General features: G+C 67.5%; 89 protein-coding genes (2 of these 89 only partly in view). 29 read left to right on the plus strand and 60 right to left on the minus strand.

Going from position 1 to position 115,343, the window contains the following annotated elements; genetic code table 11:
- Positions 1-350 carry the final stretch of a proline--tRNA ligase gene (locus CHC09_RS11710; RefSeq protein ID WP_089293044.1) on the plus strand. It extends 1,342 nt beyond the left edge of the window, so the window shows 350 of its 1,692 coding nt (coding positions 1,343-1,692); its start codon lies off the left edge, out of view; the stop codon is at positions 348-350.
- Between the two features lie 179 nt (positions 351-529).
- Here CHC09_RS11710 and CHC09_RS11715 read toward each other — a convergent pair whose 3' ends face one another.
- Both CHC09_RS11715 and CHC09_RS11720 read right to left on the minus strand, forming a co-directional pair.
- Entirely contained in the window at positions 530-1,930 is a 1,401-nt protein-coding gene (locus tag CHC09_RS11715) for a phenylacetate--CoA ligase family protein (RefSeq protein ID WP_089293045.1), read from the minus strand.
- Positions 1,927-2,622 (minus strand): nucleoside/nucleotide kinase family protein, encoded by a 696-nt coding sequence (locus CHC09_RS11720; RefSeq protein WP_179277044.1) that lies wholly within the window; start codon positions 2,620-2,622, stop codon positions 1,927-1,929. The genes CHC09_RS11715 and CHC09_RS11720 overlap by 4 nt, the downstream gene beginning before the upstream one ends.
- A 176-nt stretch (positions 2,623-2,798) precedes the next feature.
- Here CHC09_RS11720 and CHC09_RS11725 point away from each other — a divergent pair, with 176 nt between their 5' ends.
- Positions 2,799-3,578: an HpcH/HpaI aldolase family protein gene (locus CHC09_RS11725; protein ID WP_089293047.1), complete on the plus strand. Its 780-nt coding sequence runs from the start codon at positions 2,799-2,801 to the stop codon at positions 3,576-3,578.
- Between the two features lie 83 nt (positions 3,579-3,661).
- Here CHC09_RS11725 and CHC09_RS11730 read toward each other — a convergent pair whose 3' ends face one another.
- From CHC09_RS11730 to CHC09_RS11740, 3 genes are read right to left on the minus strand one after another with little or no spacing between them, the layout of a single operon-like run.
- Complete coding sequence (locus CHC09_RS11730; RefSeq protein WP_089293048.1) at positions 3,662-4,729, minus strand: Ldh family oxidoreductase; 1,068 nt, start codon at positions 4,727-4,729, stop codon at positions 3,662-3,664.
- On the minus strand, positions 4,729-6,231 hold the full coding sequence (locus tag CHC09_RS11735; protein WP_089293049.1) for a class-II aminoacyl-tRNA synthetase family protein: 1,503 nt from the start codon (positions 6,229-6,231) through the stop codon (positions 4,729-4,731). The genes CHC09_RS11730 and CHC09_RS11735 overlap by 1 nt, the downstream gene beginning before the upstream one ends.
- Complete coding sequence (locus tag CHC09_RS11740) at positions 6,228-6,605, minus strand: cupin domain-containing protein (protein ID WP_203833142.1); 378 nt, start codon at positions 6,603-6,605, stop codon at positions 6,228-6,230. Before CHC09_RS11740 ends, CHC09_RS11735 begins: the two co-directional genes overlap by 4 nt.
- Positions 6,606-7,126: 521 nt before the next feature.
- Between CHC09_RS11740 and CHC09_RS11745 the strand changes: the two genes are divergently transcribed.
- On the plus strand, positions 7,127-8,461 hold the full coding sequence (locus tag CHC09_RS11745) for a hypothetical protein (RefSeq protein ID WP_089293051.1): 1,335 nt from the start codon (positions 7,127-7,129) through the stop codon (positions 8,459-8,461).
- Between the two features lie 114 nt (positions 8,462-8,575).
- On the opposite strand, the gene CHC09_RS11750 is transcribed toward CHC09_RS11745, so the two are convergent.
- The 5 genes from CHC09_RS11750 to CHC09_RS11770 all read right to left on the minus strand — a co-directional run bounded on the left by CHC09_RS11750 (position 8,576) and on the right by CHC09_RS11770 (position 12,702).
- Positions 8,576-9,613, minus strand: coding sequence for a C40 family peptidase (locus CHC09_RS11750; RefSeq protein ID WP_089293208.1), 1,038 nt, complete (start codon positions 9,611-9,613; stop codon positions 8,576-8,578).
- A gap of 134 nt (positions 9,614-9,747) precedes the next feature.
- Positions 9,748-10,350: a hypothetical protein gene (locus tag CHC09_RS11755; RefSeq protein ID WP_089293052.1), complete on the minus strand. Its 603-nt coding sequence runs from the start codon at positions 10,348-10,350 to the stop codon at positions 9,748-9,750.
- The gene (locus CHC09_RS11760) at positions 10,347-11,528 is read right to left on the minus strand and encodes an MAB_1171c family putative transporter (RefSeq protein WP_089293053.1); all 1,182 of its coding nucleotides are present in this window, start codon (positions 11,526-11,528) and stop codon (positions 10,347-10,349) included. The genes CHC09_RS11755 and CHC09_RS11760 overlap by 4 nt, the downstream gene beginning before the upstream one ends.
- A complete protein-coding gene (locus tag CHC09_RS11765; RefSeq protein ID WP_089293054.1) occupies positions 11,521-12,045 on the minus strand; it encodes a hypothetical protein in 525 nt (174 codons plus the stop codon). The genes CHC09_RS11760 and CHC09_RS11765 overlap by 8 nt, the downstream gene beginning before the upstream one ends.
- Before the next feature lie 207 nt (positions 12,046-12,252).
- A complete protein-coding gene (locus CHC09_RS11770) occupies positions 12,253-12,702 on the minus strand; it encodes a helix-turn-helix domain-containing protein (protein WP_089293055.1) in 450 nt (149 codons plus the stop codon).
- A 181-nt stretch (positions 12,703-12,883) separates the two neighbouring features.
- On the opposite strand from CHC09_RS11770, the gene CHC09_RS11775 reads away from it, so the two are divergent.
- The 9 genes from CHC09_RS11775 (at position 12,884) to CHC09_RS11815 (ending at position 22,381) form a co-directional block, all read left to right on the plus strand.
- Positions 12,884-13,180, plus strand: a complete 297-nt coding sequence (locus tag CHC09_RS11775) for a hypothetical protein (RefSeq protein ID WP_089293056.1) — start codon at positions 12,884-12,886, stop codon at positions 13,178-13,180.
- A gap of 247 nt (positions 13,181-13,427) precedes the next feature.
- Entirely contained in the window at positions 13,428-13,940 is a 513-nt protein-coding gene (locus CHC09_RS11780) for a DUF8175 domain-containg protein (RefSeq protein ID WP_179277045.1), read from the plus strand.
- Positions 13,941-14,012: 72 nt separating this feature from the next.
- A complete protein-coding gene (locus tag CHC09_RS11785) occupies positions 14,013-15,485 on the plus strand; it encodes a hypothetical protein (protein ID WP_089293058.1) in 1,473 nt (490 codons plus the stop codon).
- On the plus strand, positions 15,482-17,023 hold the full coding sequence (locus tag CHC09_RS11790) for an SCO6880 family protein (protein ID WP_089293059.1): 1,542 nt from the start codon (positions 15,482-15,484) through the stop codon (positions 17,021-17,023). The genes CHC09_RS11785 and CHC09_RS11790 overlap by 4 nt, the downstream gene beginning before the upstream one ends.
- 5 nt (positions 17,024-17,028) lie before the next feature.
- Positions 17,029-18,540 (plus strand): VirB4 family type IV secretion system protein, encoded by a 1,512-nt coding sequence (locus CHC09_RS11795; protein WP_089293209.1) that lies wholly within the window; start codon positions 17,029-17,031, stop codon positions 18,538-18,540.
- Between the two features lies 1 nt (position 18,541).
- Positions 18,542-20,356: a type IV secretory system conjugative DNA transfer family protein gene (locus CHC09_RS11800; RefSeq protein ID WP_089293060.1), complete on the plus strand. Its 1,815-nt coding sequence runs from the start codon at positions 18,542-18,544 to the stop codon at positions 20,354-20,356.
- Positions 20,353-21,090, plus strand: a complete 738-nt coding sequence (locus CHC09_RS11805) for a hypothetical protein (protein WP_089293061.1) — start codon at positions 20,353-20,355, stop codon at positions 21,088-21,090. The genes CHC09_RS11800 and CHC09_RS11805 overlap by 4 nt, the downstream gene beginning before the upstream one ends.
- Positions 21,090-22,100 (plus strand): DnaB-like helicase N-terminal domain-containing protein, encoded by a 1,011-nt coding sequence (locus tag CHC09_RS11810; protein ID WP_089293062.1) that lies wholly within the window; start codon positions 21,090-21,092, stop codon positions 22,098-22,100. Before CHC09_RS11805 ends, CHC09_RS11810 begins: the two co-directional genes overlap by 1 nt.
- Complete coding sequence (locus tag CHC09_RS11815) at positions 22,097-22,381, plus strand: hypothetical protein (protein ID WP_143232286.1); 285 nt, start codon at positions 22,097-22,099, stop codon at positions 22,379-22,381. The genes CHC09_RS11810 and CHC09_RS11815 overlap by 4 nt, the downstream gene beginning before the upstream one ends.
- Before the next feature lie 276 nt (positions 22,382-22,657).
- Here the strand turns inward: CHC09_RS11815 and CHC09_RS11820 are convergent, their stop codons facing one another.
- From CHC09_RS11820 to CHC09_RS11835, 4 genes are all read right to left on the minus strand, one after another.
- Positions 22,658-22,894 carry a hypothetical protein gene (locus CHC09_RS11820; protein WP_089293064.1) on the minus strand — a complete coding sequence of 79 codons (237 nt, stop codon included), beginning with the start codon at positions 22,892-22,894 and terminating at the stop codon, positions 22,658-22,660.
- Between the two features lie 3 nt (positions 22,895-22,897).
- Positions 22,898-23,218: a hypothetical protein gene (locus tag CHC09_RS11825; RefSeq protein ID WP_089293065.1), complete on the minus strand. Its 321-nt coding sequence runs from the start codon at positions 23,216-23,218 to the stop codon at positions 22,898-22,900.
- Between the two features lie 185 nt (positions 23,219-23,403).
- Positions 23,404-24,105: a sulfotransferase domain-containing protein gene (locus CHC09_RS11830; protein WP_089293066.1), complete on the minus strand. Its 702-nt coding sequence runs from the start codon at positions 24,103-24,105 to the stop codon at positions 23,404-23,406.
- A 208-nt stretch (positions 24,106-24,313) separates the two neighbouring features.
- Positions 24,314-24,988, minus strand: a complete 675-nt coding sequence (locus CHC09_RS11835; RefSeq protein WP_143232287.1) for a hypothetical protein — start codon at positions 24,986-24,988, stop codon at positions 24,314-24,316.
- A gap of 525 nt (positions 24,989-25,513) precedes the next feature.
- On the opposite strand from CHC09_RS11835, the gene CHC09_RS11840 reads away from it, so the two are divergent.
- Complete coding sequence (locus tag CHC09_RS11840) at positions 25,514-26,944, plus strand: hypothetical protein (protein WP_143232288.1); 1,431 nt, start codon at positions 25,514-25,516, stop codon at positions 26,942-26,944.
- A gap of 1,618 nt (positions 26,945-28,562) precedes the next feature.
- Here the strand turns inward: CHC09_RS11840 and CHC09_RS47095 are convergent.
- The 4 genes from CHC09_RS47095 to mobF form a co-directional block, all read right to left on the minus strand.
- A complete protein-coding gene (locus tag CHC09_RS47095; RefSeq protein ID WP_203833342.1) occupies positions 28,563-28,832 on the minus strand; it encodes a hypothetical protein in 270 nt (89 codons plus the stop codon).
- Positions 28,833-28,913: 81 nt separating this feature from the next.
- On the minus strand, positions 28,914-29,474 hold the full coding sequence (locus CHC09_RS11850) for a hypothetical protein (protein WP_089293069.1): 561 nt from the start codon (positions 29,472-29,474) through the stop codon (positions 28,914-28,916).
- Positions 29,475-29,505: 31 nt separating this feature from the next.
- Positions 29,506-29,799: a hypothetical protein gene (locus tag CHC09_RS11855; protein ID WP_143232289.1), complete on the minus strand. Its 294-nt coding sequence runs from the start codon at positions 29,797-29,799 to the stop codon at positions 29,506-29,508.
- Between the two features lie 115 nt (positions 29,800-29,914).
- Positions 29,915-34,441: a MobF family relaxase gene (mobF, locus tag CHC09_RS11860; RefSeq protein ID WP_089293071.1), complete on the minus strand. Its 4,527-nt coding sequence runs from the start codon at positions 34,439-34,441 to the stop codon at positions 29,915-29,917.
- 355 nt (positions 34,442-34,796) lie between these two features.
- Between mobF and CHC09_RS11865 the strand changes: the two genes are divergently transcribed.
- Positions 34,797-35,246, plus strand: coding sequence for a hypothetical protein (locus CHC09_RS11865; protein WP_143232291.1), 450 nt, complete (start codon positions 34,797-34,799; stop codon positions 35,244-35,246).
- 89 nt (positions 35,247-35,335) lie between these two features.
- On the opposite strand, the gene CHC09_RS46230 is transcribed toward CHC09_RS11865, so the two are convergent.
- The 7 genes from CHC09_RS46230 to CHC09_RS48355 form a co-directional block, all read right to left on the minus strand.
- Positions 35,336-35,497, minus strand: coding sequence for a hypothetical protein (locus tag CHC09_RS46230; RefSeq protein ID WP_179277046.1), 162 nt, complete (start codon positions 35,495-35,497; stop codon positions 35,336-35,338).
- Between the two features lie 681 nt (positions 35,498-36,178).
- On the minus strand, positions 36,179-36,970 hold the full coding sequence (gene istB, locus CHC09_RS11870) for an IS21-like element helper ATPase IstB (RefSeq protein WP_089293073.1): 792 nt from the start codon (positions 36,968-36,970) through the stop codon (positions 36,179-36,181).
- The gene (istA, locus tag CHC09_RS11875; protein ID WP_089293074.1) at positions 36,967-38,475 is read right to left on the minus strand and encodes an IS21 family transposase; all 1,509 of its coding nucleotides are present in this window, start codon (positions 38,473-38,475) and stop codon (positions 36,967-36,969) included. The genes istB and istA overlap by 4 nt, the downstream gene beginning before the upstream one ends.
- Before the next feature lie 318 nt (positions 38,476-38,793).
- Positions 38,794-39,633, minus strand: coding sequence for a hypothetical protein (locus tag CHC09_RS11880; RefSeq protein WP_089293075.1), 840 nt, complete (start codon positions 39,631-39,633; stop codon positions 38,794-38,796).
- 580 nt (positions 39,634-40,213) lie between these two features.
- Positions 40,214-40,663, minus strand: coding sequence for a single-stranded DNA-binding protein (locus CHC09_RS11885; RefSeq protein WP_089293076.1), 450 nt, complete (start codon positions 40,661-40,663; stop codon positions 40,214-40,216).
- A 94-nt stretch (positions 40,664-40,757) separates the two neighbouring features.
- Positions 40,758-41,390 carry a single-stranded DNA-binding protein gene (locus CHC09_RS11890; RefSeq protein WP_089293077.1) on the minus strand — a complete coding sequence of 211 codons (633 nt, stop codon included), beginning with the start codon at positions 41,388-41,390 and terminating at the stop codon, positions 40,758-40,760.
- Positions 41,391-41,741: 351 nt separating this feature from the next.
- Positions 41,742-41,864 carry a hypothetical protein gene (locus CHC09_RS48355; RefSeq protein ID WP_275407941.1) on the minus strand — a complete coding sequence of 41 codons (123 nt, stop codon included), beginning with the start codon at positions 41,862-41,864 and terminating at the stop codon, positions 41,742-41,744.
- Positions 41,865-42,266: 402 nt separating this feature from the next.
- On the opposite strand from CHC09_RS48355, the gene CHC09_RS11900 reads away from it, so the two are divergent.
- From CHC09_RS11900 to CHC09_RS11920, 5 genes are read left to right on the plus strand one after another with little or no spacing between them, the layout of a single operon-like run.
- Positions 42,267-47,429: a DEAD/DEAH box helicase gene (locus tag CHC09_RS11900; protein WP_089293078.1), complete on the plus strand. Its 5,163-nt coding sequence runs from the start codon at positions 42,267-42,269 to the stop codon at positions 47,427-47,429.
- A complete protein-coding gene (locus CHC09_RS11905; RefSeq protein WP_089293079.1) occupies positions 47,426-50,299 on the plus strand; it encodes a helicase-related protein in 2,874 nt (957 codons plus the stop codon). Before CHC09_RS11900 ends, CHC09_RS11905 begins: the two co-directional genes overlap by 4 nt.
- Positions 50,296-54,351, plus strand: coding sequence for an Eco57I restriction-modification methylase domain-containing protein (locus CHC09_RS11910; RefSeq protein ID WP_089293080.1), 4,056 nt, complete (start codon positions 50,296-50,298; stop codon positions 54,349-54,351). Before CHC09_RS11905 ends, CHC09_RS11910 begins: the two co-directional genes overlap by 4 nt.
- Positions 54,348-56,138 carry an AAA family ATPase gene (locus tag CHC09_RS11915; protein WP_089293081.1) on the plus strand — a complete coding sequence of 597 codons (1,791 nt, stop codon included), beginning with the start codon at positions 54,348-54,350 and terminating at the stop codon, positions 56,136-56,138. Before CHC09_RS11910 ends, CHC09_RS11915 begins: the two co-directional genes overlap by 4 nt.
- Positions 56,135-57,325, plus strand: a complete 1,191-nt coding sequence (locus tag CHC09_RS11920) for an McrC family protein (RefSeq protein WP_089293082.1) — start codon at positions 56,135-56,137, stop codon at positions 57,323-57,325. Before CHC09_RS11915 ends, CHC09_RS11920 begins: the two co-directional genes overlap by 4 nt.
- Before the next feature lie 136 nt (positions 57,326-57,461).
- Here the strand turns inward: CHC09_RS11920 and CHC09_RS11925 are convergent, their stop codons facing one another.
- The 22 genes from CHC09_RS11925 to CHC09_RS12030 all read right to left on the minus strand — a co-directional run bounded on the left by CHC09_RS11925 (position 57,462) and on the right by CHC09_RS12030 (position 80,197).
- Entirely contained in the window at positions 57,462-58,421 is a 960-nt protein-coding gene (locus CHC09_RS11925) for a bifunctional DNA primase/polymerase (RefSeq protein ID WP_239138734.1), read from the minus strand.
- Positions 58,418-58,867 carry a hypothetical protein gene (locus tag CHC09_RS11930; RefSeq protein WP_143232292.1) on the minus strand — a complete coding sequence of 150 codons (450 nt, stop codon included), beginning with the start codon at positions 58,865-58,867 and terminating at the stop codon, positions 58,418-58,420. The genes CHC09_RS11925 and CHC09_RS11930 overlap by 4 nt, the downstream gene beginning before the upstream one ends.
- 104 nt (positions 58,868-58,971) lie before the next feature.
- Positions 58,972-60,462, minus strand: coding sequence for a DUF3560 domain-containing protein (locus CHC09_RS11935; RefSeq protein ID WP_179277047.1), 1,491 nt, complete (start codon positions 60,460-60,462; stop codon positions 58,972-58,974).
- Positions 60,463-60,552: 90 nt separating this feature from the next.
- A complete protein-coding gene (locus CHC09_RS11940; RefSeq protein ID WP_089293085.1) occupies positions 60,553-61,311 on the minus strand; it encodes a hypothetical protein in 759 nt (252 codons plus the stop codon).
- Positions 61,308-62,276: a hypothetical protein gene (locus CHC09_RS11945; protein ID WP_089293086.1), complete on the minus strand. Its 969-nt coding sequence runs from the start codon at positions 62,274-62,276 to the stop codon at positions 61,308-61,310. Before CHC09_RS11945 ends, CHC09_RS11940 begins: the two co-directional genes overlap by 4 nt.
- A complete protein-coding gene (locus tag CHC09_RS11950; protein ID WP_089293087.1) occupies positions 62,273-62,719 on the minus strand; it encodes a hypothetical protein in 447 nt (148 codons plus the stop codon). The genes CHC09_RS11945 and CHC09_RS11950 overlap by 4 nt, the downstream gene beginning before the upstream one ends.
- 78 nt (positions 62,720-62,797) lie before the next feature.
- The gene (locus tag CHC09_RS11955; protein WP_089293088.1) at positions 62,798-63,289 is read right to left on the minus strand and encodes a hypothetical protein; all 492 of its coding nucleotides are present in this window, start codon (positions 63,287-63,289) and stop codon (positions 62,798-62,800) included.
- A 73-nt stretch (positions 63,290-63,362) separates the two neighbouring features.
- Entirely contained in the window at positions 63,363-63,806 is a 444-nt protein-coding gene (locus tag CHC09_RS11960) for a hypothetical protein (RefSeq protein ID WP_089293089.1), read from the minus strand.
- Positions 63,803-65,356: a DNA cytosine methyltransferase gene (locus CHC09_RS11965; RefSeq protein WP_089293090.1), complete on the minus strand. Its 1,554-nt coding sequence runs from the start codon at positions 65,354-65,356 to the stop codon at positions 63,803-63,805. The genes CHC09_RS11960 and CHC09_RS11965 overlap by 4 nt, the downstream gene beginning before the upstream one ends.
- A 127-nt stretch (positions 65,357-65,483) precedes the next feature.
- Complete coding sequence (locus tag CHC09_RS11970) at positions 65,484-65,882, minus strand: hypothetical protein (protein ID WP_143232293.1); 399 nt, start codon at positions 65,880-65,882, stop codon at positions 65,484-65,486.
- Between the two features lie 92 nt (positions 65,883-65,974).
- Positions 65,975-67,804, minus strand: a complete 1,830-nt coding sequence (locus tag CHC09_RS11975; RefSeq protein WP_089293092.1) for a ParB/RepB/Spo0J family partition protein — start codon at positions 67,802-67,804, stop codon at positions 65,975-65,977.
- Between the two features lie 273 nt (positions 67,805-68,077).
- Positions 68,078-69,307: a methyltransferase gene (locus CHC09_RS11980; protein ID WP_179277048.1), complete on the minus strand. Its 1,230-nt coding sequence runs from the start codon at positions 69,305-69,307 to the stop codon at positions 68,078-68,080.
- Positions 69,308-69,475: 168 nt separating this feature from the next.
- Complete coding sequence (locus CHC09_RS11985; protein ID WP_143232294.1) at positions 69,476-70,102, minus strand: hypothetical protein; 627 nt, start codon at positions 70,100-70,102, stop codon at positions 69,476-69,478.
- A 132-nt stretch (positions 70,103-70,234) separates the two neighbouring features.
- Positions 70,235-70,642, minus strand: a complete 408-nt coding sequence (locus tag CHC09_RS11990) for a hypothetical protein (RefSeq protein ID WP_089293095.1) — start codon at positions 70,640-70,642, stop codon at positions 70,235-70,237.
- Positions 70,642-71,625 (minus strand): hypothetical protein, encoded by a 984-nt coding sequence (locus CHC09_RS11995; protein WP_089293096.1) that lies wholly within the window; start codon positions 71,623-71,625, stop codon positions 70,642-70,644. Before CHC09_RS11995 ends, CHC09_RS11990 begins: the two co-directional genes overlap by 1 nt.
- On the minus strand, positions 71,622-72,563 hold the full coding sequence (locus CHC09_RS12000; protein WP_179277049.1) for a DUF4192 domain-containing protein: 942 nt from the start codon (positions 72,561-72,563) through the stop codon (positions 71,622-71,624). The genes CHC09_RS11995 and CHC09_RS12000 overlap by 4 nt, the downstream gene beginning before the upstream one ends.
- A gap of 99 nt (positions 72,564-72,662) precedes the next feature.
- Positions 72,663-73,085, minus strand: a complete 423-nt coding sequence (locus CHC09_RS12005) for a hypothetical protein (RefSeq protein ID WP_089293098.1) — start codon at positions 73,083-73,085, stop codon at positions 72,663-72,665.
- 579 nt (positions 73,086-73,664) lie between these two features.
- Positions 73,665-75,437, minus strand: a complete 1,773-nt coding sequence (locus CHC09_RS12010) for a DUF2637 domain-containing protein (protein ID WP_089293099.1) — start codon at positions 75,435-75,437, stop codon at positions 73,665-73,667.
- Positions 75,438-75,639: 202 nt separating this feature from the next.
- A complete protein-coding gene (locus tag CHC09_RS12015) occupies positions 75,640-76,773 on the minus strand; it encodes a DNA-processing protein DprA (protein WP_089293100.1) in 1,134 nt (377 codons plus the stop codon).
- An 816-nt stretch (positions 76,774-77,589) separates the two neighbouring features.
- Positions 77,590-77,952: a hypothetical protein gene (locus CHC09_RS12020; RefSeq protein ID WP_089293101.1), complete on the minus strand. Its 363-nt coding sequence runs from the start codon at positions 77,950-77,952 to the stop codon at positions 77,590-77,592.
- Between the two features lie 112 nt (positions 77,953-78,064).
- A complete protein-coding gene (locus CHC09_RS12025) occupies positions 78,065-79,348 on the minus strand; it encodes a tyrosine-type recombinase/integrase (RefSeq protein ID WP_179277050.1) in 1,284 nt (427 codons plus the stop codon).
- A gap of 249 nt (positions 79,349-79,597) precedes the next feature.
- On the minus strand, positions 79,598-80,197 hold the full coding sequence (locus CHC09_RS12030; protein ID WP_143232296.1) for a helix-turn-helix domain-containing protein: 600 nt from the start codon (positions 80,195-80,197) through the stop codon (positions 79,598-79,600).
- A gap of 111 nt (positions 80,198-80,308) precedes the next feature.
- Between CHC09_RS12030 and CHC09_RS12035 the strand changes: the two genes are divergently transcribed.
- The 3 genes from CHC09_RS12035 to CHC09_RS12045 all read left to right on the plus strand — a co-directional run bounded on the left by CHC09_RS12035 (position 80,309) and on the right by CHC09_RS12045 (position 82,499).
- Positions 80,309-80,497 (plus strand): helix-turn-helix transcriptional regulator, encoded by a 189-nt coding sequence (locus CHC09_RS12035; protein ID WP_089293104.1) that lies wholly within the window; start codon positions 80,309-80,311, stop codon positions 80,495-80,497.
- 43 nt (positions 80,498-80,540) lie between these two features.
- Complete coding sequence (locus CHC09_RS12040; RefSeq protein WP_089293105.1) at positions 80,541-81,230, plus strand: DUF3800 domain-containing protein; 690 nt, start codon at positions 80,541-80,543, stop codon at positions 81,228-81,230.
- A 486-nt stretch (positions 81,231-81,716) separates the two neighbouring features.
- The gene (locus CHC09_RS12045) at positions 81,717-82,499 is read left to right on the plus strand and encodes a hypothetical protein (protein ID WP_089293106.1); all 783 of its coding nucleotides are present in this window, start codon (positions 81,717-81,719) and stop codon (positions 82,497-82,499) included.
- A gap of 253 nt (positions 82,500-82,752) precedes the next feature.
- On the opposite strand, the gene CHC09_RS12050 is transcribed toward CHC09_RS12045, so the two are convergent.
- Positions 82,753-86,169 (minus strand): helix-turn-helix domain-containing protein, encoded by a 3,417-nt coding sequence (locus tag CHC09_RS12050; protein WP_089293107.1) that lies wholly within the window; start codon positions 86,167-86,169, stop codon positions 82,753-82,755.
- 197 nt (positions 86,170-86,366) lie between these two features.
- On the opposite strand from CHC09_RS12050, the gene CHC09_RS48360 reads away from it, so the two are divergent.
- From CHC09_RS48360 to CHC09_RS12060, 3 genes are all read left to right on the plus strand, one after another.
- Complete coding sequence (locus tag CHC09_RS48360; protein WP_275407942.1) at positions 86,367-86,489, plus strand: hypothetical protein; 123 nt, start codon at positions 86,367-86,369, stop codon at positions 86,487-86,489.
- Positions 86,490-87,010: 521 nt separating this feature from the next.
- Entirely contained in the window at positions 87,011-87,547 is a 537-nt protein-coding gene (locus CHC09_RS12055) for a SigE family RNA polymerase sigma factor (RefSeq protein ID WP_089293108.1), read from the plus strand.
- Complete coding sequence (locus CHC09_RS12060) at positions 87,540-88,814, plus strand: rod shape-determining protein MreC (RefSeq protein WP_089293109.1); 1,275 nt, start codon at positions 87,540-87,542, stop codon at positions 88,812-88,814. The genes CHC09_RS12055 and CHC09_RS12060 overlap by 8 nt, the downstream gene beginning before the upstream one ends.
- Before the next feature lie 58 nt (positions 88,815-88,872).
- On the opposite strand, the gene CHC09_RS45070 is transcribed toward CHC09_RS12060, so the two are convergent.
- The 4 genes from CHC09_RS45070 to CHC09_RS12080 form a co-directional block, all read right to left on the minus strand.
- Entirely contained in the window at positions 88,873-89,523 is a 651-nt protein-coding gene (locus CHC09_RS45070; protein ID WP_143232297.1) for a hypothetical protein, read from the minus strand.
- A 739-nt stretch (positions 89,524-90,262) separates the two neighbouring features.
- The gene (locus CHC09_RS12070; RefSeq protein ID WP_089293111.1) at positions 90,263-90,793 is read right to left on the minus strand and encodes a hypothetical protein; all 531 of its coding nucleotides are present in this window, start codon (positions 90,791-90,793) and stop codon (positions 90,263-90,265) included.
- Between the two features lie 61 nt (positions 90,794-90,854).
- Entirely contained in the window at positions 90,855-92,138 is a 1,284-nt protein-coding gene (locus CHC09_RS46235) for a NucA/NucB deoxyribonuclease domain-containing protein (protein WP_179277051.1), read from the minus strand.
- A 20-nt stretch (positions 92,139-92,158) separates the two neighbouring features.
- Positions 92,159-93,886, minus strand: coding sequence for an RICIN domain-containing protein (locus tag CHC09_RS12080; RefSeq protein WP_179277052.1), 1,728 nt, complete (start codon positions 93,884-93,886; stop codon positions 92,159-92,161).
- A gap of 275 nt (positions 93,887-94,161) precedes the next feature.
- Here CHC09_RS12080 and CHC09_RS12085 point away from each other — a divergent pair, with 275 nt between their 5' ends.
- Positions 94,162-94,704 (plus strand): hypothetical protein, encoded by a 543-nt coding sequence (locus CHC09_RS12085; RefSeq protein WP_089293113.1) that lies wholly within the window; start codon positions 94,162-94,164, stop codon positions 94,702-94,704.
- Between the two features lie 347 nt (positions 94,705-95,051).
- On the opposite strand, the gene CHC09_RS12090 is transcribed toward CHC09_RS12085, so the two are convergent.
- Positions 95,052-97,985 (minus strand): DNRLRE domain-containing protein, encoded by a 2,934-nt coding sequence (locus CHC09_RS12090; protein ID WP_089293114.1) that lies wholly within the window; start codon positions 97,983-97,985, stop codon positions 95,052-95,054.
- Positions 97,986-98,867: 882 nt separating this feature from the next.
- Here CHC09_RS12090 and CHC09_RS12095 point away from each other — a divergent pair.
- The 3 genes from CHC09_RS12095 to CHC09_RS12105 are packed head-to-tail and all read left to right on the plus strand — an operon-like array spanning position 98,868 to position 109,594.
- Positions 98,868-102,377: a LamG-like jellyroll fold domain-containing protein gene (locus tag CHC09_RS12095; protein ID WP_179277053.1), complete on the plus strand. Its 3,510-nt coding sequence runs from the start codon at positions 98,868-98,870 to the stop codon at positions 102,375-102,377.
- Between the two features lie 28 nt (positions 102,378-102,405).
- Complete coding sequence (locus CHC09_RS12100; protein ID WP_179277054.1) at positions 102,406-108,702, plus strand: RHS repeat-associated core domain-containing protein; 6,297 nt, start codon at positions 102,406-102,408, stop codon at positions 108,700-108,702.
- Positions 108,703-108,718: 16 nt separating this feature from the next.
- Complete coding sequence (locus tag CHC09_RS12105) at positions 108,719-109,594, plus strand: hypothetical protein (RefSeq protein ID WP_089293117.1); 876 nt, start codon at positions 108,719-108,721, stop codon at positions 109,592-109,594.
- A gap of 577 nt (positions 109,595-110,171) precedes the next feature.
- Here the strand turns inward: CHC09_RS12105 and CHC09_RS48365 are convergent.
- From CHC09_RS48365 to CHC09_RS12135, 7 genes are all read right to left on the minus strand, one after another.
- Positions 110,172-110,294, minus strand: coding sequence for a hypothetical protein (locus CHC09_RS48365; protein ID WP_275407944.1), 123 nt, complete (start codon positions 110,292-110,294; stop codon positions 110,172-110,174).
- A 561-nt stretch (positions 110,295-110,855) separates the two neighbouring features.
- Positions 110,856-111,923 (minus strand): glycosyltransferase, encoded by a 1,068-nt coding sequence (locus CHC09_RS12115; RefSeq protein WP_089293119.1) that lies wholly within the window; start codon positions 111,921-111,923, stop codon positions 110,856-110,858.
- A complete protein-coding gene (locus tag CHC09_RS12120) occupies positions 111,920-113,059 on the minus strand; it encodes a glycosyltransferase (protein WP_089293120.1) in 1,140 nt (379 codons plus the stop codon). Before CHC09_RS12120 ends, CHC09_RS12115 begins: the two co-directional genes overlap by 4 nt.
- 111 nt (positions 113,060-113,170) lie before the next feature.
- Positions 113,171-113,473, minus strand: coding sequence for a hypothetical protein (locus CHC09_RS12125; RefSeq protein ID WP_089293121.1), 303 nt, complete (start codon positions 113,471-113,473; stop codon positions 113,171-113,173).
- A 190-nt stretch (positions 113,474-113,663) separates the two neighbouring features.
- Positions 113,664-113,909, minus strand: coding sequence for a hypothetical protein (locus CHC09_RS45075; protein ID WP_143232299.1), 246 nt, complete (start codon positions 113,907-113,909; stop codon positions 113,664-113,666).
- Positions 113,910-114,115: 206 nt separating this feature from the next.
- A complete protein-coding gene (locus CHC09_RS12130) occupies positions 114,116-114,565 on the minus strand; it encodes a DUF5994 family protein (protein ID WP_089293122.1) in 450 nt (149 codons plus the stop codon).
- A gap of 263 nt (positions 114,566-114,828) precedes the next feature.
- Positions 114,829-115,343: the 3' portion of an ATP-binding protein gene (locus CHC09_RS12135; protein ID WP_089293123.1), read on the minus strand. It continues 184 nt past the right edge of the window; the window shows 515 of its 699 coding nt (coding positions 185-699); its start codon lies beyond the right edge, outside the window — the gene reads right to left on this strand; the stop codon is at positions 114,829-114,831.

The following is a 115,343-nucleotide window of genomic DNA, read 5'->3' on the forward strand; positions in this document are numbered from 1 at the left end:
CTGCGATCGTAGAGACCCACCATGATGACCGAGGCATCGTCTGGCCGGCCGCTGTCGCGCCGTTCGAGGCTTGTGTCGTGGTCGCACAGGCTGACCCGGCAGTGACCGAGGCCGCCGAGGCGATCTACGAAGAGCTACGGGCAGCCAACGTTCGGGTCATCATCGACGACCGGACCGAGCGGCTCGGCGTGAAGCTCAGCGACGTCGAGCTGGTCGGCGTCCCACAGCGAGTCACCGTCGGCAAGCGAGGCTTGGCCGAGGGTGTCGCCGAAGTCACTTCCCGGATCACTGGTGAGACCGAAAAGGTCTCGCTGAGCGAGGTCGCAGGTCGGGTTCGCGCCGCTCTCTGACCAGCGGCGAAGCGGGCAGACTCCGTGTGCTGCGTCAAGGAGTACGCAGCCGAGGCCGAGGCTGCCCGCTCGTCCTTCATGGATAATTCGTGGTCTCGACAACAGCGGCGCTACCGCGGTTCAGGTTGCCGATCGAGGCAATTAACCCGAGCCTGGACCTGACGTTCGCAGGGTTCTGCTCAACTCGTGCCGCGCAAGGCGTTCAGCGCCGAGACTGTAGGGTCTACGGCGTTAGCCGGCAGGTCTGAGACACAGATCCGGTACTTGCCGGTCGGGGACATCGGCATGTCAGCCAAACGTTCGTAGTCGATGGCGAACGGGTACCCGGTGAGTTCGGCGATCAATCTAGTGATCTGGGCGCGGTCGTCATCGCCGAGACCCGAGGACGCCACCATTCGAATCAACAGGTGGTCGAGACGGTCTTGAACAACCTGGAACCAGTCGATGAGCGGAAACTGCCGCAGGATGTTGGAAAATAGCTGAGGGTGGATCAAACCGCCGTGTGGGGTACAGAGAACATCCTGCATCCGGCCCATCACGGGTGACATGCGGGGAAAGCCGAAACCCGCGGGATGAGGCTCGAGCAGCGTCGCCAGATCGGTGGTCTCGTATCGAATCAGCGGCATGGCCCGGTTGTTTAGCTGAGTCAGCAGCAACCGTCCAGGCTGACCGGAAGGCACGGGCCTATCGTTCTCGTCGACGACCTCCACGATGGTGTGCTCGGACTGGATCAGCATGCCGTCGTGGTCCGGTGCCTCGTGAGCCACGATATTGGTCTCCCGACTGCCGTACTTGTCGAAGACCGGGCAGCCGAATCCTCCAACCATCGCCTCCCGCATGGCGGGAGTCAGCGGTTCTGCGTTCGGTTGCACGGCTCTCAGCCCCGGGAGCCGGATCTGTCGGCGTGCCGCGAGCCGAGCGATCAGATATAGCGACGTCGAATAGCCACTGATCAGCGAGGGCTGGTGCCGGATGAGTCGGTCCAGGATCGCGGCGATCGCATCGTGATCCAGCCGATAGGCGTTGATTTCGATCCGGCGGGACACCCGGTTGTCTAAGCGCTGGTGGCGGGTCTGTGACTCGAAGTAGGCGGGTGATCCCCAGACCAGGGCAAACGGTTCCCCGAGCTGCCAGTCTCCGCACCAGGTGTAGGTGCGTAGTTGATGTGCCCGGCACCAAAGGTCGAAGTCGCGGTCGTGGCATATCTCGACGCGCTGCCCGGTAGATCCGCTGCTGCCGCGTCTGGTCAAATCGGGCCCGGCGGCCGCCGACATCAGTCGCCCGGGATGGTCGCGGACGGTGGCGCGGGTCAGAATGGGCAGTTTCTGGAGATCGGCGACGTCGGTGACGTCGCTCGGGCGTAGCCCCCGGCGGTGCATCACCTCCCGGTAGTACGGCACCGTCTCGTAAGCGTGTCGGATGACAGAGCACAGCTTTTCAGCCTGAAGCCGCGCCAGGTCGGTAGCAGACCAGGTCTGGGTGTCTAGAAGATGTTTCAGGCGCCTTCGTACCGCGCTGTTGCCCTGCATCGACTGGCTGGTCCAGTAGGCGCCAGCGGCAGCGCGGACCCGATAGCTCACCGGACCTGCTCAAGATGGCGGAGCGTCAGGAGTGTGGTCACCAGTGGTGCAACCGTGTTGAAGACGACGGCTGCCGCCGGACGCGCATCCACTACCGTCACCTGCGGTCGGTCTCGAACCAAATCAAGATAGACACACCGATTTGTAGTCAGATCCGCCTCGTTCTCGTCGTACCCTCGCGTCCCCCGTCTCGTAATGCGCTCCAACGCGGTGCGCGCTGGCAGGTCGAGCAGGACGGACAGATCCGGTGCCGGAATCTGGTCGAATACCAGGTTCAGGTCATCAGGGTTACACCCGGCGCGCAGGGCATGCACCCGGCGGTCCAACTCATGACGGTCGTGCACGACGACGTCTGATTCCGCGGCGATGGCCATCGCCTCGTGGTGTATCCGGACCTCCTCCAACGCCATCACATAGTCGACGAAGCGTGGCGTGAACGCCGACCGTGCCCTGCCCGCGTCGTCGTGATGCAGCTTCGCGTAGTTGAAGAAGAACGACGAGAGCCTCGGGTCGGCCAGGTCGACGACGGCCGTGACCGGCTGCCGGTACGCCCGAGGCAGGTTTCCAACGATATGGGCGTTGCGACCAGCTACGCGAACGTACTCGGCGATGCGCTGACACAATTCGGTCTTCCCGCTCCCGTCGATACCGCTGACGGCGATCCGTATCGGCCCTCGGGCCGGTGTAGCCATGGCAGACGACTTAGGCACGCTTACCACCCTCGTGACTTGGTGCCGCCGCCAGTCCATACGCGTAACCCGCGAAAGCGAGCGGTGTGGCACTCAGGCCGCGGCAAGTGCATTGACGGATATCTAACATTTAGGGCTTTAGGCATGTATGTAGACGTATGTAGGCGTAAGTTCAATACATGATTGGTCGTCAATATTTGTCTGGCCCGCTAGTCCGGTCTGTGCGGGCGTCGTGGCCACGTTCGCCTTCTTTCGGGCTGTTCCAGCTCTGGGCCGAGCCGGGCGTCGCCGAGCTCTACGCGATGGCAGGACTGGACTTCGTCGTGATCGACATGGAGGCCGGCGCACTTGACCGCGCGGCTGTAATGCGGATCGTCCAGGCGCTGCATGGGCATGACATATCTGTGCTCGTCCGGCTTGCCGCGCACGACCGTCCGGCGATCGAACACGCGCTGGACATCGGTGCCGACGGCGTTCTGGTACCCAAGGTGGAATCCGCGGATGAGGCCCGTGCCGTCGCGGAGGCCGCCAAATTCCCGCCGCTCGGTCGCCGCGGCGTCAATCCGGTTCGTGCCTCCGGGTACTTCGCCGATGTGCCCGGCTACCTTGCTGGCGCCAACGACTCGACCCTGTGCCTTGTCCAGATCGAGTCGGCGGCGGCGGCTGCCGTGGCGTCGGACATCGCGGCGGTTCCCGGAATCGATGGCCTGTTCATCGGCATGGGCGATCTCGCAATGGATCTTGGCCAGCCTGGCGTTATGACGGGCGACAGGGTCGACACCATCCGAGCCGCAGTCCTGAAGGCGGCATCCGAAAACGGCATCGTGGCAGGCATCTTTGCTTACACCGAGGACCTCGCCCGTTCGTACCGGGATGAAGGGTTCGAAGTCATAGCGGTCGGTAATGAGATCAAGCTTCTTCGTGAGGCGATCACCCGTACAGCCGGCAACGTCCGTTGATAGCGATGAGGCCGCCCTGCCGCCAATAGCGGCAGGGCTGTCGCCTAGTCGGCTGGCGACGAAGGCGACGGCAGGGCGGATCGTCACGAAGATTCCGCCTTTCGGGCGAAGCGGGCGGTGCCGCCGAGGCGGTCTCGGACAACGCGTGGGAGTCGTACAAGATCGGGATCGGTCCGGGGGCGATGACCGGGCAACCGGACAGGCGGATAGCCGCGCTGCATCCGTGTCCCGGCCAGATGTTCGGCCAGCGCACGCAAATGCTGCTCGTACTCCTTCGGGGCGACTCCGACAATGTCGGGCCGGAACGCCAGAAACAGCCCGGAATTGCCGGTGCCCAGCTGACTCGTCCCTACGACACCGCCCCCAGCGACGGCACCTGCCAGGAGCTCCACGGCGACGGCCAGCGCGAACCCTCGTTGTGGGGCATCCGGGTAACCGAGCGGAGCGATGAATGCCCGCGGCGGATCTCCGTACAGAAGCTGCGCTTCGGACACCGGTGCGCCGTTCTCGTCATGTAGTAGTCCTGCTGGCACACGGCAGCCGGCATCGCGCAGCATCCGGATCGCACCCTCGGTGGTAGCAGCCGTGGTCATGTCGACGACGATTGGTTCCGGGCCGCCGGGTACGGCGATGAGTAGAGGATTGGTGGCCAGTCGAGGTTCGGCACCTCCGGGCGGCGCGACCTTCTGACCGCCTCCGGAGTAGTTGACGAAGCCCAGGCAGCACAGGCCGTGCATCGCCAGCGCTTGTCCGAACGGGGCGAGCATGCCCATGTGGCCGGCGTTGCGTACCGCTACGACGGCAATCGGCTGTTCGGAGGTCAGCCGCAGTAGCTCCGACTCGGCGGCGTCCAGCGCAAGGATGCCGAAGCCGCGGCGGCCGTCGATGGTGCTCGCCATCGCGGACACCGGGGTGATGGTCGGTGCGGCCGCAGCCTTGACGGCGCCGCCAGCGACCGCATCCGCGTACTCGAATGCTCGCATAATTCCGTGTGACGCTCGCCCCGCTAGCTCCGCCGTGACGAGCTGAAGGCCAAGACGTGCGGCGACTTCCGCCGGTACCTCATGTCGTCGCAGGTATTCGATGACCAACCGCTGCGCCTCTTCGGACGTGATCAAGACGTTGTCTTGCGCCTTTCCGGAAGTGCTCATCACAGTCGCGCCGATACATAAGCGACCTGCCGGGTGCGTCGGCCGGTCAGCGCGCACAGACGATTGCGGTCGCTCTCCACGGTGCCCAGTACCTCGCCACGCTGCCACGTTGCGACTGTTGCGATCGCCGATTCGTCCATCGCAATGGGAACCTCGGCGACCAGGCCGGCGGTCACGACCTCCCGGGTCTCGTCAGCCGTGGTCGTGGCGACGACACGACAGGCGAGGTAGCTCTCGATCTCATCGGCCAGCACCTCGCGTACCGAGTCCAGGGCAGCCTCCACCGCTTGTGCTGCCTGTTCCGGGTTCCCGACGGCAAGTTCGTATTCCCACCGATCGGTGGCCCGGACGATGACGACGCGATACCGATCTTGGGGGGAGCGTGGCGCGGACACGTAGCAGCGGACGGGCACCCCGGCGAGCCGCCACCGCCGGTCATTGACCTTGCCCTGACCAGGCGAGGACGCCACGACCCGGACATCGTGAGCAGACAAGGCCGAGGCAAGCTGGCGCGAGGCGTCGGCAGCCGCCGCGTCGAAGACCACCAGGCCAACCTGATCGGGTGCCCAATGCGGGGGAACGCAAAGCGTGAGATCCGTCCGTAGCGACAGCAGTAGCTGGCTCAGCAGCAGCCGCTTGGTTAATGCGCCGGTGGCATGCCAAGTGGCATGCTGGACGCCGTCTTCACGGATTGTCACGTTGTATGCCCGAGAGAACCGCTGACCTTGTTCGTACAACGAAGCGACCTGCAGCGTCGCGCCGCCGGGCAATGGCACGTCGCCCCCGATACTCCGGTCGGCGACCGTGGTGTTGTTGCCCCACCGCGGGCGCGTCGACCACAAGGCCGGCGCACCGTAGTCCGCCACCACCTGCCGGAAAAGCGACTCCAATGCGTGAAACTCGGCTCGTGCTTCGTTCTGGTCGGCGAAGCATGCCTGGAACTCCATCACGCCGGTCGACTCCATCGCCCGGAACACGCTGCGGCCCGATCGTGTGCCGGCGGGCATCGGGCGAAAGTAGCGCGCCTGGCGCCACATCCGGATTGGTAGATCGGAGCGGTGCCTTACGACCCTTGCCCAATGGGTATAGACGGTGGCCTCGCCGGTCGGGCTCAGCACAGCGCGCGGCGCCGTTCCACGGAAACGGGCATCATCGACCCGTAGAAGTCGATCTGCCACGGGGAAGACCAATTCCGTGGCCGCATAGACGTCGGCAGGTGCAAGCATCGGATAGTCGTACTCAGCAAAACCGGCCTCGGTGGCGGCCCGTCGGACACGGTCAGTGAACATGTTGATCATGCGAGTGCCGGTCGGCAGCATGATCATCGCGCCCGGCAGGGCAATCGTCCGCGAGTCGAGGACGTCACCAGCCGTCAACGCCTGCGCGAACTGCCCCAGAGTGAAGGCATCCGTCCGGGTGCTGTCGCTGATCAGGCTGGCCGTGGCATCGCGGCGAGGTGGGTGCCACCCTGGGGCTGGGATCGACTCGGCCAGTCCGGTCATTCCATGACCATCATGCGGTCCGGCGAACCGATCGGCATGTGCGGTACCCCGAATGCCACGAACTCCAGCGGCTGGTCGGTTCCCGGATCCGTCTTCACGCCGTGCGGATAGTCCGCCGGCACGAAGATCGAGTCGCCTCGTGCTATCGGGTAGTCGAGTCCATCGATGTGAATGAGGCCGCGTGACGACAGGACGTAGAGGATGTGAGCGCCCGGATGGGTGTGCAGTTCGAATGCGGCACCGGGCTGCATGACGATCCGATCGAGCCCGACCTCAGTGTCGGCGCCGATCGTTCCGACCGCGCCGGCGACGCCGCCGATGTCGACCAGGACGCTACCGTCGGAGTGCAGCAACTTGACCGGCTCGCCGGTCAACGCGTTGACAAGGTGAGCCTGCGGGTCAAAGGCCATGGGCACTGGTAGTACTCCTTGTCGATGGCGGCGCCGGGTCGATCACAACACCTCGAATGGTTGAGTGAGGCGGCGACGATGGCGGAGTCGGTGGGTGGTTTAGACGCGGTAGCAAACGATGCGCCTGGGAAGGTGCAGATGATCGAGCAGCGATGGGTGGCCCACCTCATCGCAACCGTGCGTGAGCGCTCGTTGCCCCGGCTCCATCAAATCTTGCAGACCAGCCAATGCCTTGGGAATGATGCGGTCCGCACGGACTTGCCGTACGGACCTAGGCGGTGATCGATGTATTTGGGGTGCGTTGAGCTGTGCGCCGTCCAGAAGACCGCACCGAATTAAGGTGATTCATGTTTCGTATCTCGTGATACCGGCCGACGGCCCTGCAGACGCAGTTCAAACGGTGCCGCTTCCGGCCGAAGCTGCCACGGACACGGATGTGACGGCATGGTTGTACGAGTGGTAGGCGGCATTCTGAGGAGACGGCAGTGACCCGTTACGACCAGATTCTCCGCTCGTGGGAAGGGCTGGCGGCACCCCTTGCGCTCGCCATGGCAGACGCCGGGAAGGCGGCTCGTCAGCACGTCATCGCCAGCACTGAGCAGGAGGTAGCCATCCGCGACGTCGCGGCCGGAGTCGCGGCACCCGCGCTGGTCGGTTACGTGGTGTGGCTCCTGCGCCGTGCCTCCGAGAAGGGGCTTCGACGGCTGTGTTTCCTGTCCCGGGATGCACAGGTGTTCTATGAGATCGCCCGTCGGCTCGCGCCTCGGCTCGGTCTGGCCCTGGAGTTGCGGTACGTCTACAGCAGTCGGCGTACCTGGAATCTCGCTGCCGCGGATCCCGCGAATCTCGCTGCCCAGGACTGGCTGTTCAACAGCTTCATGCGCGCCAATGCCGCCGACGTGTGCACCCGGCTTGGGCTGGATTCGTCCGCCTACGGTGCGCTGTTGGTCGATGCCGGAGCCTCGGTCGACCCGGAGGTACGCGCTGACCAGCAGGAACAGGCGTTGGCCCTGCGCCGATTCGTTGCGTCGCCCGCGCTGGCCGCCGCGGTGGCTCCATCGGTGGAGGCGATGCGGGGGTTGGTACGTGACTATGCCTTACAGGAAGGCATCGCATCGACGTCAACCGGACTCGTCGATGCCGGGTGGACCGGCCGGATGATCGGTGCCCTCACGACCGCGACGGCCGGGTTGCCGCAGCCGCAGGTCTTCTTCTGGGCGCACGAGCCGCGGGAGTCCGGCTGGACTGATCCGGCTCGGGTGCACGCCTTCATGTACAACACAGCGACTGGCGAAGGCGTGACCGAACGGGTTCCGGATACGCCGTACATCATCGAGACGTTCTGCATGTCCGATCACGGTATCGCCGCTGGCTACCGCCGGGCCTCGGATGGCAGGGTCGACGGCATCGTCGAGACGGACACCAATCCGGCCGTCGAGGAGTGGGGCTTCGGCGTCTTCCGGGAGACGATCTATCACTTCTGCGAGCATCTCACCGACCGTGACCTAGTCGCGGCGGCGGACTCGCGGGACGTTATTGCCCGGGTGCTGCGTGCTTTCTGGCTCACTCCCACGCCGCAGGAAGCGGCGGCCTGGGGCGATTACCCGTACGACAGCGATCCGCTGGGAAGATCCACTCGGCCGCTGGCCCGACCATTCGACGACGACCACCTCAAAGCCGTGCTCAACGGAGCTCCACTCCGGCAGGCGGACCGCGCTTGGATACAGGGTTCCCTCGCCCGCAGTGGTCCGCTCGGAGCCCAAGTCGCCGAGTTACTTGTACCGAGTTACTCGGCTCTGGGAGCGCCCGCGACCGACTGATCTCCGGAGGTTTCCCGGATTGGCCGGCGCAGCTCGTGCTTCTTCACTGGCATGAACGCGTGAACATCGCGAATATCGTAATTGTGTCCCATTGGCGACGAGTACCTACATGTGTCAGCTGATGATGCGGCGGGCGGCGGCCATGTTGTTGAGCCAGTAGCCCTGGAGTTTGACGATTTTGACGACGTCGCCGGTTTTGGGGGCGTTGATGATGATGCCGTTGCCGAGGTACATGCCGACGTGGCGGGGGTGGGTGCGGGTGCCGAGGCTGCCGGGCAGGAAGATCAGGTCGCCGGGGAGTAGTTGGGTGGCGCTGGGTACGGGGATGCCGGCTCTGACCTGGTCGGTGGTGATGCGGGGGATGGTGATCCCTGCGGCGCGGTAGGACTGTTGCATCAGCGACGAGCAGTCGCAGTGTTTGTTGAGGTTGGTGCTGTGTGGGTCGGTGCAGCTGCCACCGAAGTGGTAGCTGGTGCCCAGTTGTGCGAGTGCCCAGCTGATGGCGGTGATGACCGGGACAGGGGTGCCTGCGGGGAGGGTGAATCCGTCGGGGAGTTGGTCGGCGATGTCGCCGGGGATGTCGAGGCCGGTGTCGGCGGTGCAGGTGCCGTCGGCGTCGCCGAACACGGCGGCGAGGGTGGTGGCCAGGGGTTCCCATTTCGCGTACGCGTTTGGGAAGGCGCTGCGCTGCACGGCCTGAGCTGCCTGGGTCAGGGGCATGGTTTCCCAGCCGTTGACCTTGTGTAGGGCCTGGTAGAACTTGGTTGAGGCGTACACCGGGTCGGTCAGCTGCGCGACGGTGCCCCAGCCTTGGCTGGGGCGTTGCTGGAAGAGGCCGATGCTGTCGTGGTCGACGGCGTTGGTGAGGTTGCGCAGGGTGCTCTCCTGCAGGGCGGTGGCGATCGCGATGATGCCGGCGCGATGCGGGAGGCCGAGGTCGGCGCCGACGCTGTAGATGATCCGGGCGTTGCTCTGCTGGGTGCTGTCGAGTCCTTCGACGGTGAGTTCGGGGGTGTCGTCACCGATCGTCGGCATCATGCAGGAGGTCGCCGCGGCGGGTTGCAGGGTGCTGGAGCCGCTGGCGACGAGCGGGATGGCGAGCAGCAGCATCGCTGGCAGGCCGGCGGCGAGTCCGATGCGTCGAGCTGACATCGCGGCCATGGCGTCCTCATCTCTCGATGCGCGCCCACATCAAATGTGTCCGCTATAGCGGACGGGGCACGTGTCCGAGCACGGTACGCGATCACCGCGGCCGGCTGTCAACTACAGCGGACAACTGTGAGAGGTCAGGCAACGCCGAGGAAGGTGGCGGTCGCGACGAGGGCTCCGAGGGCGATCCCAGCGACGGCCTGTGCGCGGGTGTGGTGTCGCAGGGCGATCCGGGACCAGGCGACGGCCGCTGCCAGCGGCACGGCGAGGATGGCGGTGGGGCCGCAGGTGGCGATGAGCAGGGCGGTGGCTCCGGCCGCCACGGCGCTGTGGATGGAAATCTTCCAAGCGGTGGTGACCAGCATGAGCGCGGCCAGGGTGGTGAGCATGGCCGCGGTGATCGCGATAACCGTGCGGGGTGCTCCGGCGGTGGTCATGAGGGTGATGCCGAGTCCGACGCTGGCGCAGATCGCGGTGCCGATGGTGAGCCGGTGGGCGCGGGGGTGCAGGTGCCGGTCGGCGTAGCGGCCGGTGCGGGTTCCTGCGCGGATCAGGAGCAAGGGGATGATCGCGGCGAACACCATGGAGTACGCACCCCAGATCAAGCCCCTGGTACCGGCGCTGGCGGCGCCGCCGAGCAACGCCGTGGCGATGATCCAGTTTCGTGGTTGAAGGTGGTCGGTGACGGCTGCGGCGAGGTGGCGGTGGCTGGCGTTGCTGAGGCGAGCGGTGACCGTCACGAGGTGGCTCGCACGGTGTTCATGCGTTGTGCGGCACGGATGACGGCAGGGTGCTCGAACGCGTTGGCGACGTGCCGTAGCCAGGCGAGTTCGGTGTCGAAGTCGTCGCCGCCGCTGAGCAGGTTGCGCGTTGTGGTCCCGGGTGCCGTGGCGTCCGGAGTGGCCTGTTGCCGATTGGCGAGCGCCATACGTAGCAGAGCTGCTTCGGCGGCCGCCTGCACCGGGATTCCGGACAGGTCGGCTTCGGAGAGCGCTTGGACGGCATGCGGGAGGTCGGTGTCGGTCCAGCCGCGCAGCATCAGCGCGGCGTCGCGGATCTCGCCTGCGCGGCGGACCACGCGCATGCGCAGGTCACGGGGGTCGGTGAGGTCAGTCAGTCGGCTGGGCCGGTCGAGGACGATCTGGGGTGCGGCGGCGGTGACCGCGCCCCACAGCGGCCGCAACTGGTGCAGGGCCAGCCAGTGCCGGTAGTGGCGGCCGGTGAGTTCGGCGGCGGGCAGGCTGCACCCGATGACGATGAGCAGGATCGCCAGGTATTTCATGGCGTCGGAGACCGCGATCCAGGGGTCGTCGCCGCCGGGGAGGGTGCCGACCAGCCGGGTCAGGACAAAGGCGATGCGGTAGCCGGCGTAGGCGGCGCCAAGCCCGGAGCCGGTGGCCAGCACGGTCAGCCCGATCCGCAGCATCCGGTGCGCGCTGTCGCGGGCCTGCCAGAACCGGACGGTCGCGGCGGCCATGGCGGTGCACAGGTAACTGAAGAACACCAGCAGATAGACACTGGGCATCAGCTGCCCGGCGGCGTTGTCCATGAAGTCGGAGGATCCGATGCTGGGCATCATCGCGAAGATGATGCTGAGGGCTACCGCGGTGACCGCGGCGGCCAGCTGATATCGGCCGATCCGGGGGCGTTCGTGGTCGCGACTGGTGAGGCCGGTGACGAACCCCAGGACGGCAGCGCAGGAGACCAAGCCGGCGTAGTGCTTGAGCAGCAGGCTCAGCCCGGAGATCCCAGTGCCGGTGTCGATGACGTTTTCGACGCCGTTCACGCGCAGGGTCATGGCCATGGCCATGGCGGCGAACGCGACCCAGAGCGAGCGTTTGCGGCGGCTCTCCCGCACAGTCGGCACCCGCCACAGCGTGATCACCCACAGCGCGATCGTGACGATCAGGCTAGTCATGGCTGGTCACCCCGCGGGGGTCGGCGAGCACGTCCGACAGCCGGCCGGTCGGGGTGCCGTTGCCGGCGTGGTGGCTGCTGGGCAGGCGCGCTGCCCGGTCCAGGATCATTGACGCGAGCACCTCGGCCTGGCGTTCGTCGTCGGTGTCGTAGACTTGGCGGCTGAGCATCCGCCGGATGAGCGCGGGACCCAGGTCGGGGAACACGTCGTCGGCGAGGTCCTCGGGGGCGCCGTGGTGATCCAGCAGCAGGTGCGCGATCTCGTGGCAGCCGATCAGGTCGCGGTGCCAGCCACTGGTCTGCGCCTCCAGGAACACATGATCGCTGTCGTCGGTGCCGATGTAGAGCCCGTACGCGTGCTCCGGGCTGGCCGGGAACGGCAAATCGTGCAGGTACAGCGGCCGGCCACGGCGCTCGGCCACGGCATCGCAGAACTTCTCCAGGTTGAACGGCTGCGGGATGTCGAGCCCGTCGAGACGCCGTTCACAAGCTGCGCGCAGGCGGCGCAGAGCAGTCATGCGACTTCCCCCGTGACAGTGACGTGCCCGGGTCGCATTAAGGACGAGAACCAACCCGGAGAGTGAGGTGAGAAGTCACTGTAACGACGGCTGCACGAAAGGAAAATGCCTGTTCAAGGGCTCTGTGATCATCGTCCCTGCGTGCCGAGTGCAGACACTTTATGTGAGCGCTAAACGGTATGAAACCGGAAACTGTGGTGATGCGGACTAATCGTCCGAAAGACCTTCGAAGCGGCGCGCGTTCTCAATGACCGCCAGGACGGCCCGCAGGCTCTCGCTCGACAGTCCGGCGGCGCGCTGCGCTACCCGCCGGACTCCGGCGTCGCGCATCGCCACGAGGGCCTCCAGTTGCTGTCCGATGCGGCTGGCCTCTTCGTCCGGGGCGAAGTAGCTGAGCGGAACTTCGAAGAACGCCGCAATCGCGGCGAGCACCTTGTGGCCGGGGTTGGCGCTCTTCCCGTTGCGCAGCTGGGACAGGTAGGTCCGCGACACCACGTCCTCGCCGGCCTTTTCGTTGATGCCCGCGGCCGCCTCGCGCAGCGTGTACGGCTTGCGTCCCTTCGGGTGCACCTTTTCGAACAGATGGTTCAGGCGCTGGGCCAGCACGCCGTCGGCGAGATCGCCGGTCGGTGCGGGCGCGAGAGCGTCGTCGGGCATGAGCCCATCATCCACCGTCCGCGTAGGCGGACACCATACCCGCCGAGTCGCTATTTTCGTCCGCTGCAGTTGACAGTCGGCCTTCGGTGGGATCTATCGTGACGGCGCCGTCCGCTACAGCGGACAGTTTCTGTGGCGGCGGCAACCCTTTCTTGCCGTCGTGCTGCCAAGGAGTGCCTCCGTGTCCACAGCCCTGCTCATCTCCGTCCTCGCTGATGTCCCGAACCCCGCGCCGGTCGACCCGACCAAGGGTGCCCAGGCCATCACGAACCTGTTCGCTTACGCGAAATGGGGTGTGCTCGCCGGGCTGGGCCTCGCGGCCCTGACCGGTGTCGGCTTCATGGGCTGGGGCAAGCTGTCCGACCGCCCCGACGCCGCCCACAAGGGCAAGGTCACCGTGCTGTGGTGCATCGCCGGGGCCCTGGGCGCCGCGGTGATCATCCCGATGATCAACTCCGTCTTCGCCACCGCGAGCTGAGCCGGAACTCGCGATGGACAACACCTTCCTCGCCGCACCCAACCGGCGATGGCTATGGGCCTCGACCGTGGCGGCAGTCGTAACACTGACCGCCATCGGCCTGGTGATACGGCACACCGGCCCACCGACAGCAGAACCCCCGCCCCCGGCCATTCCAGCCGTCACGCAGACCGGTAGCCCGTCGCCCGCGGCGACCTTCCCGAGTCCCATTGGCTCCGCGGCCCCGATCGCACCGCTGCTGCGGCTCGTGGCGGGCAGCCGCACCGTCGGCGGCGTCCGGGTCGGCTACCCGCACACCCAGGCCGGGGCGGTCTCGGCCGCGATCGAGTACGTCACCCAGGCCACCTCGAACCTGGACCTGCAACGGGCCGTCACGATCGGCGAGACGATCACGGACGGCTCCTACGGCCCCTCGGACGTCTTCGCTGAAGGCCCGATGAGCATCCGCAAAGCCCTCGGCGTCGCGACCACCGGCCCGGTACCGGCCGGCGCATCCGTGGTGACCAGCCCGGCCGCCTACCAGGTCCGTGACGCGAGCCGCGACTCCGTGACCGTTTTGGTGCTGGCCTACCTGACCGTACGCAGCCAGAACAGCGGGATCCGCTCGCAGGTCGCGGTCTTCCCGATCCAGCTGGTCTGGTCGGACGGCGACTGGAAGGACACCAAACGCGCCGACTCGGCGCCGGACTACGCCCAGTTGCGCACCCAGCCCGGCACCCCCGAGGCTGCTGCCGCCGGATGGCAGGAGTTCCTCCAATGACCCGCCGTGTCCATGGCAGCCGCACCAACTGCTGCCTACACCGGAATGGGGCCGAGCGGGCGAGGTGCCGCGATGGCATGTAACTACCTCAAAGACCCGCTCGGCTGCGCGGCCTCCGACACGATCGGGGCCGCGGCGAAGTCGGCCTGGGACGCGGTCTGCGCCAGCTTCGCCGAAGCGGCCGTCAACTTGCTGGAAGCGTTCGCGAAAGCGTTCGTCGCGTTCCCTCCGGTAGACGTCACCAGCGGCGGCATCCGCTCGGTCTACGGCCTGTCGCTGGGTGTCGCCGCCGTGGTCACCGGCCTGGTCGCCCTGCTGCAGATCGGCCGGACGGCGTTCACCCACGAAGGCGCCGCAGCAGCACGCGCCTTCATCGGCGTCGGCAAGATTCTGGTCGCGTTCGTGACCACCCTGACCGTGGCCGGCACCTCGCTGCTGGCCGCCGATGAACTCACCGTCTGGATCATCGAGCGTTCATTCGGCGACGCCGACGGACTACGCGCCAAGCTGGCCGGGCTTACTCGGTTGTCACCAGCGCTTTCCTCGACGCTGCTGCTGATCATCTCGCTGGTCTGCATCGTCCTGGTGGTCATCCTGTGGTTCCAGATGCTGGCCCGAAACGCGGCCACCGCCGCCATGATCGCCACTGCGCCGATCGCCGCTGCCGGCATGGCCTCGGAAACCACCAAGCAGTGGTTCTCCGACCTGGTGTGGGCGGTCGTGCGGCTGATCGTCCTCAAACCGGTGATCGCAATGGTCTTCGCGGTCGGTTTCGGGCTACTCGGCAACTCCGAAAGCGAGGACCTCATCTCGCTGCTGACCGGCATGACGGTGCTGCTGATCGCGGTCCTGGCCTGGCCGGCCATCGGCCGATTCTTCACCTTCGCCCGATCGCACGTCGGTGGCCCCACCGGGCTCGCGGCCCTGATCGGCGCCGGCGCCAACGCCACCAACGCCGGACCGGGCATACCGCCCGGAGACTTCAGCCAGCAAGCCGAGGCCCGCACCATGACCACGATGGCCGGTCGCGGCACCCCAGCCGCCGACGGCGGCGGTGGCGCTGCCGGTGGATCAGCGGCAGCCATCCCGATGCTGGGCATCGGACTCGCCCTGGCACAGCGCGCCGCGAACGCCCTGGTCGGGCAGTCCGAACAGATGGCCGGGCACGCCGGATTGTCGGGCGTGAACCCGCACGCGCAACCAGCAGGACATCCCCGATATCCGGCACCAGGGATCATCCCGACCTCACGTACTCCCAACGGCATGCCACCGCAGAGCGCCGGCCAGCTACCGCCTGTGTCACCGCCAGCCCCAGCACTCTCGGCGGCAATGACCTCCCGCGCTGCTCCGGCCGAGCCGCCGTTGCCGGCCGCACCCCTGCCTACTACGCCACCCTCCCCGACTCCGAGCTCGTCGATCTTGGAGTCCCCGGCGGCTGAGTCTGAGTTCCCTGCGGCGATGCCGTCGTCCAGCCCGCCGCCACCCGCACCGATGCCACCTCACCCGGTGGCCCCGCACGATCCGCAAGGAGACACCCCGGCATGAGCTCGGCAACCCGCGACCGGCCACGCACGTATTTCGGCTGGCAACACGACAAGGTCAACTTCCTGTACAGCCTCAGCGGCCAACGCTTCGCGATGCTGACCGCGGCGATCCTGCTGGTCGCCTGGCCGCTGGCCATGGCCAACATGCGCATGGCCCTGATCCTCGGACCGATCGGCGTGGTGCTCGCGATCCTGGCATTCCTGCGCATCGCCGGACGCACCGTCGACGAATGGCTGACCGCCTGCCTCTCCTACGGCATCGGCCGGCTCAATAACCAGCACAAGTTCGCCAGCGGCGCCTTCGCCCCACCGGCTAAAAACAGCGCCCCGGACGCGCCCCGCCCCGCCGACCTGCCCGGCATCCTGGCCCCGCTGACCATCCTGGAAGCGGCCATGCCCGGCGGCGGACCGCTGGCTGTCTCCCACCACCGGCTCGACCGGACCTACACCGCTGTGGCCCGGGTCCGCTTCCCGGGCATCGGGCTGGTCGACAGCAGCCGCCGCGAGCAGCGGGTCGCCGGCTGGGGCACGCTGCTGGCTGGGCTGTGTACCGAGGGCAACGTCATCACCCGCGTACAGGCGTTGCAACGGCTGGTGCCCGAGTCCGGGGCGGTCCTGCGCCGCTGGGATCGCGATCACACCGTCGACGGCAGCCCCGAGCTGGCCGACCGGATCACCGCCGGGCTGCTCGGCTCTGCCACCCTGGCCACCAGCGACCGTGAGGCATACCTGGCGTTCACCATGGACGGCCGCCGCGCCGCTCGCGTGATCAAGCAGGCCGGTGGCGGCAGCGTCGGAGCGGCCACCGTCCTGACCCGGCAGCTGCGGTCCCTGCAAGGCGCCGTCTCCGGCGCCGATCTGCAGGTCGAGTGGCTCGGCCCGCGCGAGCTGGCCGCGGTCATCCGTACCGCGTTCGATCCGCACTCCGCGCGGACCGTGGCCGAGCGCCGCGCGGCGGCAGCCGCGCCTACTGCCTCCGGCGACGGGCTGCTGGCTGGTGTCGACCCGGCTCTGGCCGGTCCGGCGGCTGCCGAGGCCAAGCCCGGCTGCTACGTGCACGACGGTGGCCTGTCCGCGACGTTCTGGGTGCACAACTGGCCGCGCAATGAGGTGTACGCGACGGTCCTGGCGCCGCTGCTGGGCGAGGGCCACCACCGGCGCGCGTTCTCCTTCTACGTCGCACCGCTGGGCCCCCGGCAGGCCGAACGGCAGGTCATGCAGGAACGCACCGCGCGCAGTGTCGCGGTCCGGATGCGGCAGAAGACCGGCCAGATCGTGCCCGAACACGAGCGCCTCGCCCTCGACCGGGTCCAGGCCCAAGACGCCGAACGCGCCGCCGGGCACGGCCTGGGCACCTTCGCCGCGTACGTCACAGTGACCGTCACCGACCAGGCCGACCTCGAGGACGCCTGCGCGGCGCTGGAAGCCGACGCCGCCGCCGCGCGCATCGAGCTGCGCCGGATGTGGTTCGCCCAGGACATCGGGTTCGCTGTCTCCGCCCTGCCGCTCGGGTTCGGCCTGCCGAAGACGCGGTGGTGATGAAAATGAGTCTGTTCACCCGGCGTCCCGCCGGCACCCAGCTGCCTGCCACGGACTTCGCCGACCTGCTCGGCCTGCCCACCGCAGCACCCACCACGCCGACCACATCCCGCAAACCCGAGAGCGTTCGGCCGGTGCGGGAGCCGGTGCCGCCGCAGCGCGGCTGGGCCCGCCCGTTCGCCGGCCGGGCCCCGCGGATGCCCGCCCTACCGACCTTCCGTGGCTCGACCGGCCAGATCCAGGGCCTCTACCCGTGGCTGTACGGGGCGGCCATGCCACCGGTCGGCGCGTACCTCGGCGTCGACTGCCTCACCGGCGGAACCTTCTCGGTGCACCCGATCGAATGGCTGCACCGCGGGCTGATCACCAACCCCAACATGCTGATCACAGGGGTCCCCGGCGCGGGTAAGTCGGCGACGATCAAGGCCCTGGTGCTGCGTTTGATGCGCTACGGCGTCAAGACGTTCATCCTGGGCGACGTCAAGAACGAGTACGCGGCGCTCGCCCGCGCGCTCGGTGTCGAACCGGTCGAGATCGGACCCGGCCTACCTGCGCGCCTGAACCCTCTCGACGCCGGGCCGCTCGGCGACAACCTGCCTTCTGACCCGCACCAGCTGCGCGAGCGCCTCGACGAGATCCATCGCCGCCGGATTACCCTGCTCAGCTCCCTGCTGGTCGTCCGGCTCGGCCGTGACCTGACCCCGACCGAGGAAGCCGCTCTGTCGCTGGCCATCCAACACGCGGCCGGACAGAGCGACGGCGGCACCCGGCTGACCGACCCCACCATCCCGCAGGTCTGGGCACTGCTGCGTGATCCGCTCCCGGAGATGGCCGCGGCGCTGCGCGTACGTGGCGCCGATGTCACCGAGCTGCGGGAGATGATCCGCCCGGCCACCGACGCGCTCGGCATCATGGTCCAAGGTTCACTCTCCGGGCTGTTCGACGGGCCGACCACGGTGCGCCCGGACTTCGACGCCTGGATCCAGACCGTCGACCTGTCTCGCCTCGACGGACGCGGCGACGAAACCGTGGCCATGACCCTCGCGTGCGTCGCCAGCTGGGGACAAGCCGCGATCGACACCCCTGGCGGCCCCGTCCGGGCGATCGTCCGCGACGAACTCTGGCGGCAGATGCGCATCCCCGCCATGGTCCGCAAAGTCGACGCGGACCTGCGGCTGTCGCGCTCCGACGGCACCATCCAGATCCTCGCCTCGCACCGGCTGGCGGACTTCGAAGCCGTCGGCCCGGCCGGCTCCGCCGAAGTCGCCATCGCCCGCAACCTCGTCTCGTCCTGCGACATCCGGGTCTGCCTGCGCCAGGACACCGCACCCCTGGCGATGACCCGCGACGCGATCGGGCTCACCGACACCGAATGCGCCCACATCGCCTCCTGGTCCGGGGAACAGATCGGCCGCGCTATCTGGAAGATCGGCCGCACCGAATCACGGGTCGTGCAGGTCGTCCTGCACCCCGACGAGAAGCGGCTGTACTACACCAACGAGAAGATGGCCGTCTGAGATGGCCGCGTCTGCCTCGACGGCCACCACCCGGGTCCGCGGCGCCGCCGGTGTCACCGGCTCCGACTACGCCATGCTGCTGGGCATCGCCGTCGCCTGGTCCGCCGCGGCCGGGGTGTGGCTATCTGGGCAACTCGCCGGACTCGTCTTCCGCCAGACCTGGCCGGACGCCTCGTATGGCCAGGCGTTCACGATCGCCTTCGCTCTGCCACACCATTGGGCCGACCCCCGCCAGGCGTGGCCGGCCCCAGCCCAGCAGCAACTGCCCGGCCCGGCCGCCTTCTACACGGCGACCGTCCTGATTTTCACGATCGGCCTGATCGCGCTGGTGATCGGGTTCCAGCGGTGGCGCGGCGGCAGAGCAGGGCGGGGTATGGCGACCCGCCGTGAACTCGAGCAGCGCTTCTCACAACGCGCCGTTCTCGCCACCGCCAGACGCATCCGCCCGCACCTGGCCACACCACCGAAAGCCCACGACGTCGCCGTGGACCTCGGCACCGCCATGCGGACGCGCCTGTACGCCGGCCTCGAAACATCGGTCCTGCTGCTCGCCGCACCCCGAACCGGCAAAACGTCACAGGTGATCATCCCGTGGCTGCGGACCTTCCCCGGCGCGGCCGTGGTCACCTCCGTACGCCCCGACGTGCTGCAAGCCACCGCGACCCTGCGCGGGGGTGCCGGCGGCGGCACCTCTTGGCTGATGGAACTCACCGGGACCGTCACGTGGCCGCACCGGCTGCGATGGACCCCGATCGCCGGCGCACAGGACTACGACATCGCGATCCAACGCGCCGATGTCATGGTCCAGGTCGGCAAGGGCGAGAAGTCGGACACCTCCAACGCCGGGTTCTTCGGGCTGACCGCCACGAACCTGCTCGCCGCCTGGCTACACACTGCCGCGGTCACCGGCCGCACCATGCTCGATGTCCTGGACTGGTCGGTCGACCCGACCGACGACACCCCGGTCAAACTCCTGCGCGACGCCGACGACGCCCGCCCCGGCGTCGTCAAACTCCTCGACAGCTTCTACCGGCAGCCCGACACCACCCGCGCCAACCTATGGACCACCGTCCAAACCGGCACCGCCTGCCTGTTCGGCAGCGCCGCCGCCGACGTCTTCGGCGGCCCAGCCAGCGACTCCTTCGACATCGAAGCGTTCCTGCGCTCCGGCACCGACACCCTCTACCTGCTCGTCGACGAGAAGAAATCCACCAAACTCGCGCCCCTGGTCACCACGTTCGTCGGGGAGATCATCACCGTAGCCAAAGCGATGGCCGAACGCTCCGAAGCCGGGCGTCTCGATCCGCCGCTCGGCCTGATCTTGGACGAACTCGCGAACGTCGTGCCGCTGCCCGACCTTCCCGAGGTCATGTCATATGCCGCCGGATCCGGGATCTTCGCCGTCGGCGTACTGCAGAGCATGGCCGCCGCCGAACACCGCTGGGGACCAGCCGGCCGACGCATGCTCTGGGCCCACTCCACCATCAAGATCGCCCTTGGCGGACTTGCCGGCACCGACCTCGACGACATCTCCCAGCTCGCCGGCAGCTACCGCGAAACCCTGCTCATCCCACAACGCTCCGGCGAACGCCACAGCGTGCAAGCCAGCGTCGTCGACCGCAAAACCCTGCCACCCGAAGCGATCCGCACCCTCGACCCGGACAAACGCGAAGCATTGATCATCCACGCCACCACCCCAGCGTTCATCACCCGCATGAAACGCCACTACGAAAGCGACCACGCCGCCGACTACACCCGCGCTGTCCACGCCGCCCGCGCCCTGATGGGCCTGCCCACGAAAGACGACACCCCATGACCACCCCGCAGACCGGCCCCGCCGGCCCCGCCGGCGCCGACAGCGCGAACCCCGAAGCGGGGATACCGCTGATCCGCGAATGGCACACCATGACCGCCGATGAACAGGCCGCCGCCTGGACGGACCTGATCGCCTGGGTCGCCTGGATCCACGACCTGTACGAGTTGTCCCGGGAGGAACGGCTGCCGCTGTGCTGGCCGCAGCATCCCGGCCTGGTCGAGGAACTACGCGGCCTCAAAGCCTGGCGGGATCTGATCTACGACAACCCGGAGGCCGCGTCCGCGCCGCACACCGCCCGATCCTGGCACGGCGAACTACGCCAGACGGTTGCCGCCGCGATCGGCTTCTGGGCGCCCGGCTGCCGCACCGGACATCGCGACGCGGTGCTGCTCGCCGACGCTCAGCCCGATCGCCGGGAGAAGTGGCTGGCTGCAGGGCCGCCGATGATGGCCAGCGCTCCCAAGGCTGCCGCCGTAGCGGTACCAGCGGTTCGGCCCGAGGTGATCAGCACCGAGGACATGTTCGCCGCGCTCAAAGCCGGTACCGCGGTGCGGCACAGCCGCTCCGTGCCGCACTACATCCGGTATGAGAACGCGTGGTGGACCCGCGGCAAGGGCGGCACCGACTGGCTGCGCTGCCACGACGAGCAAGGCGCCTTCCTGGATCGCACCAGCCAGCGGCTGTCCGGCGCCGACGCCGCCCACGACCGGATCACCAACGGTAAGGACCAGTAATGTCAGAGCTGATCATTCGTGCGGAGCAGGGCGTCCTGGCCGCGATGCTGACCCGCACCCGCGCCGACCTGATCACCAACAACCTCAGCACCGACGACTTCGCTCACCCGGCACACCAGGCGATCTACGGCGCGCTGCGGGATCTGGAATTCGTCGAGCACGACAGTGTGAGCGAGCGGGCCGAGACTGTCGCGGCGATCGTGGAGCGTCCCGACGTGGACGCCGCGTGGCTGGCGCAGTTGGCCGAGCAGACCCCTCATGAGGATCTCGTGGTGCAGTACGCGCGCATCGTCGTGCAGGCCTCCTTCGACCGGGAAGTCGCCGAGTTCGCCGACCCGTACCGCGAGGCCGCCGCTGCCGCCACGGACGACGCCAGCCGGGAGCCGTTCCTGCGGCTGGCCGCCGCCCTCGACGCGCAGGCCGAGGTATTCACCCCGGCCAGCACCATCGCCACCGATGCCGATATCCGGCTGACCGCGGATTTGAGCGTGCAGGTCGGCGAGCAGATCCGCGTGCAGCTGCCGGCCGAGGACCAGGTGATCGCCGACATCGTGCAGCACCCCGAACAGGGCGCGATCGTCGCGCCGTGGCTCGACTCGGACGTCTTCACCAGCGACCAGCGGCGGATGACCTTCGAGATCGCCGTTTCGCTGTCCTACGACGGCGACGCGTACGACACCGTCACCCTCGCCTGGCAGGTGCAGCGGCTCCGCGACATCCGGGTCTATGACGAACCGCAGCAGGAGGTCGAAGCGCCCGGCGAAAGTGACTACGCCTACCTGCGACGGCTGAACGCCGTCGCGGTCACCGCCGGGACCGCGGTCGTTGTCGGCCGCCAGCTGCTCACCGACCATGTGCAGGCGCACCTGGCGGTGACAGTTTCGGCCACGACTGCCGAACACACAACGCAGGTGACGCTGGCTGCGCAGACTCACCAGCAGGTCAGCCCGATGCAGCCGCCGATCACGCAGGCGCCTGCGGCCGACACCATCCGCCCCATCGAGCTGTGACCGGGGGATCCGCCATGACCGAGAACTTTCACCCGGCCACCGGCGACGCCGCCGAACCGGTGCGGACCCCGCGCACGCTCACTCCCGAGGAAATGCTTGAGTACATCGACAACGGCGGCGCTGTGCCGCTGAATTCCGGGCGGCATGACATGTTTCTGCGCTACGACGGCAGCTGGTGGATCGGCGACGCGATCGGCTTCACCGAGATCACCGACATCGAGCAGAACGCCCGCCTCGACCGCTGGCGCCAGCGCCTGAGCGACGGCGCGCTCTGGAGCTGACCGTTCCTCGAAGTGCCCAGTCGCTGGTCCATGTCACACTTAGCGTTGTCCAGCGACAGGCACTGGGCGCACCACGTTCGCCGGGAACGTCGGCAACGCCGCCAGGTACATGACCGACATGGGTTGCGTCCTCTATCGGGCGAAGAGGCTCGTGCTCAGCGCGAGGCCGGATCTGGCTCGATGCCCACCACCGGGTGTCTCGCGTTGGAAGCGGTAAGCATCGATTGGCGAGGCGCTACAGCGGCCGGGTGTCGGGATCGGGTGCGTGGCCGCGTGTTATCGAGCCGCATCGGGATCCAGGTCCTTCCCGACCCGAGTCTCTGGGTGGATTTCACGGACGTGGAAGCGGCCCGTGTCAGCGTCGCTGATGTGGTACGCGTAGCCGTCGAGCAGCAGCCAGCGGGCAGGTCCGTCCTCGCCGTCCAGTTCCGGGCCGATGCCGTCGGTGCCCGGCCTCTCGACGCGGCCGGGCGGCGCGGGAACGTCGGTGCCGAAGACAGCCGGGCTGGTCACGAGTTATCCGTCGACGATCGGCGGACCGATGTAGTGTCCGGGCCGGATGATCGCCCACTCGGCTGGGTCGAATTTGATGTCCCAGGTATAGCCGGGGCCGTCGAAGCGAGCCACGATGTAGCGCCACTTGGGCAGCCACACCATCGGGCGAACGCCATCAGAGGTGACCAGGTCGATGCCCGGCGCGATGCCGGTGGCAGGGTCCACTCGGAGGTAGCCGACCAGCCAGCTCATGTCGACCGGTTTCATCGCCCGGTAGCTCGGGTTCTCATTCAGGACGGCCTCGAACTGCTCCCGAAAGCGGTCGAACTCGGCGTTACCCATCGGTTTGCCCCTCTGGTGGCTGGCGCGAGATGCGTGTGACTTCTCCAAACTTCCCGTCCGGCCCGCAGACGGGTCAAGGTGTGGTTGGGTCGGTGCCGACGCTCCGCCACACCCCGCAGCGTTTGGCGGTCTATCCATTCCGTCGCCGGATAGCGGCGGTGTCGGCACGGCCGGATCGCCGGGACTTACACGGTTGCGAGTTGGTCGTAGCCGAGCAGTTGCATCGCGGCGCGGTTGTCGGGTCGTGACCAGAACAGCTGGTGCAACTCGGTGGGAAGCTCATCGTGGTGACTGCCGGTCCGGCCGCGACGAAAGAACCGGTTGTCGTGGTGCCGCAGCTCCTCCAGCGACGGAATGCCCGCATCGGGTCGCAGCATGAGCGTCGGGGTCACGTCCGTGATGATCGCGGTGACGGCGGTCCACGGATCACGGATCAGGTCGTCGTAGCGCAGCACCCTGCGATGCCCGGCCGCTGGTTGCAGCCAGCTCAGGATGTTGTTTCCCCAGCTGCCAGTACCGACCGCAGTGTCCCGCAAAATCCTCGCGCGTAGTTCGGTCTCGTATCGTCCGGGATCATCCTCGCTGGCTTGCCGCGCCCAGGAGACCAGCGCGTCACGGCCGTCACGCACCAGGCAGATAGCGCGGTCGCTCTCGACGACGTCGGCATCACGCTGCCGGTGGGTTTTGACGAAATGCGGTGCCGGATCGGCCCGCAGCTCGGCGAGCGTTCCTGGCCGGTCGGTCGCGCCGATCAACTCCGGTCCGAGGCGTTCGGCGACACCATCGACGTCGTAGACGGTCGACGTCTGCACTCCGTACAGGCGGTGCAGGACAATCCGCAGAAAGGTGTTGCCGGAGCGGGGAAACGACGCAACCCACACGAGCATCTCTGCACTGTAGCCAGACACGGAAGGACACGCCGCGTCTCAGGCGAGGGACGTGGTCTCGCCGCCGCACGTGTGGGTGACGTGAGAACGACGGGCAAGTAGTACTCGCCGCTCAGACCCTGACCGCCGGAATCATCGGAACTCTGCGCGACCGCAATAGCAGAGGTCACCGCCGCGCGCGTGTCTCGCTGTTGCCGGTCAGCCCGTGTTACGGGGTGGGCCACGTTTCCGGGCGCAGGCCGGCGAGGCGCCACAGGCACAAATGGCCGTAGCGGTGCAGCGCCTGCGCGAGATCGACGCCGCCCGTGCCCCACACGCTGCTCGTCTCATCGGCCTCTGCCCCGGCATCGAGCGCGTCAACGCGTTCGCTGGTGGCAGACACCAGCCGGACGGCGGCCATGATGTCGGTGTAGGTGAGCGCGAGCGACAACTCGTTGACGGCGGCGACGCCGTCTTCGTCCTCGATCGGTGGTGGCGGCAGCAGGCTCGGGTCGCGGTACAACTGCGACGGTTGCAGCCCGTCGGGGACCTCGGGCGCGAGCGCCGTCGGGTCCGCGCCGGCCTTCAGACGAGTGAGCAGACCGGCGGTCAGGAACGCGAACCGCAGCGCCTCCCTGGCGTACAGCGCCGCGACCCGCTCGGCGAACTCACCGGCTTCGTCATACCATGCCTCGGCCGCGGCCCGCCGCCGCGGAGCAGCAGCCGTGTCGCCCTCACGCGAAAGCCGCTCGAGCCGGGTATTCGCCTGCTGCTCCTGCAACGATGCCTCGGCCAACGCCAACGCCAGATCGTTGGTGGCGTCAGCGGCATCGACGACCGCACGGACCAGACGCGGATCGAAGCGTTCACCCCACCGCCAAGCCGGTATCTCGGTCACCTTCATGACGATCATTGTCGTCTATCGCACTGCCGTCCGTGGTACCGCGAAGGAAGGCGCACATCTACCCGTCCACCGGCCACCAGCACGTGGGGCGGCCCGGAGCCGGGACCGCAGCCCTGCTGCGCCGTTGCCGCAACGCACGAAGTGTGAGGCGACGATTGACCGACACGCGAAGCAGGAGAACCGCAGCGGCGAAGCCGGTGGCGACGATCACACGAACATGCGCGATTGATATACCGCCTGGCAGGACCGCGTGATAGCGCTTCGGGGCAGCCGAGACGAGACGCGGGGGGCAGCGCGTCGAATGTCTATTGAGTACGGTCGATTGCGGCGCTCAGGCGAAAAGGCGCGAAAGGCGATGTCGATTCAGCCGCCGGTCGACGACGAGTAGCCACTCCAGCGCGACCGGCACCCGGTCGGATCGCCGTCACGCTATCTCGGTAAGCCGAGTCCTTCGCCTGGAAGACGTCGCATATCGGCCTGGTCTTCGAGGGGGAAGTCGTGCACTCCGGAACAAAGGCTCTTCTCGTGAGCATCGTCTCATCAGCGGCAGCGCTGATACTGGTCTCCGCTCCGGGCACCGCTGCGGCAGCCAGCACGCTTGCCCCCGGGCACTCCGCCACCGCGGTTGATGCGGCGGATCTAAGTACGATAGTGATCGACGGCGAACCCGTGCGCTTGGCGAACAGCAGCGCTGGCGAGCTGGCTCAAGCTTCGTTCACGGGTGGTCGTAATCAGAACGCCACTGCGTCTTTGGCGCCGGAGTGGGTGGCGGGCGAGGCGGGCAGTGACTACACCTACTTGCGGATCATCGACGCCAGCGGGCAAATCCTGGCCAACACGTTGATCGTCGGGACCGGCGCGGCCACCGTCCGCGCCACTCTCCCAGCTGACGGGACTTACCGGATCGAGCTTGACCCGGCTGGCTCGCTGGTCGGCGGTGGTGACGTGACCTTGTCGGCGACGACGACGGTGCCGGTGACCATCGACGGGGACCCGGTCCGGTTGGCGAACACCCGTGCAGGTCAGGTCGCACAGGCTTCGTTCACGGGTGGTCGTAATCAGAACGTCACTGCGTCTTTGGCGCCGGAGTGGGTGGCGGGTGAGGCCGGCAGTGACTACACCTACTTGCGGATCATCAACGCCAGCGGGCAGATCGTCGCCAACACGTTGGTCGTCGGGACCGGCGCGGCCACCGTTCGGGCCACTCTCCCGGCTGATGGCGTCTACCGCGTGGAGTTCGACCCCGCTGCTTCGCTGGTCGGTGGTGGTGACGTGACCTTGTCGGCGACGACGACGGTGCCGGTCACCATCGGCGGAGAGCCGGTCCGGTTGGCGAACACCCGTGCAGGTCAGGTTGCACAGGCTTCGTTCACGGGTGGTCGTAATCAGAACGTCACTGCGTCTTTGGCGCCGGAGTGGGTGGCGGGTGAGGCCGGCAGCGATTACACGTATTTGCGGATCATCAACACTAGTAGCCAGATCGTGGCTAACACGTTGATCGTCGGGACCGGCGCGGCCACCGTCCGCGCCACTCTCCCAGCTGACGGGACTTACCGGATCGAGCTTGACCCGGCTGGCTCGCTGGTCGGTGGTGGTGACGTGACCTTGTCGGCGACGACGACGGTGCCGGTGACCATCGGCGGAGAGCCGGTCCGGTTGGCGAACACCCGTGCAGGTCAGGTTGCACAGGCTTCGTTCACGGGTGGTCGTAATCAGAACGTCACTGCGTCTTTGGCGCCGGAGTGGGTGGCGGGTGAGGCCGGCAGCGATTACACGTATTTGCGGATCATCAACACTAGTAGCCAGATCGTGGCCAACACGTTGATCGTCGGGACCGGCGCGGCCACCGTCCGCGCCACTCTCCCAGCGGACGGGACTTACCGGATCGAGTTCGACCCGGCTGGCTCGCTGGTCGGCGGTGGCGACGTGACCTTGTCGAGCACAAGCAGCCGCTAACGTTCCGGCCAGGGTGCTCGACCAGTCGTAGGGTCGAGCACCCCGACACCGCTTCCGTCGGCAAACGTCTGTCCGGCATGTACCGGCTCAAGACGGTCCAAAGAAGCTGCTACCACCGACGTCGTGGCGCTCGCTGTGCCGGCCGAGAGCGTCGCCCGCGGGGGCGCTTCGCACCGGGATACCTTTGCATCAACCGCGCACCTGGGTAAACCGGCACGAAACCGTACTGCGTGTAGTGGTCGGCCAGGACAGCAGTGCGGGGGCTCGCGAGCACTGCCATGCCCATCCTGTCGGCATGCGCAAGCAAACGCAGTACTAACCGGGTCGCCGCACCGCCGTCGTCCGGATGGGCAGCAAGGTTTGCCGCCTCGACCATGGGCACTTTATCGGCCTGCGCTCTGCTGCGGGCACGTGCGCGCGCAGCGGAATCTAGCCTGCGTAACACCGCTACAACCGTGATCAGGTACGGGGGTGCTAGCAGCAGCAGCGGACTCCATGCCCAGTCTAGAAGCATGCGCGCGACCGCGTGCGATCGTGGATATGCCACGGCCGCCGCGATGATCATCACGACGACGGGTACCAACATCGCCGCAAGACACCCGATGAACGCGGCCCCCGCGGCGAGCCAATACCGGGGCCGCCGCGTCAGCCCCGCAACCGGCTGCAGCAGCAAAGACGCTCCTAGTCCCTGCGCCGCCACCCGGTGATCGGCGCGGGAAGCCACCATGTCGATCATGGTCATCGGCCACAGGGCCGCAGTGATCGCCCCGCCAAGGACCGGTATCCACCCACCCGGCGTCAGCCTGCGAGTGGCCACCCACCCCAATCGGGCCAGATCCCGCCAGCGGGGCTCCAAATCCACAGGCACGAGCCTCGCCGGAGGGTCGACTGCCTCAACTAAGGTCATCGCTGACCATCGTAAGGCTCCGCCCGTGAATACCGAACGGTGTCACGCCGCCGGTGCTGGAGCAGGACCAGCCTGTGCCGGAGCGGGATCGACGCGGCTGGAGCACACATCATCGCGATTGGGCGTGTGTCGTCCACCTGAAAGCGCTGCGGATCGAACACGTGGCGGCGCGATGCGTGCGCGAGGCGGCCGCGCTCATGCCCCACAGGCTTGTCCGGCCAGTGGAGGATCGCGTCGCCGAGTGGGCGGGGATTGCGCTGCGGGAGTGTGCCGTTGCCGCAGATCACGCAAAGTGAGTGGGCGACTGATGCCGTTGCAGCGTTCCTTGAGGATCGCCACGTCGCCCAGCCTTTCGCGTAGCTGTTCCTCTTGCCACTCGGCGTGTGCGTACCGACGGGGATGCATTTTCAGCAGGTGCGCCCACTGTCTTTGGCCAGCTCGGACGCAGGCACCCCCGCAGTTCGCGTGCCCATAATTTTCGGCGTACATCGATGGTGGTTCGATGCCGAGCGACCGGCACCAGGCGAGCTGTTCCTGCTTCGACAGATCCGGTGTCTGCATCATGGGGAACTCGACGGGCCACGGTTTCCAGCCGGCCGCGATGCCGGGCGCTCGTGCCTGGTCGCGCGGTGATCCGTCTAGGCCGACGTAAAGAATGGTGTCGGCCGGGTCGGTGTTGGCGGTCAGCCACGCCCGGCAAGGCTTAATTTTCTAATGGTAAGTGCAGGGCGCCAGCCTACTATTTCCGAGATATCGAACGTCACCGAATAGCTGCCAGGGGGTGCGGCCGTCGCAGACTCGGGTGACGGGAACGCCGAGGTAGCGGCTGCTGTCGGCGAGGAACCTGTAGTTGTCGGGATCTTCGGTCAGGACGTCGGCAAACAGGAGGACCAGGTTGTTGGTGCCGTACTTTTCGGCGATCCGGAGTGCGGCGCAAAACGACGTAATTCCTGTGCTGTATTGGACCACGCGCAGTGTCATTCGTAGTGTCCTTGCGAAGTGTTCGGGCCGGATTCGGTGACGAAGCGGCAGCAAGTGGCGGGGATGTTTGCCGGGTGGCGGTCACCGCCCGGCGGGGGTGGATACCGGTTGTTCGTGGCGGCGGATCCAGGCCTGCATCTGGTCGGCGTTCATCCACCGCCAGCGGGTGCCGTCGGGCCGGATCCGGTCGGTGTATTCGGCGAAGCGGGTGATGCCGAGGGCGACGGCGAAGTGGGTGAGGTAGTCGGCGAAGTCGCCGGGTGTACCCATCTGGTGGGCGAGGGCGGCCATCTGCCGGTCGGTGCGGCGCAGGAACGTGGCCATGCTCTGCGCGCGGGTGAGGTTGACCGTGTGGGGCCGGTATTCGTAGCACCAGCCGTAGGCGTGGCCGCCGGCGACGTCGCCGACGGTGTCGAGCGAGGCGCGCACGTGCAGGTCGGCGTATTGCGAATAGCGGTCGCGCGGGTCGCCGTAGTCGTTGAACAGCGGGCTCAGCACGGTGCCGGGGTCGTGGCTGGAACCGCCCGGGGTTACGCCGGGCTGATGGCGGTAGCAGATCACCGCGCCGAGTTCCGTGAACCCGTGCCGGTCGGTACGCGACAGGCTGAGCAGCAGTTCGGGATGCGGACGCGAGGGCTTCACAGTGATCTCCAGATATCGCAGGTGAACGGGCTTAGAACAGGTGCAGTTGCCGCCATCGGCCGGTGACGGCACCCAGCCGTATCGGTCGTTGGCGGTGGTGTGCGGGATCGCGGCGGCGCAGGTTGTCGACGTGCACCCGGTGGTGGGGAACGTCGTCGCGGGCGCCGCGCCGGGGCCACGGTTTGATCACCGCGTAGGGCCAACGGATGTCGATCACGGCGCAGCGGGGCTGCTGGTAGCAGATGGGCGGCGCGGTGATGGTCCGGGCGATGGGCCGGACGATCATGGCTTCGCGGATTTCGCCGGGCTCGATCCGACGACTCACAGGCCGATCTCCTCTCCGTTGGGCCGGTGTGGTCCAGGCATGACGAAAGAGCGCCGCGCCACCGGTGTGCTGGTGGTGCGGCGCCTACGGGAACGTGATGCAGGCAGGGGTGCTGTTACCAGGTGATCTGGATGCCGGCCTGCTGCGACTGTTGTTCCATCGGGGCGGTCGAACGGATCTGCCGCACAACCTGCACAGCCGTCGGTGGCGCGGGCGGCGGGTCCTGCGGTGCCGGTTCCGGCGCAAGGTGCAGGTGGCCGCGCTGGACGAGTTCGGTGTGCAGGTGCGCGGCGTAGACGGGTGCGGTGAGTAGGGTGTCGGCGTCGTCGTGGCGGGGGCCGAGCCAGTCGCCGCCGAGCTTTTCAGCGATGGTGCGGGTGATCGTCTCGCGTTCGTTGTCGGGCAGGGCGAGGTACACGTCGGCGGCGACCCGGGCCGTCGTGGTGTCGGCCGGCGGGTGGTGCGGGTGGCGTGCGGCCAGGACCGCGTCGGCGGCGTGCAGGTAGGCGCGGTGCCCGGCGGACTCGGCCGGGAGGTAGGCGCCGAGCGGCCGGGCCGGGTCGTCGAGGGTGACCTGGTGCTGGTCACGGAAAGCGGCCACAGTGCCGACGTGGCGCAGCCACGCGGCGAGTTCCGGGCCGGTGGTGGGCGCGTCCCCGAGCCCGGCCAGCCAGGCCGGACGGTCCAGCAAGGCGTGCATGGACAAGTCGTGAACGCGCTGCAGGACGAGTTTGTCGGCGTCGCCGAGATAGCCGGTCAGCTGCGGGTGCGCCACGTCCGGGGTGGCGGACAGCCACGGCAGCGGCCCGGCCGCAGGTTGCGGGCGGGTGTAGGTGTGGACCTGCTGGCGGACACCGTCGAGGTCGGCTCCGGCCCGCACCCCGGACAGCAGCAGCTCGGCGGGCTGCCCGTTGGTTTCGGCGGCTTTCACCGTCCAGGCCAGGGCCCGCCACGCGTCGTCGGTGTCGGGATCGGCCGGCGCGGGCTCCTTCTCCAGGTGCTGGTTGATCCGCCAGGCGAGCACCTGCGAGGTCGACTGCACGTCGTCCAACGGACGTGACAGGACCGCGTTCGCCACGACCGCGAGGGATTCGTGCCCGGCGTTCTCCGCGCGGCGGATCGCCGCGCGCAGCGCCGGCCACGCCGGCTCATCGGCAGCACGTTCGGCAGCGTCGTCGCCGAGGATCAGACCGACGAGCCGCTGGTAGTCGGTGCCGCCGCTGATCGGATCGGTGTGCAGCAGCTTCGGCGCCCGGACCGCGCTGGCAGCGTCGAGAGACTGCTCGTCGGCGAGCTTCGGAGCCAACAGAGCCGCGTACCGGGTGGCATCCTCGACCGTCGGCTGAGCCAGATGCGCGGCCGGAGTACGGCCGTCGACGTGCTCATCGATGCGCCACGCGAGCAGCTTCGCCGGGGAGTCACCGCGAGTCAGTGCCCCGCGGCGGGCGGTGCCAGCCAAGACCTGCGGCAAATCCCAGCCGTCGCCTTCGACCGTGCGCAGCGTGCGGACCACGGAGCTCCATGCGGGGTCACGCACGACCGCGCGGACGTCGTCGGGCAAGGCATCGGCGACGAGGGCGCGCAGGCGCAGATCGTCGGCCTTTTCGGCGGCGTACCGCAGCCGGGGTAGCAGGGTGGCGAGGCTGCGGGCGTCCTCGCGGGCGCGCGCGATCGACTCGGTGGCCGACGGCTGCGCGCCTTCGGTGGCTAGGACGGTTTCCAGGACTTCGCGGGCGGCGCGGGCGTGCCGGTCGTAGACGGTGCGGTCCATCCGCGCGTCCTGGTCCTGCGGCATGACCCGGTGGGTGACCGCGTAGAGGGTGGTGGACTGCCGGGCCCGGGTTGCCGCGACGTACAGCGTTTCGCGGGTCATGTCGTCGGTGACCAGGGCGTGCGCGGTGTCGACGGTGGCACCTTGCGCGCGGTGCACGGTGGTCGCGTAGTGCAGCTCGACGTGCGCCGCCACGTACTGCTTCGGCAGGATCAGGGTGCCGCCGTGCCCGTGGTGCTGAACCTTGAGTGAGCCGTCCCTGCGGCGTGCGGTGACGGTCCACGCGTCGCCGTTACGGACCCAGTCCTTGCCGCGGTTGACGGTCAGTTTCCGGTCGTTGTCGCGGGTGACGATCCAGTCGCCGCGCCCAGCCTGGTTGCCGTCGTGCAGGGTGACGCCGTCTTGTTCGACCTGTCCGGCGGTGACCCTGTCGGCGCGGGCACGTGCGGACAGGGCGGTGACTCCGGCGCTGGTGGAGGCCACCATCAGGGTGCGCTGGCCGCCGGTCATGTCGGCGTGCCAGCCGTTGTAAGCCTGCTCGATCATCGCCTCAACGCTGCCGCCGACGATCCGATCATGGTCGGTGTAGAAGTCCAGGGCGGCGGTGTCGCCCTCTCGCAGCGCGCGTGTGGCGTCGGCCTCGGCCGGGCTGGCGAACCGGTGCAGGTGGGTGAGTTCGACCGCGCCGATCTCGGTGGCGAGTAGGCGCAGTGCGCCGCCGGATTCGACGGCGGACAGCTGCCGGTGGTCGCCGAGAAGCCGGACCGTGGCGCCGTATCGGTCGGCGACCTCGCGCAGCGTGTCCAGGTTTCGGGTGCCGGCCAGGCCGGCTTCGTCGACCAGGACGACGTCACCAGCATGGACATGGAAGAACGCTTCGGACGCCCGAATCCGGCCCGCGCGGTCCGGTTCCGGCTGCCCTTTCGTGAGGTGTTCGTAGACGAACTTGTGCACGTTCTCGGCCGGCGTGCCGCCCAGGTCGGACGACAGCACCGCCGCCGCAGCCGCTGAGGTGGCCAGGGGAATCAGCCGCCTGCCATGCTGGTCGAGCACGTGCTGGTAGGCACGCATCGTCGTGGTCTTACCCGCCCCGGCAGGGCCGAGACCAACGGTGATCATGTTCGGATCGGTGGCGAACGCGACCACCATCGCCCGCTGGCCGGCGTCCAGGCTGGTGCCGGTGGCGGCCTCGAACTCATCCAGCGTGGCCTGCACCGACGCGTGCGGCAGACTCCCGCCGACCGGTGTCCGGGCCGCGGTGAGCAGCCGCTGTTCGGCGTCGAGGATGTCGCGGCTGGTGTACCGGGTGCCGCCGTGCTGGGTGAACACCGACTCGCCGTCGGGGCGACGCAGCATGGCCGGCTCGTCGAGTTCCGGCTGTACGGTGACCGTCGTCGACTGCTCGACGGCGGCCTCGACCACCTGGCGCACGAGGGCATCACGAGCCTCGGTGTCGGTGAACGCCAGCCCGTCCAGGAACACCGACGCAGGTGGTTCACGCAGCAGCCGATCCGCTTCGGCGCGCAGATTCCACACCGTCCAGGTGGACCGGGACATCTCCGCCCGGCCCACCGTGAGCGCCGCCAGCGCCGCGATCTGGTCTGTGGAAACAGCTGTGGACAACTGCCGTTCGCGCTGGTCGGCCCCCTTTTTGTCCGGGACGACGGCGGTGAGTGCGCGCAGCGCGGTACGGCCGTGTTCAGCGGTCAGCCGCTGGGTCCACTCGGTGCGCAGCGCCGCGAGAGATCGCGGTAGTTGCTTGGGGCCGCGGGTGGCCAGGTTCGCCTGCTCGGCCAGTTTGAACGCCGCCGCGTGGTCCGGGTCGTGGCCGTGGCTGCGCCGGAAGTCGACGATCAGATTGTCGTAGCGGGCCTCGATCTGTGCCCGCCTGCTGGAGAACGACCGGATGAACTCCAGCGGCATCCCGGCGACTTCCCGGATCGGATGCCGCTTGCCGGCGGTGTCCGCTCGGACCTCGAACCCGACACCCAGCAGGTCGCGGGCGACGGTCTCGACGGTGGAGTTGTAGTGCTCGGACGCGGCGACCCCGATGCGGTACAGCGCCCGCCCGTCCACGCTGCGCCACACCCCATCGACCCCTTGGATCTTGTTCGGGATCGCGACGTGGGTGTGCAGGTTCGGGTCGCCGTCACGCGAGTCGTAGTGGTCGAAGCGAGCGTAGAGCAGGCCCTTGGTGGCCAGCTGCGCCTGCCCGACATCGCCGCCCCGGGTGAACGCGGCGTGCTCCTCCAGCAGCGCCAGCGCCGAGTCCCGGGCCTGTTCGTGCGCTTGCTGGACGGCGTCGCGGACCCACTGCCGTTCGTCGAGCGCCCACAGCAGCACCAGGCTCTTGACCGGCGTGAACACCAAGTCGTAGCCGGCGACGCCGCCACGAGCGCGGCGGGCTTCCTCGGCACGCGCCTTACCGAGTTCGGCGGCGGTGGGCTCGCGGCCGGTCTCGGTACGGATGGTCTGCATGCGCTGATCGACCCGGGCATCGAAGTGCTCCAGGGTGGTGTACACGGGGAAGCGGCGGCCGAGCGTTGCGGCCCGCAGGGCGTCCTGCGACGCCTTCTCGAGCTGCTCTTCGGTCATCCCGGCGTGCGTGTTCCGCCGCAGGTAGTCGTCGATGATCCGGTCGGCGTCCGGGTGCATGCCAGAGCCGAACAGGTGCCGCATCTGCGTCTCGGTCACCGCCCCGGTCAACCCCAGCGCGTCGACGCCGTTGCCGCCCCATACACCGGGCGGGTTGCCGTGCTCGGTGTAGTAGCTGGCCGGGTCCTGGTGCCGTTCGCGGTCGCAGTCGCCGCCGGCCACGTGCCGGGTGAGGTAGGTGTAGCCGTCCCCGACGCTCAGCTTGTGCAGCGTCATCACGGGGCCGGCTCACCTCCATTTCTTTGTCCGGGCAGCACTGGTGAAACCGTGCATTGGTCGGCGTTTTCGGTAGGGCGAGCATAGCGGTTTAGTGCGCCCCTGCCCAATGCTTTTCATCCGTGGCCAGATCATCTGCAAGAGGTGTGTCGTCGTTCTTCTGTCGGCCTGATGGTGAGCGCGTTGTGCCTGCTCATAGCCGCTTCTGTGGCGCTTTGGTGCGGATCTCTTTTTCGGTTGTTTTCGATTATTCGCGGTTGTCTTTTATTGCTTTGGAATTCGGACATGATCTTGTCTTTGAATGGTTTTATCGGCTACGGTTTGCGGCATGGCTAAGCGTGTTACTGGTGCGAAGGTGAATCGTTCGGCGGCGCGGAAGGCGGCGGAGGTTGCGGCGCTGCGCCGGGCGCGGCTGGCCGAGCATGAGGCGGCCGTGACCGAGGCGGTGGCGTTGTACTTCGACCGGTCGTCGCGGGCCGAACAGACGCGGGTGGAGGCACAGGTACGGGCGGACAAGATCCTGGCCGATGCGGATCGCGGCGCGCGGATTCTGCAGGGGCAGGCGGACGAGGCGGTGCTCCGGTTGAGGCGGCTGGGTGAGCCTGTCGCCGAGATCGCCGCGATGGTCGCTCAGCCGGTGGCAATGGTGCGGTCGGTGCTGACTGCGGCGGAGCGCCGATCGTCGGCTGCGACGCCGGTGACCTCGGCCGAAACTGTGCCCGAAACGGCCGACCGGTATCAGGTACCGGATGCCGCTGAGCAAACAGCGGGGGCTGCGGTTGTCGAACCGCAGCAGGCCGGGTGAGCCAGCGCAAGCCGTCACAGCGGCGGCGGGCGAAGAAACAGATGAAGGGCCGGACCCGATGGGGCCGGCCCTTCGCCGTGGCCGGTGATCTACCGCTGGCTGTAGCTGAGGACGATCGCGAGCTCAGCCATGTCGGCCGGGTTGGCCGGGTGGAAGTAGTCCTTCTCGCCGCAGCGGACGAACGGCGTGCGTCGGCCCGGCGCGATGACCTCGAACGTGCGTGGGGCGTGTTGAGTGGTGTGCTGCGACATCGGGTGCCTCCTGGCATGGGTTGATCCCGGGGTGCGGCGGTGACCCCCGGGTATCGGGGCCGGGTGCCGCGCTGACCGCCGGTGAGGGACCGGCCATGGCCCAGGCAGGCAAGAGAGCAAAGGCCTGCGGGATCGGGCAGCGAAGCGGTCCGGCCCGATGCCGTGGGCCGCTCTTGCCGGCCGCCGGTCTGGCCGGTCACCACTGGAGCGGGCCAGCGCGCACCGGCGCCCACACCCGGCTCCAGCCGTACCGGCTCCGCCTGCCCGAGGATCCCTGCGGCGCTGCTGGCTGACCTGATCCGCTCTTGCCCCGGCTGCGGTGCGGCTAGCGATGGTGACCCGTCACGCTCGTCAGTTTCGACACCACCGCGACGCAAGGTGTGGTGTCGTTGGGACCGGCGTGATCACGAGTGCTCGGCGTACGGTCGGAGGATCAGGTTGAAGCAGTCAGCTCCTCCGCCGCCGCATGCGTTCCGCAAGTCGGCATGACAGACGGGCCGTCGCTGGCCTGTCGGTTGCTCGGTGCCGATGGTAGATCGAACAGGCCCGCGGCGACGTGCCGCTCGCAGTGTCAATGGCCAATTAGTTCGCCCCGTAGGCGGCCAGTAGTTGTCCCCGCTGGCGGCCATGGTTTTCTCCCCGCTGGCGGCCAGTTAAGTTCCCCGCCGCGGGTGGTGCTGGTTAGTGCAGGGCTTTGACGCCTTGCCCTGCGGTGGCCTGGTTGAAGCGGTAGCTGTCACCCTGGGTCACGACGACGTGGGCGTGGTGCAGGAGCCGGTCGACGGTGGCGGTGGCCAGGGTCTTGGGCATGATTTCGTCGAAGCCTGACGGGTGCAGGTTCGAGCTGACCGCGAGGCTGCGCCGTTCGTAAGCAGCGTCGACGAGGCGGTAAAAGCCTTCGGCGGCGTCCGGCGAGACCGGCAGCAGCCCGATGTCGTCGATGATGATCAGGTCGGTGCGGATCAGCCTGCTCATCGCCCGGGTGACCGAGTCGTCGGGCCGGTGCCGGCGGACCATGACGCCGAGGTCCTCGATGGTGAACCAGGCAACGGTCATGCCGGCCTCGACCGCTGCCTGCCCGAGGGCTTCGCAGAAGTGGCTCTTGCCGGTGCCCGACGGCCCGCAGATCGACAGGTTCTCCTTGCGCTGCACCCACTCCAGGCTGCGCAACGCGTCCTGAGTCGGTCGCGGGATCGACGACGCCGCTTCGTCCCAGTCGCCGAAGGTCTTGCCGGACGGGAACGCGGCGCGTTTGCGGCGGGTCCGCAGATTTGCCTGGTCACGGCCGGCGGCTTCCTCGGCGAGCAGGACCCGGACGACTTCGGCGGGGTCCCAGCGTTGGGCTTTCGCGGTCGGGACCAGGTCGGCCATGGCCCGGCGCAGGTGCGGCAGTTTCAGCCTGCGGGTGAGCTCGATCGCTTCGGCCAGGGGGTCACCGGCGGCGCCGGTGACCCGCAGCGGAGTGATGGTCACTGCTGTTGTTCTCCTGTCGTGGTGCCGAATGTGGACCAGGCTGAGGTGCCTGGTTGCAGGCTGTGGGCCTCGCTGGCCCTGGTCGGGGCGGCGTCGTCGTCGCGCTGGTGGGCGAGCAGTCGGAGCAGGTCGTTGTCGGCGAACCGGCCCGCCATCGCCGCGGTGCCCAGGGCCCGGTCAACGTCGGCGGCGCCGTGGAGCTTCGCCAGGGCGACGGCTTCGGTCATCTTGCGGCGGACTCCGCGGGTTCCGGCCGCGGCGGCTTCGACCAGCCAGGCAGCGGCGCCCGGGCCCAGGGCCAGGAACGCGGCCTCGTCGGCGGTGCGGGCCCGCGGCACCCGCTCGGCCGTCTCCGACGTGCGGGTCCGCGGCGGGTAGTGCTCGTCGACGATCGACGGCCGGCCGGGCTGGGCCCGGTCGTGGCGGGCGACCTCGACGGGCCCGATGTCGGTGACGGCGGTGACGATCAGCTCGTCGCCGTGGAACCGGGCCCAGACCCGGGTGTCGACCAGCTCGTGCGGGACTGAGTAGCGCACGCCCTCGACGGAGATGGTGCAGTCCCAGTTCACCCGGCGGGTGGTGCCGAACGCGACCGTGAACGGCTGTGCCGGTAGCGGATGCAGCCGCTGCCGTTCCTCGAGCAGGGCCTCGGCCGGACGGCGGCGGGTGTCACGGTGGATCCGGTCGTTGACCTGCTCGGTGAAGTCGCGGCAGGCCGCCTCCAGCTCGGCGAACTTGCGATACTGATCGAGCAGGTTCGTGCTGGTCGGCACCAGATCCGCCTTCGCGATCTTCACGGTGTTCTCAGCGCCGCCCTTGGACTGCGGGTCCGCCGGCACGCAGGTCCGGATCGTCATCCCGTAATGCCGGGCGACCTGCACGATCTCCGGATTCCGCACCGCGATGTCCGCGACGTGATCGACCGTGATCGTCTTCTCGTTGTCGGTGAGGACATAGGCCGGCACCCCGCCGAGGCGCCGCAACGTGGCGTCCAGGCAGGCCACGATCGTCGGCAGCGTCTTGTCGAGCACCGGGATCACGACCCGGAACCGTGACCAGGGCAGCCACGCGCACCACAACGTGGTCCGCCGACCGCCGATCTGCGGCCCCTCGCCCCAGTCGAACTGCATCCACAGCCCCGGCTCCGGAATCCACGGCCGGAACACCCGCCGCTGACCGGCCTGCCAGGACTTCTTCACCGCGGCGACGGCCCGGCGGGTGGTGCGTTCCCCACCGGCGAAGCCCATCGCGGTGATCCGCCGGTGCACCACATCGGCGCGGATCCGACCCCCGGAGCGGGCCACCAGCTCCTCGATCTTGTCCATGAACTCGTCGATCGGCCGGGACCGCTGCGCACGCTCCTCCGGGCTACGGCCCTCGGCCCGCAACTTCACATAGCGGGCGACGGTGTGGTGATCACACCCGGCCAACTCGGCCGCCGCACGGTAACTACCCGTGAGGTCGTACGCCTCCAAGATTTCCACGATCTCCCTGCCGCTCTTCACGCCGCCGACCCTCGCCGACCGGCATCCGATGTTGATCAGCGGGGAGATATCTGGCCGTCCACGGGGAGAACCCTGGCCATCAGCGGGGCGGTAAAAGGCCGCGCAGAGGCGCTTGGAGTCGGTGATCGTCTCTCGGCAGCTAGCGTTCAGCACACGGGAGGCGCGGATCAGTTCCCGGGACGCAGCGATCGTTTCGGCCGCCTGATGGCGTAGGCCAGCCTGTATCTGACCATCCTCCCTCCGGGAGCCGGGGCGTGCGCAGCGGGCGTTTCAGCGACGGGTAGCCAGGGCCAGCAGATGGCCGGCCCCGGCCTCTTGTCAGCGGGTGGTGATCGCGACGCGCCCGTGGCAGGTCGGCGTGCTGCACGTCTGTGCCTGGACTGCTCCGCACACCGCACACGCCTGCTGCTCCGGTGGGGTGACACCGATGCGCATGCCGGTATCGTTCAGCACCTGCCGCAAGTAGTGCAGCAGCCGCTGCTGGGTGACCCCGTGCTCGGCCTCTGCCGGGCCGCTGAGAGTGAAGTCGATGTCCGGCAGGGCGCCGATGAGCACCGCCCAGAACGCCTCCCAGCCGGTCCGCACGAGCACGTCCAGATAGGCGGCGATCCGGGTGTGCCGGTCGGCCTCAGCGTGCGCGAGCGCGGCAGTGAGGTCCGCCAGTTCAGCGAGGGTCTGGAACCGGTGGGGGGCGGGCCGGATGGTCGGGTCATCCGGTCGGTGGGTCAGGTCGTCGTCGGGCGGGCCGATGCAGAGCTCGTCTCGGTCGCCGTATGCGGTGTAGCGGCTGTGGAAGGTGCCGGGACCGGCGAGAACCGCGTGGTCACGTTCGCCGGTCAGCGTGATGTGTTGCTCGCCGACCCGGATGACGGCGCCACCGCCGCCGGCACCATCGACATAGGCGTTGACGCCGCGGTCGCTGATCAGGGTGGCGAGCCGGTACAGGTCGATCCGGCGGGGGCGTCGCCCGTCGTCGTAGGCGGCGCGCAGGTCTTCAACCTCGATCGGGTCCAGTTGACCGGCCGGGTACAGCTCGGGCGCGATCGCGGCGGCGAGCGCCCACAGGTTGGCGTCGCTGCGCGGCACCACGTCGTCGGTGTCGTCGCTGGTGCCGCCGGCGGTGAGCCGCTGATAGACAGCGTAGGGGCGGGTGTTCATCGAACGGGTGTCTCCTTGCAGGCGAACAGGGATCGCGGAGAGCGCCGCTGCCCGGTTGCGGCGGGCTGAGGTTGGTTAGACCCACCACCACTGGCAGCCGTGGTGATGGCGGGTACGGAACGGGGCGTCGCAGTCGGAGCACGGCCGCGGCCAGTGGGGTGTCGGGCAGCCGTCGGTGTGCGCGAAGAACCAGCCTGTGCAGCAGGCCTTCGGAATGCGGACGGTGAATGCCGTTCGGTCGTGCTTTCGGGTCGGGTTCTTGCGGCGAGGTCGGGACACGGTGAGCTCCGGGCTGGACGGAATGGGTTAGGTGAGCTGAAACAGGCGAGTACCTGCTGGTCGTCGTGGTCGGCCGGGCCGATCCAGAGGCCGCCGGTCGACGTGTCGCGGCAGGTTCCCGGCGACCGGTAGGGCCAGGGGCGGCGACGGCCTGCCGCCACCCGGCGGCATAAAGGTTTTGGTGAGGCGGGCCCGGGCCGGGTCGGTACGTGAGGCCGGTGGTGGCGGGTATGGGCACTGCTGCTGTGCGGGGCGGGATGGGCCGGTCACCGTGTTGGTGACCGGCCCGGCCCGCAGACGGTCAGCGACGGTTGTGGACCAGCTCGCGGTCGGTGCTGGTCTCCGGGTAGGCGTCGGCGGCGTAGCGCTCGCCGTCGGCGGTGACGACGAGGTCGCCGCGTCGTTGCTGCTTGACCGGCCCGGCGTGCGCTTCGGCGTACCGCATCGACACGCTGACGTTGCGGGCCTGCATTTTCATCGCGGGCATGCCGGAGTCGTTGATGTAGGGCAGCAGCTGGCCTGCTTCGACGACGACCTGGTCGCCGCGGACGAGGTTGCGGACCCGGTCGCCGAGTTCGCCCCAGCAGAGGACGTCGAAGAACATCGGGCGGGCGTCCTGCCACTTGCCGGTCTGGTCGCGGTAGCGGTCCTTGTGCAGCATCGACATCTGGACGAACTCGCGGCCGTCGCGGGTGGAGGTGGTGGCCGGGGTGGAGGTGAGGCGGCCTTCGATGACGACGGTGAACAACATCAGGTACAGAGCTCCAAGAAGAAGGGGTGAGCGAACCGGAAGGGGGCCGGGGCGTGCCGGGCCACGGCGGTGGTGGCCCGGCCCGCGGGTTCGGTCACCCGGCCATAGCGGCGGCGGCCAGCTCGGCGTCGAGGTTGATGGGCTCGGCCGTCTCGTCGAGGTCCGAGGAACCGATCACTTCGGCGGGCTCACCCAGGTCGGCGTCGGCCGTTTCGGTGCTGGCCTGCCCCGCCGCCACGGCCTGCTGGACCCGGTCCGCTCCGGCGGCGGCCCGCGCTTCGGCGGCGGCTTCCGCGACGACCTCGGCGTACGCGTTGTCGTACGAGGTGGCGGTCGCCCACGGGTCGGCGTAGACGTCCTGGCGGGGCTTACGGTGCGACTCGGCGCCGTGGAACCGCATGCTCAGCGCGACGTTCGAGGCGGTGACCTGCAGTTCACCGACGGGCTTGCCGGTGCTCTGGTTGGTGTAGGCGAAGACCGAGAGGTCGTCGCGGCAGGTGACGATCACCGTGTCGCCCCGCGAGATGCTTTCGGCGATGTTCTCGGCGAGCGCCTCCCAGGCGGTGACGGTGAACCAGATCGTCGAGCCGTTGACCCACTCGCCGCGGGTGTTGCGGCGGCGGGTGTTGTGGCCGACCCGCATCCGGGCGAGGGTCTTGCCGGACGGGGTGATCCGAACTTCCGGGACGTCGGCGACGTTGCCCTCGAAGGTGAAGTCGAACTGCATGGCGGGTAGCTCCTTGCGGTGCGCCGGGGTGCGGCACCTCGCGGACCGGTGTGAGGCTGGTGGCCGGTGGTCCGGGGTGTCGCGCTGACGGACCGGTCGGAGCCCGCCCGGGGCCGGGGCCGCAAGCCGGCCGGGGGAGAAGAACTTGGCCGTCGAGCGCAGCGAGACGTTATGGGGTCAAGTTGTTCGGAGGAGGGGCTTAGCGGCTTCGGCCGGGGGTGGGCTGACCATCGGGTCCTTCAGAGCGGCGCCACGGCACCTGTCCGGTTCGTCTGGCCCACAGCCAGTGGTGTCGCACCCCAACACCGCCGATTACTGCCGCCGCAGCAGTTGAGGATCGTCGAGTGGGGGTCAGTGGCCACCCCGCAGAGCGAGCAGGCCGACGTCGCCGACGACCGCGACGGTCTCGCCGGGTCCGGCCTCGGGGGCAGCGGCCGCGAACCAGCCGGTGCGGAGCACGTCGGAGGCCGCCATCAGCGACCGGATCAGTTAGGGGTCCAGCCGGCCGGAGGTGGCGATCAGCGTGCCGTGGCGAGGGGAGTGCGGGCCAGCTCGGCTTGGGTGCCAATGGTGCCCATGAGGACGCGGTGCACGCAGTAGGCCTGATGGCTGGCCTTGCATATGTCCAGGTGTTGTCGGACCCTCGATCAGCCGCCGACGAAGTCGCCCACCTTCACGGTGCTAACGTCGGACGACCTCGCCCATGCCGCCGATGGCATCCCGACCTCCGGGCGGCCCGGCCGCCGCACGCCGTACGGGCGTGCCTGCCGGTGAGCCTCAACCGCAAACCCGTGCCCCGTACAGCCTGATCGGCATTGTAGGCTCGCCGTTGGCTCATCGCTACTCAAAGTGAATCGCCGGCGGGGGGACGTGCGTATGGATGCCTTCGAGGTGCACCGACGCCTGATCAGCGACTACCGCCAGTTCACCGAGGGCTTCGTCGATATCCAGGACTCGGGGATCAAGGCAGCTGTCGAGCGCGAGAGTGAACGCGGCGCGCAGTGGCCAGCGCCGTGGCTGTCGCTGAACCCGTCGTTCGAGTCGGGTGGCCGGATCGACGAACTTACCCGTACCGGTGTTCTTCACGACGAGTGTGGGCGGATCTTCCGGGAGAAAAAGAATCAAGAGGACGCTGGCACCGCGTCGATCATGTTGCACCGGCATCAGCGGGAAGCAATCGAAGTTGCCCGTTCGCGTCGTTCCTACGTTCTGACAACGGGTACCGGTTCGGGTAAGTCGCTGTCGTACATCGTGCCGATCGTGGACCGGGTGCTGCGCGAAGGCAGCGGTCGCGGTATCCGCGCGATCGTCGTTTATCCGATGAACGCGTTGGCGAACAGCCAGGTCGAGGAACTGCGCAAGTTCTTGAGTTTCGGGTATGGCGGGCAGCCGCCGGTGACGTTCGAGCGTTACACCGGTCAGGAGAACGCGACCGAGCACGCGCGCATCCTGGATGATCCGCCGGACATCCTGTTGACCAACTACGTCATGCTGGAACTGATCCTGACGCGTCCGGAGGAACGCGAACGCTTGGTCACCGCGGCTGCGGGGCTGCAGTTCCTGGTGCTGGACGAACTGCACACCTACCGCGGGCGGCAGGGCGCCGACGTGGCGTTGCTGGTGCGCCGGGTCCGGGACGCCTGCCAGGCGCATAAGACGCTGCAGTGCGTCGGAACGTCGGCGACCATGTCGAACGGCGGGACTGTCTCCGCGCAACGCGAGGACGTCGCTGACGTAGCGTCCCGGATTTTCGGGACGACGGTCGAGTCGCAAGACGTGATCGTCGAGACCCTGATCCGTACGACCACGGACCGGGACGCCGATCGGTCCGCTCTGGCGGCGGCTGTTCGGGCTCGCGGTGGTGCCGAGGATGACGACCCGGTTCTCAAAAGTGGCTATGACGCGTTGCGTGGTGACCCGCTGGCGTCATGGATCGAGGACGAGTTCGGGGTCGAGGAGCGCGAGGGCCGGTTGATCCGGCGGACCCCGACGACCGTTGACCAGGCAGCGAAGGTCCTGGCTGATCTCACAAAGCAGCTGGCAGATCGCTGCGGCACGGCAATCCGGGCGACGCTGCTGGCCGGGTCGCGAGCGAAGCATCCGGACACGGGCCGTCCGCTGTTCGCGTTCCGGTTGCATCAGTTCCTGTCCAAGGGCGGGTCGGTTTACGTCACCGCGCAGTCGCCGCGGACGCGGGCGGTGGAGACCGACTATCAGGTGGTGTTGCCGGGCGCGCCGGAGCGGCGGCTGTTCCCGGTCGCGTTCTGCCGCGAGTGCGGGCAGGACTACCTACTGGCGCAGCGGTTCAACAAAGACGGTGGGACACAGTTCAAGGCCCGTCACGGGCTGAAACCAGTCAACGACGGTCAGGGGTACCTGTTCATCTCCGATGACCGGGAGTGGCCCACCGATCCGATCGCGGACGGACGGTTGCCGAGTTCATGGCTGCAGCCTTCCGCTGCGGGGCATCCGGTGATCCCGGCACGCCGCAAGGACGTACCTGTGCGCTATCGGATCGGGGTGGACGGGTCAGCCGAACCGTCGATTACGATCGGTGATCCTGCTGACCCGCGGGCTGTCGCAGCGTGGATTCCGGGAACATTCCGGTTCTGTCTGCGGTGCGGGGTGTCGTACGAGCAGATCCGCAGCAGTGAGTACGCCAAACTGGTCACGCTGACCACGGAGGGCCGCAGCAGCGCGATGACGGTGGTCGCGGCCAGTATCGTGCGCGCTCTGCGGGCGGTCCCGACCGGTGATCTGCGCCGGGATGCCCGTAAATTGCTCACGTTCGTCGACAACCGGCAGGACGCCAGTCTGCAAGCCGGCCACTTCAACGACTTCGCCCTGGTCGTCCAGTTGCGGGCGGCGATGCACCAGGCCGCAGTAGACGCCGAACAAGCCGGCGACGGCGGCCTAGACCCCCTTGATCTCAGTGCAGTGGTCACCCTGAACTTGGGGTTGGAGCGTCGGGACTACGACGCCGCGCCGGATGCGTTCGATGACCGGCGGGCCAAGCGGGCGCTGCGCGGTGTAGTCGAGTACCGGGCGTTGCGGGATCTGCAGCGGGGATGGCGGCTCACCCTGCCGAACCTGGAGCAGTGCGGTCTGGTGGTCATCGACTACCCGACGCTGGAGCCGCTGGCTCGCCACGATGCGTCGTGGGCGGACAAGCATCAGGCGCTGGTCGATGCCGAGCCGGAACAGCGCGTGGAGATCATGCGAGTCCTGCTGGACGAGCTACGGCGGGTGCTGGCGATCGATGCGGAAGCGTTGTCCGCTGATTTCGTCGACCGGCTGCGGCGTGAGAGCCGGGACCACCTCACCGGCTTGTGGGCTTTGCCCGAGACCGAACCGGACCCGCTGATCGGCACCGCGTTCACCGGCACGGGCCGGATGGGTGGGGCACGTAACGCCCTCTACCTGTCTGGTCATGGCACGTTCGGCCGGTGGCTGCGCCGGCCGGAACGGTTCGGACGGCCGCTGAGCACCGCGGACGCCGACCAGATCATCATCGCGTTGTTCGACGTGCTGCACCAGCAGGGTGTCGTGGCACGAGTGGTGGAGGCTGGGCAGACCGGGTTCCGGTTGAAGTCCTCGGCGATGCTGCTGCGGCCCGGTACTGGTGAGTCGGGGGCACCGGACCCGTTGCGGCGGCGGTTCGTGGCCGATCAACGGCCGCGCGTGGTCGGCTTCTTCCGGGACCTGTATCGCGACACCGGTCACGAGTTGGCGGGCCTGCACGCCGCTGAGCACACCGCGCAGGTGCGTCAGGAGGACCGTCAGGAACGCGAACGCCTGTTCCGCGGTACCCGAGACGAAGACGTGCGGCTGCCGTTGCTGTTCTGCTCCCCGACGATGGAACTCGGCGTCGACATCTCGTCGCTGAACGCGGTCGGTATGCGCAACGTGCCGCCGACCCCGGCGAACTACGCACAGCGCAGCGGACGGGCCGGACGGTCGGGGGAACCGGCGCTGGTCGTCACGTACTGCGCGAACGGCAATAGTCACGACACCTACTACTTCGAGCGGTCCCAGTTGATGGTCGCTGGCCGGGTGCAGCCGCCGCGGCTGGACCTGGCCAACGAGGACCTGATCCGGTCGCATGTGCAGGCGGTGTGGCTGGCCGAGACGAAGGCGTCGCTGGGCCGGTCGATGGCCGACATCCTCGCGTTGGACGTCGCGGGATACCCCCTTGCTGCGGACCTCGCCTCGACGCTGCGTAACCCGGATGCCGTCGCCCGGGCGACAACGATCGCCGCGAGCCTGCTCGCTCCGCTGGAGCCGGTCCTCGACGAGACGGTGTGGTGGAGCAGCGACTGGGTGCCGCAGGTCGTCGCGGACGCGGTCGCGTCATTCGACCGGGCATGCGGGCGGTGGCGGGACCTGTACGCGACCGCGGACGCGGAACGGCAGGCGGCCGTGGACCTCGCCGCTGACGTGACCGCCCGCAAACAGGACCGCGACGACGCGGACCAGCGGTATCGGGAGGCACGCCAGCGCATCGACCTGCTGCTGAACCAGAGCGATGAGAAGGGCCAGTCGGACTTCTACACCTACCGTTACCTGGCATCCGAGGGGTTCCTGCCCGGCTATTCGTTCCCGCGGCTTCCGCTGGCTGCCTACGTTCCTGGCTACCGCGGGCGCGGAAACTCGTGGTTGCAGCGTCCACGGTTCCTGGCGATCCGGGAGTTCGGTCCGGGAGCGCTGATTTATCACGAAGGCGCCCGCTACCAGGTGCACCGGATCAGCCTGCCCCGCGGTGGCGAGGGCGAGACCAGCGGCCAGGTGGTGCGCACGGAAGCGCGGATCTGCGCGTCGTGCGGCTATCACCATCCGCGCCGGCCGGGGCTGGACATGTGTGAAGGATGCGGTGCCCGCCTGCCCGACGCGTGGAAGAACCTGCTGCACATGCAGTCGGTCATCACGCGCCGCCGGGAGCGGATCAGTTCCGACGAGGAGGAACGTAACCGGGTCGGGTTCGAGTTGCGGACCACCTACCGGTTCGTGCCGCGCGGTGGCCGTCCGGGACGCCTCGACGCGCAGGTGATCGATCCGGACGGTAACCCGGTCGCGTCGCTGTCCTACGGCGACGCCGCCGAGGTCCGGGTCACCAACCTCGGTCGGCTGGCCCGCCGTGACAAGAACATCCACGGTTTCTGGCTGGATCTGGTCAAGGGACGCTGGCTCAACGACAAGGAAGCCAACGCGGTCAGCGATCCGGACGAGGACGACCTCGAAGACGGTTTCAAGGACGTCAAGCGCAAGGACCGGATTACCCCGTATGTGCAGGACCGGCGCAACATCGTGGTTTTGCAGTGGGCCGATGAGGTCACCGGTGAGCAGGCCACCACGTTGCAGTACGCCTTGGAACGCGGTATCGAGGCGGTCTTCCAACTGGAAGACGCCGAGTTGGCCAGCGAACTGCTGCCGGACGCCGAGTCCCGTGGCCGGGTGCTGCTTCAGGAAGCGGCCGAAGGCGGCGCAGGTGTGCTGCGCCGGCTGCAGGCCGAGATCGACGCGGTCGCCCGGGTCGCCGACGAAGCGCTGCGGATCATCCACGTCGATCCTGAGACCGGCGAGGACAAAGCTGACGCGTGCGTGCGCGGCTGCTACCGCTGCCTGTTGTCGTACGGTAACCAGACGGTGCATGAACTGATCGACCGCAGGCAGGTCGTGGACCGGCTGATGACGCTCGCGGCTAGCACCACCTACGTCCCGCACGACGATGCCGGTTCGGCAGCGTCTACGGCTCAGCCGGAACCGGCGGGGCCGGTGGCCGCGCTGCTGAAGGTGATCGCGGAGCAGGGCTTGCGCCAACCGACCCAGATCTGCACGACGATCGACGGCGTTCCGGTGGACCTGGTCTACCTGGACGGGCCGCTGCGGTCGGCGGTTCTCATGGACTACGTGCCGGGAAGCTCGCCGGACACCAGTCCGCTGTTGTTCGACGGATGGAACATCATCCGAATCTCCCCTGGAGAGGACCTGCACGCGGTGGTGGCGGCGCACCCCGGCGTGTTCGGTGAGGAGACCCGATGACGATGACAGTCGGTTCGCTCGTGCGCGCCCGGGGCCGGGAATGGGTCGTGCTGCCCGGCAGCGACGACGAGTTCCTGGTCCTTCGGCCTCTCGGCGGCGGCGACGACGACATCGCCGGTGTCTTCACCAGCGAGGGCGTCGAACCGGCCCAGTTCGCACCGCCACGCGCTGACGACCTCGGCGACGACCGCAGCGCGCGGCTGCTGCGCGACGCTCTGCGGATCGGGTTCAGGTCCAGCGGCGGACCGTTTCGCAGCCTCGCTGGACTCGCCGTCGATCCCCGCCCCTACCAACTCGTTCCGCTGCTGCTGGCGCTGCGTCAGGACCCGGTCCGGCTGCTCATCGCCGACGATGTCGGCGTCGGCAAGACCGTGGAAGCCGGGCTCATCGCTGCGGAACTGCTTGCCCAGGGCAGCATCGACCGGCTCGCCGTGCTCTGCCCGCCGAGTCTGGCCGAGCAGTGGCGCGACGAAATGGACGCCAAGTTCGGCCTGAAAGCCGAACTGGTCCTGCCCAGCACCGTTCGGCGTCTCGAACGCGGCCTGCGGTACGGCCAGTCGGTGTTCGAACGGCACCCGATCACCATCGTGTCCACGGACTTCATCAAGGCCGACAACCGGCGTGACGACTTCCTGCGCGCCGCACCTGAACTCGTCATCGTCGATGAAGCCCACGCCAGTGTCTGCGACGACACCACCACCGGCAAGGGCCGCACCCAGCGATACCGGCTGGTCAAGGACCTCGCCGCCACGACCGGCCGGCATCTGATCCTAGTCACCGCCACCCCGCACAGCGGTAACGACGGCGCGTTCCGCAATCTGATCGGCCTGCTCAACCCCGCCCTGCACGGCATCAACCTGGCCACCGACCACGGCCGGCGGCTGCTGGCCACGCACATGGTGCAGCGCCGCCGCGGTGACATCCGTAGTTGGCTCGCCGAGACGAAATTCCCCAAGGACCGCAGGACCGGTGAGGACACCTACCTGCTGTCCCCGGCCTACCGTGCCCTGTTCGACGATGTCCTGGCCTACGCCCGTGGACAGATCACCGATGTCTCCGGCAGCCGGCTGCAGCAACGGGTCCGCTGGTGGTCCGTGCTGTCGCTGCTGCGTGCCCTGGCGTCGTCGCCGGCCGCCGCGGCGGCGACCTTGGCGACCCGCGCCGCCGCGGCCGGGGCCGACACCGCCGAACACGCCGACCGGGTCAGTGCACCGATCATCTTCGAACTCACCGACGACGAGTCCCTCGACGACGATGATGCCGTCCCCGGCGCGCTGTACGACGACGAAGCCGCACCCGTCAGCACCGATCAGGCGATGCTGCGGGACTTCCGGGACCGGGCCGCTGCCATCGCCACCGAGACCGATCCCGCAGCACGTGCCGCGTTGGACACCAAGTTGGCGCTGGTAACCGAAACCGTCGCCGGCCTGTTGAAGGACCGCGCGCAGCCCGGCGGCTACCACCCGATCGTGTTCTGCCGGTTCGTCGCGACCGCTGACTATGTCGCCGCGCACCTGCGCGACGTGTTCAAGAAGGCCGTCGTCGAAGTCGTCACCGGTGACCTCCCGCCGGAGGAACGCGCCGCACGGGTCCGGGCCTTGGCCGTGACCGCGGGTACCAAGCAGAAGATCCTGGTCGCCACCGACTGCCTGTCCGAGGGTGTCAACCTGCAAGACGACTTCCAGGCGGTCGTGCACTACGACCTGGCATGGAACCCGACCCGGCACGAGCAACGGGAAGGACGCGTCGACCGGTTCGGCCAGCCCGCCCCGATCGTGCGCGCGGTGACGCTCTACGGAGCCGACAACGGCATCGACAGCATCATCATGGACGTCCTCATCCGCAAGCACGAGGCGATCCGCCGCGACCTCGGCATCAGCGTGCCGGTGCCCGCCAACACCGACAAGGTCCTCACCGCGCTCATGGAGAATGTGCTGCGGCGCGGCGACCGGTTCGTGCAGGAAACTCTCGACTTCGACCTGCCCAACGAAGCCAAGCAACTGGAGATCGAATGGCAGAGCAGCGCCGAGGAGGAGAAGCGTAGCCGTAGCCGCTACGCCCACCACTCGATCGCCCCGGACGAGGTTCAACGCGAGGTTGACGCGTCGAGGCTGGCGTTGGGCAGCCCCGATGACGTCACCGGGTTCGTCCGCACCGCCCTGCACGAGAACGGCGGCACCGTCACCCCGGCACCGTACGGCTTCGCGGTCGAGACCGGCGGCCTGCCCGTCGGGCTCCAAGACGCCCTCGGAAATCCGCCGCCGGTGTTGTCGTTCCACACCGATCTGCCCGCCCCGCGCACCGCCGGCGTGCTGGTGCGCACCGACCCCAAGGTCGCCGCGATCGCCCGCTACGTGCTGGACGCGGCACTCGACGATGTCCTCGACGAGCGGCAACGTCCCGCCCGCCGCTGCGGAGTCGTGGTCACCAACGCCGTCACCACCATGACCGTCGCCCTGCTCACCCGATTCCGTGTGCACCTGACCCTGCCCGGACGAGACGGGCCCCGCCCGCAGGTCGCGGAGGAAGCCCGGGTGCTGGCCTTCACCGGCAAACCGTCCGAGCCGACCTGGCTCACCCCGGCCGCCGTTGAGGATCTGCTCGCCGCGCAACCGGACGCGAACATGCCTCATGACATCGCCCGCAACACCATGGGTCAGGTCCTGGAGGTCCTGCCCACCGTCGTCCCGCACCTCGACCAGTACGCCCACGACCTGGCCGAATCCTTGCGTGAGGCCCACGTCCGCGTCCGTACCACCGCCCGCGGTGACCGCGCCGGTGCCCTAAGCATCCGCGGTCTCACCGTCGAACCGCAACTGCCCGTCGACGTCCTCGGCGTCTACGTCTACCTGCCCGGAGCCGCCCGATGAGCGCACCCGGCCTGCAAGCAGTCCACGCCGTCGGCGGTGTCGTCCCACCCGGGCTGCTCGCACGCATTCAAGCCGGTGAACTCACCGACAAGACCGGCCTGGACCCGAAGACCTACCACCTTCCCGGCCGTGAAACCGTCCGCGACGCCGCCAGCCGTGCCTGGAGCTACCTGCGCGGCGCGTGGAGCGCCTGGCGCGACTACGTCGACACCCAGCCGCCCGGTAGCCCCGGCACCGGGCCGGCCCGCGAGCGATGGCTGCTGGTCCTGCTCCGCGAACTCGGCTACGGGCAACTCCCGCCGCTGCCGTCCGGGATCACCGTGACAGATCGGAACTACCCGGTCTCCCACGCCTGGCAACACGTACCCGTCCACCTGCTCGGCCCCGGCGTCGACCTCGACAAACGCAACCCGCACGTCACGGGAGCGACCCGCGCCCCGCAAGCGATGGTGCAGGAACTGCTCAACCGCTCCGACCAGCACCTGTGGGCGATCCTGTCCAACGGGTCACGACTTCGGCTGCTACGAGACTCCACCGCCCTCGCTGGGTCCGCCTACCTGGAATTCGACCTCGACACGATCTTCGCCGGCGAGCTATACCCCGAGTTCCTGCTGCTCTGGCAACTCTGTCACGTCTCCCGGCTGGAGAAACGCGGCGGCCCCGACACGTCACCCGCCGACTGCTGGCTGGAGACATGGCGCACCGAAGCCGTCGACGCCGGCGCTCGCGCCCTCGACCGGCTCCGTGACGGCGTGGAAGCCGCACTGGTCCACCTCGGCACCGGCTTCCTGCGCCACCCGTCCAACACCGAACTCACCCACGCGCTGCGCGACGGCACCCTCACCACCGAGCACTACCACCGTGGCCTGCTGCGCCTGGCATACCGGCTGCTGTTCGTGTTCGTCACCGAGGACCGCGACCTTCTCCTGCGCCCTCTGCCCGCATCCGACTCACCGGACTTCGCCACTGTGGCCGCCGGACGGGACCGCTACACCCGCTACTTCTCCACCGGCCGGCTACGCCGCCTGTCCGGGATTCGCGCGGGCAGCCCACACACCGACCTGTGGCAGGCGCAACGGCTGGTGTTCCAAGCCCTCGGCGACCACGGCCATGACGGTCTCGCCCTGCCCGCGCTCGCCGGCCTGTTCGACCCCGACCCCCGCCAGAAACACGGCGAAAGCAACGGCCGCGACCTGCTTCTCGGCTGCCACCTCGCCAACGAAGACTTCCTGGCTGCCGTCCGCGCGCTGGCCTGGGTCGAACTTCCCGGCCAGCGTGTCCAGCCCGTCGACTACCGCAACCTCGGCGCGGAAGAACTCGGCAGCGTCTACGAGTCCCTGCTCGAACTCGTGCCCCAGGTCGACCTGCCCGCACGCGTCTTCCGCCTGCAACGGCTCGCCGGCAACGAACGCAAGACCACCGGCTCCTACTACACGCCTCCATCGCTGGTATCCGCGCTGCTCGACTCGGCGCTCGACCCAGTTCTGGACGAAGCCGTCTTCGGTGCCGCCGACGTTACGGACGGCGAGAAACGGCTGCTCGCTGTGACCGTCTGCGACCCCTCCTGTGGGTCCGGGCACTTCCTCGTCGCCGCGGCCCGCCGTATCGCCCGCCGGCTCGCGCAACTGCGCAGCGGCGAGGACGAACCCACCCCGAAGCAGGTCCGGCACGCGCTACGCGACGTTGTCGGCACCTGCGTGTACGGCGTGGACATCAACGACCTCGCCGCCGAACTCGCCAAGGTCTCGCTCTGGATGGAAGCCCTCGAACCCGGCAAACCCCTGGGGTTCCTCGACGCGCGCATCCGGGTCGGCAACTCGCTGCTAGGCGTCACCCCGCCCTTGCTGGACCGGGGTGTCCCCAGCGCTGCGTTCGAACATCTCGAAGGCGACGACAAGAAGTACGCCGCGGCCATGCGCAAACGCAACAAGGAAACCGCCACCGGCCAGGGGATGTTGCTGGGGCTGAGCGGCGGGTCCATCCGTGACGTCTTCGTCGACGCCCGGCGGGAAGCGATCGCCGTGCAAGACGACGTCGATAAGGTCCGCGACCAGCAACGTCATTGGCTGGCCTTCGAGTCGTCACCCACCTACCTCGGGCAAAAACTGCACGCCGATGCCTGGTGCGCCGCGTTCGTCTGGCCGCTGCGGGTAGACACCGCCGAACCCCCGGTCGATGCCGTCGTCACCACCCTCAGAGACGACCCCCACACCCCGGTTCTCGAAGCCACCGTCCGGCAGGTTCGGGCGCTCACCGACGAGTACGTCTTCTTCCACTGGCACCTGGAGTTCCCAGAGATCTTCGACGAACAGGGGAACGGCGGCTTCCGCTGCGTTCTCGGTAACCCGCCCTGGGAACGCGTCAAACTGCAGGAGAAGGAGTTCTTCGCCGGCCGCGACGACACCATCGCGAAAGCCTCCAACGCCGCCGCCCGCAAGAAGCGCATCGCCGCCCTTGCATCCAGTGACAGCCGCTTCGACCAAGACCTGCTACGGGACTGGCAGAAAGCCCTGCGGCGCTCATCAGGGATCAGCCACTTCATCCGTGAGAGTGGCCGCTACCCGCTCACCGCGACCGGTGATATCAACACCTACGCGGTCTTCGCTGAGACCGCCCGGCTGATCCTGCACCCGCGCGGCAAACTCGGCATCATCGTGCCGACCGGCGTCGCCACCGACTCCACTACTCAGCACTTCTTCAAGGACATGGTCCTCACCAAGACCCTCGTCTCGCTGTTCGACTTCGAGAACGAGGAAAAGATCTTCCCCGGCGTCGACCACCGCGTCCGGTTTTCGCTGCTGACCACGACCGGAACATCCGAGCCGACCGGAGAGGTACGCCTGGCGTTCCGGTTGCGTCAGGCCCACCAGATCGCTACGCATGCTTATGGGTTAACGCCCGAAGAGATCACCCTGATGAACCCGAACACCGGCACTTGCCCGGTATTCGTCTCCCGCCGGGATGCGGAGATCACCCTAGGCATCTACCGACGTGTGCCTGTCCTCTGGGGCCCGGAAGGCAATCCCTGGGGTCTGACGTTCATGGCCATGTTTCACATGGCGAACGACTCGGGCATCTTCCGCACCGCCGAGGAACTGGAAGCCGATGGCTGGACTTTGGACGGGAACACCTATCGACCGCCAGATTCCAACGAAACCACCCGAATGCTGCCGCTCTATGAAGCGAAGATGGCACACCACTACGACCACCGCTTCAGCACTTACCACGGCGCGACCCAAGAACAACTCAACGTCGGTGCCCTGCCGCGCCTTGACGACGACGCCCATGCCGACCCGGCACACCTGCCTCTTCCCCGGTACTGGGTGGAGGCGGAGCAGGTGGACGAACGACTAGACGGCGACGCAGGTCGCGGTCGCACGCCTTGGGGGCGTTCATGGCTGCTCGGCTGGCGTGACATCTGTCGCAGCACCGATGCGCGGACGCTCATTGTGTCGGTCCTCCCGCGCACGGCGGTCGGGGACAAGTTTCTTTTAGCGTTCCCGTCGCTCCTGCCGGGGCCGTACCAGGCAAATCTTAGTTCGATCGTCGTTGACTACGTAACTCGCCAAAAATATTCCGGCACTTCACTCAAGTATTACGTAATGCGACAGATAGCCATGCTTGCGCCAGTCGTCTATGAAGCGGATGCCCCATGGGATGAGAACTGCAATCTGGGCGACTGGATAACCTCCCGGGTGCTGGAACTGAACTACACGTCGTACGACTTGCAGGGGTACGCGCGGGAACTCGGCGACGTATCCTCACCTTTCCGGTGGGAGCCGCATCGACGAGAGGTGATGCGCGCCGAACTTGACGCTGGCTACTTCCACCTGTACGGGCTCGGCCGTGAGGAGGTGGACTACGTCATGGACACCTTCCGGATCGTGGCCGAACGCGAGTTCAAGGCGTACGGCGAGTTCCGCACCAAACGGCTGATCCTGGAGATCTACGATGCGATGCGGAAGGCCATCGATGCAGGGGTCGCCTTCCAGACGGTGTTGGATCCGCCGCCCGGTCACGGTCCCCGCCATCCGGAGCAGGTGGAGGCATGACGGTGGAGTACACGGCTCCGTTGGACCGGACCTGGGCACGACTGCGTGCCGCGCTGGAAATCCTCGCCGAATCGAGCAGCCCGCTGACTGCAGGCCAGGTCTGGCCGATGGTCGTGGAGCGCTTCCCGCTCAACGACTACGAGCAGGAGGTCACCACCGGCAAACAGAACCGGGGTCGCAAATACTGGCAGTGGCAGTCGCTACTGGTCAGCCGTGCCGGGTGGCTCGACAAGACCCGCTCCGAATGGCGGATTACGGATGCCGGCCGGGCAGCCCTCGCCACGTACGACGACCTGGTGGCGATGCGTGAGGAGGCCACCCGTCTCTACAAGGAGTGGGAGGCGACACGCGCTGACAGCGGTCGCCGCGCATGGCTGGTCCGCCCCGACAGCGGCGGGGCAGGTTTGGTGCAGCGCTGGCGCGACGAAGGGTTCGTATCGCTGGCGGGCACTCACCTCGGCGAGATCGAGAGCGGAGCCGACCTTACGACGGTGAAAGCCGCGATCGATTCCGGCTACCAGCATCTCGACTACGCACAGAAGCGTGCACTCGCTGACGCCTACCACGCGTTCGTATCCCGCATGGGCAACGACGACATTGTGCTGACAGTAGTCGGCGACGCGATCTCCGTGGGCGTGCTCACCGGTGACCTGGTCTTTGATCCGAGCGCCGACGCCGCCCGGCTTCGGCGGGCGGCCGAGTGGCTCGACACCGCGCCGCGGCCGGTCGATGAGCTACCGGCACCGCTGCCTGCTCTGCTGGATCAGCAGGGCACCGTCGTGGATCTCACCGGCGCGCTGGAGGTGCTCGCCGAGATGATCGGGCAGGCCACGACAACCGATGCGTATCTGGAACCGTCCACACCTGTGCACACCACCACCGTGGTGCCCCGGCTGCCGGCCGCGTCGCCGGAGTTGTCCGCGAAACTGCACATGGACGAGCCGTGGCTGCAAGAACTGATCGACGTGCTCCAGGAACGGCATCAGGTCGTCCTCTACGGGCCTCCGGGAACGGGTAAGACGTTTGTGGCGCAGGCGATCGCGCGGCATATCGCCGACCGGGATGCTGTCCGGCTCGTGCAGTTCCACTCCTCCTACACCTACGAGGACTTTTTCGAAGGGTTCCGGCCGGTCGCCAACGGCGGCTTCGAACTCAAGGACGGCCCGCTTCGCGAGTTGTCGTCCGCGGCCAGCCTGGCACCCGAACGGCCGTTCGTGCTGATCGTGGACGAGATGAACCGCGGCAACCTGCCGAAGATCTTCGGCGAGTTGTACTTCCTGCTCGAATACCGCGACGCGTCGATCCGGCTGCAGTACTCGCCAACCTCAGCGTTCAACCTTCCTCGCAACCTGTTCGTGATCGGCACCATGAACACCGCCGACCGCTCGATCGCAGCCCTGGACGCGGCGATCCGTCGGCGCTTCGCCTTCGTGGAATTACACCCCGACGAGCCGCCCGTCCGGGACGTGCTCGCCAACTGGCTGGCAGCCAACCACAAGGACACCGACGAACGCGCTGCCCTGCTGGCGGCGCTCAACGAGGCGATCGGTGAAGAGGACCGCGACTTCAAGATCGGTCCGTCGTACCTGATGAAACCGCACGTGGAGGCACCGGGCGGCATCGAAAGGGTGTGGCGACACGACCTGCTGCCGCTGCTGGAGGACCACTATTACGGCAGGTTGCACCGCGATCAGGTACACGCCCGGTTCGGCCTCCCCGCCCTGCGCCAAAGGTTGGCGAACTCCACCGCGGAGCCTGCGCCGGCTGAGGAGCCCGCAGAGCAGTGACCGGTCCCATCGTTCTCGCCGAACTCAGCCGCACCGGCGTGACTGCACGGCTGAGCGATGACACTGCAGCAGCACTGGCGACCACCAAACTCGTCGAAGTCCGTACCGAAGGCGCGGGCCAGTGGCGGCTGCTACCAAACGGCCGGGTCGGTGCCGTCCGGATCGACGGCCTCGACGTCCAAGTTCGCCCGAAAGTCGGCATCAGCCGACTGCTGTTCCTGCTCGGCTACGCGTCTGACCCCGGTTTCCGTCCGGAGGACGTGCAAGGCAAGGCCGAGCCGGACCTGTGGCCCGCGTTGGCCGAGTCACTGGCCCGGCAGGCGGAACGGGCTCTCGCCCGCGGTGTCCGGCAGGGATACCTCACCGTCGACGACTCGCTCGCCGTGCTCCGTGGCCGCATCCGGGTTGCCGACCAAATTGCCCGGCGGCCCGGCATGATGCTGCCGCTTGAGGTGCGCTACGACGACTATTCCACCGACATCCCAGAGAACCAGATCCTGCGCACCGCGCTGCGCCGGATGGCGGCGGTGCCCCGACTCCGCCCCGATCTACGAGCCCGTCTGGTACATCTCGACACACGCCTGATGGGGGTCACCGTCCTACGCCATGGCGCTCCGACACCACCATGGCGGCCGACGCGTGTCAATGCTGGTTATGCACCGGCGGTGCGTCTCGCTGAGATCGTGCTGCGTAACCAGTCCGCCGAACCCGGGCCGGGAGGCGTCACGATTGCCGCGTTTGTGGTGAACATGGCGAAGGTGTTCGAGGACTTCCTGCTTACCGCGATGCGGGAGGCCCTCGCCTCCTATCCAGGGGATACTCGCGGCCAGTACCCAGTGCTCCTGGACCACGAGCGGTCAGTTTCGATGCACCCGGACATCGTGCACCTCATTAACAACCAGCCCGTCGCGGTCTTCGACGCCAAGTACAAACGTGAAGACCCCACAGCGGGTTATCCGAACGCCGACCTCTACCAGATGCTCGCCTACTGCACCGCGCTCCGCCTCAACCGCGGCTGGCTCATCTACGCTCATGGCACAAACGGTGACCGACATCGAGTCCGGCACACCAGCATCGAACTGGTCCCGCACGCGCTTAACCTAGCCGCCGCCCCGGCGATGATCCTCAAACAGGTCGACGACTTGGCGCGGATGGCGCTGGCACCAGTGGAGGCTGCAACGCTGTAAAGCTAGGCTTGGCTCGAAGCTCCTGCCCAGCGGGCAGTTCGCCATCGGTGTCGAGACTTGCTGAGGCGCAGAAATCTGTGCCGTAGGTCCGGCCGGTGACCAGCTGCATTGGCCCCGGCCGCACCTGATCGTCATGTCATCGGCGCAGCCGGTGGACGCGCCGGACGGGGATGCGCGGATGGCGTACGCCCGCTCGCCATCCCGAGGCGATGGTGCGGCGTGCCTCTGCGGTGGGCAGGCCGACGCTGGTGGCGGCGGCTGCCAGCTGCGGCCACACCACGTGCTCGTCGAGCCCGCCTGCGGCGGCGAGCTGGCCGAGCCGGAACGCCGCCTTGACGAGGGCGTCGTTGCGGCCTCCGCCGCTGACCCGCTGACCCCCGCTGTAGAAAGGTCGAGGAGCGGCGTGAATCCGGTTGATCTCCCCGGTCAGCGCGGCCTGCCCATACCGGCCCAGGTCACTGACTGGCTCCTCGACGGACGGCTCACCCTGGGCGAGCGGGGATGCTGGCGGGGTAACGAGCCGACATAGGACGTCGGGCACCGGCGGTAATGGCGTGCCGGTCAACGGTTGGGTGAACGTGTACCAGTCACCGGTGGCGTGCAGCGACGGCGGGGCGACCACGAGGCCACCCTTGCCGCGCCAGTCCATGCCGGGCAGCACACCGATCCGGCTGGGCAGGCCGGAGCTGGCGTACCACAGGTGCCAGCCGTGCCCGGTCCGTACGAGCGGGCCGGGAGGTTTGACGACGTCGAGCAGGTCGAGGACCCGGCGCAGGGCCTCGGGGGTGTCGATGTCGCACACGTCCAGCACGCCGCCGGTGGCCAGGCCGATGTTGGCGTGCGGCCACCGGGCCCACCAGCGGCGGATCTGCGCCGGATCCGTCGAGGCCTCGTGCAGTCCGTGCGGCAGCCGGGGATGTTTGCCCGGCGAACTGCACCGGCGCCCGGCGGCGCAGGTGCAGCCACCGGGCGAGGGGGTGTGCAGCGGCATCACCGCGATCCCGGTCGCCGCGTAGCCGAGCGCCGCGCTCAGCAGCCGAGCACGGCGTTCACCGTCATCAGCGGTCGCCCGGCCGCAGTGTCGGGGCCGGGTCACGCCGGCCGCCGCAGACCGCCGACCGCGGCCAGCAGCGCCTTGGTGTCGACTTCGGTGGCCCAGCTGCGCGGCACCTTGGGCCACACCCGGTGCTGGTCGCCACCAAGCAGCGCGATCTTGATGGTGTCGATGTTGTCGGCGAGCACGACGTGCAGGCCGTTGCCGCCTTTCCAGCGCGGAGAGGCGATGGTCACGGCCGCGCCGGGCGACAGGGCAGGGCAGAACGGCACCACGGTCACGGTGGGCGGGGTGTCGCCGTTGGGGGCGGCCAGCAGCGCGGAGGGGTGGATCCGCAGGCCACGGCCACCGCCGACGGGCCGCAGGGCGACGTTGACCGGCAGCACCTTCTCAACGATCCAGACGGTGTTGTGGTACTTCGCCGGGGTCTCTTCCGGGTTGCAGATGACCCGGTCGCCCACGGCGAATGTGGTCGGTGTTGCAGACACAGAACTTCCTTCCTGAACAAGGGGAAGGCCCGCACGGCGGGATGCCGTACGGGCCGGAAACAAGGGCGGCGGCTTTCCCGCCGCGTGCTGTGGCGGGGAGTGGGTCAGGTTGCGGGGTGCACGGCGAGCCATCGGTCGGTGGACATTTCGCGTTCGGTGCCGTCGATGAGGGTGACGACGACCCAGGTCCGGCCGTCATAGGTGTAGGGGTCGCCGACGGTTTCGACCGGGCCGGCGAAGTGCGGCCACAGCTCGCGCCCGCGGTGGCCGGTGTCCCACAGCCCGGCGATGATGTCGCCGGGGCGCAGCTGGCCTGGCTTGCGGTCCTGCGGTTCGCCGGTGGGCATCACCCACGCCGCGCCGCCGCGTTCGGGGGTGAGGCTGGCGATGATGTCGGGGACGCGTTCGTCAGCTTCGAGCCGGTCGAACACCGCCAGATACGCCGCGCTCAACTCGCGCCGCCGGTCGAGGCTGTCCGGGCTCTTGCCGTCCGGCCAGAACGCCTGCACCTGCCGGTCGGCGGCGGACAGGTCGAGGCCGTGCACGAGCCGGCGGGCGTAGCCGACGTGCCGGGCCTGACGCTGCTGGACCTTGTCATAGCCGGGGTTGGTGGCGCCGCGGGCGAGTTTCTGCCAGCGGGCGACCTTGTTCGCCAGCTCCACCGGCCACGGCTGCCCGTTCGGCTTGTCGAGCTGGACACCGTCACGACGCCGGCCGAAAATCTTGTCGAACGTCAACCTTTGCGGCCAATCGCGGCCGTTGTCGAGGCTGACCGACTTGGCATTGACCCTGCTGACCCGGTACCAGCCGAACTCGCCGCGCACGACATCGCCCTTGGCCAGGTTCTGCGGGCTCCAGGCGACGAAGACACCGGAGGCGGCCCGGTCGGTGAGCTTGCCCTGCTGGTGGCTGATGTTCTCTTCGAGACGGGCGATCTCGCGGCGGCACCGGTCCTGATACTGCTCGCTCGCGTTGTTGGCCTGCGCCTCGGCGAGTTCCCGCTGCCAGCGCCGCAGGTCGGCTTGCAACGTCTCGACACGGCGCATGATCACCCGCGGGTTGTCCAGGACCTCGGCATGGATCCGCACACCGGCCGCCTTCTCGGCGTAGTGATCGGCGGTCGCATCCTCGGCACGGGCGGCGTCCAGGTTCGCCAGCGCCTGCTCGCGCCGGTTGCGGTCGGCGGTGTAGGAGTGGTGGCCGGGCATCATCGGCTGCCCACCCGGGATCCCGTCCAACGTTCGGTGCGCGGCGGCCTCCCGCGCGTCGCGGCGCCCGGCAGCACGACCAGCGCGCTGGTCGTAGATGTCGGCGCGTTCGTCGGCCCGCTCGGCGGCGGCCTCTTCCCGGACGGCGGCCGGACGCCACTGGTCGTCGATGTCGATGACGACCTGGTATCCGGCCTCGCGCAGTGCATCAGCAGCGCCGTTGATCTTGCGGCGTGGGGCGTCGCGGTCACGGGTGCCGCGGATGTAGAGGCCGATCTCGGGTGAGCTGCGGAATCCGTGGTGGCGTACGACGTCGTAGACGCCGTCGCCCTTGCGGGAGCCGGACAGGATTGTGCCGTCGGCGTGCGTATGCGAGATGGTGATCACGAAGTGCTGCTCCTGAGGGATCGAGGGTGGAAACGAAAAACGCCCGGCCTCGCGGGAAGTGAGACCGGGCGCAGGCGGGCGGCGGAAGGGTCAGCGGCGATCGGGTGGGCAGCGGTGCTCGGTGTGTTGGGTCAGCAGGCCGCCGAGCCCGTCACCGGTGCGGATCATCACCGTGGGCTTGTCGCAGGCCGGGCAAGTCAGCCAGTCCCCGTCGTCGTCGCTGCTGACGTAGACGTCCGCGAACGCGTAGCACCGACAGGGCCGAACTGGTGTCGGCAGCAGCCGCAGCGGCGACAGGCGTTGCAGCTGTTCGGCCAGCGTCCAGTCCGCGGTCAGCTCCCGGTCGTACTCGGCACGCTCCGCCAGGTTCGACAGAATCCGCTGATGGACGCAGCGGGCGAGCCGCTGGTTGGCGGTGCGCCGGGCGGCGGCCAGCCTGAGCTTGTCCCGGTCGAGCTGCCGGTACCGGTCGGCGAGCCACTGACAGACCTGCTCGGCGTAGCCGATGGCCGCCACGGATTCCGCCTCGCGGCCGGGGTCTTGTGTTTTCAGGATCAGCTGGCGGGTCCAGCCGGGTGCGTCGAGATTGAGGTGGCTCCCGCCGCCGATCAGGGCCAGGTCACCGATCGTGGGTAGATTCTGAAGGTGGGTGGCCAGCAGATGGTCGCCGTCACCGAAACGGATCGCCACCCGCCCCGGGATGGCCTCATGGTCGCGAACGTGCGGGAAGAAGACGATCGTTCCGCGCATCACGCCGGTGAGCTGGTACGCCACCGCGCCGCTGTCTCGGACCGTCTGCCGAGCGCTCAGGTTCCCATCGGCGGTGAGCGTGAACTGGTCGGCCGTCACCGGTCACCGCCGCGGCCGGCTGCGGCGGGCCTGCGGAACACGGCGATCCGGTGGTCCGGCAGCGCGATGCCGTAGGCGTCGGTGTCGAACAGCTGCTGCGCGAACTCGGTGAGGTCGAACAGGGACAGGCTGATCCCGGCGGCGTGCAGCAGCCCGGTCCAGCCGCGGGCGTCACGCTCGGCGACGGCGAACGCTCGCTGGTTGGCGTGAATCCCGGCGTAGGAGGCCAGGAACGCGTCGATGACCTGCTGGCCGGACACGGTGTGGGTGGTGCCGCCTTCGGTGTGCAGCCAGCTGCCGACGATGTCGGCCGGTACACCGGTGCGCTGTGCGATCTCCTCGATCGTGCACAGCACGTCGAGGACGAGTGCCTCGGCCGCTTGGTAGTCGCCGTAACCGACGGCATCCATGATCAGTACCTCGGCGGGGGCTCTGGTGATCCGGCGCAGATGCGCGCGGCTGTTCTCGAGGTCGGTGCTGATCCGCGTCCACCAGGTCACGGTCGGCGCCGCCGGGTCGGCCACGAGCAGGTGTGGGCCGTCGTGTTTACCGGGGGCGTCCTGGATGCGGCCGTCCTGCTTGTCGCCGAAGGCAGCCAACTTGAGCCGCGCTTGGCGGGTCAGCTGTGACAGCGCCTCGGCGGCGCGGGTCTGCTGCTTGAGCTGGTAGGCGGACAGCTCGGCGGCGGGCGTGACCACGCGGGCGTCGCGACAGAGCCACGCGATCGGGGTGCCGTCGCACGACACCACGTACACGATTCCGGCGGCGGTGACCGGTTGACCGGCCGGGTGGTAGATCGCGGCGTGCAGCTGCGCTGCCGGCTCGGGGTGCAGGGTTCCGGCTGGGATCGGGGCGTTGCGGCCGTAGCGGGTGTAGGTGAGGGACTGGCCGCGCAGCCGGCCGGCGTTGGCGTCGCGCAGTTTCCGGAACGCCGCGAACGCTTCTGTCTGGGTGCACCGGGTCACCGGCGCTCACCCTTCTGCTTTGCGGCACGCTCGGCGTCGTGTCGCCGGTCGTCGATGTGCAGCCACACCGCGAGCGCGATCTCCTTCTCCATGTCCTGGTAGCTGCGCGGGTTGAACGTCACCCGCTCGCCGTCGAGAAAGAGGGCGTAGACGGGCAGGACGTCGTAGCTCCCGTCCAGCTTGGCCTCGAAAGCCACGACCGTGACCTGGAACTCGGCGGCAGCGAATTCATACGACTGCGCCCGCGCGCATGGCCTGGCGCCGTACGGATTGCATCGGTAGACGGGAGCCTCGACTTCGGTACGCAGGTATTTCTGCAGGTAGGTGGTGATCAGCCGGCCGAAGGTGTGCGCCCCGTACTCGGTGGGCTGCGGCTCGGCGCTGATCTGTACGGGCTCGGTGGTCGGTTCGATCGGTGGTGCCTCGATGGTCGTCATCTGCATGGCGAGGTGCTCCTCAACGAGGGGGATGAAAGGGGTGCCGGGGGCAGGTGGCCCACCGGTGGTCAGGGGTTGGCCAGGTCACGGCCGCCACCGTTGCCACGGGCGGCCGGATCGCTGGTCGGCGCGTCGAGCTGCCTGCCGGTGGTCGAAGACGGCCCCGGCGATGGTGGTGGCGATCTGCGTTTCGATCAGCTGCTGCGGGTAGCGGGGTGCGAAGGGCACTCGCTGGCCGTCGAGGTGGATCTGGTACTCGGTGCGGTGGCGCCGCACGTGTGGGGAGCCGACGGGGTAGCGGGTGATCTGGACCCGGCATCCGTCGACGGTGAACTCGTACTGGTCTGTCGCCCCCGGACGCCGGGCGACCGGCGCAGACCGATACCGGGGATCCGCGACGCGGACCTGCAGTAGACCAGCCAGATGAGTGGCGATCCGCCGGCCGAAGACGTGCGGATCATCAACGCCGTCGGCGGTCGATCCTGCCCCGTCGGGCTCGGCGGTGCTATCCGGGGAAGACGTTGGCGGCGAGTCGTTCGGCTCGCCGGGCTGTGCTGTGCCAGGGGAAGACACCATGCAGAAACTCCTGTTCAGGGGGTCGGAGCGCGCCGTGCTCGGAAGGCCAACTCGGGTGGAGTAGGCCGCAGGGTCACTGGCGCGGCGGAGCTGGTGGGGCGATCCGCGGATCGGTGAGGGGTGAGCTGGACGTGCTCAGTGGCACCGGGTTGAGTACCGGTCTGCCTTCGGTGGTGACCATGACCCGGTAGCCCTCGCCGTAGCCGGGCTCCTGGGTGAGGTCCAGGCACACGTCGGCGCAGCCGTCGACGGGCTGGAACACTTGCAGGGTGATGCCGCCGATGGTGATGCGGGCGGTGACCAGCCCGTACCGGTCCTCGGTGACCTCGGCGGCCACCTCCAGGGTCGGCAGCTTCAGCCGTGGCCGGCCGCTCGCGTCGACCAGCTGCATCAGCAGTTCGACGGTGTCCGCGCCGGAGACGCTGTCGCCTTCCTGGTTGAGGAACGCGGTGAGCCGGTCCAGGATCGCCGTGTCCCGCGACGGCTGCGACTGTTCGGAATGCTGCTGCCCGGTCATGCGGCGGCCCCGGCGAGCGCGTAGTCGCCGCGCACGAACGTCGGTGCCTGGCCGGTGATGGTTTCGACCAGCGCCGCGATCAGATCCCTCGCCGCGCAGGGGGTGACGGCGTTGCCGGCCTGCCGGACGCGTTCGCGGCGGGTGCCCAGGATCTCGTAGGCGGGGTCGAACGCCATCCCGGCCTGGATCTCATGGGGCTCCAGCATCCGGAACAGGCAGTCCATCACATCCAGCGCGGTGGCTGGGGCGGTGTCGAGCAACCCGAACCGGTCGACCGTGGACAGGGCACCCATCGGCTGGTCGGTGGGCCGGGCCCGGCCGGTGCCGTAGTACGGCACCAGCAGTTCGGGCCACGACAGCAGCGCGTGATGGTTGCCCGCAGCGGTGACGGTCGGCAACGGGTGCGTGCCAGCGGGGCGGGCGACGCCGTGGTTACGCATCGGCACGACGAGGGCGTCCTGGGCGCGGCCGGTCTGCGCCCGCAACGGCCGGTCGACCGGCCGGATGTGCGAGACGGTGGCCCGGCCTTCCAGCGCCACAACCAGCGGGGTGAGCACGTCGCCGAGCGCCGGGACGGCCAGAGCGTCGGTCTCGCGGGTGGTCCGGGCCGGCATCGGCGCGTCGACCGGGACCGCGCTGGTGCGCCAGGTGCCGCCGGCGGGCACCATCATCGGCCGCGCGTACCGGGCCAGGCCCTGCTCGATCCGGTCCATCGTCTTGACCGCGAGAGGTTTGGCCCGGTCACCAATTCGGGTGCCCGCCAGGTTCCAGTCGATCGCCGCTGCGGCTGGCAGCACCCGCGGGTAGACGCGGTTGCCGCGGCAGGCAGTGGTGGGGCAGCGCCACACGTACTGGGCGCCGTAGCGGCCCCACGCCACGTTCGGGTTCTTCCACGCCTGGATCGGCGTCTGCGTCCGGCCGCACCGGTCACAGGTGGCCTGCGGCCGGGTCCAGCGGCGCAGGTCCGGGCACCGGCCGATGCTCTTCAAGTGGCCGATCGTGTACCAGCGATCCCGGGACTGGCAGGCCCCGTCCCCGCCGGCCTGGGCGAACATCGAGTTCAGGTAGACGGTGTGCAGGCAGTACCGGTAGCCCTCCAGCGCCGAGCGCCACGCCGCATACGGGATCCACCGGGTGACCTCGACGACATTCTCGACGATGAATCCCTTGTAGGGGCGGCCGGCGAGCCATTTCGCCTCGATGAACCGGACGACGTCCCACATGGTCGCCCGAGAGCGTTCGGCGGCGTCATCGGGCAGGATCTCGCCGAACAGGTCGGGGACTTGGTCGGCGGCGCGTACGCCTTTGGCCTGGGAGTGGTTGGTGCACTCGGGTGAGGCCCACAGCAGGTCCGTCGCCGGGTAGCGGCGGGGGTCGATCTGTGAGATGTCGGCGCAGTCGTGCGCGGCGTGCGGCAGGTTGTGCTCGTGGGTGGCGATCGCCTTGTCCCAGTGGTTGGCGGCGATCACGGTGCGCACGCCGTCGACGAGCTCGGCACCGGATGCCGAGCCGCCCGCGCCGCAGAACAGGTCAGTGAGGGTCAGAGTCAACGCGCAGAATCTCCAGAAACGAGCAAAGGGCGGGAGACCCGCGCCCGGACGGCGTAGGTCTCCCGCCCTTCGAGGCGAGGGATAAAAGAGGGAGAAGGTCAGCAGCTGGCGTGCGGTACGCCGCTTGCTACCTGAGAGATAGCCCCCAGTGGTTGGGAGCCCACCGGGTCACCGGTGCGACCTGCTCCGTGACGCCACCGACCTCGATCGGCAGAGCCCAATGCCAGTCCACGCCGGTGAGGGCAACCCCGTCCGGCGCGGGATCGTCGAGCGCGGTGGCCGGCTCGGGCGTGGTGCCGGTGCTGGGGGTGGCCGCCGTGGACCACAGCGGCGGGGTGAATGGCGAGGACCAGAGCATGTCCGGATAGGCGTCGCCGCCGGGCACGGCCGGCAACGAGGGCAGCGCCTGCGTGCGGGCATGCTCGGGCAGCAGCCCGGCGTAGGCCAGTGACATCTGGGCCGGACCGGTCACAGGGTGTCGGCGGGCGGCTGGTGTCGCTCCGCCGCCACGGAGGCTGTCGATCATCAATGCGGGCTCCTCATGGGTGGCTGGCGGGTACCGCCGTCATGTGCAGCGGGCCCGCCAGCCGGGGCGGAAGGATCGGGGTAACGCGCTGGTCAGGCCGCGGGGGTGTCTGCGGCGTCAGCGTCGGCCGGGGTCAGCGGCTCGTCCTCGTCGAGATCGTCGAACATCGCCTCGTCCTCGACGACCTCGTCGAAGCCGTCGAAGCTGTCGAAGCCGTCGAGGATCTCAGCAGTGACGGCGTCGTCCTCGCCGGTGCTGAGCTCGGGCGCCTGGACGTCGCTGCCCGGCTCGTCGGCAGCGTTCTGATCACCGGGGTCGGCAGCCTTGTCATCCATCGGCTCGTCCGCCGGGTCGGCTGGCGTGATGTCGGCCAGGAGCTTGGTTTCGGCCTCGGAGAGGGTGTAGCCGTCGGCGACGAGCTGGTGGAGCCAGGCGATGGCTGCGTCGTCGTCCATGTAGTGCGCCCATTCGGTGGCGTAGCGCAGGTTGTGTTCCTGGTGGCCGATCCACTGGGCGACCAGGCAGCGCCGCAGCCGGTCCTCCTTGGCCGCTTCCAGGGCGTCGTCGGTCACGCCGCCGAGGTCGGCGTACAGGTTGTCGACGTCGTGGCGGCTCAAGTCGGTACCGGTCACTGTGGCGCGCAGCGCGTCGGGGAACAGCCGCTTGATCACGCGGGTCGCGGTGTACGACTGCCGGTAGAAGTCGGTGCGGACCGTAGCCGCGATCTTCAGGGCCTCCTGGTGGGCGGCCTTCTCCTGCTCGGCGCGTTCCTGAGCGACCCGTTCTTCCTCCGAGACGCCGGGCCGGGCGTAGACGACCTTGCGCAGGGTGTAGCCGTACTCGGCCGGGTTGACGCAGTAGACGACGGCGCGGGCGTGCTCACCGTTCTTCTCGATGAACGCGGCGAACCCGGGCCGGGTGCGGACCTCGTCGAGGTTGAGTCGCTCACCGTCGGCATCCACGAGCCGCGACGCTTCGACCGCCGGGTTTTCGTAGCCCCAGCCCTTCGGCTTGCCGGTGATCTTGACGCCGGCCAGGATCTGCTCGGCTTTGACCCGGTCCTTCGCGCTGTTGTAGGCGACCTTGGACCGTTCGGTGGCGACGGCGTGCCGGAATCCCCAGCCGGAGTTGGCCTGCTTGATGATGCGGTTGAGCACGGTCGGCTGGTCTTTGAACTCGGCCATCGCGGCGGCGTCGTCGAGGGTCAGATCGCCGGTGTCGGCGGCCTGGCGGGCGGCTTCCGGCAGAGCCCGGAGGGTCAGGGTCTTCTTGACCTTGGCGACCGGGACGTGGCGGACCTTGGCGATCTTCTCCGGGGTCCAGTCGAGCAGGGTGAGCTGGTGGTAGCCCTCGGCCTCCTCGGTGGCGGTCAGCCCGACCCGGTGGCCGTTCTCGGCCAGCTGCGCGACGATCTGCGCGGCGGCGCCCTCGTCGGACGCCACCACACACGGGATCCGCGGGAAGCCGAGGTCGATGGCCGCATACTTACGTCGGTGCCCGATCATGATCATGAGCTGGGTGTCGTCGCCGTCGATCGGGACCACGACCAGCGGGCACAGGATGCCCACGACCCGCATCGAGGCCTTGAGGTCCTCCACATCACTGGTCGAGGCGCGCAGGTTGCGCGGGTTGTCGATCAGCACCTGCGGGTCGACGTACTCCACGCGCAGGTGCGGCATCTGCGCCACCAGGCGCTCCAGCCCGTCGGCAGGGTCGTCGTCGATGATCTCCCCGTCGACGACTTCGCCGTCCAGGACGACGTCGGCCGGGACGAGGTCGGCCCCCGTGCGATCGGTCGGGATGACGGCCAGTTCCTGACCGGGCGCGTCGCCGGCGTCCTCGCTGCCATCAAAGGCGATGTCCTCGGCGGTGTCCTGGGAGAAGTCCTCGGGTTCGGTGGCGGCGAGGGTGGTGATACTCATCAGAGATCTGGTCCTTCCAACGTTCCTACATATCAAGAGAGGTGAATGCCGCCGCGCGGCGCTGGTGGCCGCGGGCGGTGCTGGCCCGATCCGTGCAGGGCGGCCGATCGGCGCAGACCCGCACAGGCCCCCGCCCCGCCCGACTGATGCGCAGCCGGTAGCGGGGTGGACGGGGCGGGGGTCTTGCGGGGCCAGCCGGGGCCGGCCAGGATCGCGGGCCAGCACAGCCGGGCGGCCCGCGCCCGCGACGGCACCACCGGGCGTCCCCCGCTGCTACGCGGCAGCGGCGAGTGCCGGGACGAGGACGGGTGCGGACCAGTGGGTGCGGGCGATACCGACGCCGACCTCGTAGCGGTCACCGTCGTTGCCGCAGCCGCAGCACAGCCCGACGGTGGGACCGTGCTGGTCGTAGTCGTCGGCGACCAGGGAGAACCCGGCGGTGAAGTCGCCGAGGACCCCGCGGGGGTCGTTCTCGCCGTCGTCGGCGCCCCACAGCAGCCAGCCGCAGACAGCGCACCGGCCGTGGTAGCGCAGCACCCGATCGCGGCGCCGCCACGAGTCGTGCCACACCTGCACCGGCGTGGTTCGAGCGGCCTCGCCGGTGAAGCGGGGCTCGTCGACGCGGACAGGTGCGGCCAGCCGCACCGGCCGGAACAGGAACTCCGGGGTAGCGCCGGACCGGACGGGTTTGGTCATCCGCACGACGCTGGTGGAGAAGCTGGTACCGGACGGCTTGTATGCCTCGAACGGCATCGCTTCGTGAGTGCCGTAGTACTCGACGAGCGTCCGGATGTCGCGATGCCGGGTGTCGCCGCGGGTGGCGATGCTGGCCGGGACCACACACACCAGGCGGGCGCCAGGGGCGAGCAGGTGCCAGGCCAGGCGCAGGTGCTCGATCCACAACGCCTTGTCGGAGGGGACGGAGAACGGCGGGTTCATGACGATCGCGTCGAACCGCACCCGTTCAGCCATGGCGCGGGCGGCGTAGGTTTCGAACGTCTGGGTGTGCACGGTGATGGCCGGGTCGAGGTTCTCGCACACGGCCGCCCGCGCCGGGTTCGATTCGACGGCGGTCACAGCCACGCCGGGGTTGATCCGCAGCATCGCGGCGGCAAGAGAGCCGACACCGGCCGACGGCTCCAAGACGCGGGAGCCCGGCGGCAGCCAGGCGAGGTCGCTGTGCGGGTAGGAGCACAGGTCGTCGGCGACGTCGTCCGGGGTACGGACCCAGCCTTCAGCGGTACGCGGGTGCAGCGGCACCACCCCGCCCGCGAGGACCTGCTTGACGAGCAGAGCGGCGTCGGTGCCGTCGGGAAAGACGGTCGCTCGGGCCGCCGGGGACCACAGCCCGCCCAGGGCCGCCAAGACCTTGGCGACGTCGGCGTAGTCGTCGACCGGCAACTGCTCGGCCAGCCGCACCCGGGCACCGTCGATGTGAGCGGCCTCCAGCGCCGCGCGGGTGGCCGGCGTGAGATGGGAACGCGAAAGAGAACGTGAACGCAACGAAAGCTCCGTCCGGAAACACGAAAAGAGGGGCCGCCCGCGGCGGTGCCGCGCCGCGGTCGCTGGACCAGGCCAGGACGGCGCGAGCACCACCGGCGAAGGCGGCCCCTGACAACAAAGGAAGGGGTGGGGAGCAGCTGGACCGGGTCCAGTGCGGTTTGCTGGTGTTTAGTCGTCGGCGAGTTCGTCGGCGCTGTCGATGTCGACGTGGAACTCTTCGGAGTCCTCGACGACGTCATCGACGTTGCTGGTGTCCAGCCGCAGGTAGCTGCCGTCGCTCTTGGCCGCATCTGCGGTGCTGCCGCGCACGAGGTAGCTGCCGCGGACGGTGAACCTCACCCGGACCAGCGGCTCGTACGGCGGCATGCCGAAGTGCTCCAGGAACCGGTCGAGGCCGTCGCGGCAGATGTCGCCGTCGCGGTGCCGGGCGATCGCGTAGTCACGAATCTGCTGGAGCTGGCGTTCGTGCTCACGCTGCTGCCGGTCGAGCGCGGCCTTAGCGGCGCGGGTCTGGTTGTGCAGGCTGCGTGCGGCCTGGCGCAGCAGCGTCGCCTGCCGGAACGGATCGGTGATCACGGTGGCGAGCCGGTCGAGCGGCTCGGTGCTCAGCACGCCGTCGTCGAGTAGCACCTCGGTGACCGCGTCACCGCCGGAGATCACGACAGCGTCACTCGTGCCGGCGTCCAGCCGTACGACCGGGAACCCGCCGATCCACGCGGCGATCACCTGACCGAGCGTCGTGGTCGGCGCCGTATCGGTTGCGGGCGGTTCGGAGGTGGTGAGGGCACAAGTCATGGAGAGAACGACCTTTCAAACGGGGTGAGGGGTCAAGAAGACGTCCACGTCGGGCAACGTGGGACCACGGTCAGGAGCGCCCGGACCGTCCCGATCGCGGGCGGCCAGCAGCGGTGTTGCGGGAAGGCCGGTTTAGAGGCGGACGACGGCGGGCTGGCCGCCGACGTGCTCAAGCACCTGGGCCAGCAATGTGTTGGGCCCGTGAGCGCTGTGCCATGACCCGGACTGCCGGCCGTCGCGAATGGAGTAGACGACCCAGCCGTACGGCTCCGGGTTGATCACATGCACGCAGCCGGCGTAATACGGTTCGCCACCGATGACCAGGATCGGCCTGGCCATCGCATGCCGCAGCGCGGTGGCCACCAGATCGGGCAGGGCGCGCCGGGTCTCGGCTTCGGTGCTGCCGCGCGCGTCGAGGTAGTCGCGGGCGGCGTCGTCACCGATGTCCGGCCAGCCCCGCCACTGCCCGCCGCGCCCGGGTTCGCGGTGCAACAGCACGGGCACCCGGATCGTCGCCGGTTTCAGGATCTCGTCGCGCATCAGCCGACCACGCTCACGCTGTTGCGGTTTGTCTTGGCGCGGCGGCGGCCTTCGGCGGTCAGCCGAGCCGTGTAGGGGTCGATCAGCGCACTCCAGCCCCACAACACCGTGCGCATATCGTGCTCGGGCCACGCGTCACGGCCGATGACGGTGTCCCACCACAGCCGCTCCCGGTCGTCGTCGGACAGCAGGTCCCAGACGGCACGGGCATGCTTGCCCAGATGCGGCCGTACGTCATCGGCAAGCCACCGCTGCCACGAGGCCAGAATCTCCTCGCGCTCGAGGACGGCGAGGTCGTCTTCATCGAAGACGAGGTACTCGCGGGACAGCCGGCACAGCACGTCAACCACCTGCACTGGTAGGTCGGCGGCGAACGCACCCAGAGCGGTGACATTGGCGAACACCATGTCGGTGAACACGCCGGGGAACGCGCGGTGCAGCGAGCGCATGTTGCTGCGGTGCACGAGCGAGGACTGCCCGGACCGGCATTCACCGCGGGCGACATCCGAGAGCATCACGTACGCGTGCGGCCGATCCTCGTCGGGGCGTTCGCGCCAGTCCACCGGCCGTACCCACCCGGTGTCGGCCGCACGATCGCGGTGGGTGTAACCGACAGAGAATCTAGTGGCCCGCAGCCGGTCGAGGACACGATCACCGGCCGGGCGCAGTTGGTCAACCAGCCAGTCCTGGCAGATCGGCACCATAGCTACATAGGCGGCCCGCAGCAGGTCCGCCGCCCGGTAGACGTCGCTGTCCGGCGTGTCCGCGGCCACCACGATCACCCCGGCACGCACCGGCAGCCGGGCGCGCACTGCGGCGCTGACCTGGTCGGCGCCGAGCAGCACCAGCGTCGCCTGCGGCCACAGGGCGTGGGCGGCGAGGATGTCCGGGTGCTGCGTGAGGTGCGCTCCCGCCCGGGACGCGGCGTCCGACCACGCATCGCGTAGCTGGGGATCGCTGGTGATGGCCAGGATGCCGGTCACGGCTGCTCCCCGTTGGCGCTGGTGTCCTGCATGTCGGGCAGGTCTTTGAGCAGTTGGTGGGCGGGCAGCCCGTGCAGGATGGCGTGCCAGATCAGCCGGGCCAGCAGGTAAGTCTTGTCATCGGCCAGGGCCCGGTCGAGAGCCGCGACCGCGAGGGTCTCCTCGCCGCGCTGCCAGGCACACCAGGCGGCCAGGCTCGCCGGCGCCGCAACGTGACCTGCCGGCGCGCGGCGGGTGACGTCCAGCCACAGGTCGCGCTGCCACATCTGCTTTCCGGTGGCCCGCCACGCCACGTCACGGACCGGCCGCTCGTGCAGCAACCGGACCAGCCGGGCCACCTCGTCGACCTGCAGACGCTGACCGTCAGCGGCCAACTCCATCAAGTAGCGGACCACCGCCGGGCCGTCGTCGGTCTCGACGGGCAGCTGCGCCAGGGCGGCGCCGACGCTGACCTGTTCGAGCAGATCAGGCTCGGTCAGGGCCAGCAGTTCCTGCCGCGAGGGCAGCGCTACCCGCCCCGCCAGGGTGGCGCGGGCGGCCGACGCGGTCGCCGCCGGGTCGAAGGGCACCCCGTCGGCCTCACGACACGGGCACCGCAGGCAGACATACTCGCCGTCAGCAACCAGCAGGACATCGGTGACCGACACTTGCGCGGCCACGGCGTCAGCGATCGCCGATACCCGCGACGATTGCGTCCGGTGCCCGTAGCCGATCAGCATCACCGACGCGGCCCCGTAGCGGCGGGCGACCTGCGACCACTGCTCGACGAGCACCGCGGCCGGCGTGGACAGGTCCATCCGGCCGGTGAGCAAAATGATGCTCTCGTCGGTCAGGAAGACCGCGACGACACTGTCGGCCGGGTGATAGCCGAGCAGATAGGGAACCTCGCCCAGCAACTCCGGCCGCGACCGCAAACCCGGTTCAGCAGGTTCATCCAACAAAATGACAACTCCTCGATGCGATGAGAAAGGGGGACGGACGGCTGGACCAGTGAGCTGCCCGAGCAGTGAGCGGCCCGAGCAGGTGGGAGAGGTCGGTTACCGCTGGCGGTCCGCGGCGAGGTGTTCATAGATCCGCTTGGCGGTCAGCGGCTTGCCCTGGTACGGCCACGGTTCGTCGACGGCGTCCCACCCGGACCGGCCGCAGCCCAGCCACCACACCTGCTCGCCGCAGGCGACCCGCAGCACGTCACCGACCGCAACCGACCGCAACCGCAGAAGCCGGTAGAGACACGCCAGCGGGAAGACCATCGGATCCGCGTTGCCGTCGCGCTGGTCGCTCTCCAACAGGTCGAGGTCAGCGTTGAACGCCCGGAACGCCCAGTCGGCGACCTGCTCGGCGCTGGTGCCGTCGGGCCGTTCGAGATCGAACGTGAAGACCAACGAGACCAGGTCCTCGCTGTCATAGGGCAGGAACGTCGAGGTGGTGTTGTGGTAGATACCGACCTGGTAAAGGGACATGGGCAGGAGCTCCCGTCGCGGATCGCCAGCGGACGGCGGGCGCGCGGTGCGGCGCCCGGCGAATCGCCGCGCTGACCCCGCAGCCGACCGGCCCGGACGCCCGCAGACAGGCAAGGGGCCGGCCCGCACCGCCACCCGCGGCTACTTCACCGATAAGCGACCGGTGTGACGATGGCGGCGCGGGACCAGCCGGCCCCTTGCCGGGCCAGGGCCGGGCCGGTAGAAGGCGCGGGGACAGCAGCGCGGCCAGCCGGGCAGCCCACCGGCCGCAACGCCTGATCGCGACACGAGTCGATCCCTGCCGGCTCGGCGAGTCCGGCGCGATGCTCGGATCGGCTGGCACTCTGGGATCTCGTGGCTGGCGGCTACGGCCGGCGCGTCGCGGTCGACGAGATGTGCATGAACAGTTCTCCTGTGAAACACGAAAACGCCCGCCGACCTGGCGGGCGCCGATACAGGAACTTGTCGACTACGGGTTCGCGGTGATCGCCGCTGTCGTCGGCTCTGTGGCCGATCTCTGGCCAGAGCGTGCAGTCGCGCGCCAGGCGGGGCCGAGGCGGGTCTGGCGTCGCGGCCGGGTCAGCGACGGCCGGTGCCGGCCGAGGCGGGTCTGGCCTCGCGGCGCAGTTCGGCGAGCAGGGCGGTGGCCCGGTCCGTCGAGATGCTGATGTCCTGCTCCCGGATGCCTTTGATCAGCCGCGAGCGGGACAGCGCGACACCGTCGGCGGCGAGCCGGTCGCGGACCTGCCGTCCAGCGGCCATCAGGTCCGGGACGTCGAGCGACTGGCCGCCCAGCCCGGACCGGTTCCTACCGGACCGGTCCGCTGATGCGTTGCTGGACCGGACTGGTTCCCGTTTCGCGGTCCGGTCGGCGGGCGCTAGCGCGGCGGCGACCGGCCGGACCGGAGCCGCATCTGCAGGTCCGGGGTGAGTGGTCCGGTCCGTGGCCGCGGGGGACGGGCCGGTTCGAGCCGCACGGTCCGTATTCGCCGGATGGTCGCGGATCGGACCGCGATCCGCCGGGTGGTCCCGGATCTCGGTCCGGTCCGGTTCAGCCGGGCCGCCACCCGGGGCCGGAGAGGCCGATGTTGTGCTGACGGACCGGACCTCGCCGTGGTCCGCAGCCTGCCGGCCGGCCACCACTGGACCGGGAAGCTGTGCGGCGTCCGGTGTTGCGGGGCGTTTCCGCAGCGCAGGTCCGGACCTGCGGGGCCGCAGTCGTGGTCCGCCCGCTGACGACCATAACCGGCGGCGAGCCTGCTGCCGGTCCGGTCCGTCCGTCGCGCGAGCGGCCCGACCCGGTCCTGGCTCATGGGCCGCTCCGGTCCGCTGCTGGAGGCACCGCAGGGAAGCTTCCGGTGGTCTAACGACCCGGACCGGTCCGGACCTGTCCGGCTCGGCGAACCAGGTGAGGGCGTCCAGGACCGCGGTGCTGTCGCCGGACCGGTTGGCGTCCCTGAGCGTGCGGCGGGCCAGCCGACGGACCCGGCGCCGGTCGGCGGCGTCCTGACGCTGACGACGTTCGGCGGACGCGGTCTCCAAGAGCTGTCCGGCGCGAGGGCTGACCCGGTTGCGGACGTCGATCGACCAGGCGGCCAGCGTCGACCGGGGAAAGCGGAGCCAGCGGCGCCAGCCGAACACCGCGGCCGGTTCCGGCAGCAGCCCACGCTTGCGTAGCTCGAGGCGGTGCGTAGCCCCGGACCGGATCTCCCACACGATGATGCCGGCCAGCGACAGCGCGGCCAGCAGCACGGCGCCGGTTTTGTCGGCGTGGGCGTGGCCGAGGTAGTTGATGCCGGCGGCGGCTGCCGCGCAGATCCAGGTCAGCGCGCGGGGTGCGCGGGCGGCTTCGCCGGCGAGCCGGAGTTTCTGCGCGGTCAGCGCCATGACCAGTGCGAGGCCTTCGATCGCGGCGGCGATGACCAGGCCGGCGGCGAGGGGCCAGCCTCGTGCGGTGGCGGCGCTGATCTGCCCGTACACGGCACCACCGACCGCGAGGCCGTACATCACCGCGGCGTACGCGTCGTCGGCGTGTCCCTTCAGGTACGCCAGGACGCCCGCCGCCCAGGCGCGGCGGGCCTGGGCACGCAGCTGGCGCTGCTCTACCCGGTCGGTGCGGCGCCGCTGGCGGGCTGCCCGCGCCTGCTCCTTCTCCCGGAGCACCGTCTCGCGGTGTTGTGCGGCGAGGCGTTGCTGCTGCTCGGCGACGCGGAGCTGCCGGTCGGCGTCCGCGTCGGCCGCGGCGATGCGTGCCGATGCGGCGGCTTGGGCGTGTTGCGCGTCGAGTAGTTGCCGTGCGGCCCGGCGGTCGGTTCCGGCGAGCTGGGTGACCGCGTCGAGGTCCACGCTCATCGGTGCCGCCGATCGGCCAGGAGCCAGGAGCCGGGTCGGCCCCGACGATGGTGGCGTGCGCGGCGGGTGGCCGGGCTTGCGTCCCGAGGGCAACGCACAACGTCCTCCTTCAACAAACAGGCCGAGCCCGTCCCGGACAGGGACGGGCTCGGCAACAAACGGTTCGGGGCTTGTGCCCGCCGCCGACCGGCGGGTGTGACGATCAGTCGGTGCAGGAGACCTCGACGGCCTCGTAAACGCCGTTCGGGCCGAACACCCCGCAGGTCAGGGTGTTACCCCTGGCCTGCGGGTTGGCGGCGAACACGACCTGGTAGGCGTGGTCGGCGGCGCTGCGGGCGGTGTCGGCCTCGACGTGGAAGTCCGGTAGGCGCCGGGTGCGCCACCGGCCGTCGTCCCAGCTGGCCGTGCCGACGATGCGATAGAGATTTGGGACCCCGGCCGGTGCTGGGGTGAACTGGCGGCCGATGGCGTCGAGCACTCCGGTAGCGCCGGTGACCAGCTGGGCGCTGCCCTCGGCGATCAAACTGTGGCAGCCCTGCGACAAGGCGGAGGTGACCGGGCCGGGCACCGCACACACCAGCCGGCCGCTGGCAGCGGCTGCGCGAGCGACCGTCAGGGACCATCCGTCGTGTTTCTCCTCGACGATGACGCTCGCCGCGCCGAAGGTGCCCAGTAGGTGCTGGTGCACCGCGTACCGGCTGCGACCCGGTCGCGAACCTGGCGGGAACGGGCTGATCAGCGAGGCGTGCTCGGCCGCGCTCGTGTCTCCGCCGATCATCGGCGGCACCGTGAACTGGTCGTGGCCGCGATCCGCGACCAGCAGGACTCGGCCGTCAGCTGCCCGCGCACCGCGCACGGCGGCGGCGCAGACACCGAGTGCATGTGCTGCGGCTACCACCGTCCACTCGGCTTCGCCGAGGACAACCCCCAGGTCAGCGGCCACATGGGTGCCGTACGCGGACGCGTCGATCGCTCCGGCGGCCGTGACCGCCTGCCGTAGCGCACCGGCGACATCGCAATCCCCGGCGACCCACAGGCACGGCAGCTCGTCCGCGCCGGTGCCGGCCGGCCAGCCCGGATCGCCGGGCACCAGCATGCGCACACCGGCCTGCTCGGCGCGCCGCCGCAGGATCTGTCCGGCGCCGGTCAGCTGCGGCGACAGGTCTTCGAAACGCCCGGCGACCGGAGCCGACAGCGGGAACACCCAGCCCGCGGTGGGCAGCCCGTTCGCGTCGGCCGTGCCTTCCAGGTCGGGCGGCAAAGCTCCGCCGACGTACAGCGACAGCGCCGCCCGGATGCTGCGGATCTCGTCGCTGATGCGATCGAACTGCGACACCAAGTACCTCCAGAAGTAGGCAAGACCCAGGGCTTGGCCGGGCTCAGCGAGCCGGACGGCCGGGCTGGGGACGGCCACGGTGGACCCGGACGGGCACGGCCGGGGTCAAGCCGGAGACGCAGAGACGATTCGCGGACCGGGGACCGCGCGCAGCGCCCCGGCGCCGCGCAGCAAGCCGGGTAGCCCCGTCCGCCGCCCGCGAGGCCACCGGACGGCTTGACGACGGCAGAACCGTCCGGGACCGTGCCGCCGTCCCCGCGCTGGCGAGCACCGCAGGCGCTGCGGACAATCGCCGTGGCCGGCTGGCCGCGGGCGGGCAGGTCAGACCGAGACGGAAATGACGGGCACGCTCCCGGGTGGCGAAATGCAGACGCCGTCGTTTTCCTTCTGCATCAGTCCAGGCCACCAAAGAGCGACCGTTGGGCAGGGGAAGAATGTAGGAATGACGCATGACCCATTCCTTTCACGGTTCACACACGCAGGGAATCTGAGGAAGAAAGACGACGCGGCGGTGACGTATGGCTGCCAGGAAACCCTTGGTGTCGTGGTACGAAGCACGGAGTGTCACCGCAGCTCACAGGCAACTTCTGACCCGGCTTCGCGTCGCTTCGAACTCGACGGCCAGATGACATGGCCATGCCGGAAGCGCCGAAAAGAATTGCTCCGGACTGCCCTTGCTGGCGTCACTCAAGATGCTTGCGTATCCTGAGCGGCGCTCCGGTGAGTGCTGGCCGGGACGCACGACGGCGGCCGGTTGCGCCTGTCCAGGTGTTGTCCTGGTGCGCGCTCGGCCGCCGTTTTTGGAGAAAGGGTTGGTTAGCGGGGCTGGAGGAAGCTCAGGTGCCGTTGCGTAGCGGTGGGTGCTGGCCAGTCCTGCTCGATGTCGTCGAGGTCGGGGGCGGGCAGGAACGTGAGCGCGAGGCTGGCGGGGGAGCCGTCGATGAGTGTGCGGGCGAGCTGGCGTAGCGGGTGGACCGAACGGTGGTGCGCCGGTGGTGCGGCCGGTGCCGGCCCGGCCGGCACCGGGGCTGCGGGTGCCTGGCCGGCGGCGAGGCCGTGCTGGAACTGCTCGGCGAGGTGACGGGTGGCGAAGACGTGCCGGTGCCGCCGTCCGTCGTCGTCGCGGAAGGTGACGCTGGTACGGCCGTCTGCTAGGGATCGGCGCGAAGAGCTGGGCATGGTGGGGCCTTTCGAGGAGGTGGTGAGGGTTCGCCGGCTCGCGGCGCGGGGTGCTAACGTCGCGGGTGCGGACCTGCCCCACATTCGTGGATCAGCAGGTCCTGTCCCGTTTTCAGGCCGCGATCGACGGTTTGCGTCGACCGCTGCCGGTGCTGCCGCGACGCTGCGTGGAGCGTGCAGCGGAGACGCGCGGTGGGCGTCCGCTGCGGGCCCGCCCTTCGCCGCCGGTCGTGGTGGCCAGGGACGCCATGGCGTTGTCGATCGCGGTGCGGCCACGGTCCGGGGCGTCAGGCATCAGGTGCCCGTAGTACTCGTGGGTGATCTCCGGTGAGGCGTGACCGAGCCATTCCGCGACGTCGGTGATCGGGACACCGTCGGCGAGCATGGACGAGGCGAAGAAGTGCCGCAATGCGTGGGTGCGGTCGAACGACACCTTCGACGTCTCCAGCGCCGGCTGCCACACCTGGTTACGGAAGTAGTACTGATACAGCAGCCCCTTGCGGCTGTGGTTCGGGAATAGCAGTTGCACCGGTCCCTCGGAGGAGCGCCAGGTGACGGTGCCGAGCCGTTTGATGTGCGCGCGCAGGACGTCGGCGACGATCTGCGGCAGCGGCACCGCACGGCCGGGGTCTTCGGCGTCGCGGTGCTTGGTGTACATCTTCAGCCGCAGGCCGGCGTTCTTGCCGCTCTCGGTTTCGCCGTCCTCGGTGATCTGCCGGTTGACGTGCAGCAGCCCCTTGCGGAAGTCGATCTGGTCGGCGCACAGGCCCATGGCTTCGGCGATGCGCAGCCCGCAGCCGGCCATCACCCAGAGCATCGCGGTGTAGCGGGGATCGCATGCGGCGATCAGCGCTTCGATCTCGTCGAGATCCGGCACGATGATCTTGCCTTTGACCTTGCGGCGCACGTTGGCGCGTTTGCCGGGCAGCTTGGCGCGTTTGGCCGGGTTACGGCCGAGCTCGTCGTTCTCGACCGCCCACTGCAACGCCGACGACAGGTACCCGAACCGGGTCTGCATGGTCTGCGGGGCGTAGTTCTTGGTGTCGCGCATCCATAGGATCCACGCCTGCACGTCGGCGAGCTTGAGCGCGCCGGTCGTCTTGGCCTTGAAGAACGGCGTGATGGCGTTGTTGAGCATGCTGAGGTACTGCCGAGTGCTGGAGTTCTCCACGCCGCGGCTGGTCGCCCACCGTTCGAACAGCGCGACCACGGTCTCGGCGCCGCGTTTGGCCTCCAGGTAGGTGCCGGTGGCGAGCTCGCGTTCCTTCTTGGCGCGGAAGTCGTCCGCGTCGGTCTTGAGGCGGAACATCTGCTGACGCTGCCGTTTATCGGGGTCGATCCAGAAACAGGTGTAGCCGGGCCCTTTGGTGCGGGGGGCGACCCATGCTCGTGCCATGAGAGGTGTTCCTTCGGTACAGGCGACCGCCGTAGCTGTTCGGGCGTGCGTCATCGCCCCGGCAGCGGGCACGCTGCGGGGTGAGGGCAGGGGGTATCGCCCCGGCAGCCGTGGGTGGTAGCGGGTGGAGGGTGTGAGGTATCGGCCGTCGACGCTCACTGCGCGCCGCGGCGGTTGTTCGGGCAGGGGCTATCGGCTCGTGACCTGGCCGGTCACGAGCGGTAGATCAGGATCAGTCGGTGGACGGGGTTACTGCAGGCGGTCGAGGTACCCGTCGATCACGGCCAAAAGCTCGTCCGTCGGGGTTCCCGACGCCGCGGCTTCGCGGACCTCGCTGAGCACGTCGCGCATCTGCGCGCGGGTCTTACGGGTCATCTCCTCGCTGCCGGCGAAGAACATGTCGAACGCGTTCGTCGCCCGTGCCAGGAATTCGTCACGCAGCTCGTGGACGGCCGACTGCCCGGCCGGTGCGACCGCGGTGGCCGCCGCCTCGTACAGCTTCACATCGGTGCCGTCGAGGGGCTGTTGTCCGCGTATCCAGCGCAGGAACCGCGCCGGATCGGCGGTCACACCGGGCGCGACCTGCACCGGACGGTCTCCCGGCGGCAGCAGCAGCGCCTCCACCGGCACGTCGTACGCGTGTGCGAACTGGATGAGTTCGTCGATGGTGACCGGGGTCCGGCGGCGGTTCGCCTCGATGTTCATCAGCACCGTGGCCGACATCGCGGGATCGGCGTACCGCTCGGCTGCCTGGTCCGGGTTCATCCGGCGCTGCTTGCGCGTCGTGCGCAGCCGTTCGCGGACGACCTCGCCCGGCGTTACCGCAGCTCCAGCACCATCACTTGTCATGTTCGTAATTTTTACTCTCCCAGTTGACAAGCTGCAAGCCCTTCCGTCAGATTACTTACCCGCACAGCAAGTGATCTTGATGCACTTGCTGATTCGACAAGTGGAGGGTTGATGGAGACGGCATCGAAGGGCCTGTGGACGCACGAGGAAGCCGCGGAGTACCTCGGCATTCCGCCGCAATCGCTCTACTACATGACCTACCGGCGCACCGGACCGAAGTCGTTCAAGGTCGGCAAATACCGGCGCTACCGCAAGCAGGACATCGACGCCTGGCTCGAAGCCAGCTGCGCCGAGCAGTGAACCCGCCCGAACGACCGTCCCGCCTCCCGGAAAGCGCCACCGCATGAGCACCAGCACCAACTTCGCCCTGTTCTACATCGACGACTCCGGCAGCGAAGCCCACGGCGTCACCACCTTCAGCTGGATCCGCATCGACCCCGCCCGCTGGGGCGCCGCCACACAGCGCTGGCTCAAGTTCCGCGCCGGGATCTACCGACGGCACGGCATCGCGGCCGACACCCGCCTGCACGCCACCGACCTGGCCGGCGGTCGGGGCGACTGGGCCCGCGCCCCGCTCGGCTGCAGCCCGCAGCTGGGCCTGGGCGTGATCGAGGACGGGCTCAAGGTGATCGCGGGCCTGCCGGGCATCACCCTGGGCAGCGTCTACCGCCGTACCGGCGCCCGAGGCCGCGGCTTCGAACGCGACAAGCAGGACCTTTACCAGAGCATGATTGGCCGCCTGGACACCGAGCTGCAGCACGCCGCTGCGTACGGCGCTGTCGTCATGGACGGCGACGGCACCAACACCGGCTACCGCCGCGGGCACCGCACACTCGAGAACGGCAGCCGTGCTCTCATCGAGGACCCGTTCTTCCGGCACGCCAGCACCAGCCAGTGGGTCCAGATCGCCGACCTCGCCGCCTGGACCGCCTACCGCGCACTACGCCCCGGCGGACGCCGCGACAAGACAACCACCTGGTACAACCGCATCCTGCGAGCCGTCGACGCCAACGGCGAGCCCACCGAACTCTAAAGAGCCCGCTCTGAACCCCACCCGAATCCGCGAACGGCACGAGCGCGCCGATCGCGACCTCCGGCCGTGACCGGGAGGGCGGGCCGCCCGACGGAGCGCGGGGGCAAGGAGCAGCCTCCCGCCGACGGCGCAGCCGGTGTCAAGCCCCGCCGCCCGCCACCTCCGAAGACACAACACCACAAACACCGAGACCGACCCGCATCGGCGGACAAGGCTTGACACCGCCAGACGGCGGCGGAGAGTCGCTCCTGACCCAGCGCAACGGCGCCGCGAGCCCTACGACCCCGCCGCCGATGGGGCTGCGCAAATGCGGGCCACCCCACCCGAGCTGCCGACGGCACCGGCTTCGACGCACTGATCGGCGACTGGGACGGCCCGGTCAGGCTTTGACCTGGCAGCCACCCGCGCGCTGATCTTCATGCGCTGGATTGTCAGACCCTTCGACGATGATTGCCGGACCGGCTTCTGGCAAGGAAGGTGAGGGCGATGAGCGAACAGGAAGTCACCGCGGCGATCTACTCCACGTTCGATCATCCCGAACTGATCATTCCAGTTACCGCGGCGCTGACTCAACGCGCCGACGTTTCGCCTGGGTGGTTGCTTCGGTCCGAGGAGTTGTGGACGTGGATGTGCCCGCCGCGTCGGCGTGGGCCCGATCTCGCCATCTGCGGGTCTGGTTTGCGTCTAGGCGCCACGGTCGAGGTGAAACTCGCTGGCGGCCGTGCCCAGTGGTCACTGGCGTCGTTCGCGGATGCCGCTGCGGTCCGTGACGATCCTGCCGCCCGCAGATTCGCGGCCCGCCTGGCTGACGCCGTCATCGACCCGCAGCAGATGCCGCACGGGACCAAGGCGCACGATCTACGAGACTGCGGCTGCACATGGGCGGACGGTTATCACGGCAAGGCGCACCACGGTGGCTGGGCGTGCGGCATCCCGCAACTGGACTACTATTGCTATTTCAACAACTGGCTGCCAGCGTGGATGCACGACAGCGCGCTGAGCGCGGTGGCCTGGGTGTTTCTATCAGCCGGACCGGCCGACCTCGTGGGTAGATACCCCGGGTTGGACTCTGCGGACCGATGGCGGGTACTCACGTTCGCGGACTTCCTCAACGAACTCCTCGGAGACCCGGCGGTGAAACGTCCACCGGCCGCTGCGGCTGCCGCAGTTGACCGGCTATGCCGGGCGATGTGGGATGAGATTCCCTCGACGGAGGCTAACCAACTCAGCCAGGCGGCACGCCGACGTGTCGCGACGGCGGTCGGCTGACCCCATCGAAACCGGCGAGCCGCCTGCTCATCCCACCCGAGAGTGCCAATGGGGATGGCTGCGCCGATACCAGGCCCTGGGAATCCATCGACGAGATGGTCGCCGCTGCGCTATCCGCTCACGCTCAGTCGTTTAGCCACGAGGACGACGGAAGATCGCATCTGGCTGTCACCGTCGATCGCTTGGCCCGCAATGCCCTGCGCATCCCGCCGCCGGTGACCTTGCTGCGGCTGGGCTGCACGATCAATTACGCTCACTCAGGCTGTGTATTCGCAGGTCCGGGGAAGTCCTTGAGGCTGGTCTCCGGATCACCCGCAGCAGTGATGCCGAACTTCATGAGGTTCCGGGCGCCGCATTTGTCGTTGGCGTTGATATACAGCTGCGCCAAGCGAGCGATAGTTCCTGGGTAGAGAAGAATGCCGGTCGCGGGTCCGTAGAGCGGCTCGGCGTCGCCGCATGCGGTCGCCTGGAGGAGCAGCAGGCGAGCATCCTCCGTCTCGTCAGCCTCCTCACGGAGGATTGAAATACCCACCAAGGCTCGGGCTGGCAGCCACGCTTGTCCGCCAGCTTCAATGGAGGCCCGGTAGCAACGCTCGGCCGCTACGGCGTCACTGGCCATATGGAATTTCTCCGCTAATTCGAAGAGAGCATTTCCGTCATTCTGCAACAACAACTTGCCGTAGAGATATTGTCGTGCTCGCGCGCTGGAACTGGCTCCTGGCGTCCAATTTTCAGTACTGTTCGCAAGCCCGATTAGTGTCGGCATATGCTCCAGGGCAACGGCCTTATTGTAAGCCTCCTCGTAGATCGCCGCAGCTCTGTTGGGATTACCGGAATGGAGATACATGCGGGCGGCCAGTAGCAGTGCATCAACGGCACCGAACTGGGCGGCATCTCGATAGGCGGCTTCCGCACCCACCAAGTCACCGTCGTGTTCCTTATGAAGACCCATGTCCTCCAGCGCGCGATAGAAGCCGCGTTTGACGGCATAGTCCACGATGCGGGCGCCAGCGTCGTCACCTAGTTCCGCACAAATGTCTCCCAGATCCCCAAGATTGTTGGCCTTCGGATCCTTGAGCGCTGCAACATAGATCTCGCGGGCGATGCGTTCCGTTATTTCTTTCCCCAGCCATGAGCTGACACCTCTTATGCCATGGATCGACTTTTCCCGCACGAACGCCTGGCGGCAGGCGCGTTCAGCGTTGCGGTCATCACCCATCGACGCCCACACCCGCGCAGCGTTCTTCAGCGAATTCGCGTCCTTAGCCCGAAGCGCCTTGTCATACACCTCTTGGCATAGGCGTTGTGCGTCGGGGATGTCGCCTGCCTCCACGCGCAGCCAGGCCAGCCGCAGCATCGCGTCAGAGTGCCCCCGATTGGCGGCCGCATGAAGTACGTTCTCCGAACCGGCGAGGTCTCCTATTTGGTAGCGCAGGGTGCCGAGGACCGAGAGTCCGCGCCAATTGTCGGTCTCGAGAAGATGCTCGTATGTCGATTGGAACGCCTCGGAGTCGATGGATCGATCGGGGATCATCCGCTCGAAGTCGTCCAGTATGCCGTGGCGGATAACGACGCGGTAAACAATCGTCCAGGCGGCCAGTGTTCCAGCCCTGTCACCAGCCGAATGCCGCAGCCAGGCATGAACCACGAACGGAAGAACCTCTGGATGGGTCGGCTCGGAACCTATCAAATCGCGAACTGATTCGATCTCATCTGCTTCCTGCCGCATAAGCTGCATCCACATATATGACGCCGGGACCACAGAATGCCTACGGCGGTGGAGGATCTGCACTTCAGCAGCCGCTTTGAACGCTTCGGAAGCGGCGGACAGGTCACCGTTGTCTCTGTGATGCCTTCCCAGAGCGAACCATGGCGTGGCATGCCCTTGACACGCCACCTCCGTGGCGAGCTGTTCCGCTCCAACCGGGTCGCCATCCGCCAGATAAAGATCGATGATGCGGAACCAAGCCGTATTGGAACCGGCTTCTGCGGCCTTTCGGTAGGAATCCCTGGCTGCGGCCTTGTCGCCTTGAAGTTCGTACCCGCGGCCGAGGTCCTCCAACGCTAACCAGTCGTTATGCGCTGCCGCCACCTCGTTCGGCTGGACCGTACTGGCGGTGTCACCGGCTCGTTCGCGCTGATACGCCTGCTCGGCACGTTTGCGGTCGCCAGCTCTCTCGAATAGGCGCGCGACCTCGAGCCATGCTTTGCTGTCACCCGCTCGAGCCGCAGCCTCATAGAGCGCTCGCGCCACGCGGAATCTCCCGCGAACACGTGCTCTCAGCGCCATGACGCCGAGCCGGTCGGGGTCGGTCGTCATCTTTGCTGCTGCCCAGACGCTGTCCTTCGGCTGAATCGTGCTCCGGTTGTCCCGCAAGTATTGCTCCAGATAGTCCGCCAGTTCGTAGAGCGGATCGTCGGCACCGACCTGACCATCCGCCGTGCGAGGTTCACGCAAGGGACCGTCGACTCCGCGCATGCCGAGAGCGAGCCCTCTTTCTGTGTGATGGATGATGTCCCGTACCCACGTTGCCCGGCCATCACGCGGTAGGTTCCGCCATTCAACGTCGGATAGGTAGTCGTGGGCCGCCTTCTCGATGAAAGAGAGCCGCAGGCGTGACGGCGCTCCGATCCGCCGAGCGTCGGCCACGGCGTCCAGAACGGCGCGGCCAGCCGGGGTCGCCTGTTCATACCGTTCGAGAAGGTAAGCCGCACCGGCGAGGAATTGGATCGGCCGGTCCGGCTGCTGTTCCAGTGCCAGCTGCCAGCGTTCGTCATGCCGGGCCATCCGTTGTGCGGCGGGACGGCTGGCGCCGATGTCCTCGGGCACCCTGATGAAAGCTTCGCGTAGCAGTTCACGACTCTGGTCATGGTCGGCGGTCTGTAGGGTGCCCCAACGCTCCTCCCAGACGGACCCCAAAATCAGTATCGGAGCGGCTGTCGGCTCACTGAGCACCTTTCGCAGTGCCGCCGCTGTCCTCGTACGGGTCGGTCGATCGGGATCGAGCAGGTAACGCTGGAGTTCGTTGAGCCAGATGACAGTGTGTGTGATCGGCGTGGGTCGACCAGCAACCAGACGCAAGCCCTCCAACAACTCGGTGGCGGTCAGCGGGTGCCAGACACGCCACGGCGATCCAAGATGACGCAACGCTTCCCAGCAGGCGCGTGTTTTACCACTCGACGAACCGCCGACCAGCACCGCAATACGGCTCCGACCATCAGCGGCCGAAGCAACGATTTCGGCGAGCTGGTCATCGTGCGGACGTCCTAGATAGGGAGTCAGATCAGTCGAGGGCACTTGTTTGGTCGTGATCGATGGGTGGACCTCGTAGCTCGTCGCATCCCGGCCCAGCGCCTCCGCAATCGGAACTCCGAGCGGCCCCGCTGTCACACTCCGCTCGTTAGCGGCCTCCTCGGCTAGACCACGTGCTTCAAGCTGCAGGGCGCGGTCGGGTTTGATCGCCTGTACGATGTCCGCAGCCGTGTCCGGGCTGGGTGTCTTCTTTCCGCTGAAGATCTCCGAGACGTAGGAGGTCGAGAGCCCGGCGCGACGTGCAATTTCCAGCTGCGCCGGTTTTCCATTGGCGTCTCGCCATGTGCGCAACAGGCGCAGCAACTCGCCATCCGGAACGCCTGCGTGTTCCCGGCCTCCGCTGATGTCTGGTGACATCAATCAAGACTAACGGCCTTCCGACCGTTGATCGCGATTCGCCAGCGAACCAGCGAACGTCTCGCCTCGCGTCCACTGAGGTCATGGCTAACAGCACAGAGCACCCGAAGGATGTTTCGCCGCAGCCGAGGCCGCTAAGTGTGCGGACCACAATGATCACTACAATCTCCGTCACTACGGCGTCGGGAGCCGGTGCCTTGGCCGAGGGGATCGCCGCCCGCATCGGCTGCGCAGGCTACGGCGCCGGTTCGGTCGTCACCGCACTGGCGACCTTGTGGATCATGGACAAGCTCAACAACCTGGTCGACCGTGGCAACTGAAGCTTGCCGGCGGCCGGACTGCCGCCGGCCTCCCCAATCGGTCAATCACCACGACCCCCAACATCGCGGTGGTGACGGGCCGATCGTTACGCCCCGGTAGCCGCGGACGGAGGTGCTACGCCCCCTTCTTAACCTGTTGCGACTCAAAGACCCGCTGCATGTGGACTGGTGTTCGGCGTTTGCGCTGCATTACCGAACAGGAGCGCGCCGGTGGTGCGGATCGTGGCTTCCGGCGCGCCAGCACTAGTTACCAGTCCAGATCGCCGATCTTGCCGCCTGGTGACTATGACGGTTGCGTTCGGACAGGACCTGATACTCGCTGATGAGTTTCATTCGGCTGGGTGAGGCGGCAATCGCCCTGCTGTGCTCGGCGGTCACCCATCCAGGCCCGTGTGGAGGCATCGGCCGGTCGAGGCGTGCCTTCGCGCCGAATCGAGAAAGTTCTTCCGTGCCGGCAACGTTTCGCGACGGTCAGGGCGTATGAGTACTTGTGACGATAATCGACGGCACAGGCGGACTGCATGCGTACGGATGACGACGAGGTCACGGCTTTCGTCAGGGCGAGTCACAGCCGCCTGCTTCGGGTGGCATTCCTGCTGTGCGGCGACGTCGACCATGCAGAGGACTTGGTGCAGACAGCGCTGGCCAAGACGATTGTGGCCTGGCCTCGGCTGGACCGTGCGGAAGGTGTCGATGCCTACGTGCAACGGATTTTGGTCAATGTCTATCTGAGCGCTCGGCGCCGTCGGTCGTGGTGGGAGCGACCGTTTGCTCATATGGTCGAGGAGCCGGCGCGCGACGCGTACGCTGCCGTCGAGCAACGCGACTGGCTGCGCCGAGCTCTCGATCGGCTGCCGGCCCGCCAGCGCGCCGCAGTGGTGCTGCGCTTCCACCAGGACCTTTCCGAGCAGGCGACAGCGGACGTTCTCGGCTGTTCAGTGGGCACCGTCAAGAGTCTTTCCTCCCGCGGTCTGCGCACCCTGCGTCAGCAGGCGGACGACAAAGAAGCGGCTTCCCGGCGTGACGGGATCACCGAAGAAGGGGTGCGATATGCGTAGCGAGACCCAGATACGACAGGGCCTTGCCGAACTCGCCGACACGGTCCGATCCCGCGAAGGCTACGAGGCCAACGTGCGCAAGCGGGCCCAGCGGATCCGGACTCGCCGCCGAGTCGTCAGCGCCGCCGCCGCAGCGGCCTGCCTTGCGGTGGTGGTCAGCGCGTTCCGGATCCTCGCGCCGGCCGCCGGGCCGCAGCTGGTGGCCACTCCGCCGGATGGACCGTTTCTGGGCTGGGCCTCTGCAGGCGACGCCTTGGACGCCGGCCTCCTCGCTGAGGCGGTGAAGGCGTGGGATTCCACCTCGGGGTCCTCTGCCAGCCCGCACTCTGCGGTACGGCCGCTGGTAGCCACGCAGGTGCCCTACTTCGGCCCTGTGGTCGTGGCCCAAGGGTATGACAGCGATGGTGCGCCGCGGCTGTCGTTCTTCACCGCGGACCGTAGCAATGGGAGCGCGCTGACTCTGCGTGCCGACCGCCCCGCTCCTGATCCCGCACAGACCCAGGTGGTGAGCCTGGTGAGTTCCCGGCTGACCGGGCCTTCTGGTGTCGCCAGCTCCGACTATTGGGGTACCTACGCCATCGTGGTGGCGATGCCGGGCCTTACGAAACTGCAGGTGGACACCACAGCGATCGACCAGACGCTGCGCCAAGGTGGCGGTCTCGACAACGGCCGGTTCGTGGTCGAGGAACTCTCGAATTCCAGCACCGCCCCGACCACGACGATCACCGGCTACGCCGGGACACGCACCGTGTTCAAGACGGCCGGCGAAGGTGGCGCCGTCGGCGATCCCCTCGCGGTCAGTGCCGCGGTCGTTCACCGCGATCAGCAACAGCTCACGGTGAGTCTCGCCGACGGCCGTACGATTCGGGAAGGTCAGCTGGCCGTCGCCAGGGACGGGCTGGTGGGTCGCGTGACCGCCGTCGACCAGGACAAGAAGCAGGCCACCATCGCCCTCATCACGTCTACGGCGTTCGTCAGCCCGGTTTACACCAACATCAGCAACGTCCCCGGCACCGCACATGGCACCGGAGACAAGGTGGTGGTGGAAAACATTCCGCTCGGCGAGAAGAGCATCATCAACGAAGGCAACAGGGTCCTCGCGCCTGATCCCGCTCAGCGCAGCGATACCGCAGGCGCTGTCACCATCGGCAGGGCCACCCGCGACAAGCCGAACGACGCCACTACGGTCGAGCTCACGCCAACCGTCGATGTCGCCAAGTTGACCGAGGTGCAGATCATGACGCCGCCGGCCGCCGCAAGCCGCTAACACGAACGGGCGCGGGAAGCACCAAGCTTCCCGCGCCCGCCCATCTATCGCTGAGCGATCAAGGATTTCGCACCCGACCGTTGCCGTCGACGTATTCGTAGACGCCGCTCGAGCCCCCACCGGAACCGAAACCGAAGAAGAAGTAGTAGGTCGTGCCACGCGCCGTACCCGACCAGCAGTACGAGCGCGCCTCGTTGTCGCGCGGCACAGCCACCCGGCCAAGGCTCGGGTCGTTGGGACCCGACACATCCCTGTGCAACGTTACTCCGAACGAGTTCTGGGCGGCGCCAGGGTTCAAGACCGTCTTGATCTTGATGTCCATGCAGACGCGAGTTCCGTCCGCCTTGAATAGGCGACTCGGAATCCCGTACGACACGTCGTCGAGCTTGAAATCGAACGGCAGTGACGACGCTGCCGCCGCAGCGGCACGAGCGCTGGCGGCATCGGTTGCGCCACCTTCTCGGTACACATCAACCGGGCCTTGCGCCGGCGGCAACTCCTTGAGGACCTCCATCGTCACGTTAGGCGGCAGCTCCTCCGCTGCGGCCGTGTCCGAGTGGTTGATCCGAGCAGCGTCCTCCGCCACGCTGACCGCCGAACCACGGCTGTTAGCGGGTTCAGCCGCAACGGCGGGAGCAGCCAGGGGCAGCACCCCCAGCGCAGCAGCCACACCGACACCGGCAAGCCTTGAAACCTTACTCTTGAGCATCCTGCCCTTCCTCCCCATCACGTGGAGTGATCGACGACCAGCATGCCAAGGAATAACAATGGTCTTCAATGAAATTAGGCCTCGATCGGCAATGCGAAAGGTCACCGCAGACGGGACAGCAGAAGACTGCCCAGCGTGTTATTGCGCTGGAGCGCATCTGACAAATCATGGCAGGCCCGGGCCGGGGTTCGCGCAGAGCCAGATCATGATCGAGACGATAATTACCGTTGCCTCATAACGGTCTTTGAGCCTGTCGTATATCTGGTTGCGACCGCCCGGAACTGCTTGAGTCGGTTGAAGACTCGTTCTACTCGGTTGTGGTCCGTGTACCGCAGCGGGTTGAAGGCTGTTGGCCGGCCGCCACGAGAACCCTTACGAGCCCGGCTTCCGCGCACGTCATCGCATTCTGGGATGGTGCGCGGGATCCGCCGGAGGCGTCGACAGGCCGCAAGATGCCGCTGTACCAGGTGGTTGCCTTGGCGGGGGCGGTCGTCACCTGGAGCAACGTCGCCGAAGGTAAGCAAGACGGCACCCGACGTCCTCCTGCTCGCCGCGCAACTGCTGAGCGTGCCGTCAAAACGGTGCCGGGCCTACGTAGACTCCGACACCGGCATTGCTGCCGCCCTCGCGGCCGGAATGCCGGTCTGCAACGTCCGAATACGAGATTATGGTGACGTGAGTAGCATTTCGGGGTTCGTGAAGTGGGATTTGTCTCTCGGGCTCGCCGCTATCTTGCGTGTTAATAAAGTTCGGCGGGCCATGCCTGCAACAGGTAGCGTTCCCGACCGTCCAAGGTACGTAAGTGTGCGCGGAATTCGTCGAACGATGCGGTCGAGTGTTGCATGGTGATCCGTTCGACCTCGGCTCTGGTGTCGTTGCCGCGGGCGTAGGCACGCAGGTTGATGCGGGTTGTTCCGGGTGGCAGCGTGAGCTCACGTTGCCCGTGGGGGTCGAGCGGAATCGGGCCGTCGCCGGTGTTCTCGATGAGTAGTCGCCCGGTTGGGCAGGTCAGGGTGACTTCGTGGCGTTCGTCCCAGTCGGTGGCAGCGGCGGGTTCGGTGTCCCAGACTTCCAGGGTGATGTGGACGGAGACGGCGCGTTGTGTGGTCTGGAGGTAGGCCCGGTGGGTAGTGGCGGCGATCATCGTCTTGCGGGATGCCGCGAGGGCGGTCGAGTCGTCGGGGTCTTCGCCGAGCACGTCCGGGTCGTGCAGGAAGAAACTGCCGTATTCGGCCAGTCGTTGCAGTGTGGCGTGAGCGAGTCTCGGCATGTCGTCGCACGTTACCGCAGCGGTGGGGCCGAACGGTTGATTCGACCCCACCGCTGCGCTGTCACGGTGTGATGTTCACGGTGAACGCGTCGGTGTCGAGGACTCGTTGGTTGCTGTAGAAGGCGCCGAGTCTGCTGCCGGCGAGTTGATTGTCGTCGCCCGGAATCAGTCGTGCTGAGGAGCGTGGCCGCTGCGGGTCGGTGGTTCCGGTGACGGCTCCTTCTTGGGTACTGGCGAAGGGATATTCGTCGCAGTCGAGGCCGGTCTCGTCGTAGGGACCCCAGGTGTCGATGCAGAAGCCGATGGAGGCGGCGCGGTTGTCCTTCTTGAGCGCCTCGTTGAACATGCGGTGTAGTGGATCCTCCGCGGTCTTGCCGGGAACCGACTTGCCCAGCCAGGCGGGGAAGGTCCGTTCAGGGCGGTTCTGCGCGTCGTAGATGTGCAGGGCGCTGTCGCGGATCTGTGGGTCGCTCATCGACAAGGCGAAGGACGGCAGGTAGCGGGGAAAGACCGTACCGTGCTGAGCGGCAACACCGCGACCGGAGTCGAAACGAACCTCGGTCGTGAAGATGCTGGGCTGGATCGACGGCTTGATCGGCAGACTGCCGAGGGTGAGATCGAGGCCGAGCGACTTCGTAACTTGTGCGTCGGGCCCCACGCCGGTTCCGTTGGGGCTGGTCACGGTGATCACCTGGCCGGAGTCACGGGCCCACCCATCGACCGTGTCAACGTGCGAGTCGGCCGAGCACGTCACGTCAGTCATTGCGGCGCAGCCGAAGAAATCGAATGCGATCCGCTGGTTCGGCCAATCGATGACGTTGCCAGGAATAGTCGATACCGAGATTTCCTCGACGAAGATGTGGTACTGGACTTCCCGGGTGCCGTTGGAGGCTACGCCGAGGATCCACAGGTTGAAGTGGATCTCGCCGGCCGGTTCGCCGGTCTGCTGTCGTACGACGATGCCGCCGGCCTGGGCGCCTACCTGGTACAGGCACTGCTCGAAGCGGCTGCGCACCCATCCGACCGGTTTCACGTTGGCCGCGCCTTGCGCAGTGGCGCAGGCTGACCGCAGCGCCGCCACGTCCGGTATGGCCAGGGCGGCCCGGTTGGGCCGCGAGCGAAGCGCGACCATGTTGGCGACGAGCGTCTTACGCGCCGCTGAGCTGATCGGATAGTCCGGTCCCACGAACGCCAAGTCGTTGCCGGCGGCGGCGTGGGCCGGTGCCGATATCACAGCCATGCCGAGAAGGGTCAGGAGGACGACGAGACATCGTGCGAGACGGGTCTGCTGGAACGGTGCGGATCGTTCGGTCATGCCGATGGCCTTTCCGAATCTGCGGATCATGGCGAGGGCTGCTGCCGCGCTCATCGCGTGGCCTGGGGGCAGTCCGCGCCGAGGCAGGCGTAGAGCAGAACAGAGCGCGCGGCGTCGTAGACCATCACGTAGCCGTCGTAGGTGTTCTCCGCGTTGGCGCCGAACCCGTGGACCCGGTCGTTGCCGGTCATGACGTGGACCTGACTTCCGGCTGGCAGGGTGGGCAATTCGGCACGCAGTCTCGCATCCAGTGCGGCCACCGGCCGGCTGGTCGATGACGTCGGTGCGGCAGCCGGCGCCAGGTGGCGCGATACCGCTCGGCGGGCTTGGTCCAGCGATATCGGCACTGCGGTAGCGCGGCTTACGTCTGGTGAGCTGCAGATCCGGCGCGCGGACACACAGTCCTGTAGCCCTGCAACAGTGTCGAGGCATGTGTCCGGCGACTTCTCCAGGCAATCGCGTAGCGCTTGCTGGTTGACTCCGCCGACCGTGCCTGCCGCGGTGGTGGCCGTCGGGTGGGGCGGAGCGAGGGCGGTCAGCCCGGAGCCGGTGCGGGGCACCTTGACCGACATGTAGTCGACGGTGACGGGTGTGGTGTTTCGGGTGACCAGGCCGGTGGTCATACACCACGGCGGCGCGTTGAACTCGGACCACAGCGGGTCGGCGTCGGTGGGCAGGGCGCTGCACGTCTTGGGTTCGGTGCGGCTCGTTTCGGTGAGGTATGGCCGGTGCCATACGCCGCTGACGTCGTACAACTGCAGGCGGTTCTGGAAGGCCTCAGCCGTGGAAACGCTGCTCGGGTTGGCGACGGCCAGGTTGGCGTAGGCGTCACGGAATTGGGCGCCTTCCTGCCGGGTGGTGGTGCCGACGAGGTTGAAGTCGTAGAGCACGTCCCACTGGCCGCCGGCTGCGGTCGGCATCAGCATGTAGCTGTGATTTCGACCGTCCGCGGCGGTACCGCCCTCGCTGTTGAGCACGCTGTGATATTCCTGGCCGCCCGGTCCCCATTCGGTCCAGTACGGGTGCACCACTGCCGCGTTCTGCACTAGGGCTTGGTGCAGGCCGAACTCGATGCCGTCGGCTTGGTTATCCTCGTTCGACGAGTTCCGGCTGCGTAGCTCGATGAAGTTGTCCAGGTCGTTGGGCTGTGTTCGGGCCTCCGGGGTGTAGGAGGCGGGCAGGTTGCGCCAGGTGCCGAACGCGCCGGTCATCGGCATCGATCCACTCACGCACAGACCCGTGAGCAGTCGCTGGTTACTGCGCCGATCACAGCTGAACGTGCCGTACCGCAACTTCCACCGCTGCCACCACGCCGTACTGGCGGAGTTGCACGTGCTCACGCGCAACGGCGCGTTCGCCGCGGTAGAGCCACCCGCCAGGTCGAGGCACCGGTAGTCGGCCATGTTCTGCAGCTGTACGCCGCCGTTCGGCGCTGTCGCTGGCACGGTCCACAGCTGGGCGACCTCGTTGCTGCATGCCTTGGCGATGACCGGTGAGTTGTTGGCGGTTGCGGTGCGGCCCAGACACTGCCCGGTCTGCGCATTCTTGATCTTGTATCCGGCGGTGATCTCCTCCTCCACGTAGATGGTCATGTCCAGAGTCCACCGCTGGGCCAGTATCGTCGTGCCGCTGACACCCGCGGTGTACGGCGCCGCCACCACCGCCGTGGAGCTCGACGTGCCCGACGAGAGCACCCGCAGGTCACTGTCGGATCCGAGGCCGATAGCGACCTGGCCGGTGGGAAGGGCGGCCCAGGCCTGCGGAGCCGCGGCGACCACGCCGGTGCCGACGCCTACCAGCACCGCCAACGCTGAGGTGAGCCAACGGACCCTGGTGCTTCTCCTGGCTGCTGTCACGAAGCCGTGTCCTCTCTGCCAGACGAACGACACGAGGGCACACAGCATCAGGAAACCGCTATACGCGGAACGATAGACATCTACCCCCGTGGATGTATGCGATGAAGCCAACCAGACATCACGAGTCCGCGCCACCCCATAACACGCGATTGTCGATCAGTTCCCCAATAGACCCGTATCGGCTACTCTGCGGCACTATGACGTGGTCGCAGTGGGCGAGGCAGCGATGGCCGGACCTCCTCCTGCTGGCCGCTGGAGTCCTGCTGGTCATCGACAGCTTCCTGCCGTGGTACGCCGTACGATGGTCCACGCTGGAAATCAACACCGGTCGCGTCAGTGAGCACGCCGTCACCGCATCCGCATGGTCCAGTTCCACCGGATGGTCGGCCGCAATCCTGCTTTCCCTCGCCGCTGTCGCCGCGTGCCTGTCCGGCACTTCACGCGCCCGTCTGCGACCCATGGCGCGCTACATCAGCATGTCGCTGGCGGTCATCGCCGTCACCGTCACGATCGCCACCTGGGCGAGCATCCCATCCACGTCTCCGGCACAGGGCGAAGCGCTCACCTTCCGGCCGCTGCCGCCCGCCGGCACCCAACTCGGCAATATCACCCGAGACTCTCTAACCGCCGGGCCATCTAACGTAACCACCGGTTTCTACGCCGGGCTCGCCTTCATGCTGACCATCATGCTCTGTCTCATCCCCGCCTTCCGCCGTGATCGAAGCGCTACCCGAGGTTGAATGGCCGAGGGTGAGTTGATCAAGAACGTTGGGTAGAACGCCAAGCCGGTCTCGCGAGAAACGTATCCAGCAGGAAAGGCTGGTACTGCAGGCTCTTGAGGTGGCTGCCCACGATCGCGGCGAGGTCGCCGATCCCGCGTTTGACTCTCCATCAAACCCGGGGCTTGACATTTGCCGCCTGGGTATTGCGCGGCGATCAGAGCTGCGGCCGCGACGGCTCGTGGGAGGGGAGGGCCGTTTTGATGCCACCAGGGTTCATGGCGGTCGCTGACTCCTTGACCTTGGCGGAAAGGGAAACGCCTCGGGACCGAGATGGATTGGTCCCGAGGCGCTGTTTTGGTGAAGGTTTAGCGCACGGTCGTGCCGAAGGCCACGCCGTCGTTGGGTAGCCCGTCGTTGCCGGGCTTATAGGTGACGGTAGGCGCGCTGTTACCGCTGGCTAGTGCGGTCCACGGGATGGCGTAGGCGGCGTGTTGGTTGTAGGGGCTGCTTATGATCAGGTTTTGCGGTGTGGTGGACAGCCATGCACCGAGCAGTTCCTGGGTGTTGGGTGTGTTCGGCAGGGAGCCTGTGGTTCGTTCGATCGGTATGTCGGTGATGGTGCTGGTTCCGGCGGCGAATACATGGATTCGGCCGGCGTCGACGGCTGTGTTGATGTTTTCGCCGGGTGCGCCGACAGCGATGAGAGCGGTGGAGGCGGTGGCTTCGGCGGCCGGGTTGAGGTTGACGGCGGTCACCTGTTCGCCGAAGTAGTCGCCGTCGTCGTTGCCGCCGGTGATGCCGGGCGAGGTCTGGTTGAGCAGGGCGACCGGGGTGATGGTGGTCTGGGTGAGCAGGTACTCCTGGATCTGGCCGGCGTCGCGCTGGCCGTTCACGTCTTCGCCCGGTATCCCGACGACGAGCAAAGAGTCCTGCGCTGTTGCGGCCGCGCCTGCGGACCGGTAGGGGATCATGGTCAGTGACTTGCCGAATTGGTCGTCGTGTTCGGCGGTGTCGCCGTAGGTGGTGCCTTGGGTGAGGGTGTGGAGCGGATTGAGTGGGTCGCTGTAGTGGGCGTGGGTGAACACGGTGACCGCGCCGGCGAAGGAGTTGGCTCCGGGGCGGCCGATCGCGATGTGGAACGGCGTGGAGGCGAGTGAGTATCCGGCGCGGTCGTCGGGTCCTAGGGTTGCTTCGGCTGCGGTGAGGTCGATGGTGGTGTTGAGGGTGTCGCGCAGGTAGTGGACCAGGCCGACGTTGGTGATGCCGTTGAGGTCCTCGCCTGGTGCGCCGATGATCAGGTAGGGCTCGCCGATGGCGGTCAGGCCGGCGGACAGGGCGTAGCCGAACCAGTCTTCGGCTTCGGGTGTGTCCGCGACGGTGCCGCGGCCTTCGGTGAGTGCCTTGCCTTGCTCGATGGTCAGGGTCGCGCGTCCGGTGCCCAGGCCGCCGGGGGCGCCGTAGATGACGTATACGGATCCGGCGTCACGGATGGTGCCGTTGTCCTCGAACGGTGCGCCGACGGCGAGGTCGGAGCAGCCGTCAAGGTTGGTGTCATAGGCGGCTATCGAGGCGCCGAATTGATCGCCGGGTTCGGGGGTGTCGGGGACCGCGGCGCTGCCCTGCTGCAGGGTGGTCACGGCTTTGGTGGCACCGTTGATGATCTTTACCGTGCCGGCTTCGGTGATGCCGTTGATGGTGGATTCCGGGTCGGCGATGACGGTGTCACGGATGCCGTCACCGTTGAAGTCGTTCTCGACGCCGTTCAGGCAGCCTGCGGTCCCGGGGATGCTGGTGTAGGTGAAGTAGATGTAGGGCTTGCCGCTGCTCGAGTCGCCGGAGGTGAACCGTTTGAAGTACAGGGTGTCGGTCTCCGAGGGAGCTACCAGCGCCATGCCTTGCTGGGTTTTGGTGCTGTCCGCCCAGGATTGGATGAGTGCGTCGAGGGAGTGCTGGGGGGTGGCGATGTACCCGGCGTCGGGTTCGGCGGGGCAGCCATGCCGGCCCTCGGTGGATGCGGCGGCTGGGTTGGTGATGGTGGGCTGAGCGGTCCACCGGCTGGAGGTCGACGCCAGAGCAGCCGAGTGCACATTGATGTATTTGCTGACTCCGCAGGTTGCCGAGTAGATGTTGAACAGGCCCAGGTGAGCTTCGACAATGTGCTTGCCGCGAACGGCGCTGGTGTCCCAGTTCATGAACGCCCGGGCCGGATTTCCCGAGCTGTCGATGCCGACACTGAGCTCGGTGGCGGTGGACAGGTCAGTAGTGGTGCCCCGCTTCACGTAGGTGTCGAAAACGGACTTGAAGTTGACATCCGGGTCGATCGTCACCGGGTACTGCACGGCGGTGTCGGAGAGGAACTCCGGGTCGGGCGTGAGCGTGACATCCACACCGTAGGGCTTCGTGGCCAGGGTGTATGCCACCGGGACGACATGGGCCGGCAGCTGCGATACCTGATCGAGCCGGGAGTCCCACATCGACGGTGCGGGCATGGTGCCGACCGCCGTGCCGTCTGCGTCGAGGAACTCGATCGCGTTGTCGGCGGAGCGTTTGGCGGTCAGTCCCTTGAGCTTGACCGGCAGGGTGATACTGATCGGCTGGGTCGGTCGGGAGGTGAGAACGGTGTGCTGGCGGAAGCCGGTAGCGGTGGTCTGCACGACGACGTCCATGCCGGGCTTGGCGTCTTCGTAAGTCGCGGTGTCGCCGTCGATGTCAGGCTGCGGGAGGCTTCCTTGCCAGTCCAAGCTGATACGTTGCTCGGCCTTGTCGGCCGCCGGGCTGGGTGTGTTGGCGGTGACCAGGGGCCGGTCGCCGGTCTGGGCTTGAGTGGCCGAGGTGTCGCCGCCGAACAGGCTGATGTCAGCCGGGTGGGCCTCCGCGCTGACTGTGCCGTCGGCCTCGCGTTCCAGGTTCGCGTCGATGCCGATCCACTTGCCGTCCTGCCTGAACCGTGACGGCCCGGCGTCTACTTGCGTTGCCAGGGTGCCATCGGCATTTGCCCAGGTCAATGAACTCTCAGTGGTTGCGGCGGCAACGCGTACCTGCCCGTTACAGGACTGCGCGGCCGTCAGTGCAGAGGCCTGGTCCGGCTGCTCTGCGGGACAGGCAGAACCGCCAGCCGGTTCTGCCGCAGCAGGCAGGGTGATTGACAGCGAAGTGAATAATCCCAGCGCCATCACGGCTTTCCAGCGGCGAGCGCGCCATGGGCGCTCATTGCGCCTCAGCAGCGTCTCCTTGGGCTGGCGTGTATCTATCGACACCACGCTCGTCGTCTCCCCGTTCTGTGCGAGCGATGCGACCATAGTCGATCTTGGTTTCTGGTTGAGGATGGACCGGATCCATCGGCGACGTGCCGAGCTCCGTCGTCACGCTCCAGCAGGACGGCTGCGCGCAGGCGCGCAGTCTTTGGTGGCACGCTCGCCTTCCCCCGGTCCATGCGAGCGAGGCGACCATAAACGATCTTCACTTCGCGCGGAAGGACGGCCTGGGGCAACTGGCTTGCGCACCCGTCTATCTGCGGCGACGAATTGTGCATGTTGATGTCCGGAAAAATCGCGTAATTACGTGCTTTCGGGAACGGATTGGACTGAGCTGGAGATCACCTGAACGGCCACACCTGGCCTGTACCTTCGGTCATCGAGGGGTTGGCCTTGTTCCCGACTCCGACTCGCCGTGGGTGTCCTGGCCAGTAGTGATGCCACGTTGTCGCTGGCTCGCTTGCCGAACGAGGAGTGTCCTGAGTGACATCTATGGCAATCGAGGTGCCTTTCGTTCTTGGGATCGAATGATCTACATTCCCCGCTGAAGGTGATCTTGAGCCGATGGGGGGCCATGTGGCTGTCGACTATCGGCCGCAGCGGGCAGTCGTACGTGGAGTTTGCCTTGCTCAAGGGCGTCGCTGGGTCGTATCGGCGCACCCGGTGAAGACGACCGCCGTCGTCACGGCGACCTTGCGCGTTCACATCGAGTGTTTCTCGGATGGCGCTCAGTCGGCCACCAGTGGCCCGACTCGGCCAGCCTTGTCGTCACTGGCCGAACCTCTCGCAGGGGTCCTCTCGATAGCAGCGCTTAGAAGACCGATTTGACGGCCGCCAGCGGCCCACCTTTCTGAAGGCGTCGTTCAGTACGGCGATCAACTGACATGGACTAGGCGACGAAGGTGCGAGTTAACGGGGATGGCAGGGATGAGTAAACGCGGGCGCAGAGGCCGCGGGACCGGGATAGCAGCGGCGCTGGGGGCGCTGCTCGCCGCATACACGCTGGCGGGATCCGGTGCACCCCCGGCGGTGCCAGAAGTGTTGCCAGCCACGGAATCAGCACTGCTTGCGTCCGGGGAATCGGAACCAATCCGGCAAACCGCGCAAGCGGCTGACATCGAGGCGCAAAAGACCGGGTTTCCGGTCGAGATCGGAGCTTTCCGGGGAGAGGCCCGTTCGGTCTTTGCGAACCCGGATGGAACCCAGACTGCGGTGGAGTATGTGCGCCCGGTTCGCGTACTGCGCGACAACCGGTGGGTGCCGGTCGATCCAACTCTGGTTCGGGCCGCGGACGGCCGTATTGTCCCGAAGGCGACGACGATGGGGCTGCGTCTTTCCAGTGGGGGTGACGCGACGCTGGCCAAGCTGTCCAGCGCCGGCCGTGCGGTGGAGCTCGCCTGGAACCGTGAGCTGCCCAAGCCCACCCTGGACGGCAATTCTGCCACCTATGCCAATGTGCTACCCGATGTCGACCTTGTGGTCAGTGCAGACGTCGATGGGTTCTCACACGTGCTTGTGGTCAAGACTCCGGAGGCTGCGGCTGCTCCTGAACTGGCCGCCATTCAGATGCCGGTACGTTCCGATGGCGTCGAGTTGCGCGAGTCAGCGGACGGTGGCCTCACCGCGGTGGACAGTGCTTCCGGCGGAACGCTCTTCGACGCCCTGGCTCCGAAAATGTGGGACTCCGGCACTGCGGTCACAGCTGCGAAGTCGACGAAGCAGGCTGCCAAGGCCGTCCAGGCACTGGCAGAAGAGCCTGCGGAAAGCTCCCGCGAGGCGGACGTCGGCGTCAATCTAGCCGCTGGCAAGATCACCCTGACTCCGGACCGGGCCATGCTTACCGATCCCAAGACGCGTTACCCGGTCTTCATCGACCCGGTTTGGAAGAGCTCGTCACGGACCTTGTGGACGATGGTCTCCAAGGGGTACCCGAATGAGGCGTACAGCAAGTTCGATGGCAAGGCGTTCGAGGGCGTCGGCGAATGCCCTGTCTGGAGCGGCGAGTGCGCCGGCACGGGCGTGAAACGGCTACTCTTCGCGATCCCCACCTCGGCGTACGCGAAGAAGGACATCCTGTCGGCGGTCTTTCGCATCACGCTTTACCACACCGTGGATGACAGCAACGCCCGTGAGGTCCAGCTCTGGGACACCAACGGCATCACCACTACGACCACTTGGGCGAATCAGCCGACCTGGAACACGAAGCTGGCGTCGGCTTCGCCCACCAAGACGACTCATTCCTGCTCAGGGGTCGATCCGAACGTCGAGTTCAATGTTCAAGGCGCCGTACAGAACGCCGCGAGGGCCAGCAAAGGCACCATGACCTTCGGCCTCAAGGCAGCGAGTGAGACCGACGACTCGTACTGGAAGAAGTTCTGCAGCAACGCCTCACTACAGGTGCGCTACAACACAAAGCCGTCAAAGCCTGTCGACAGCGAAGTGAAGCAGACCCCTGGCGGAGTGTGCCCGCAGACTGCCTCCTACGTCAGCGAACTGCCGAAACTCTCGGCGATCCTGCGCGACGTCGACGACAATCCGAGTGGCACCCGGGAGAAGCTGCGGGGCGAGTTCAAGCTGTGGTGGACCAACCTCGACGGCTCACCGGGTTCAAAAACCTACCCGACCGGTGAAGACGTCTCGGGCGCCTGGTTCTACTACCCGATGGCGAACGTGACCGGCATCCCGGAGAACGTCACCATCAATTGGCAGGTTCGTGCCTACGACACCGAAACCGCCGGTGACTGGAATAGCAGAGTCTGCAAGTTTGTCTACGACAAGAGCGCCCCAACCGCCCCGACGATCACCTCGGTCGAGTTCCCGGTAGAGGATCAGGCCTACGACGGGGTCGGCCGGTACGTCACCTTCCGATTCACGGCATCGTCCGGCGACACTGCTGAATATCGATGGGGTCTGAACCAGGACCCGTCGGCGAACAACGTCGTCAAGCCCGCCGCCAGCGGCGGGCAAGCCGAGGTCCGAGTGCTGATCACAAAGCCGAACTCTGGCTGGATCTCTGTGATGGCCGTCGACAGAGCGGGCAAGACCAGCGCGGTCACCTCGTACGACTTCGTCGCCAATCAAGAGATCGGCGCAGCCGAGTGGCGGCTCAAGGATCCTGCGGGCGCGGCTGAGGCTGCCGAGGCGTCCGGTGGCAGCCCCGCGGTTGCGACCGGTGGTGTGCAGTTCGGCGTGCCGGGCCCCGGGGGCGGTGCGGACTTCGCTGCACGTCTCGACGGTCAACCAGGCACCCGCCTGACCGGAGCAACAGGAGTCGTCGACACCACGCGCAGCTTCAGCGTCAGCACCTGGGTACGACTCGCCGACAAGGACACCGACCACGTCGCCGTCAGCATGGACGGCACCGGTGAAGCAGTATTCACGCTCGGCTATCAGAAGGCGGCCGACACCTGGTCGTTCGCGCTCTCCGCTACCGACGTACGCAGCCTGGGCGACTTCCGCGTCAGTGGAGGCAAGCCCGCAGTTGGCGAATGGACCCATCTTGTGGCTGCGTTCGACGAGGAGAAGAACAGCCTTGCGCTGTACGTCAACGGCGCGTCCACAGGTACTGCGGTGCGCCGCAGCCAGGTGAACGCGCGCGGCCACGTGCAGATCGGTGGCCGGCTACGCCACGGCGCCTATGCTGACCCGTGGCACGGTGAACTCAGCGACATCCGGATTTTCGACCGGATCGCGGTCGACCTAGACGTCGCCATGCTCTTCAAGCTGGTGCCGCAACGGCTCGCTTACTGGCAGCTCAACGAAGGCACCGAGACCAGCACGCCGGAGAGCGGGGGCGGGCCCGCGCTCACCCTGTCCGGAGGCCCAACCTTCTACCACGCTGTGGACGAGTTCAGCCTCCCACCGCTGGTTGGAGACGGCCATCTGGAACTGGACGGCACTGACGACTACGCGGCCACCAGCGTGCCAGTAGTGCAAACCTCGGACAGTTACACAGTCACCGCTCGAGTTCGACTCGCGTCGCTCGACGCGGAACGGCCGATGACGGTTGTAGCGCAGAGCGGCACCAAAGCCAGCGCCTTCCGCGTCCGCTACGCGCCGGGGGATGACGGCGGAAGGTGGGAACTGGTCCTACCGCACGCCGACGACGTGTCCACCGACCCCGATCACAGCACGGTCGTCACCAACGTTCTACCCACGAGCCAGGACAGCGGCATCTTCCTGGCCGTGGTCTACGACAACTTCGCCGACCAAATCCGGCTGTACGTCGACGGCCAATTGGTCGAGACATCCACGGCGGCGTTCGACCACGCCTGGAAATCCACCGGCGGTCTGCAATTAGGCCGTGCACTAGTTGCTGGCGGCTACACCGAGCACCTGTCTGGCGCAATCGACGACGTACGCGTTTACGCCGGCGTGGCCGACCAGACCATGGTTCAGCTGCTCGGCCAACCCATCAACGAACTGCCGGAGGCCTGACATGCGGCTATCCTCAAGAAGGGCATCTATGCACACGCCCCGCTTCCGGCGGGCAACGGCTTCGTCACTTGCTTTGGTCCTCACTGCCGGGATCCTTCAGGGCGTCGCCGAGCCTGCGGCTGCAGCACCCAAAAGCGATGGAGCGACACCTGTCTCGCCGGGTAAGCCGGTCAAGGTAGGCGAGTTCAAGACGCGCGCGGTGCCATCCATCCCGAAGGTCTCCACCAAACTTCCAAACGGCAAGTGGCCGCGAGGCGGAACCGCGCACGTCCCGGTTGGCAACTCGCCACTCGAAGTCGGTGGCATCAAGATCCGGATCAGCGCAAGCGCCAAGAAAGCTGGTCGGCCTGCTGACGGTGTGACGACGGAGTCTCGCGTGCCTAGTCGCGCGGCCCGAGTCGAGGTCTTCGATCAGGCTCGATCCCGGGCTCTCGGGGTGGACGGTGTGGTCCTCAAGGTTGATGCCAAGCAGAATTCCGAGCAGCCGCAGCGACTGGCGATGACGGTCGGCTACGAAAACGTCGCCAACATGTACGGTGGCGACTACGGTGCCCGACTAACCCTGGTGAGGCTGCCAGGATGCGCGGAAGGCGGTGCGGCCTGTACCGAGCGGAAATCCGTCACTGCATCGAACGATGCTCAAGCGAAGACTGTCACCGCTGACGTAACGGCGGCGGCCGGTGACCTGTTCGCACTGGAAGCCGAGGATTCCTCGTCGCAGGGCGACTACGCGGCGACCTCGCTGTCTCCGTCCTCGCAGTGGTCGGTGTCGGCGAACTCGGGCGCGTTCGCTTGGTCTTACCCCTTCACGGTGCCGCCGGTGCCCGGAGGGCTGAAGCCGACCGTAACGATCAACTACTCGTCGCAAGCGGTCGACGGCCGGACATCCGCCTCGAACAACCAGTCGTCGTGGATCGGCGAGGGATTTTCGTACGATCCCGGCTACATCGAGCGTCGTTACCGTCCGTGCTCCGAGGACGGGCACAAGGACGTCAGCGACCTTTGCTACGCCCGCAACGCCGTCAGCATCTCTATCGCCGGTCAGTCCGGTGAACTGGTGCAGGACGACGAAAGCGGCGAGTGGCGGGTTGCCAAAGACGACGGGTCGAAAATCGAATACCTTTCCGACAAGAGCATCGCGAACGGTGACGACAACGGCGAGTACTGGCGGGTGACTTCAGGCGACGGAACCCAATACTGGTTTGGCCGCAACCGGCTTCCCGGCTGGACAGATGGGAAGACGGAGACCCAGTCCACGTGGACGGTTCCGGTCTACGGCGATGACGACAAGGAGCCATGCAAGGCAGACACGTTCGCTGACTCAGTCTGCGACCAGGCTTGGCGTTGGAACCTCGACTATGTCGTTGACCCGCACGGCAACGCGATGTCCTTCTTCTACGAGAAGGAAAAGAACGCCTACGCACTAGCCGGCAAGACCGACGTGGTCGGCCGAGCTTACGACCGCGGCGGGTACCTGAAGTACATAGACTACGGCCAGCGTGCTGGGGCTGTGTACAGCGCAGGCCTCGCGCCGGCCCGGGTCGCTTTCACCCCCAAGGAACGTTGCATCGTTAGTGACGCCGCATGTGCTGCGAACAAACTAACGGCGGACACTGCGACGAACTGGCCGGACACCCCATTCGACCGCAACTGTGCCGTAGGCACGAAATGCAAGAAAGAGCAGAAGTCGCCGTCGTTCTGGAGCAGGGTACGGCTCCAAGAGGTGACGACACAGATCAAGGCGAGCGCGACCACCTACGAAGACGTTCAGAAGTGGACGATCACGCACTCGTTCACCGACAACGGCGACGGTAGCTACAGCCTCTGGCCCTACCAGATCACCCACACCGGGCTCGCCGGTGACGACATCACCCTGCCCACCACCGATCTCGGCCCGATGCTGCTGGCCAACCGGATCGACGACCGCGGCAACAAGCCGGACGGATTCTCTCCACTGGTTCGGCCACGTCTGGCGACCATCGACACCGAGTCCGGGGGTCACACCTTCGTCGACTACGCCGACCCTGACTGCTCGCCTACCGACGTCCCAGCCGTCGGCAAAAGCACGCGTCGCTGCTTCCCTGTTAAATGGAATCCCCCCGGTTATGAGGAGCCGATCACCGACTGGTTCTACAAGTACGTGGTAGAGGAGACCAAGGTCAGCGACCCGACCGGTGGCGGAGACCAGATGGTCGTCCACTACGACTACGTCGGCGACGCTGGATGGCACTATTCCGCCGCGGACGGCGTCACAGCGGACAAGTTCCGCACCTGGAGCGACTGGCGTGGCTATCAGCACGTCAAAATCACCAGCGGGGACGGTGCGGTCATGCCCGCTCGCTCAGACGTCTTCTATCTGCGCGGCCTCGACGGCGACAAGAACCCCGACGGTGGAACTTACGACGTCTCGGTGACCGACTCGACCGATAAGAAGTACACCGACCGCGACGAATACAGCGGTTTGCTCCTCGAGACCATCGTCTATGACGGCGCAGACATCGTTTCCAAGAAGATCACCGAGCCCTGGGCTGCCGAGGTGGCGACCGACCAGTATGCGACCGGCACCGAGAAGTACACCTGGGGGTCTCTGCGCGCCTGGGTAGCACGGACATCGGTCACGCGAGGATACGTCGCCACTCCTGAAGGCTGGCGAACGATGCGATCAACCGAGACGTTCGATCCGAAAGCCGGTCGGGTCACCCAGTTCGACGACCAGGGAGATACGTCGATTGCCGACGATGATCGATGCACCACCACCAAGTACGCTGACAATACCGAGAAATGGATGCGCACCTACATCTCGGAGGTGGTTGTCGTCGCCGCCGCCTGCGGCGCCGACTACGACCCCGCCACTCGGACAGTCAGCGCCACACAGACATATTACGATCAGTCCACCGTACTTGGTGAGCTGACCGGCGCAGGCAACACGACTCGGACCGACCGACTGGAAGAACACACCGCCAGCGGGTCCAAATTTATGACCGCGTCGACCGCCGCCTTCGATGACTACGGCCGAGTAAAGGCCGCCACCGATGCCGAGGGCAAAACCACCACGACGACCTACACCACCACGAACGGCCTGACCACTCGGATCGACACCGAGAATGCCCTTAAGCAGGGCACGACCTGGGTTCGCTACGCACCGCAATGGGGCCTGCCGATCGAACAGGTAGACCTGAACGGCAAGACCAACGTGCATGCGTACGACTCTCTCGGCCGAATCATCAAGGTTTGGTTGCCGGATCGCCGTTCCACGAATAGCCCAAGCCTCGTCTACACCTACGTGTATTCAAAAGACAAAGCGTCATTCGTCCGTACCGATAAGATTACTAACTCGGGTAGCTATCGCAGCGAATACCAAATTTACGATGCCTTGATGCGAACCCGGCAGAAGCAGACCGTTGGCCCCGACGGTGGCCGGTTGGTCAACGACGTCTTCTACAACGGCAGCGGTGCCGTGCGACGCAGCACGGATCCCTACTACACCACCGGTAAGCCCGACGGAGTGCTCCTGGACGAGAACACCATCCGCACCGGAGACACAGACGGCGCCACCAACGTCGTCTACGACGGTGCTAACCGTGTAACGGCTGAGATCTTCACAGTCGCAGGGGACGAGCGCTGGCGCACGGTCACTCGTCACCTCGGTGACAGGGTCGAGGTCGACCCGCCTCAAGGCGGCACCCCGACTACCACATTCCAGGACGTCCGCGGCAACACGACCGAGGTCCGCAACTACCGGAACGCCGCACGGACCAACGGATACGACCGGATCCGCTACGAGTACTCGGTGCAGGGACAGGTTACGAAAGTCACCGACCAGGCCGGCAACAAATACGAGCATTTCTACGATCTGCTCGGTCGTCAGAAGCGGACGATCGACCCAGACGCCGGCACCACCGAGTACCGCTACGACAAGATGGGCCGGATCACCTGGGTCAAGGACGGCCGAGGCCAGCGGATGACCACGACCTACGACGCGCTCGGCCGCCGCACGGCGACCTACGAAGGCGACGACGACAAGGGCACCAAGCTGCTCGCGTGGACCTGGGACCGCTACTACAAGGGGCAACTGAGCTACAGCCAGCGATTCGACGGAGCCAACGCGTACAGCATCATCTTCCCAACCCGAGATGACATGTACCGGCCAACCGTCACTCGTTACTCCATCCCGACATCCGAGGACAAGCTCGCCGGGACGTACTCCTTCACCACAACGTACAACCCGGATGGCACGGTGCAGGCCAACGGGATGCCCGCCGCCGGCGACCTACCCGCAGAGACCGTCGTAAGCAAATACGACGATAACCAGCGCCGGACCACCGTCACCGGCACGCTCGGCACAGGAGCTTCCATCCCCTACGTCACCAGCACTCTCTACAGCTACACCGGCCAGGTCCAGAAAATTTCGATGTCCATGGGCACGGACACGGTCGCAGAGCTGACCTCCAAGTGGGAACGGGGCACCGGCAGGCTGAAAACGGCCACAACCAAGGCCCGCCGCGCTGGCGTGCTCGAGGAGAGCACCAGCCTCAGCTATACCTACGACGACTCGGGCAACGTGCTATCCCTCGCCGACGCGCCTGCAACGGGACAGCATGACGTCCAATGCTTCTCCTACGACCTGCTGGGCCGACTGACCGACGCCTGGGCCTCCGGCACCACAGCGACCAATCCCTGCGCCAGCACGCCGGAAGAGGGCGCCACTTTCGACGGGCCGGCACCCTACTGGCAGTCGTACACCTACGACGCTGCAGGTAGCCGCCGGACCGAAATACTGCACGCCGTCAGCGGCGGCGCCAACATCGAACGAACCTACCGATACCCGGACGCAAACACAGACCAGCCCAAGACCCTGGCCAGCATCGACACTAAGATCGGTAACGTCGTCACGACTCAGCGTTTCGAATACGACGACGCCGGCAACACCATCGCGCGAGCCGGTGCGACCGCCGAACAGGCTCTCACCTGGAACGCCGAGGGACGCGTTGCAGAGATCAACGAAGGCACCAAGCGCACTACCTTCCAATACGACGCGGATGGTGGACGAATCCTGCGCAAAGATCCGGACGCGACCACCCTCTACCTGCCCGGCACGGAGTTGCGCCTCGACGCCAAGACCAAGGCGATCACTGGCACCCGCACCCTCGACCTCGGCAGTGGTGCCAAGGCTGTACGCACGGTGAAGGGCGTCAACTTCATGACCGACAACCACCAGGGCACCGCCATCACGACGATCGATGGGCAAACTGGTGCGACCGAGCGTCGCTACTTCACCCCATTCGGTGCACCACGAGGCACCGGAACGGCCGGCGCGACATCCTGGCCCGACGAGAAAAGCTTCGTCGGAGGGACGGCAGACCCGTCTACCGGCCTGGTGCACCTCGGCGCTCGCGAATACGACCCAGTCATCGGCCGGTTCATCTCACCGGATCCAATTGTCGATTACACCGATCCGCAGCAAATGCACGGCTACTCGTACGCCAACAACAATCCGACGACGTTGACCGACCCAACCGGCCTGCGGCCAGATCTGCCTGGCGACCAGGGCGTGAAGATCATGAACCAGCAGGCTGCCATACGAGCGAACACGACAAGGGGCAAAAACAATACACCAGCCCACGACACGGCGACCGCCTTGCGCATACGTAACCTCAAGCTTAACGAGGCCCGTTTCCGTGCCCAGAACGGCAATCAGCCGTTGCGGGTCAGTTCGGACTATGCGGATCATATGGGCGGCGGCGCGGACATCATCTGCTGGAACTGTAAGACCGGCGAGGTGTGGGTTTGGGAGGTCAAGCCCGACAACTATTATGGGCAAACCCAAGGTCCCAAAGATGTCGACAAGCACATTGAGAACGTAAAATCTGACCCGAGGGCAGCCAATAAGTTGGTAATCCGAGGGCCCCTAGGCGCCTTCATTCCCCCGACCGACTTTGGTGAGGACATGAGCTCGTCGCGTAACGTTGTCGAAGTCAATTCTTACGAGGCCGGCGTTGAGCTGTATAAGGTCCATCGTTATGAGAACAGAAAATCCGTTCCACGCGAGTATAAGGAAGCCTGGGAGGAGGCTAAGGAAATCGTGGACGATTTCTGGGAGGATGAGAAGGCGGGCTACCCGGAGTCGACTGTTGAGGTTCGATCCCTTGGGGCCGTTAAGGAACAGACAAATTGGTGGGCTGTTACAGGGATCGTCGCAGGGGTTGTAGTGGTGGGCACTGGCGTTACTGCCTGCGTACTGTCCGTTGTCTGCGCCGCAACGGTGGGCGGGGCGGCCGTAGTGACGAGCGTCTTTGTAGCGGAAGACTGGGCATTGGCGGGCTGACGTGACAAACGATCCGATGGAACAGGCCGTGCATATCCTGACCTCGCTGCATGTGGGGGATGATCCAGGCGGTGCGGCGACTGTGGCCCGACGGTGGTTCGAGCTGGGCTGGGAGCTGCTTGGCGGACAGTTGCGGGCGATGGTCGACGGGGACGATCCGGTCCTGGCCGGAGTCGTGGCGCCGCGCGGCTTCGTGACGTCTATGGGGGCCGGCACATCGCTTTCCTACGCGGAGGGGCAGTGGCACCAGTTCGTGGCTGAGCTTGATCGACTGCCCGATGCGTTGTTCGAAGTCAGCCCCTTGATCCCCGCGGCGAGACCGGAGTTTGAGTGGCGCAGGGCGGCGCACTTTGAATCGCCCTACTTCATGTCAATGCGGCTGGACCGCTATGAGCCGGACGTGGTGAACTTGGTTTTGAAGTCCCGTCACGAGCTGCTGTTCGACGGCGGGGCGGGGGAGTCGCGGATAATCGCATTCCTGGAGGACCTAGTGTCGATCCGGGCGGTTGACTATGCGGAGGTCACGTATGGGCACGGCGGCGGTGAGCACACGATGCAGGAGCGGGACCTGGGTTTGTCACCGTTCAAGTCGTTGCCGGAGGCGAGGTCGGTGTTACGCGGCTTTGCGTGGGTGACGGTGATTCCGGCCGGCATCGCGGCACGACTTGGCGGGGCTGAGGCGTTGGCCGCGACGGGTGCGTTCTTCCGGGTGAAGGCATTGCCGCACGGTGAAGTGTGGCTGCAAGCGACGGAACACTTCGACGACTGGAACGACGAGGCAGCAGCCAAGGTGTTTCCGGTGCTGACACCCTTCCTGCCAGCGGGCACAATGCCGCTGGCCTACCGGTACTCCAGCGACTCTGTCCGAGCTGGCAACGTCGGTAAGCGGTAAAGGCAGGGGCGGGAGATCTTGCAAGCATGGATTTCCCGCCCGTGCCCGTATATTCCCGTTGGGAAAGCAACGAAGGTCGAGGCGCGGGGCGCGCGTGTCCTACTGATCAGTTGCCGGCTCCTGCTTCCCCGGCTGGGTGGCGGTCGTCATTCAACGAGAGCCGCTGGCGGCCCTGGCCGGCATCGCCGTAATCGCGACGCTCGTGCCGTCCCTGCCGCTCAGCACGCCGCCGACCCTGCGGTCGATCCCCGGATCGATCGCCGCTCCGTGGCTCCGCTCGCCGGCAGACCGACTGGCTGACTCATGCGTGGGGTGACCCGAGGCGGATCGCGGGGACGGCCGGAGTGACGCGATATTCGCTCATCTCGGCAAGTCCCCGTGACAAAACGCACAGGTGAGGCCACCGGTTAGCGATAGGTCGTCCGATGGGAAGACCGATAGGCGAGGCGATCAGCAGGACGACCGGCACTGCGACGCGCCCACGGAGAGCCGTGAACGATCGGCTGTCGCGCACCGTAGCGGGGCGAGAGACCATGATCTTGCCTATCGGGCGCACGAACGAGCGGCTGCGAACGATTCAGAGAATGTGGCCAGCCACCGGCAGGAAGCGGAGCGGCGTCGCGTCGAGGCGGAAAGTGCCAGGCGTGAAGCGGACGCCGATACCTAAACCGACGTCGCTCAGGGCCACACCGTCGATCACTCAGAGCGACGGCATGATTAGCCATCCCTGGGAAATGCAACACCGGCCGATGACACTGAACCTCGGGAGGCGCTGCGTCGCAGTGGCGCAGGTCCGCGCGACCAACCAGGTGAGCCGTGGTCCTACGCAGTTTATGAAAGATCTACGCTGAGTGATGTCCGGCCCTCGCCCACGACGTGTATCGCGAGTCTCGGACCGCTAAGTCCACTCTAGTCCCAGCCGGTTGTGCTGGTCATTACTGGTTGTTTTCGGTTGCTGGTGAATGAGGCATTTATCTGGGCCTGTCGATGGGAAGCTTTGAGAAGGGGGCGGAAAGCCTGTCGACGGCTCTGGGGGATCCTGGGCAAATCCTGGTTCGAAGGCCTGGGAGTCGAGTTTTCGCAGTTCAGAGCTGGTGTGATCGTAGATCACCCAGATCTACGAAGGCACCAACCAGGTGCAGCGGATCGTGATGGCCCGGCAGCTCCTGAAGGGCTAGAAACGGCTGTTTCCGCAGCTCAGAAGCGAAGTGGCCGGGTGCTTGCGTCCGGCCACTTTCTGTTCTCCTGATTGCATCGCGTGCTACTTCGGTCCTTCGTTGTTGAACACGGTGACCGTGGCCCGGTGCTGGAGGGTGGAGATGAGAGCAAGAGTCGACTCGGCGCCCTGGTTCAGGTTGGGTCCGTGCGGGGTCAGCCCGTCATAGCCACCGCCGGTTGCCGGGTCCCACATGACCTGCCCGCCGTCGTTGTCACCGAGGAACCAGGCGATGGACTGGCGTACCGCCGCGTACCAGATCTGACCGCCCGTGATGGTGGCGGCGGTGGCGCAGGCGTCGGCCAGCGCCGCCACCTCGATCGGTTGCTGGTCGTGCCGCAGCCTAGGGGTGTCGCGTTGCCACCCCGCTGACGGCAGGACCGACAGGTGGCCGTCGCTGGTCTGGATGTCCAGCAGCCATTTCAGCATCCGCAGGCCGGCGGCCAGGGCCGGTGGGTTGTCGAGAAGGTCGCCGGCGACGATGACGGCTTCGGCGAGCGCGGCATTGGCGTACGTGAGCTGTTGCTGTGGCCAGGGCCAGCGTGGATCGGGATCCGGAGGCCCGATCGTCGTTGCGGCGTCGGCGAGAAGGGCGGCGGCCGGTTCGTTGCCGGGGTCGGCGCGCAGCAGTTCGGCGGCGCCCAGCGCGGCGAATGCCATTGCCCGCGGCGCGACGGCTCGGCGGGAGGCTCCTCGGGTGAAAGCGAGCAGGGCTTCCTGGCGGATCCACGGAACCGGGTAGCGGGCAGCGGCGGTCCCGAGGCCCCAGAGGGCACGCCCCCACCAGTCCCCTAGACCGGGCTGATCGGTCCAGGTCCGGTTGAACCCGAGCCGATTGTGGAAGGCGCCATGGGCGTTCTGGGCGTGGGCGAGAAAGGCCAGATAGCGTTCCGCGAGCCGCATCACCTCGGCGGAGGGGTCGGGCTCGCGGCTGGCGACCACGAGGCCCCGGGCGACGTCGTCGGTGCAGTAGCCGTGCTCGCGGCGGACGGTGGCGTGCCGGGCATGTTCGAACAGGCCGGTGTCGTCGGTGAGCCGTGCCAGGTGTGCGAAGGAGGGAGCCGGAACGGTCCAGCCGGCTGTCGGCGCCGGCACGGTAGCCCTGACGGTCATGCGCTGGCCACGGTGACGGGGTGGGCATCGGCGCCGACGAGTGTTGCGGCGAGTTCGTGGTACCGCCGGGCAACCGCGGGCCACCGCAGCGCCGGTTCGGCGTGACCGCTGCGTTCGCGCAGGGTGGCGACCAGGTCGGGCTTGGTGAGGAGTCTCCTGATGGCAGTCGCGAGAGCTGCCGGGTTCTTGTGGGGTACGAGCAGGCCGGGTCCGTCGGTGAGCAGTTCCACCGCGTGCGGGAACGCGGTCGCGACGACCGGGATCCGTGCCGCCACGGCCTCGACGAGGACGCCCGAGGTGACCTGCTCGATGGAGTCGTACGGCAGCACGACGACATCGGCGGAGCGAATGATCTCCCCGAGTGCCGCCTCGTCGAGGTAGGCCGACTCGTAGCGCACGTTCTGCGCGATGCCGAGTGCGGCGCCGAGCCGGTGCAGACCCGCCCGGTACGCCTCGCCGTGGAGTTCAGCGACCTTGGGATGTGTCCGGCCCGCCACGGTGTAGACGGGCGCGGGCTTGAGGTTCTGCAGCAGCGCCAGGCCGCGCAGCGCCCATTCGATGCCCTTGCCTGGTCCCAACAGGCCCCAGGTGAGCAGGTGCGGCTGCGAGTTCCGGCGGCTCGGTGGGCCGGCGTAGTCGGAGGCGCCGTGCGGAATTACGGAGACCTTCGTGGCGTCTACGGCGTAGCCGAGCAGCAGCCGGTCGCGCGCGGCCCTGGTGATGGTCACGACCGCGTCGGCGGCAGCGACGATCTGCTCGAGCAGTGACTTCTGGCTCGGGGTGGGATGCGTCAGCACGGTGTGCAGGACGACAAGGCTCGGCACGGTGAGCCGCCGGAGCACGGACAGGACCTCTCCGCCGTCGCGGCCGGGGTAGATGCCGTACTCGTGCTGGACGACAGCGATGTCGAAATTGTTCAGCGCCTCGGCGCTGTCGCGCCAGCCGGCCGGTGTCGTGGTCATCCAGGTGTGCACCACCCCGGGCACGGCGGTGGGGTCGTCGCCATGCGCCGCGACCCGTACGACGCCGCCGGGCATGCCGGCCTTGCCGAGGTGGGTGGCAAGCGCGGAGTTGAAGGTCGCCAGGCCGCAGCGGGTAGGCGGGTGAGTGCTGAGAAATCCGAATCTGATGGTCATGTGCCGTACCTTCCAGTCGTCGGCGCCGCCGCGGATGACGCGTCGGCTGTCCTCACGCGGTGACGGCGCCGGACCCTGCCAGCGTGTGTGGCGGGTGCCGCTGGAACTTGGCTACAGATACTGACCGGTGTCCTCGCTGTCCTGCCTTGCCACTCGCACAGACACCACGTTGGCCAGATTGACGAGTACGGCGTTCTCGCCGGCCTCCCGGTTGTATCTGGCCCGGGTCAGGATCAAGGTGCGCCGCTCATCCAAGGCCCGGGAAACCGCCTCGACTGCCTCTTTCGGGCTCGCGAAATCTTGGGTAAGCACCGACACGTCCTCACCGCCGACCGGGTGCAACCTAATGATCAATTCAGGATTTTCCGGCACGATCAGCTCCTTCCGGGAGCAGCCAAAGCCCGTCTCGGTCACTGCCCTGATGGGTCCAGCAGGGCCTGGGTGGAGTGGGTGACGGTGCCGCGGCGGTCTCCCGCGGTGGCGACCGGCGCGGGGAGTTCGGCCGCGAAGTCTGTAGGGCGCTGCCACCATTCGCCATTCAGCACAGCGGGCCGGGGCGAGGCCGATTTCATTTTCGGTCTCAATGAGCCTGTGGCGGCAGGTGTCATCGCGATTTGCGTCCTTCCAATGACGAGGCGACCGGCTCGTCAAGGGAAAAATCCTGGCTGGCGGGCCGGTCGTCGTGCTCGCCAATAAAACCCAGCGGACGGTCACACGGCGGCACGTCGTGTCGCTGCCGTGGACGATTTCGGGCACCCTTGAATATTGCAATAAGACAGGTGCCATCGCTGAAAAACGATTCCCTGGGGCCCAACGTAGCACGCAATTGTTGATCGAAGCCGATCGCCATGATGCGGGATGGTGCCGAACAGGCTTCCAAAATCCCTTCCAACGGAGAACCGGGCGATGAGCGCAGACGTCCTACCGGCCTTCGTGCTGGCTGCGCCCGCTGTGGTTGGCCACCACAACCTGGCCCAATGATCAGCTACGTTCCGCTCTATGACTGACGCCGCATAGTCACGAATAGCCTGGTTCGCCTGATCGGGTTTACCGCGATCAGGCGTATTCGATCTCGGCGATCAGCTCGGGAGTGTGGCGTTTGTCGGTGGGGTCCGCTGCGGCGGCTGACATGGTGTCGGCCGAGGCCTGGCTCGCGTCGGGCGGGACGACCAGCAGATCGAAGCGGTCTTCCCCGAATTCGTTGATGATGGTGATCAATCCGGCCGGTTGGGACGTGTACCAGCCGAGCCGCACCGCCTGGCGGCCGCCGCCGGCCCGTTGGGGATGCGGGAGGTCCCATTCGGTGGAGTTCAGAAGCACGTGCGTGATCTTGCCTCGGCGTTCGCCCAGGGTCTCGACCAGGCTGGGGAGTTCGCTGGCCGCGTTCGTCGAGCGGGGCCACCAGGCGCCGTCGAGGGTGTTGGTCCGGGCGGGGTGCGGGTCCAGCCGCAGGCGTACAGCGTCATCCGGTGCTCGTGCTGCCGGGACTCGGGTGCTCTGGTTCATGACAATGCCTCTCGTTGGAGGGCATCTGCGTCATTGAGAGGTGGGCGCGACCTGCGCCTCGTCGGAAAAACGTAGAGATGCCGGTGTCTCCCTCATGGTACGCGCATCAGGGCCGGCAGCGCGTGCCGCCGGGGGCGGCTTTGTCAACGGCGCCGGCCCGGTCGGCGCGTTGACGAGGCTGGCCCGTCCAGAGCCGGCCCAGGCGGCACAGCCACCGTGCGCGCGGCGAAAGCCTCAAGCCATTCCAGCGGCCCGGCCGGCACTCAATCGCCTGCAGGGCGCCTCAGCGCCGACCACACCACCTTGCCGCTCGGCAGCGCCGTGGAGCCCCACACGGCGGAGACCGCCTCGACCAACCACAGACCACGGCCGCCGTCGCTGCCCGGCGTTGGCCGGCCGGCTACCGCCTGCGCGGGTGATCCGTCGAAGACAGCGATTCGCAGATGGCATGGCCGGAGTCGAATCTGCATCGTCATCATCGTGTGCGCGTGTACCGCCGCATTCGTCACCAGCTCACTGGCTACCAGCGACGCCGGACCGACCAGCTCAGGCACGGTCCACCGCAGGCAAGCCTCGGTGACCACATCGCGGGCCCGGCGCGGGGCGCCGGCGAGAGGCAGCATGTCCTCGGTGACCGTCGGCGCCGTCCGGGAAGCGACCTCGCGGCCCGCGGCAACGCTGCCGACCATCAGCCTCGGATCGATGTGAGCTTCGAGCGTCCGGGTCATTCCGGCGGGGGAGGCGCAGATCAAGACCAGTACATCGGGCCATCGCAGGG

It is taken from the genome of Actinoplanes regularis, assembly GCF_900188005.1.
Taxonomy (GTDB): Bacteria; Actinomycetota; Actinomycetes; order Mycobacteriales; family Micromonosporaceae; genus Actinoplanes; species Actinoplanes regularis.

What these genes read in the sequence shown, in the direction of transcription:
- CHC09_RS11720 (WP_179277044.1), bottom strand. Translation starts at nt 2,622, where the DNA reads ATGGCTACACCGGCCCGAGGGCCGATACGGATCGCCGTCAGCGGTATC.
- CHC09_RS11725 (WP_089293047.1), top strand. Translation starts at nt 2,799, where the DNA reads ATGATTGGTCGTCAATATTTGTCTGGCCCGCTAGTCCGGTCTGTGCGG.
- CHC09_RS11730 (WP_089293048.1), bottom strand. Translation starts at nt 4,729, where the DNA reads ATGAGCACTTCCGGAAAGGCGCAAGACAACGTCTTGATCACGTCCGAA.
- CHC09_RS11735 (WP_089293049.1), bottom strand. Translation starts at nt 6,231, where the DNA reads ATGACCGGACTGGCCGAGTCGATCCCAGCCCCAGGGTGGCACCCACCT.
- CHC09_RS11750 (WP_089293208.1), bottom strand. Translation starts at nt 9,613, where the DNA reads ATGTCAGCTCGACGCATCGGACTCGCCGCCGGCCTGCCAGCGATGCTG.
- CHC09_RS11760 (WP_089293053.1), bottom strand. Translation starts at nt 11,528, where the DNA reads ATGACTAGCCTGATCGTCACGATCGCGCTGTGGGTGATCACGCTGTGG.
- CHC09_RS11765 (WP_089293054.1), bottom strand. Translation starts at nt 12,045, where the DNA reads ATGACTGCTCTGCGCCGCCTGCGCGCAGCTTGTGAACGGCGTCTCGAC.
- CHC09_RS11770 (WP_089293055.1), bottom strand. Translation starts at nt 12,702, where the DNA reads ATGCCCGACGACGCTCTCGCGCCCGCACCGACCGGCGATCTCGCCGAC.
- CHC09_RS11785 (WP_089293058.1), top strand. Translation starts at nt 14,013, where the DNA reads ATGGCATGTAACTACCTCAAAGACCCGCTCGGCTGCGCGGCCTCCGAC.
- CHC09_RS11790 (WP_089293059.1), top strand. Translation starts at nt 15,482, where the DNA reads ATGAGCTCGGCAACCCGCGACCGGCCACGCACGTATTTCGGCTGGCAA.
- CHC09_RS11795 (WP_089293209.1), top strand. Translation starts at nt 17,029, where the DNA reads ATGAGTCTGTTCACCCGGCGTCCCGCCGGCACCCAGCTGCCTGCCACG.
- CHC09_RS11800 (WP_089293060.1), top strand. Translation starts at nt 18,542, where the DNA reads ATGGCCGCGTCTGCCTCGACGGCCACCACCCGGGTCCGCGGCGCCGCC.
- CHC09_RS11805 (WP_089293061.1), top strand. Translation starts at nt 20,353, where the DNA reads ATGACCACCCCGCAGACCGGCCCCGCCGGCCCCGCCGGCGCCGACAGC.
- CHC09_RS11810 (WP_089293062.1), top strand. Translation starts at nt 21,090, where the DNA reads ATGTCAGAGCTGATCATTCGTGCGGAGCAGGGCGTCCTGGCCGCGATG.
- CHC09_RS11825 (WP_089293065.1), bottom strand. Translation starts at nt 23,218, where the DNA reads ATGGGTAACGCCGAGTTCGACCGCTTTCGGGAGCAGTTCGAGGCCGTC.
- CHC09_RS11830 (WP_089293066.1), bottom strand. Translation starts at nt 24,105, where the DNA reads ATGCTCGTGTGGGTTGCGTCGTTTCCCCGCTCCGGCAACACCTTTCTG.
- CHC09_RS11835 (WP_143232287.1), bottom strand. Translation starts at nt 24,988, where the DNA reads ATGAAGGTGACCGAGATACCGGCTTGGCGGTGGGGTGAACGCTTCGAT.
- CHC09_RS47095 (WP_203833342.1), bottom strand. Translation starts at nt 28,832, where the DNA reads ATGACACTGCGCGTGGTCCAATACAGCACAGGAATTACGTCGTTTTGC.
- mobF (WP_089293071.1), bottom strand. Translation starts at nt 34,441, where the DNA reads ATGACGCTGCACAAGCTGAGCGTCGGGGACGGCTACACCTACCTCACC.
- CHC09_RS46230 (WP_179277046.1), bottom strand. Translation starts at nt 35,497, where the DNA reads ATGTCGCAGCACACCACTCAACACGCCCCACGCACGTTCGAGGTCATC.
- CHC09_RS11880 (WP_089293075.1), bottom strand. Translation starts at nt 39,633, where the DNA reads ATGAACACCCGCCCCTACGCTGTCTATCAGCGGCTCACCGCCGGCGGC.
- CHC09_RS11885 (WP_089293076.1), bottom strand. Translation starts at nt 40,663, where the DNA reads ATGTTGTTCACCGTCGTCATCGAAGGCCGCCTCACCTCCACCCCGGCC.
- CHC09_RS11890 (WP_089293077.1), bottom strand. Translation starts at nt 41,390, where the DNA reads ATGCAGTTCGACTTCACCTTCGAGGGCAACGTCGCCGACGTCCCGGAA.
- CHC09_RS48355 (WP_275407941.1), bottom strand. Translation starts at nt 41,864, where the DNA reads ATGGCGGCCTCCGACGTGCTCCGCACCGGCTGGTTCGCGGCCGCTGCC.
- CHC09_RS11900 (WP_089293078.1), top strand. Translation starts at nt 42,267, where the DNA reads ATGGATGCCTTCGAGGTGCACCGACGCCTGATCAGCGACTACCGCCAG.
- CHC09_RS11905 (WP_089293079.1), top strand. Translation starts at nt 47,426, where the DNA reads ATGACGATGACAGTCGGTTCGCTCGTGCGCGCCCGGGGCCGGGAATGG.
- CHC09_RS11910 (WP_089293080.1), top strand. Translation starts at nt 50,296, where the DNA reads ATGAGCGCACCCGGCCTGCAAGCAGTCCACGCCGTCGGCGGTGTCGTC.
- CHC09_RS11915 (WP_089293081.1), top strand. Translation starts at nt 54,348, where the DNA reads ATGACGGTGGAGTACACGGCTCCGTTGGACCGGACCTGGGCACGACTG.
- CHC09_RS11950 (WP_089293087.1), bottom strand. Translation starts at nt 62,719, where the DNA reads ATGCAGATGACGACCATCGAGGCACCACCGATCGAACCGACCACCGAG.
- CHC09_RS11955 (WP_089293088.1), bottom strand. Translation starts at nt 63,289, where the DNA reads ATGGTGTCTTCCCCTGGCACAGCACAGCCCGGCGAGCCGAACGACTCG.
- CHC09_RS11960 (WP_089293089.1), bottom strand. Translation starts at nt 63,806, where the DNA reads ATGACCGGGCAGCAGCATTCCGAACAGTCGCAGCCGTCGCGGGACACG.
- CHC09_RS11970 (WP_143232293.1), bottom strand. Translation starts at nt 65,882, where the DNA reads ATGATCGACAGCCTCCGTGGCGGCGGAGCGACACCAGCCGCCCGCCGA.
- CHC09_RS11975 (WP_089293092.1), bottom strand. Translation starts at nt 67,804, where the DNA reads ATGAGTATCACCACCCTCGCCGCCACCGAACCCGAGGACTTCTCCCAG.
- CHC09_RS11985 (WP_143232294.1), bottom strand. Translation starts at nt 70,102, where the DNA reads ATGACTTGTGCCCTCACCACCTCCGAACCGCCCGCAACCGATACGGCG.
- CHC09_RS11990 (WP_089293095.1), bottom strand. Translation starts at nt 70,642, where the DNA reads ATGCGCGACGAGATCCTGAAACCGGCGACGATCCGGGTGCCCGTGCTG.
- CHC09_RS12005 (WP_089293098.1), bottom strand. Translation starts at nt 73,085, where the DNA reads ATGTCCCTTTACCAGGTCGGTATCTACCACAACACCACCTCGACGTTC.
- CHC09_RS12010 (WP_089293099.1), bottom strand. Translation starts at nt 75,437, where the DNA reads ATGAGCGTGGACCTCGACGCGGTCACCCAGCTCGCCGGAACCGACCGC.
- CHC09_RS12020 (WP_089293101.1), bottom strand. Translation starts at nt 77,952, where the DNA reads ATGCCCAGCTCTTCGCGCCGATCCCTAGCAGACGGCCGTACCAGCGTC.
- CHC09_RS12025 (WP_179277050.1), bottom strand. Translation starts at nt 79,348, where the DNA reads ATGGCACGAGCATGGGTCGCCCCCCGCACCAAAGGGCCCGGCTACACC.
- CHC09_RS12030 (WP_143232296.1), bottom strand. Translation starts at nt 80,197, where the DNA reads ATGACAAGTGATGGTGCTGGAGCTGCGGTAACGCCGGGCGAGGTCGTC.
- CHC09_RS12035 (WP_089293104.1), top strand. Translation starts at nt 80,309, where the DNA reads ATGGAGACGGCATCGAAGGGCCTGTGGACGCACGAGGAAGCCGCGGAG.
- CHC09_RS12040 (WP_089293105.1), top strand. Translation starts at nt 80,541, where the DNA reads ATGAGCACCAGCACCAACTTCGCCCTGTTCTACATCGACGACTCCGGC.
- CHC09_RS12045 (WP_089293106.1), top strand. Translation starts at nt 81,717, where the DNA reads ATGAGCGAACAGGAAGTCACCGCGGCGATCTACTCCACGTTCGATCAT.
- CHC09_RS12050 (WP_089293107.1), bottom strand. Translation starts at nt 86,169, where the DNA reads ATGTCACCAGACATCAGCGGAGGCCGGGAACACGCAGGCGTTCCGGAT.
- CHC09_RS12055 (WP_089293108.1), top strand. Translation starts at nt 87,011, where the DNA reads ATGCGTACGGATGACGACGAGGTCACGGCTTTCGTCAGGGCGAGTCAC.
- CHC09_RS12060 (WP_089293109.1), top strand. Translation starts at nt 87,540, where the DNA reads ATGCGTAGCGAGACCCAGATACGACAGGGCCTTGCCGAACTCGCCGAC.
- CHC09_RS45070 (WP_143232297.1), bottom strand. Translation starts at nt 89,523, where the DNA reads ATGCTCAAGAGTAAGGTTTCAAGGCTTGCCGGTGTCGGTGTGGCTGCT.
- CHC09_RS12070 (WP_089293111.1), bottom strand. Translation starts at nt 90,793, where the DNA reads ATGCCGAGACTCGCTCACGCCACACTGCAACGACTGGCCGAATACGGC.
- CHC09_RS46235 (WP_179277051.1), bottom strand. Translation starts at nt 92,138, where the DNA reads ATGATCCGCAGATTCGGAAAGGCCATCGGCATGACCGAACGATCCGCA.
- CHC09_RS12085 (WP_089293113.1), top strand. Translation starts at nt 94,162, where the DNA reads ATGACGTGGTCGCAGTGGGCGAGGCAGCGATGGCCGGACCTCCTCCTG.
- CHC09_RS12090 (WP_089293114.1), bottom strand. Translation starts at nt 97,985, where the DNA reads ATGGTCGCATCGCTCGCACAGAACGGGGAGACGACGAGCGTGGTGTCG.
- CHC09_RS12095 (WP_179277053.1), top strand. Translation starts at nt 98,868, where the DNA reads ATGAGTAAACGCGGGCGCAGAGGCCGCGGGACCGGGATAGCAGCGGCG.
- CHC09_RS12100 (WP_179277054.1), top strand. Translation starts at nt 102,406, where the DNA reads ATGCACACGCCCCGCTTCCGGCGGGCAACGGCTTCGTCACTTGCTTTG.
- CHC09_RS12105 (WP_089293117.1), top strand. Translation starts at nt 108,719, where the DNA reads ATGGAACAGGCCGTGCATATCCTGACCTCGCTGCATGTGGGGGATGAT.
- CHC09_RS12115 (WP_089293119.1), bottom strand. Translation starts at nt 111,923, where the DNA reads ATGACCGTCAGGGCTACCGTGCCGGCGCCGACAGCCGGCTGGACCGTT.
- CHC09_RS12120 (WP_089293120.1), bottom strand. Translation starts at nt 113,059, where the DNA reads ATGACCATCAGATTCGGATTTCTCAGCACTCACCCGCCTACCCGCTGC.
- CHC09_RS45075 (WP_143232299.1), bottom strand. Translation starts at nt 113,909, where the DNA reads ATGGCGATCGGCTTCGATCAACAATTGCGTGCTACGTTGGGCCCCAGG.
- CHC09_RS12130 (WP_089293122.1), bottom strand. Translation starts at nt 114,565, where the DNA reads ATGAACCAGAGCACCCGAGTCCCGGCAGCACGAGCACCGGATGACGCT.